Here is a 112,164-nt window from a genome sequence, read left to right on the forward strand (position 1 = left end):
TTGGGCTCCCCCCCACCCCGGGTAGGGGGGGGGGGGGGGGGGGGGGGGGGGGGGGGGGGGGGGGGGGGGCGACTGAGGACGTCGCCCCCGCGGGTGGGTCACTGCGGCACGTTCAGCACGAAGTCGAAGTCCGCCTCCTTGGCGTTTCCGACGGTGCGTACGTTCATCAGGAGCCGGGCGTCGAAGATCGGGTCCGTGTTGTTGCGCGGCTCGCCGGGGAAATACAGCTGGGTCGTGAGGACCGGCCGTCCCGGTGCCTGCGCCTTGACGTGCAGGTGCCGGGTACGGCCCGGATAGAGGCCGGGCACGATCGTGGTGAGCCTGAACGCGCCGGTCGCGTCGGTGAACTGGTGCCCCCGGAAGCGGAATCCCGTGTTGTCGTACGTCCCGTAGGTGTCGGCCTGCCAGAAGTCCAGCAGGACCCGGGGTATCGGACGGCAGGCGCGCCCGAAGACGTAGCCGGTGACGGTGAGCCGTACGCCCGGTGTGCCGGGCTGCAGGAGCGAGGTGCGCTGCGGGGAGTTGGGTTTGAAGTACGGTCCCTCCATCTGCGGGGGCGTGGGGTCGTCGCCGTCGTCGCAGGCCGGGGTCGCCTCCGGGGCGACGCCCCGCTCGCCCGCGGTCCTGGCGAGCGCGGGGACCCCCATGAAGGCCACGGGCAGGGCCATGCCCACCGCGGCGGCCGCTCTCAGGACGGTCTTGCGGCTGGGACCGCCGCCGTTGTCCCCGCCGCTGCCGCCGTCCTTGCCGCCGCGGTGATCTGTGCCGTCTCCGGGCGTGCCGATCTCGTGCTCCATCGCTCCTCCTGAGGGGTGGGGTGGGTTCCGGATCGGCACCGAAGCTATGCAAGGGGGCGAGCACGGGCGATGGACTCAAGGCGGTGGTCGTGGTGAATATCGCCGTCGCCGCGCCGGAAGTCGCCGGGGCTCGCGCCGGTCTCCCGGCGGAAGAAGCGGCAGAAGTAGGCCGGATCACCGAAACCGACCCGCACACCGATCTGACGTACCGACAACTCCGTTCGCAGCAGCAGGCGTTTGGCCTCGTGCACGCGGGCCTGCCGGATCAGTTCGCCGGGTGTGCGGCCCGTGGAGGCTTTCACCGCCTCGCCGAGGTAGCTCACGGAGACGCCCAGGTGCCGCGCGCACGCGTGCACGGAGTGCAGAGGGCCCTCCGGGGTGGCGAGCAGGCTCACGAACTCCGCGGCGACCGAGCCGGGCCGCGAGCGCGGTTCGGCACCGGCGGCGGCCGGATGCTGTGCGGGAAGTCGTGCCGAGCGCACCACGAGGACGTGCAGCAGGGCGCGCAGCACGCTCTGGAAGCCGTCGGCCCCCGTCCGGTACTCGCCGTCGAGATCGGCGACGAGCCGCGCGGTCCGGTCGGCCGCGTCGTCGGGCAGTTCGAGCCAGGAGCGCCGCCCGAGCACGCGCAGCGCGGGGCGGTCCGCCGGGTGGTCGAGGAGGAAGTCGTCGGTGAAGAGGATGACGTGCCCCTGAAGTCCCCTGACGTTCTCCCAGTGGTGGACCTGGCCGGGGGCGATGAAGCACAGGTTCGGCGGGCTCAGCGCGAAGCGGGCCAGGTCGACGACGTGTTCGCCGGTGCCGCCGGTGACGTGGACGATCTCGTGGAAGGTGTGCCGGTGCGGGAAGGAGGCGCGCGACATCGGCCCGATGGTGTCGAACGTGCCGATGGCGAACGGCAGCGCATTGGGCATGGGCACCTCCAGGCGGTGCGTCGGCATGCCTTCCTCGCCGGGTAATCCGCTGTTTCCCTCGCCGGGCAAGACCGTTGTACCGCGCATGCGTACGCTCCTCACCGCGACCGAAGACTGGTCCAGACCAGCCCGGTCCCCCACCATGGCACGCGCGGTCACCGGCGGGCAGAGGGCGACCACGGGCAGCAACTGAGCCGCCGACGGCTCGCGGCGCGACAATGGTGGGGCGAGATACGCCTGCCGTTGCGGAGAGGCGGGACAGGATGCCGTACACAACAGTCACCGCGCTGAGCCACCCGGGGCTCGTACGCGATCAGAACGAGGACAGCCTGGCCGTCGGCCCGTGGACGCTGTGCGGGACCACGAGCGAGAACCCGCAGACCCTGGGCTTCCCGCTCGGCAACCCCCTCGTCGTCGCGGTCGCCGACGGCATCGGCGGCCAGCCGGGCGGCGAGGTGGCCAGCGGCATCGTCGCACGGCGCCTCGCGTCGCTCGGACCCGTCCTCGACAGCGAAGAGGCCGTACGCGACGCGCTCAGCGCCTGCAATCACGCCGTGTACGACGCCGCCGAGCGCGATCCGGAGCTGGCCACCATGGGCACCACGGTCGCGGGGGTCGTGGTCCTCGGCTCCGAACTGCTCGTGTTCAACGTCGGTGACAGCCGCGTGCTCGACGTGGGCCGCGGCGGTGCCCGTGGCACGCTGCGCCAGGTCAGCGTCGACGACAGCCCGCCGCCCGCACCGGGACGGCGCACCACGTCGATCGTGACGCAGGCGCTCGGCGGTGCGCTCCGGTTCAGCGCGGTCACCCCGCACGTCAGCACGGTGCCGCTCGTCGGGGGTGAACGTTTCCTGGTGTGCACGGACGGACTGACCGACCCCGTGCCCGAGGAGACTCTCGACGAGCTGCTCGCGGCCCATGACGGCGGCCGTGCGGTCTTCGAGCTGTGGAAAGCCGCCATCGACGCCGGCGGCCCCGACAACATCACGCTCGCGCTGATCACCGTCGTCGACGACGACTAGACGACGACTGGACGCCAACTAGCGGCACGCGCGTGCGCGACGGTCCGGAGTGCGTCCCCTGTGAATCCGGGGACTGCTGTGGCGATCACGTACGCTCGGCGGATGGCCAAGTATTTTGACGTGCACCCCGACAACCCCCAGCCGCGCAGCATCAGCACCGTGGCCGACAGCATCCGCTCCGGCGCGCTCATCGCGTATCCGACGGACTCCTGTTTCGCGCTGGGCTGCCAGCTGGGCAACCGCGACGGCCTGGACCGGATCCGCAGGATCCGCAACCTCGACGATCGCCACCACTTCACCCTCGTCTGCGAGAACTTCGCGCAGCTGGGCCAGTTCGTGCACGTCGACAACGACGTGTTCCGTGCGATCAAGGCCGCGACGCCCGGCAGTTACACCTTCATCCTCCCCGCGACGAAGGAGGTGCCGCGCCAGCTCCTGCACCCCAAGAAGAAGACCGTCGGGGTCCGGATCCCCGACCACGTCGTCACGCAGGCGCTGCTCGCCGAGCTCGGCGAGCCGCTGCTCTCCAGCACGCTGCTCCTGCCCGACGAGGAGGAGCCGCTGACGCAGGGCTGGGAGATCAAGGAACGGCTCGACCACCAGGTGGACGCCGTCGTCGACTCGGGCGACTGCGGCACGAGCCCGACCACGGTCATCGACTTCTCCGGCGGCGAGGCCGAGATCGTACGGCGCGGCGCGGGCGACACCTCGCGGTTCGAGTAGCCTGCCGGGTCACCCCGTCAGGCCGGTGACCCGCATCGTGATGTTCAGGCGGCCCGAGGTCAGACCGCTGTCGGGGTCAGCGGTGCCCTCGTGGACCTTGGGCACGCCGTGGAAGATGTAGCGCGAGGGTCCGCCGAAGACGAACAGGTCGCCGGAGGCCAGCTCGATGTCGGTGTAGGGCTTGGTACGGGTCTCGGTGTTGCCCACGCGGAAGACGCAGGTGTCGCCGATGGACAGGGAGACCACCGGGGCCGACGACCGCTCGTCCTTGTCCTGGTGCATGCCCATCCTGGCCTGCCCGTCGTAAAAGTTGATCAGGGCCGTGTCCGGCGTGTAGTCGGCGGCGGACCCGTCTCCGTACGCCGCCGTCAGCGCCCGGCGGCCCAGTTCGACCATCCACCGCGGGAAGGCGGCGACCTGCCGGCCGTTCACGTCTCCGGCGGTGCGGGTGTACCGGTAGGGCTGCCAGTGCCAGCCTACGCAGACCGTCTGCACGGACATGACCCCGCCGCGCGGCAGCTCGGTGTGGCGGATCGGCACCGGGCCTGTGGCCCAGCCGCGGCACGCCGTGACGAGCTCGCGCTGCTGCTCCGGGGTGAGCCACTGCGGCACGTGCACCGCGCCGGGGGCGATCTCCGTGGTGGGCCGGGGGATCAGGGCGCTCACGCAGGCTCCTCGGCGGGCGGGCGGACGGTGACCCAGCCGTGGCGCACGTCCCAGACCGCGCCGTCCGCGGTGGCGCCGCGCAGGCCGTGGAGCACGTCGGCTCCGGCGAGCGCGGGGACGCGGGAGTCCTGGAGCGAGGCGAAGGCGTAGCTGCGGGCCGGGTCCCAGTCGGTGGAGTGGCGCAGGCGGCGGGCCAGCTGGGCCAGGCCGAGCGGCGCCGCGGCCAGGACCCAGGCGTCGGGGAGCTCCGCCGTCAGGCGGTGCGCGGGGCGCAGCCAGGAGGCGGCCGTCTCGGGCCAGCTCACCGTGGTGAGGACCGTGCCGCCGCGGGCCGTCCACGCCTCGGCGAAGGCTTCGGCGGCGGCACGGGACGCGGTGTCGCGGCCGTGGCCGACGGTGACGGTCTCGATGCGCGCCTTCGGCAGGGTCAACAGGCCGATCAGGGCGGCGAGTTCGGCTTCGGTGTGCGCGGCGGGCGCGGGCAGGTCCGCGTGGGCGGCGAGATCGGCGGCGCCGATCAGGGGCGAGCGGGAGGTGTCCCGTTCCGTGAGGATGCTCATGGTGTGCCGGTGCTTTCTGGGTCTGCTTTCCACCGAGCGTACTGACCGGGCAGGCAGACCGCACAGGGGCGGTATCCGGCCGCGATCGCGGTGGCCTCGTCGGGGAAGAAGACCCGGTGGGCGGCGTAGGGGCCGCGGGCGACGGCCCGCAGCGCGGAGGGGCAGAGGCGGCCGTACAGGCGCCCGCGGCGGTGTCCGCCCGGGGTGCCGGGCGTGCTGCCGGCGTACGGCTTCCCATCCGGGCCGCACAGCGTGTACGTACGGGGGGCCGGTGGCGCGGCGTCCGGAGCGGGGATCACGCCGCGTCGTGGAAGACCAGGCCGAGCGTGCGCCGCCGACCGGAGCGGACGGTGCTCACGCCGTGCCGCATCGGCCCGGTCGACCAGCCGCGCCGGGAGGCGACGGGCCGGTCGCGGGTGGTGAAGATCAGCCCGTGGCCCTGCGGCAGGGTGGTGGACGAGCCGCGCGACTGGGCGCGGGGGCGCTGCTCGGTCATGATGAACTCGCCGCCGGTGAAGTCGGCTCCCGGTACGTCGAGGCCGATGACGACCTGGAGCGGGAAGAGCATGTCGCCGAAGACGTCACGGTGCAGGGCGTTCCAGTCGCCGGGGCCGTAGCGCAGGAGGATCTGCGCGGATTTGGCCTGGCCGGCCGCGTGGCACATCTCCACCCACTCCCCCAGGGTTTCGGGCCAGGGGGCGGGCTTGCCGAGCTTCGCGGCCCAGTCGCGGGCGACGGGCAGCAGCCGGGGGTAGAACGCCTCGCGCAACTCCCGCACGACATCGGGCAGTTCGTGGGTGAAGTAGCGGTACTGGCCGGAGCCGAAGCGGTAGCGGGCCATGTCGACGGTCGAGCGGAAGCGGTCGGTCTCGTCGTACAGGGCGGCGATGTCACGGCATGCTTCGGGGGTCAGGAGTCGGCCGGTGAGGGCGTGGCCGTGTGCGTCGAGTTCGGCGGTCAGCGCGTCCCAGTCCCCGGCAGCGACGCGTTCCCCTGCGCCGGTGTCCGCCGGGTGCATGGTGTCGATCATGGTCGGGGCCCTTCGTGGTCGTGCGTGCAGGGGGCGGGCGGGCGAGGGGCAGGTCAGACGAGGGTGGGCTGCAGGGCGCCTTCGTGGGCGAGGAGCCGGACCTTGCGCTCCACTCCGCCCGCGTAGCCGCGCATGGAGCCGTCCGCGCCGATCACCCGGTGGCACGGGCGCACCAGGAGCAGCGGGTTCGCGCCGATCGCTCCGCCCAGGGCCTGGACCCCGGCGCGTTCCACGCCGAGCCGCTCAGCGAGGGCGCCGTAGGTGGTGGTCGTGCCGTAAGGGATCTCTTCCAGGGCGTGCCAGACGCGTTGCCGGAATTCGGTGCCGCTCGGGGTGAACTCGATCTCGAACGCGGTGAGTTCACCGGCGAAGTAGGCGGCCAGCTGTCGTGCGACGCCTGCGAAGCGCTCGGGGTCGTGGGCCCAACCGGCCTGCACCGCCGGGGCGTTGCGCCGGCCGGGCATGGTCAGCGACGTCAGCGAGACGCCGTCCCGTGTCGGCTCCCCCACAAGGAGCAGTTCGCCGAGCGGGCTGGTGACGGTCGTGTGGACGGTCATGGCGACCTCCCTCTTTCCTTGCCTCTCCGTGCCTTCTTTCCTCTTCAACGGTGAGGTATCGCGACCTTGGATGCTGGCGGGATTCGGACGTCACGCTGGGGGTCCGGCTTCTGGTTCTGCTTCGGGTCCTGCTTCTGCTTCGGGTCCTGCTTCTGCCGACGTGTCATGCCGACGCCGATCAGCACGACCGCCATGCCCGCGGCCACCCGGAAGCTGAAGGCCTCGTCGAGCACGACGGCGCCCAGCGCCACGGAGACCACCGGCAGCAGATACCCGACGGTCGCCGCGTTGGTCGCGCCCTCGTCGGCGATGATCCGGTAGGTGAGGTGGAAGGTGACGCCGGTGGCGAAGATCCCCAGGACGAGGACGGCGAGCAGCGTCGTGTGCTCCACGTGGACCGCCTCCAGGCCGCCGACCGGCAGGGCAAGCGCCGTCAGACCCGTGGCGGCCATCAGCTGGGCCGCGGAGAGGGAGAGCGTGGGCATGCCCTTGCCGACGAGGTGATGGCCCATGTACGCGAAACCGACGGCGTAGCTCGCCGCGGCGCCCACGATCGCCAGGGCGCCCCAACTCGTCAGCCCCGACTGCTGCCACGGGGCGAAGATCAGCGTCGTACCCGCGAATCCGATGAGGAGCCCGGCGAGGCGGACCGGGCGCAGGCCTCGTTCCGTGCCGATGCCGAGGCCGATGAGAACGGACCACAGCGGGGTGGTCGCGTTCAACGCGCCCGCCACCCCGGAGTCGACGGTCTGCTGCCCGACGCTGAAGAGACCGAAGGGCAGGGCGTTGCAGAAGAAGGCGGCGACGAAGATGTGCTTCCACGTCGTCAAGCCGGCGGGAAGACGGCCGCGGGTGCCACGGCCGCGAGTGTGACGGCCGCGGGTGCCGAGGAGCAGCACCGTCAGGGTCCCCGCGCCCAGTGCGCAGCGCAGGAGCGTGACCTGCACGGGAGTCAGGCCCTCCAGGGCCAGTTTGATCCAGAGGAAGGTGGATCCCCACAGGAGGGCGAGCACGCCCACCCTCGCCGCTGCCCATGTTCTTCCGGGGACGCCGTTCACGGTTGCCCTCCCTGTCCGGGCCGTCGTCATCCGGTGTCCTCCGGCCGCTGTCAGTGAACGATGCCGCCGCCGACCTGGAAGGACAAGCGAAGAGTTCTGAACTTTCGTTAAGCACAACTACATCCGGGGTGCGAGCACCCTCGCCGCCCGCGCGGTCCTTTAGGGTGAGAGGCGGGCCGTGACTGGCGCTGAGGTGGAGTACCACCGGGGAGCGGCCTGACCTCGTGTCGATGCCGCGCGCCTGGGCAACTCCCCCCTGAAGCCCAGGAGTGGCACATGCCCCAGACGCAGACAGCTCGCCTGATGGACGGCACCGGCCTCGCCCGCCGTATCGTCGAGACCGCCTCCGCCACCGCCGCGGACATCCGCCGCCGCACCGGTTCGTCCCCCTGCCTGGCGACCGTCCTGGTCGGCGAGGACCCCGCCTCGGTCACGTACGTCCGGATGAAGCGCGCCCGCTGCGAGAAGGCGGGCATCGAGTCGCGGCACGTGGCCCTGCCCGCCTCGGTCTCCACCGCCGAGCTGATCGAGACGATCACCGCCCTCTCCGATGACCCGACCGTGCACGGCATCCTGCTCCAGCACCCGGTGGGGCCGCACATCGACGAGCGTGCCGCCTTCGAGGCGATCGCACCGGCCAAGGACGTCGACGGCGTCACCATGCACTCGTTCGCGGCGATGGGCTTCGGCTTGCCCGGCTTCGTGTCCTGCACCCCCGGCGGCATCATGCGTCTGCTCGAGGAGTACGACGTCGACCTCACCGGCAAGCACGCCGTCGTCGTGGGGCGCAGCGCCATCCTCGGCAAGCCCGCGGGCATGCTGCTCCTGGGCAAGGACGCGACGGTGACGTACTGCCACTCGCGCACCGCCGACCTGCCCTCGATCGTGCGGCAGGCCGATGTCCTGATCGCCGCGGTCGGCAAGCCGCGCTTCATCGCCGGCGCGGACATCAAGCCCGGCGCGGTGGTCATCGACGCGGGCTACAACGCGGGCAACGTCGGCGACGTCGACTTCGACACCGCCCGGGACCGCGCGAGCCTGATCACTCCCGTCCCCGGCGGCGTCGGCCCGATGACCATCGCCGTGCTGCTCGCCCAGACGGTCGAGGCGGCGACGCGGCAGCTCGGACTGGACTGAGCGCGGACATACGGACACACGGACGCACAGACACCCGGGCACACGCGCAACGCCCGGGTGGCAGGGCGCGTGTCAGGACCGCCTCAGGACGCTGACCCCGTTCGCCGTCACGATCGCCGCGATGGCCAGCCACTCCACCCAGCCGAGGGACTGCCCCAGGACGACCATGCCCACCAGCGCCGCGAGGACCGGGTTGACGCTCATGAAGATCCCGAAGAACCGGGCGTCGACCCGGCGCAGGGCGAGCAGGTCGGCGAGGAACGGCACCGCGGAGGAGAGGATGCCCGCGGCTGCCGCACAGCCCAGGGCCGTAGCGGTGGGCGGGTGGTGGGCGAACACCGCGATGCCGACCGGCAGGTAGAGGAGCCCGGAGATCCCCGCGGCGGCGGCCGACCCCTCGACGCCCGGAAGGCGGGCGCCGACCGTGCGGTTGAGCAGGATGTACGACGCCCAGCAGGCCGCGGCGAGCAGACCGAGGGCGATGCCCGCGTAGTCCGTGCTGGGCTGCGGGCGGGCCAGTGCCACCACCGCCGCCCCCGCGACGACCGCGCAGCCGAGGTCTACGGCGCGGCGGGACGCGGCAAGGGCGACCGTCAGGGGGCCAAGGAACTCCAGGGTCACCGCGAGGCCGAGGCCCACGCGGTCGATCGCGGTGTAGAGCGAGAGGTTCATGGTGGCGAAGACCGCCGCCAGGCACAGCAGCGGCCACCACTGGCGCCAGGTGAAGGCGCGCACCCGGGGCCTGCCCACCGCGAGGAGCACGACTCCGGCGACCCACTGCCGTACCGCCACGACACCGGCCGGGCCGATGGCGTCGAACGCCAACGCGCCTGTGGCTGCGCCGACTTGGTTGGAGATCCCGCTGCCGAACATCATCGCCATGCCCAGCAGCCGGCCGCGTGGGGCCTCCGCCGGGCGACCGCCCGGTTCGCTCGGGCCGCCCGGGTCACTCGGGCCGCCCGGGGCGACGACGGGCGCTGCTTGGCTCTGAGACGTTCGCATGCACCGCAGGATGCGCCTCTTGCGCGCATACGAAAAATGCATGGGAGTGCTCATCCATACGCTTTGGTTATCCATACGCTCCGGTTATCCGTACGCCCCGCGCATCCCTAGACTGCGGCCATGGATCTGGAACTGCGGCACCTGCGCTGCCTGGTCGCCATCGTCGACACCGGCGGCTTCACCGACGCCGCGGCCGAGTTGGGCGTCTCCCAGGCGGCCGTCTCCCGGACCCTCGGCGGCCTGGAGGAAGTGCTCGGGGTGCGGCTGCTGCACCGCACCAGCCGCAGCGTCACCCCCACGACCGCGGGGGTGCAGGTCCTCGCGCGGGCCCGGCATCTGCTCGCGGAGGCCGATGACCTCATCCGCGAGGCGACCACCGGACACACCCGGCTGCGCATCGGCCACGCCTGGTCCGCGATGGGCCGCCACACGGCGGAGTTCCAGCGCCGCTGGGCCGCCGGGCATCCGGACGTCGAGCTGTACTTGATCCGGACGAACTCCGCGACCGGCGGCCTCGCCGAGGGCCTGTGCGATCTCGCCGTCGTGCGCACCACCTTCAACGAGGCCCGGTTCGCCAGCGCCGCCGTCGGCCACGAACGCCGCTTCTGCGCCCTGGCGAGCGACGATCCGTGGGCCAGGCGGCGCTCCGTCCCGCTGGCCGACATACGGGAGCGGACGCTCCTGATCGACCGGCGCACCGGCACCACCACCGCCGAGCTGTGGCCCGAAGAGGCCCGCCCCCCGATCGAGTACACCCAGGACATCGACGACTGGCTCGCCGTCATCGCGTCGGGCCGCTGTGTCGGCCTCACCCCGGAGAGCACCGCCAACCAGTACCGCCGCGACGGTGTCGTGTTCCGCCCGCTGCGCGACGCCGACCCGATCGCCGTGCACCTCATCTGGCGCCGCCACGACCCGCATCCCATGACGCACGCGGCCGTGGCGCTGCTGACCGATCTCTACCGGCCGTAAGGCCCCCGCAACCCTCCGCGACCTGCACCGACTCCAGTCCCAACAACCCATGCCCAAGGTGATGTTGCTGTGGCAGACTGCGGCTCCCAGCGTCTTACGCAGCAGCAACGGAGTACGTCATGACCGCAGATGCGCCCAGGCCGACGATCGACACCACCAACCCGCATCCCGCGCGCGTCTATGACTGGCTGCTCGGCGGCAAGGACAACTACCCCGTCGACGAGGCCGTGGGCGAGAAGCTGCCGCCCGAGGCCAAGGACGCCGCACGGCAGAACCGCGCGTTCATGAACCGCGCGACCGCCTGGCTCGCCACCCAGGGCATGGACCAGTTCCTCGACATCGGCACCGGCATCCCCACCGAGCCGAATCTGCACCAGATCGTCCAGGGCATCGTGCCGTCGGCGCGGGTCGTCTACACCGACAACGACCCCATCGTGCTGCGCCACGCGGAGGCCCTGCTCGTCAGCCGCCCGGAGGGGATGACCGACTACATCCAGGCGGATGTCCGCGAGCCCCTCGAGATCCTGGATCACGCCCGCGGCCTGCTGGACTTCGACCGCCCGATCGCCCTCTCGCTGATCGCGCTCATGCACTTCCTGCCGGACGACCAGGACCCGTACGGCATCGTGCGCACGCTGGTCGACGCCCTGCCGTCGGGCAGCCACCTGGTGCTCTCGCACGCCTCGTCCGACATCTTCCCGGAGCTCTCGGCGCAGGTCACCGCGGAGTATGCGAAGGGCGGCATCCAGCTCGGGTTCCGCGACCGCGCCGGGGTCAGCCGCTTCTTCGACGGGCTCGACATCGTGGAGCCCGGCCTGGTGACGGCCCCGGAGTGGTTCCGGGACACCGCGCGGCCGGAGGCGGAAGGCAGCGGGATCTACGCCGCGGTGGCGCGCAAGCCCTGACAGGCACGGGCGCAGGAACAGGAACAGGGATAGCGACAGAGACAGGGACGGTCCGGGCGCCTCAGTCGTCGCCCGGGCCGTCGGCCGCCGCCGCGTCGCTGCGTTCGTTGGCGCGGTCGATCTCCGTCATGTGTTCTTCGGCCCACGCCCTGACGGCGGCGAGCGGCCCCTCCAGGGACAGCCCGAGGGCGGTCAGGCGGTAGTGCACGCGTGGTGGCACGGTCGGCTCCACCCGGCGGGCGACCAGGCCGTCGCGGGTCATGCCCTGCAGGGTCGTGGAGAGCATCTTCTGCGAGACGCCCGGCATACGGCGGCGCAGTTCGGCGAAACGCACCTCGTGCGGCTCGGCCTCGGCGAGGACCTTGACCGCCATCGACGTCCACTTGGTGCCGATGCGGTCGAGCAGGCGGCGCGTCGGGCAGTCGGGATCGAAGAGATCGCCGCGCGGCCCCGCCTCGGGAGGGGTGGTCACCCCGGGCTCACCACCTGTCGGGAAAGTGCGTTCTTGGCAGGCCAGACAGGGTTACCTAGCCTCATGTGGTCACCAATGGTAACCAATTCGGAGCTTCGCCATGCCCCTCCTCCCCCGGACCGAGCACGCCGTCCCCTGCGCCGCCCCCGAGAACGCCCCTGACGCCGCCCCCGAGATCGCCCTGCGCCAGATCACCACCAACGGCATCACGGTCAACGTGGCGGTCTCCGGCACCGGCCCCGCCGTCCTGCTGCTGCACGGCTTCCCCCACACCTGGCAGCTGTGGAGCGAGATCATGCCCCGGCTGGCCCTGCGGCACCGCGTCATCGCTCCGGACCTGCGCGGACTCGGCGCCAGTACACGAGCGGCGGACGGCTATGACGCGGACAACCTCGCGACCGACGCCGAGGGGATACTCGACGCGCTCGGAGAACGGACCGCGGCGGTCGTCGGCATCGACGCGGGCACACCGCCCGCCTTCCTTCTCGCCTTGCGACGACCCGATCTCGTACGACGGCTCATCGTCATGGAGTCACTTCTGGGGCCCCTGCCGGGCGCGGAGGACTTTCTGGCCGGTGGTCCGCCGTGGTGGTTCGGCTTCCACGCGGTGCCGGGGCTCGCCGAGAACGTCCTGGCCGGGCACGAGGCCGAGTACATCGACTGGTTCCTGCACACCGGCACCCGCGGCCGTGGCATCCCCGAGCGCGTCAGGGACGCCTTCCTCGCCGCCTATACCGGCCACGAGGCCCTGCGCTGTGCCTTCTCGCACTACCGGGCCATGCCCGCGAGCGGGCGGCAGATCCGGGACGCCGCGCGACAGGCCCGGCTGACCATGCCCACGATGACGATCGGCTCCCACCCCGTCGGGGCGGCCCTCGAACGACAGGTGCGGCCCCTCGCCGACGATCTGACGGGCCATCTGATCCGGGACTGCGGCCACATCATCCCCCTCGACCGCCCCGGAGCCCTGCTCGACGTGCTCGAACCGTTCCTCGCCGCCGATCTCCACGGCCGTCAGGGCTAGGCCCATAGGGCCCTAGTTGCCGGCGAACATGTCGAGCAGGCCCTGCGGCGAGTCGGCCCGGAAGATGCGGACGAGGCTGTCGGCGGACTCGGCGGCGGCGTTCTCGCCGCGGGGGAACAGCGCCTTCTCGTAGGCGGCCAGCGCGGCTTCGGTGTCGCCGGGATGCGCGGCGACGGCACGGGCGAGTTCGGAGCCGTCGAACATGGCGAGATTGGCGCCCTCCCCCGCGAAGGGGGACATGAGGTGGGCCGCGTCGCCGAGCAGCGTGACGCCCGGCACGCGCTCCCAGCGGTGGCCGACCGGGAGGGCGTGGATGCGGCGCGGGGTCAGTGATCCGTCGGCGTCGGCGACCAGCGCCCGGAGGCTCTTGTCCCAGTCGGCGAAGTGCTCCAGTACGGACGCCTTGGCGAGGTCGGTGGCCGTGAAGTCGATGGAGGAGATCCAGTCCTCCGGGACCTGGAGTGCGGTGTAGACGTGCAGGCTGCCGTCGATCTCGCGGTGGGCCAAAAATCCCTTGCCCGCGCCGAGCGCGAAGAACATGCCGCCGCCCACGACGGCGGCGCTCTCCGGATGGCGGGCGTCGGCGTCCAGGAGGTCCACCTCGACGAAGGAGATTCCGGAGTAGGCGGGGGTGGCGTCCGAGACCAGGGGGCGGATGCGCGACCAGGCACCGTCGGCGCCGATCAGCAGGTCGGTGGTGAAGGCGGAACCGTCGGCGAGGGTCACCTCGTGGCGGCCGCCGCCGAGAGGACGCGCCCCGGTGATCTTGGCGCCCCAGCGGACGGCGCCCTCGGGCAGCGAGCCGAGCAGGAGGTCGCGCAGCTGGCCGCGCTCGACCTCGGGGCGGCCGCCGTCGCCGTCGTCCGCCTCCTCCATGCGGACCACGGCGTCCTTGTCCAGGACGCGCATGGCCTCACCGCCGGGGTGGATGAGCGCGCGGAACTGCTCGTACAGATCGGCGGCGCGCAGGGCGGCCTGCCCGGACTCCTCGTGGATGTCGAGCATGCCGCCCTGACCGCGGGCGGCCGGGGAGGCCTCCAGGTCGTACAGGGCGGCCTCGATGCCGTTGACGTGCAGGACGCGGGCGAGGGTGAGACCTCCGAGGCCCGCGCCGACGATGGCGATGGGGTGGTGGGGGTGAGGGTGCTGAGGGTGGTGGGTGCTCATGGCGTTGCTCCTTACGTGGCGCGTGGTGCTTGGTGCGTGGTGCTTGGTGCGTTGTACTTGTCAGCGCTCAGTTCCGGTCGCCGTCGTCCGGGACGGGCGTGTGCAGGATTCCGTTGATCAGCGCGCGGAAGCCCCAGGAGATGCGGGCCTCCGGCCGGCCGGAGAGAAGCTGACCGGCAAGGCCTGCGACGTGCGGGTGGGTCTGCTCGGACGCGCCCCGCAGCGCTTTGGCTACGGCGTCCCACTCCCCTTGGGCGACCTCGGCGTCCCGGTCGCCCGGCGCATGCTCGGCGGCGGTCGCGGTGGCGTACTGCAACAGCAGGTCGACGCCCCAGGCCGCCTGCCCCGGCGGAACTCCGCCCTCGTCGAGGAGGGCCAGCAGCGTTTCGATGAGCCGCAGGTAGTGCTCACCGCGCGGCCGGGCCACGAGTGCGGCCTTGGCGAGACCGCGGTGCCGGAAGAGCACCCCGGTGTAGGAGGTGAGCACCTGCTCAAGGCGCTCGCGCCAGTCGCCCTCGACCGGCTCCGCCCCGACCGTGCCGAGCAGTTCGTCGAGGATCGCGGCGTGCAGTTCGGCGGTGTTGCGCACGTAGACGTAGAGGGAGGCGGGCCCGGTGTCGAGCTCCTGGGCGAGGCGGCGCATGGTCACCTTGCCCAAGCCCTCGGCCCGCATGATCTCCACCGCGGCGGCGACGATCCCGGCCCGCGTCAGGGCCGGCTTCGCCGGGCGCTCGCGGCGGCTGCGGGGGGCACCGGAGTGATCGGAGTGAGCTGTCATACGACCACTGTAACGAACATGTTCGTTACGTGCATGTTCGGAGCGAACATGTTCGTTCACAGGTTCTCGAAGGAACGCACGCGGAGTCCGCACTTCCGCCGCGCGGGGGCGTTCGCGTACGCAGGAGCTTGATTGGCGATCAGCAGGGGCGGGCATCACCGTGGGGCAGGATCGACCATGCAACAGATACGCCGGGCGCGGTGAGCTGTTTCCGTCGCGAGCACACCGGTCGTCCCAGGGGAGGGAAGTGAGTCGCCATGCGTGCGCACCAGCGCGCCCATCGGCATGTCACCCGCGTTGAGTACGCATTGCCGCAGGAAGCCGCGTCGGCCGGCCGGGCCCGGAGGTTGACCTCCGCGTTCCTGACCAGGTCCCGCGGGCACCTGTCGGAAGTCGATGCCGAACGGGTGGACGATGCCACGCTGATCGTGTCCGAACTTGTCACCAACGCCACCCAGCACGGCCGCAGCCCCTGCCGCCTGCGCCTTGAGGTGTCCGACGACCATGTGACCGTCGAGGTCCACGACGCGAGCCCCGAAGGCCCACGGGTCCTCAGGCCGAGCACCGAGCGGGACAGCGGACGGGGCCTCGCGATGGTGCGGCACCTCGCCGCGCGTCTGGAGGTCGTCGGTAGCGGCCGGCGCGGCAAGGCCGTCCGTGCGGTGCTCGCCCTGCGGCATTTCGAGCCCCGGCCCCTGCCCCGGACCGGCACCGGGACCGGGCCCCGGTCGCTGCAACGTCCTCGCAACCTTGCCCGCAGTTGACTGGGCTTCCGTCTCGACGAGGAGCGGCAGCCCATGACCGATACCCCACGCGTGGAGTTGACCCCTGCCGCCGCCGATCTGGTGCGGCGACTGAGGGAGGCCCACGGCCCGCTGATGTTCCATCAGTCCGGCGGCTGCTGTGACGGCAGCGCGCCCATGTGCTACCCGGAGGGCGAGTTCCGGACCGGCGACTCCGACGTGCGCCTGGCCTCGCTGGCCGTCGAAGGCGTGGCCGAACCGGTCACCTTCTGGATGTCGAAGAGCCAGTACGACGTATGGAGTCACACCCGGTTGATCGTCGACGTGGTGCCGGGCCGCGGCAGCGGATTCTCGCTCGAAGCCCCGGAAGGCGTACGTTTCCTCATCCGTTCCCGGTTGGTGGACGCCTAGCCACCCGCTCGCCACCCACCCTGCACCCGTCCGGCGCGGCCCTCTGGTGCGCGATCTGACCGGCCATCACACTGAGGCAGTTGGTCGGCAGTCAGAGCTCAGGGGGCATGGTGGCGACACGCCGCAAGCACATCTCAAGACGGTTCAGATCGGCGAGGGCGGCGCTCTCGGTATTGACGGCATTCGGCACGCTGGCCGGTGCCGCTCTGATGGGAGCGGCACCGGCCGGCGGTGTGGAGGCGCCCGGAAAAAGGGGCGTTTCGCAGATCGCGCCGGGCGTGAAGTACTGGAACTTCGACATCTCCGCGTCCCACGGCACGACGCGCGCGCACGTGCTCGACGTCGACCTCAGGGATACGCGGACGAGCGTCGGCCTGCTCTATCCGGGTGAAGTCGGCGCACGTTCCGCCGTATCCACTCTCGCGGACGGAGCGGGGGCGGTCGGCGGGATCAACGGCGACTTCTTCAACATCTCCGAGACCCAGCATCCGGGCGTCGAAGCGACGGGCGCTCCCGTCGGTCCCGCGGTCGCACGCGGTCACGCCCTCAAGGGGGCGGTGCCGAACGGGCAGCGCTTCGGCCCCGCGATGCCTCCGGGTGTGACCACCGAGGCCGTGCTCGGCGTGGGCTACGACGGCCGGGCCCGCCTGGACAGCCTCCGCCTCGAAGGCCAAGTCCGCATCGGGCAGACCCGTCTGCCGCTCGGCGGGCTCAATCAGTACGCGCTCCCGGTGGGTTCCGTCGGCGCGTTCACCAGTGACTGGGGCCGCACCTCACGGGTGCGCTCCACCTGCGGCACCGACACGAACCGCGGCGCACCCTGCAGCACGGACACCCATGAGGTGACGGTGCGTGCCGGCCGTGTCGTGGAGTCCGCGGGCACCCCCGGCAGCGGTCCGGTGGCCGCCGGCAGCACGGTCCTCGTCGGACGCGAGGCAGGCGCCCAGGAGCTGCGCAAACTCTCGATCGGCGACCGGGTGCACGTCTGGCACCGCCTGGTGTCCACCGAGTCACGCATGCCGCTGCGCTTCGCGCTCGGCGGCTATCCGGTCCTGCGCGGCGGCGCCCCGCTGCCCGGCCTCGACCCCGCCACCTCGGCCGTGCGCACGGCGGCCGGGATCTCCGACGACGGCCGGCGCCTCCTGCTCCTGTCCCTCGACGGCTCCCCCGAGTTCCGTACGGGGCTGACCGTCGCCGAAGTGGCGGACACCTTGCGGGGGTTGGGCGCGCAGGACGGCTTCAGCCTGGACGGCGGGGGTTCCTCCACCCTGGTCTCGTCCGCCACCGCCACCCTGGTCGCGCGGGCGCCGGGCGCGGAGGCGGTCACCGTACGCAACAACCCCAGCGGCGGCGCGGAACGCCCGGTCGCGAACGGCATCGGTGTGTTCTCGCGTGGCTAGCCGGCGGCGCGGACGCGAACGCGGTTCCGGGTTCCCGACAAGTAGGGGGTGAGACCGCCGACCGGCGGTACGGATACGGAGGTCCCGTGACCACGGACCTGGATGACGAGGAGCTGCTGGCCCGCACCGCGCGGGACCCGGCAGCCTTCGAACCGCTGGTGGTACGCCACTCGGCGGCTCTCCACGGCTACTTCGCACGGCGGGCACCCGCTGCCGCCGACGATCTGCTCGCCGAGCTGTGGCTACAGGCGTACGCGGCCCGGCACGGCTTCGACGCGGCCCGCGGTCCCGCGAGGGCCTGGCTGTTCGGTGTGGCCCGCAACGTGTTGTCGGCGCACTGGCGGCGGCTCGCGCAGCAGCGGCCGGGGCCGCCCGGTGAGAGCCGGGGCGACGACCCGTGGGAGGCGGTGGACGCCCGGCTCGACGCGGCCGCGGTGGCGCCGCGTCTGCGCGAGCTGCTTGCCGGACTGCCGCCGCAGGAGCGGGAGTTGCTGCTTCTGGTGGCCTGGGAGCAGCTCACGCCGGGCGAGGCCGCCGCGGCGGTCGGCATCCCCGCGGGGACGGCTCGTTCACGGCTGCACCGCGCCCGTACCCGGCTGCGCGCGAGCGCACCCCTCAAGCTGACCGGAGAACTGACATGACCGAACGCAGCGACCTGCTCGACTTTCCCGGTGCCGATGAACTGATCTCGGCGGGCGCCGTCGCGCCGCCCGCCCCGGAAGTGGTGGCGGCGGCGCAGACCGCCGTGGCGAGCGCCGCACGGCGCGATACGGCCGTCGTCCCGCTGCGCATTCGTACGGCTGGGCGCCGGCGGAGGCTGCTGGTCGCCGCGGCCGCGGTGGCGGCCATCGCCGCGGGAGCCGTCGCGTATCCGGTCCTGGACCTGGGCGGCACGCCTGCGGCCACCGCCTCGGCGGCCCAGTTCCTCGACGACATGGCCGATGTCGCGGCGGACGCCCCGGCGGCGAGGTCCCCGTACTGGAAGGTCCGTATGGAGACGGTGAACCAGGACGACGGGAGCGCGACGACGACCACCTATTTCGACCGGGCGGGCCGCATCTGGACGGTGGACGCGACCGGCACGGTCCACGGTCCCGGCAAGGGGAGCAAGACCAAGAAGTGGCCCGTGGGCAAGAAGTGGCTGACCTGGCCCGCACTCGACAAGCTGCCCACGGGACAGAAGGCGCTCACCGCGCTCTTCCCGAGGGACGCCGAGAGTCGCCGCCACCAGGTGACGGCCCTCCTCGAGGACTCACCCGCGAGCCCCGGACTGCGTGCCGCCCTCTTCCGGGTCCTCGCGGACACCTCCGGCGTCAAGCTGATCGGTGACGTCAAGGACAGCAAGGGGCGTCAGGGTGTCGCCTTCGAGATCAGGTGGTCGACCGTCGGGTTCTCGACCGGTCCCGGCAAGGACGTGAAGTACCGGATGACGGACCGCTACATCGTCGACCCGGACACCGGCCTCCTCCTGGAGACGACCCACAAGAACCATGGCAAGGGCGGCTCCTCGGACCGCTACACCTGGCTGGAGGTCGGCCCGGCCGAGCGCGTCGGCTGAACGCAGGGCGGGCGGGGCGCCGTCACTCGGCGTCCCGCACCGCCACCAGACCGTTGAAGACCCCTACGTACGCGGTGCCGTCCGGCCCCAGGGTGATCGGCGCCCAGTTGTTGTCGTAGGCGATGCCCGTGCCGGCGAGGCGCTTCCACTTGGTCTCGCCGGTGCGGAAGTCGACGGCCGTCAGGTACCAGGCATCGATGCCGAGGCTGTTCGGCTCCTTCGTGTAGAAGTACAGCAGCCCGGAGGCGGTGGAGAGCTTGGGCACGTTCGAGGGGGCGCGGACGTCGCTCTCCCACACGGGGTCGCAGCCGCTGCCGTCCTCGCGTACGTCGATCCTGCTTGCGCCGCCGACGACGCTGCGCCCGAAGGTGAGCGAGGTGATGTTCTCGTAGCCGTAGTTGTTCTCGACGACGAGGCTGTTGCCCCAGCTGATCAGCGAGTTGTCGGTGGTGGACGCGCCGGAGCCGAAGACGGGGACCTTGCAGACGAGGCGCTTGTCGTCGGCGATGTCGTCGCCCCTGCGGTAGACGAGGACGTTCATGCGGTCGTCGGCGTTGTCGGTGATCGCCACGTAGTCGTCGTCGCCCTGGCCGAAGAGGTCGGGCGTGGTGCCCGAACCCTGGTTCACCGAGCCGGGCTTGGTGCCCGTCCCCCGGTCGTAGGTCTGGCGCCAGACGGCCTTCGGGGTGCCGTCCGCGGTGGTCCGGAAGCTGTAGAGCGCGTGGTCGGAGACGATCGAGACGCCGTCCTCGGCGACGGAGAACGAGTTCTGGATCTCCTCGCCCTCCAAGCGGACCGAGCGGATGTCGCCGGACTTCGGATCGACGGTCCCGACCCGTCCCTGCCGGGTCACCCACCAGATGCGGCCCTCCCAGTCGGGCATGACCGAGGTGACCGGGTCGCATTCCCCGCTCGGGTAGAGGTTCGTCCAGCTCACGCAGTCGTGCGGTACGTGCGCCGTCAGGTCCCAGTCCTTGTCGACGACGAACCGCCAGCCGCCGTCCGCCGTCTGTTCGTGCGCGAGCCGGACGATGTGCTGGCGCGAGTCGGCCAGGACGAGCCGGTCCTGGTCGTCGAGGTAGGAGTAGGCGCCGCCCGAGGTGTCCTTGAAGATCTTCGAGAAGTCCAGGCGTGTGATGGCCTCGACGGTGGAGGGGCGCTGCGGCAGCTTGTACTCGGCGAGCGTGTCCATCGTGTCCGGGTCGAGCAGCTTGACCAGGAAGCCGGTGAACGTGCCGCAGACGGTGACGATGCGGCCTGCCTTGTCGAAGGTGACGGTGGCGCACTCACCGCCGAGGGCGGCCATCTTCTCGCTGCCGACCTCGGGCTTCTTGCCCAGCGGCCCGTTCCAGGGGTACGTTCCGCTGCCCGCCGCGTCCGCGTGCATCCCGCTGCGGCCGTTGGCCGCGAGGTGCGGGTGCTGGGGCGGCTGTTCGCCGGGCAGGGGGCGGGCGTCGGCGGGTGTGCCGGTGTACTGGTCGACGAGTCGGTGCCCCGGCGCCTTCGGTATGTCGTCCGCCCGGGCGGGAGACGCGAAGGACACGGCCGAGACCGTGAGTGCGGTCAGGGCGAGGGCACTGCTGAGGGTTCTGCGACGCGGCATGGGCCGAAGCTAGGGCCGAGGCCTTGAAGTGTCCATGGAAAGGTGACAGTTGTTCATGAACACGCAATGATCATGGCTGACTCATGACGTCATGGCCGGGTCATGGCTGAAGGCCGCTGACGATGTCCGCGGCGGCCGTGACCCCGTTGTGGATGGTCGGCGCCATGCTCGAACTCGCCAGATAGAAGCCGAGCAGCGCACAGACCAGGGCGTGCGAGAACTTCAGCGCGCCGTTGCGCAGAAAGACCACTGCGAGGATCACCAGCAGCAGCACCACAGAGACCGAAATGGCCATGGGGACAACCTCCTCCGCCACGTCCACACCGCGGCTCTGGGCCGAGTGTGGCGCAGCGGAGGGACCGTCCGGGCGACCGGCATGTCCTCCGAACGGGTGTTATGTGCCGGGGCGTTGCTTCGGCGGCGCCGGGGGCTACTGCCCGTGGGCGTCGAGGAACGCCTCCAGGCCCGCGAGGTCGTCCGTGTTCAAGTGGTCGACTCCGGCGGCCAGGAGCTCGCCCCACACCGCGTCGCGCGCCGGTCCCGGCAGGTCGGGCGTAGCCCAGAAGCGGACGCGCTGGCCGCGCTTGTGGGCGGCCGAGACGATGCCGCGCAGCTTGTCGCGCTCGGCGGCCGGGATCGCGCCGACGCCCTGCCAGCTGAAGTTGAGCGTCCAGTTGTCGCTGATCAGCGGGATGAGCGAGGCGGGCGCCGCACTGCCCAGGTCGGCGAGGCGGCCGTCGTAGAAGGCGCTCCGCACCCGCTGGGCCTCCATCGGCGCGCGGGCGGCCCGGTCGCCGGACACCACCGCCGTCACGGCGCCGCGGCGCACCTTGCCGTGTGAGTACGTGGTGAACAGGTGCCGGTAGCGGCGCAGGTGGCGGTCGAGTTCGAGGTACGTCGCCGCGCCCTCGGTCTTGATGTCGATCAGGAGTTGGAAGGGGGTGCGGTGGTAACCCCGGTAGACGGAACCGTGGTTGGCGCGCACGCGGGCGGCCAGGGGGTCCAGGTAGAGCGATTCGAGGGTGCGGGCGGGGTCGAGGTCGATCGGGTCGTGGGCGACCAGGAGAGCGCCGTCGACGAGGTAGATGTCGGCCTCGACGCTGCCGAAGCGGTGGTCGAGCGCGTCGAAGAGGGGCCGGGGGTGCTCGTAGTCGTTGTGCGCGTGGGCGCGGACGAGGGGACGCGGGCCGTGGCCGCGCTCGCTCGCCCGGGCGTACGCGGGGACGGCCGCGGTGCCGGCGAGCGTGGCACCGATGGTGAGGGCTCTACGACGGGTGATGAGTGCCACGGAGACTCCAGTAAGAGGCGAGGGACGGCGGGTCGGGCCTCAGTGAGTATGAGGCCATGCCCGCGTCAAGAAACCCCGTCGCGACGGGAGTTGGCGCTATCGACGCCCTGCGTTAACTCCCCGAACTCCACGCCCCCGCGGGCCCCTCAGGCCACCTCGGGCTCCGCCTCACGGTCGGCGTCCGGGCCTGCGTCGAGGTCGGCTTCGAGGTCGCTTTCCGGGTCGCGCCCGGCCGCCTTCGTACCGCCTGAGACCAGCTCGTCCCAGTGGACGGTCCGCTCGCACCACCGCTCCAGGAGCACCCGGTCGTGCCCGACCGCGAGCAGCCCCGCACCGCTCTCGCGCCGGTACTCCTCCACGGCGTGCACGAGCGCCGCCGTCGTCGAGGCGTCCAGCATTGCCGTCATCTCGTCGCAGATGAGCCAGCGCGGGCGGAGCACCAGAGCGCGGGCCAGGCAGGCACGCTGCAGCTGCCCGTCGCTGACCTCGTGCGGCCTGCGGCCCAGGAGGTCGGCGCCGAGGCCCACCGTGACCGCCAACTCCCCTGCACGCGCGGCGGCTTCGGCTCCGCGCCCGTTCGCCCTAAGCGGCTCGGCGATCAGGTCCGTGAGGGTGAGGCGCGGGTCGGCGGAGAGGCGGGGCTGCTGGAAGACGACGCCGAAGGCGGTGCGCTGGGCGCGGGGCGCGCGGTGCCGCCAGCCGCGGGCGGGTTCGCCGTCGATGACGACGCGGCCCGCGTCGGGCCTGTGCAGCAGGGCGGCGACGCGGGCCAGGGTCGACTTGCCGCAGCCGCTGGGACCGAGCAGGCCGACGGAGGCGCCGGGTGCGAGGGTGAGGTCGACACCGCGCATGACGGGGGCACGGCGGTCGTATCCGGCGGTGACGGAACGCAGTTCAAGCATGAGGGGCCTCCAGGACGGCCGCCGCCGGGCGGGGGTGGTGGCAGGCGACGCCGTCCGCGGTCTGCGGCACGGCCTCGCAGGCCTCGTCCGCCGCCGGGCAGCGCGCCGCGAAGGCGCATCCGCCCGGCAGCGCGGACAGTTCGGGCGGCATGCCGGGGATTGGCGTGAACTCCCGCTCCGGAAGGGCGTTCAGGAGGCCGCGCGCGTAGGGGTGGCGGGGGCCGGGCGCGCCGAAGAAGTCCTCGGCGTGGGCGAGTTCGACGATGCGGCCCGCGTACATCACGGCGACGCGGTCCGCGATCCGCTCGGCCGCGGCCAGGTCGTGGGTGATCAGGAGCAGCGCGCGGTCCTCGCCGACATGCCGCCGCAGTTCGTCCACCGTGCGGTCGACGAGGTCGCGGTCGAGGCCCGTCGTGGGCTCGTCGGCGAGCAGCAGCGGCGCGTCGCCGATGAGCGCGAGTGCGGTGGCGGCGCGCTGGGCGAGGCCGCCGGAGAGCTCGTGCGGGTAGCGGTCCAGGTGCCCGGCGGGGAACGCGGCCCGCTCCGCGGCGGCTTCGGCGGCCTTCCGCAGCTCCGGGCGGCGCGCGCCCGTCAGCTCCCGCAGCGTTTCCTCCAGCTGGGCGCGGACCGTGCGCACCGGCGTCAGATGCGCGGCCGGGCTCTGCGGCACGAGTCCGACGCGCCGCCCCCGGACCGTGCGGGCCAGGGTGCGCTCGTCGGCGGTCATCAGATCCACGTCGCCGATGAGCGCGGACCCGGCGGTCTCCGCGTTCTGCGGAAGGAGCCCGAGCAGCGCCGAGGCGAGCACGGACTTGCCGCAGCCGCTCTCCCCGACGAGGGCCAGGCACTCCCCCGCCGCGAGGTCGAAGGAGGCATCGGTGACGGCGGACACGAAGGTGCCGCCGCGCATCCGGAACCGTACGGAGAGGCCGCGTACCGAGAGCACTGGGGGCACTGGGGACGGGGACGAGACGGGCTCGGTCACAGCATCAGCTCCGATCGGCGCCGGGGATTGATCCGTTCCCGCCAGGCGCCCGCGAGGCCCGCGATCGCCAGGGTGGGCACGATGATGAAGAGGCCGGGGAAGAGCGTCGGCCACCAGTCCCCCGCCAGGAGCGAGCCGCGCGCGCTCTGCACGAGGGTGCCCAGGCTGGCCTGGTGGGTGGGGAGTCCGAGCCCGAGGAAGGAAAGCGCGGACTCGTGCCAGATGGCGTGCGGCACCATCAGGACGGCGGCGAGTCCGGCCTGCGGGAGCACGCCGGGCAGCAGATGGCGCACGATGACCCGCAGGCGCGAGGCGCCGCCGGAGATGGCCGCGTCGACGTACGGGCGCGAGCGCAGCGACAGGACCTCGGCGCGCACGATGCGGGCCGTGGACAGCCAGTGGGTGAGCGCGACGGAGACGACCACCGGCCATACGCCGGGGCGGAACATCGCCACGATGAAGATGCCGAGCAGCAGATGCGGCACGGACGAGAAGACGTCCACGAGCCGCATCACGATCCGGTCCACCCAGCCGCCCGACGCGGCGGCGAGCGCGCCCACGGCGGTGCCGATGACGGTCGCCACGACCGCCGCCACCACGCCCACGAGCAGGGAGACCCGCAGCCCGTACACACAGCGCACGAGCAGATCGCGCCCCACGTCGTCGGTGCCGAAGGGGTGCTCCCAAGAAGGCGGCCGCAGCTTGGCCGCGAGGTCCACGGCCTGTTCGTCGAGGTTCACCAGCGGCGGCACGAGGAGGACGGCGAGGACGACCGCGGCGACGATCACCACGGAGGAACCCACCCGCCACGCGCGCGTGGAGCGGCTCTTGGAGGCGTTCCCCATGGAGGCGCGCCATGTCGTCGTCTCAGCCATCGAATCCCACCCTCGGATCGGCGAGGCCGTACAGCAGGTCGGCCAGCAAATTGCCCAGGAGCACCGCCGCCGTGGCGAGGACGGTGAGCGCGGCGAGCAGCGGGAAGTCCACGGCGGTCGCCGCCGACACGGTGGCCGCCGCGATGCCTGGCCAGCTGAAGACGGTCTCCACCAGGAGCGCCCCGGTGATCAGTTCGGGCACGCGGGAGCCGATCAGGGTGAGCACCGGCAGCATGCCCGAGCGCAGGGCGTGGCCGAGCAGCACGGTCCGTTCGGCGAGGCCACGCGCGCGTGCGCCGCGGACCGGGTCGTCACCGAGTGCGTCGCCGACCCCTTGGCGTACGTAGAGCACGAACCACGGAAGCTGCGAGATCGCGAGGACGGCGGCGGGCAGCACGAGATGGCTCGCGACCTGCCCGGCGGTCACGGCCGAACTCGCGGTGTCCGTGAGCCCGCCCGAGGGCAGCACACCCAGCTTCAGGGCGAACAGCCAGACGGCGAGCAGCCCGATCCAGAACGGCGGGGCCGCTTCGAGGGTGTAGGCGAGCGAGGTCACGGCCCGGTCGAGCCAGCCGCCGGGGCGGCGCGCGGCGAGCACGCCGAGCGTGGTGCCGACGACGATGGCGAGCAGGAACGCGGTGGCGGCGAGCAGAACGGACCAGCCGATGCGCTCGCCGATGACGTCGGCGACGGGCTGGCGCAGGGTGCTGGAGTCCCCCAGGTCGCCGCTCAGGGCCGAGGTGAGCCAGTCCCACCAGCGCTGCACGAGCGGCTGGTCGACGCCGAGGTTGCGGCGCAGCTGGTCGAGGTTCTCCTGTGACGCGGTGAGTCCGGCCGTGCCCGCGTACGCCTTGACGGGGTCGAAGGGGGACGCGGCGGCGATCGCGAAGACGCCGAAGGTCACGGCGAGCAGGACCGGGACGGCGAACAGGGCCCGCCGTCCCGTCATGCGCGCCATCGGCCCCCAGGGGAGCTTGTGGAGCGCGGATTTCACTGCCCGGGCTGCCAGTCCTCGACGTTCCACCACGGGCCGGACGCCAGGCCGTGGTCGTGCGGCTCGGTCTGGGTGGTCAGGTCGCCGAAGCGCTTGTCGACGACGTAGAGGTGGTCGATGTGGGTGAGGAAGGTGTAGCCGGGGTTCTTCACCAGTTCGCGCTGGATCGTGTCGTACGCGGCCTGCCGCTTCGCGTGGTCGCCGCTCTCGCGCGCCTCGTCGAGCGCCTTGTCGACCTTGGGGTTGTCGTAGTGGGCCATGTTGTTGAAGCCGTCACCGGCGAGCGAGGACTTCAGGAGCGTGTACTGGTCGAAGTCCGGGTCGGCCGGTGAGCCGCCGCCCGCGAGGACCGCGTCCTTGGGCATGCGCGGCTGGATGACCTCCCAGGTGCCCGCCTGCACCTCGACCTTGATGCCGAGCTTCTTGGCGTCGGAGGCGTAGGCGAGCGCGTGGTCCTGGCGGAGCTTGTCGCCGGAGAGGTACCAGAGCGGGAACTTCGCCTGGACGCCGTCCTTGGCGCGGATGCCGTCCTTGCCCGGCTTCCAGCCCGCCTTGTCGAGGATCCTCTTGGCTGCGGCGAGGTCGTGCTTCCGCTCGGTGCCCTTGGTGAACCAGGGGCTGTCGGTCGGGACGGGGCCGTAGGCCTCCTTGCCCGCGCCGTCCAGGATCGAGTCGACCATGGCCTTGCGGTCGACGCCGGTGTCCAGGGCGCGCCGGACGTCGGTGTCGCCCGCGACCTTGTTGCCGGTGGGCAGCGTCACCACGCGGTAGTCGAAGGTCTTGGCGGCGTAGGACTTCTTGTTGCCGTCGTTCTCGTACTTCTTCGCCAGGTTGGGCGGCAGGATCGCGCCGTCGAGCTCACCGGCGTCGAGCCGGGTGGCGCGGATGTCGTCGTCCTTGATGATCGCCATGGTGAAGTTCTTGACCTTCGGTGCGCCGCCCCAGTAGCCGGGGTTGGCCTTGAAGGTGAGCTTCTCGCCCTTGGACCACTTCACCAGCTTGTAGGGGCCGGTGCCGACGGGCTTGGTGGTGAAGTCGCCGGTGTTCACGTCCTGCTTGCCCGCTATGTGCTCGGGCGCGATCGGCAGGACGGTGCGCTCGGCGAACGGCGCGTAGGGGTACTTGAGGTGGAAGACGACGGTGTCATCTCCCTTCGCCTCGACGTCCTTGACAGCGTCGAGCTCGGTCTTGGAGGCATTGTTGGTCTTCTTGTCGAGGATCGTCTCGTAGGTGAAGACGACGTCCTCGGCCGTGAAGGGCTTCCCGTCGCTGAACTTGACGCCCTTGCGCAGCTTGAAGGTGTAGGTCTTGCCGTCGTCGCCGACCTCGGGCAGCGCGGCGGCGAGGGCGGGCTTCAGCTTCATGTCGGCGTCGTGCGTGAGCAGACCGTCGAAGATCTTGGAGTTGCCGTCCTTGCCGTAGCCGAGGAGCGGGCTCAGGGTGTCCGGTTCGTACGCGATGCCGACGACGGCGGAGTCCTTGGCACCGTCGGCCCCCTTGCCGTCACCCGGCGCCGAACAGGCCGAAGCGGCGACCGCCAGTGAGGCGGCCGCCGCAACCGCGCCCGTACCCCGTATTGATCGGGCCCTCATGCTCCACACCCCTACTGAAGATCAAACGTTATTGCGAACGGGTCGCAATTATGCCTGATGTAATGGGTGGGTAAAACGGGTGGTCCATACCGAGTGGATCACGGATCAGAGCTGGGGGCCGGGGTCAGGCTTCCGGGCTCAGCGGGCCGGCGTCAGGGCGCGGGCAGGTTGACGCGGGCAGCCAGCTCCTCCCGGTGCCGCCCCACCGTGCCCAGCGCGATCGAGTCCGCCTTGGCCCGCTTGAGGTAGAGATGGACGGGGTGCTCCCAGGTCATGCCGATGCCGCCGTGCAACTGGAGCGCCTCCTCCGCGACGTGCACCGTGGCGGGCGACGCGAAGGCCTGCGCCAGAGCCGCCGCGACATCGGCGTCCGCACTGCCGGCGGCGAGGGTGTCGGCCGCGTTCCGGGCGGTGGCACGCATGTTGACCACCTCCAGCCAGAGCTGGGCGAGCCGGTGCTTGAGCGCCTGGAAGGAGCCGACGGGCCGGTTGAACTGATGCCGCTCCTTCGTGTGCCGCACGGTCTCGGTCAAACACCAGTCGGCGACGCCCAGTTGCTCGGAGGCCAGGAGCCCGGCGCCCGCCCGCAGACCCCGTCGTACGGCGGGCCCGGACTCCGGACCGACCGCACGCGCGCATGCCCCCTCGAAGGTGACCGTGGCGAGCGGCCGCGTGAGGTCGAGGGAGGTCTGCGGCGTCACGCTCACGCCGTCCAGTGCGGCGTCCACCGCGAACAGACCCGCACTGGTGGGCACCAGGAACACATCGGCGGCGAGCGCGTCGGCGACACCGGTGACGCTGCCGTGCAGGGCATCGCCCTCCGCGCGCACGCCGGGCAGGGCATCGCCCGGAGCGGCGGCGAGGGACACGGCGAGCACGCCGATCCTGCGTCCCGACGCCAGCGCGCCCAAAAGCTCCCGCGCCGCGTCGCCGTCGCAGGCGAGCAGCGTCTCGGTCGCGATGACGGCGCTGGTCAGATAGGGCACGGGCGCGACCGCGCGGCCCAACTCCTCCAGGACTACGGCGGCTTCGCGGTGCGTGGCCCCCTGGCCGCCGAGCTCCTCGGGCACGAGCAGTCCGGCCAGGCCCATGCCGTCCGCGAGCATCTTCCACAGCTCGCGGTCGTGCGGCTCGGCGGACTCGGTGCGGGCGAGCACGGCGGTGGCGTCGCAGTGGTCGGCGAGGAGGCCGCGCACCACCGAGCGCAGCGACTCCTCCTCTTCGGAGTACAGCAGGTCGCGGGGCGAACCCTGCGGACGATGCGGTGACTGGGGTGTCTGCGTGCTCATCGGGCGAGGTCCTTCCACGCGACGTCCTTGTCGGTGCGCGGCTCGGAGGGCAGCCCGAGGACACGCTCGGCGACGATGTTGAGCAGCACTTCGCTGGTGCCGCCCTCGATGCTGTTGCCCTTGGCCCGCAGATAGCGGTAGCCCGCGTCACGGCCGACGAAGTCGACCTTCGCGGGCCGCCGCATCGTCCAGTCCTCGTACAACAGGCCTTCCTCGCCGAGGAGTTCCACCTCCAGGCCACTGATCTCCTGGTTCAGGCGGGCGAACCCGAGCTTCATGCCGGAGCCCTCGGGCCCCGGATGGCCCGCCACGAGCTGCTGGCGCAGCCGCTCGCCGGTGAGCCGGGCGACCTCGGCCTCCACCCACAGCTTCAGGAGCCGCTGGTGCAGATCGTGCGTGCGCAGTTCGGGCCGCTGGCGCCAGGCCTCCACGACCGGGCCGATCATGCCGCCCTCGCGCGGGATGCGGGCGCCGCCGATGGACACCCGCTCGTTCATGAGGGTGGTCTGCGCGACCTTCCAGCCGTCGCCGATCTCACCGAGGCGGTGCGCGTCCGGGATGCGCACGTCCGTGAGGAAGACCTCGTTGAACTCGGCCTCGCCGGTGATCTGCCGCAGCGGGCGCACCTCGACGCCGGGGTCGGTCATGTCGCAGACGAAGTACGTGATGCCGCGGTGCTTGGGCACCTCCGGGTCGGTGCGGGCGATGAGGATGGCCCAGCGGGCGGCGTGCGCGCCGGACGTCCACACCTTCTGTCCGTTGACCACCCAGGAGTCGCCGTCACGGACGGCGCGGGTGCCCAGGGCCGCGAGGTCGGACCCGGCGCCCGGCTCGCTGAAGAGCTGGCACCACACCTCGTCGCCGACCCACAAAGGCCGCAGGAAGCTGCGCTTCTGCTCCTCGGTGCCGAAGCGCAGGATGGTGGGCGCCGCCATGCCCAGGCCGATACCGATGCGGCGCGGGTCGTTGTCGGGCGCGCCCGCGGCCTCCAACTCGGCGTCCACGACGGCCTGCAGTGAGCGCGGCGCGCCGAGGCCGCCGAGCCCCTCGGGGTAGTGCACCCAGGCGAGTCCGGCGTCGAAGCGTGCCTTGAGGAACGCGGCGCGGTCCGTCGTGGCGGGCGGGTGCGCGGCGAGGAATTCCTGTGTACGGCTGCGCAGTCCGGCGGCATCCGTCATGCGGCGCCTCCCCCGGGAATCACGGCCACCCGCCCCGTGGTGACGCCGTCGGCGACCCGCTGGACGGCTGCGGCGGCCTCGCCCAGCGGCACGCGCTCGCTGATGAGCGGCTTGATCGCGCCCTTGGCGGCGAGCTGGGTGAGCTCTTCGTGGCAGCGCAGGATCGCCTGCGGGTCCTTGGCGTTGTAGAGGCCCCAGTGCAGGCCGAGCACCGCGTAGTTCTTCACCAGGGCGTGGTTGAGCGCGGGCGTCGGGATGACACCGCTCGCGAAGCCGACGACGATGATCCGCCCCTCGAAGGCGACGCACTTGGTCGACTGGCTGTACGCGTCGCCGCCGACGGGGTCGTAGACGACGTCGGCGCCGCGGCCGCCGGTGGCTTCCTTGACGGCGCCGATCACGTTCTCCGTACGCCGGTCGATGACCAGATCGCAGCCGAGCTCACGCGCGACCTCGGCCTTCGCGGCGCCGCCGACGACGCCGATGACCTTGGCGCCCGCCGCCTTGCCGAGCTGGATCGCCGCGCTGCCGACGCCGCCGGCGGCCGCGTGCACCAGGAGGGTCTCGCCCGCCTGGAGATGCGCGCGGCGGTGCAGGCCGAACCAGCCGGTCTGGTAGCCGATGTGCAGCGCCGCGGCTTCGGCGTCGTCCAGGGCGTCGGGCGCGGGCAGCACGGCCGCCGCGTCGGCGATCGCGTACTCGGCGAATCCGCCGTACGGAAGGGCGGGGTTGGCGATCACGCGCCGCCCGTCCTCGGTCTCGCCGCAGATCTCAACGCCGGGCGTGAACGGCAGCGGGGGCGTGACCTGGTACTGCCCGCGGCAGAGCAGCGCGTCGGGGAAGTTGATGTTGGCGGCGCGGACCTTGAGGAGCAGTTGTCCGTCGCCCGGCACCGGCCGGTCCACGTCTTCGAGGCGCATCACTGCGCTCGGCTCGCCGTTCTGGTGCACTTGCCATGCCTGCATGCGGGGCCTCCACGGGGCTCTTCGTAGACCGGGCTCCGTCGCATACTAAGCGGTCGCTTGCAGGCAGGGGAACCGTCTCGTCAGTCCGCTTCGGGCTTCTCCCGAGGGGATGACTGGGCGGATGGCTGGGTGGACGACTGAGCGGATGGCTGGGTGGACCGCTGGGCGGGGCGCGCCCGGACGTGCATCCGCTCGCCCTGCGGCCCGAACAGGCTGAGGAACTCCGCGGGCCCCTCCCCAGTGGACCCGAACCAGTGCGGAACGCGTGTGTCGAACTCCGCGGCCTCGCCCGCCGTGAGGATCACGTCATGATCGGCGAGCACGAGCCGCAGCCGCCCGGACAGGACATACAGCCACTCGTATCCCTCGTGGGTCTGCAGATCGGGCTCGGCGGAGCGGACGGGCTCGAAGATCTTGTACGCCTGGAGGCCGCCGGGCTGCCGGGTCAGCGGGATCATCGTGCGGCCGTGCCGGACGATCGGTTTGGACCGCACCCGCGGGTCGCCTACGGGCGGGGCGCCGACGAGTTCGTCCAGGGCGACCTGATGGGCGCGGGCGATGGGGAGCAGCAGTTCGAGGCTGGGCTTGCGGTTGCCGGACTCCAGGCGGGAGAGGGTGCTCACCGAGATGCCAGTGGCCGCGGCGAGGCCCGCGAGGGTCGCACCGCGCTCCTTGCGGAGCTTGCGCAGGCGGGGGCCGACCTCGGCGAGGACGCCTTCCAGATTCACGCTGTCGTCTTCGTTGCCTGTCATCTCCTTATTGCAGTATCGGCAAACTTGATTGTCAATCCTTCACGCTCGATGCGACGGTCCGGGTGGAGGTGGTCACGATGAACAGCAACGACAGCAGGTACGACGTGGTCGTCGTCGGCGGTGGCGCGGCGGGGCTCGGCGCGGGGCTCGTCCTCGGCCGGTCGCGGCGGCGCGTCCTGGTCGTGGACGCGGGCGAGCCGCGCAACGCGCCCGCCGCGCACATGCAGGGCTATCTGTCACGGGACGGGATGCCGCCCGCCGAGTTCCTCGCCGTGGGGCGGCGCGAGGTGGCGGCGTACGGGGTGGAGCTCGCCGACGACCGCGTGACGGCCGTGCGGCCCGACGGCGCCGGGGAGTTCCGGGTCGCCCTCGGAGCCGGCCGGTCCGTGCACGCGCGGCACGTCGTCGTGGCCACGGGCCTGGTCGACGAGCTCCCGGACGTGCCGGGCCTGGCCGAGCGCTGGGGGCGCGACGTGCTGCACTGCCCGTACTGCCATGGATACGAAGTGCGGGACCAGGCCTTCGGAGTGCTGGCGTCGCCGGTGTCCGGCATCCATCAGGCGCTGCTTGTCACGCAGTGGTCCATGGACGTGACGCTGTTCCTGCACACCGAGCCGGAGCTGTCCGCCGACGACCGGGAGAGGCTGGCCGTCGCCGGGGTGACGGTGGTGGAGGGCAGGGTGAGCGGACTCGCCGTGGAGGACGACCGCCTGACGGGAGTGCGGCTCGCGGACGGCCGGGAGGTTCCGCGCTCGGTCCTGTTCGTGGGAGCGGGGGCGCGACCCCGGAACGAACTCCTCGACCGGCTTGGCGCGGACACCCGGGACACACCCTTCGGCCCCTACCCTGCCGTGGACGCGGACGGGCGCACGAGCGTGCCCGGCGTGTGGGCCGTGGGCAACGCGGCGGGCCCCAAGGTGCAGGTGATCAACGCGGCCGCCGCGGGGTACCAGGCCGGGCTGACGATCAACCACGAGCTCGTCCTCGCGGACATCGACGCAGGCGTGGCGGCGCGGCGCCGGGGAGCGGCGGTGCGGGCTTGAAGTCCCGTACGAGTGGGAAGCTCCGTGCGGGCGTGAAGCCCCGTGCGGGCGTGAAGCCCCGTGCGGGCGTGAAGCCCCGTGCGGGCGTGAAGCCCCGTGCGGGCGTGAAGTTCCGTGTGGGCATGGAGCTTTGAGGCGTTACGCGATATCGATGCGGCCATGACGGACGACGATGCGAACGAAGCGGCGCTGCCGGGGCTCCCGGCCCCCGCCCCGCTCGGCACGAGCGCCCTTCCCGAGGGGACGTACGACGGGGTGACCGTTCTTGTGACCGGCGGCGGGACCGGCCTCGGCAAGGCGATCGCCGCGGAGTTCGCGCGGCTCGGCGCGGATCTGGTGATCGCCAGCCGCAAGGAGGAGCGGCTGAAGGCGGCGCGGGACGAACTCGCCGTCCTCGGCGGGCGGGTGACGGCCGTGCCGTGCGACATCCGTGACCCGGAGCGCGTCGCCGAGGTGTTCGACGCGGCGCGGGAGGCGTGCGGGCTGCCCGGTGTCCTGGTGAACAACGCGGCGGCGAACTTTCCCGTGCCCGCGGAGGACATGTCACCGAACGCGTGGCGCGCGGTCGTGGACATCACGCTGACCGGGACCTTCTTCATGACACGCGAGTTCGCCCGCCGCCATCTCGCGGCGGGCACACCCGGCTCCGTCATCAACATCGGGGCGTCGTACGCGTGGACGGGCGGCCCCGGTTTCGCACACAGCGCGGCGGCCAAGGCGGGCGTGCGGAGTCTCGTGGAGAGCCTGGCGGTGGAGTGGGGCCCGTATGGAATCCAGGTCAACGGCCTGGTGCCGGGACTGATGCCGCACGAGGACATGACGGCGGACATCCGCGGGAACCTGGACCGGGCCGCGCCCGCGCCGGAACCCTCACCGGACGAACCCCGACAGGGCCTGGGCTCGCGCCAGCCCGCCCTCCGCGTCGGCGCCCCCCGCGAACTGGGCTGGGCCGCCACTTTCCTGGCCTCCCCCTACGCCCGCTTCATCACCGGCCACACCCTGGTGGTCGACGGCGCGAACTGGCAGCGCCGGAGCTTGGTGAGCCCGGAAGTGATGCCGATACGGGAGCAGATGGGCCGGGGACCGTTCGAGGCGTAACGCGGCAACTGGATCGCCGAATACCCCAACACCACGACCAGCGGCAAAGCGGCAGAACCGCGGCTACTTGCCCTCGAACTTCGCCGACCGGCGCTCCCCCTTCGCCGCGTACCCCGTGCGGGAGTCCTCCGACGTCAGGGTGATCGCCGCGTTCATCGCGACCCGGTCCAGGGCCGCTTCCATCCCCGCGTCGGCATAGGCGTCGATGCCGCGTTTGATGCCCTGGACGGCCAGCGGGCCGTTCGCCGCGATCTCCGCGGCCACTTCGCGGGCCGTCTTGGCCAGTTCGTCGACCGGGGTGACGAGCTGGACGAGGCGCAGCCGCTCGGCCGTGGCCGCGTCGATGCGGCGGCCGGTGAGGGAGAGCAGCTTGGCCCAGCCCGCGCCCGCCTCACGCGCGATGCGCAGATCGCCGCCCGCGTCCACCGCGACACCGATCTGCGCCTCGGGCAGCGCGAACACCGCGTCGTCCGAAGCGATCCGCACGTCCGCCATCAGCGCGAGCTCGAAGCCGAAGCCGAGGCAGTACCCCTGCACCGCGGCGACGACCGGCTGGGGAAGGTTCGCGAAGACGCGGAAGCGTTCGTGGACCCAGCGCAGGGCCTCGTAGTAATTGCGGGTGCGTTCGGACCCCGAGCGTCCGCCGATCGCGTCGCCGATATGCGCGGTGACGTCGATCCCGGCACAGAACGCCCGCCCCTCGGCCCGCAGCAGCACCGCCCGAATCGAGTCGTCGAAGCGGATCCGGTCCGCGAAGATGCCCAGCTGGCGCGTGGCCTCCCAGCTCCAGGCATTGAGCTTCCGCGGATAGCAGAGGGTGAGGATGCCCAGGCCGTCCTCGACGTCGAGGCGCAGCCGCTCCTCACCCTCCGGGATGTCCGTGCCGATGGTGTCGATCACCTAGCACCAGCTCCTGCCGCATTTCTGACGTCACGTCAGTTCCTGACGTGACGTCAGCCTAGTGGCGACGGCGCAGCGGCTGAAGACCTCGAAGGGCACCGCGGGCTTCCCGCCGAAGCGCGGCGCGACCGACTGTGCGTTGCCGGTGAGGAACTCGCGGCAGTACTTCTCGGGGTCTTCCTGCGTCAACACCTCGATGTACGTCCGGTGTTCGAGGAGCGAGCGCACGGATCGCTCGAGTCCGGCCGTCGCGTCCGCCGCGTGCGTGGGCGACGAGGAACCGGCGACGGCCACCCAGCGCACCCCGTCCCAGGGTTCGAGCGCGTCCTCCTCGATCAGCTCGGGGAAGATCCAGCGATTGCCCGCGTCCGCCACGGCGTCCAGGGTGGCGCGCCCGACGGCGACGTGGTCCGGGGTGTTCCAGGCGACGCCGCCCCAGGTGTCGCGGTGGTTGAGCGTGATCACGAGCTCGGGCCGGTGCCTGCGGACCGCGGCGGCGATGTCGCGGCGCAGCGCCGTCCCGTACTCGATCACGCCGTCCCTGTGATCGAGGAACTCCACGGACGACACGCCGACGACGGCCGCACTGGCCCGCTGCTCGCGCTCGCGCAGCGGCCCGCACGTGGCCGGGTCGAGGGTGTCGATGCCCGCCTCGCCGCGGCTGGCGAGGAGATAGGAGACCTCGCGTCCGCCGTCCGTCCAGCCGGCGATCGCGGCCGAGCAGCCGTACTCCAGGTCATCGGGGTGCGCGACGACGGCGAGGGCGCGCTGCCAGTCCTCGGGCATGGGGGTGAGCTGGTCGTTCGCATTCAACGGCTCTGTCATGCCCGCAGCCTAGCTTCGCGGGCCCCGGCGGCGGAGGGCTCGGACCGCATGCCGGCGAACACCGGCGGAGAGCTCAGACCTCGCCCCGCAGGAGAGCCAGGAGCCGGTCGAGCACGCGCGGCGACCCGACGCGCAGGCCGTCGTGCTCGTACTCGTCGGTGACCCAGGTCCGCAGGCCGCGGATGGCGCGAGCGGTGCGCAGGGAGTGCTCGGTGTCCACGTACATGTCGTCGTGGTAAATCGCGGCTGCGGCCGGCACCTCGTTCGCGGCGAGGCGCGCCGTGTCGTACAGGGGCGCCCAGCCGGTGCGTGCGGCCAGGAGGTCGGCGGTCTCGCGCAGCGGCCGCAGGGCGGGATCGCAGTCGAACTGCCAGCGCTGGACGGCTTCCCCGGTGAAGAGCAGCGGCGCGTCCCCGGCGAGCGCCTTGCCGGGGTCGAACTGCGGGAACTCGCCGCGCAGCCGCTCCGCCGACCAGTCGGTGGGCCGTTCGCCCTGGCCGTAGATCGACTCGTGGAGCAGCGCGAAGAGCGGGCGGTCCGCGAGCGACAGCTGGGCGTGTACGTGTTCCTGGAACGCGTCGGACAGCTCGAACCCGGCCGGGGTCCGCACGAAGGCGTCCTCCAGGAGGTAGTGCAGGCGGTGGCTGCCGTCCTTCGTGCCGAGCAGCATGCCGAGGGACTGGAACGCCTCGACGGTGAGGCGGTAGCCGCCGTTCAGGACCGGCTCGTGCTCGGCGAGGTGGGCCGCGATGCGGCGGGCACGCTCGACGTCCTGCGGGTAGCGGGCGTAGTGCGCAGCGGTCTTGCGCTGCATGCGCGGGTAGGCGGCGCGGTAGACGTCGTCCGCGTGCCCGTCGAGCGTGGGCAGGCCGCCGGTGATGACGGCGCCGTGCAGGCCTTCGGGGGCCGCCGACAGATAGTGGGTCGCGCAGAAGCCGCCGAAGCTCTGGCCCAGGACGGTCCAGGGGGCGCCGCCGGTCAGTTCGCGCCGGACCAGCTCGCAGTCGCGGACGATGGAGTCGGCGCGGAAGTGCGCGAGGTAGTCGGCCTGCTCCCCGGGGCCGCCGCGCAGGGGCAGCGTCTGACGCGTGGCCGGGGTGGAGCTGCCCGTCCCGCGCTGGTCGATGAGCAGCACCCGGAAGTCCTGCAGGGCCCTGCCCAGCCATGCCTCCTTGCCCGCGAAGCGGTGGGCCCCGCATCCCGGGCCGCCCTGCAGGAACACCAGCCACGGCAGGTCCGCGGCGTTTCCGTGCGCGCTCGCCACGGCCTCGCGGGCGAACACCTCGATCCGCTCCCCCGCCGGGTCGCCGTGGTCGAGGGGAACGGAGAAGCGGTGGTCGGTGAGGACCACGCCGGGCTGGCGGTAGGAGGCGGTGGCGGTCAAGGGGGCTCCTGGGCGGATGCGGAACGGGACGCTTCGCCCCAGTTCAGCACACCCGCCGCGGGGGCCGTCAGCGGGGCGCCAGGCTGGAGCGCCGCACCACGAGCTCCGGCTGGAGCACCACGCGCCGGTGATCGTGCTCTGCCGGGTCGGCGTCGGACTCGGTCTCCTCCAGGAGAAGTTCCGCGGCCATCGCGCCCATCTGGATGGCGGGCTGGCGCACCGAGGTGAGCGGGACCACGGCCGCGGCGGCGAACTCGATGTCGTCGTAGCCGACGATGGCGATGTCCTCGGGGACGCCGACCCCGGCCGCGTACATCGCCTGGAGCACTCCGAGGGCGAGCAGGTCGTTGGCGCAGAAGACGGCCGTGGGCCGCTCGGCGAGACCGAGGACGCGGGCGCCCGCGTCGCGTCCCGCGGCCACGTCCAGGCGTTCGGTGGGCAGCTCCCGCAGCGCCGATGCGGGAAGACCGGCCTCGGCGAGGGCCTGCAGCGCTCCCTGCCTGCGGTCCTTGACCTGGTTGAGTCCGGGCGGGCCGCTGACGTACGCGATGCTGCGGTGCCCCGTGTCGACGAGATGGCGCACCGCGAGCGCCCCGCCCAGGACGTCGTCCACGGAGACGGAGCACTCGGTGGCGCCCTCGGCGACCCGGTCGACGAGGACGAACGGGATGGCGTGCCTGCGGAACGCCTCGATGTTGCGCCCCGTCGCGTCGGCCGGGGTCAGCAGGACCCCTCGTACCCGCTGTTCGGCGAAGAGCGCCAGATACTCGGCCTCTTCGGAGGGGCTCTGTCCGCTGTTGCACATCATGACGCGGAGCCCGGCGTCGCGCGCGGCCCGCTCGGCACCGCGCGCGACGTCCACGAAGAAGGGGTTGCCCATGTCGAGCACGAGGAGCGCCATGATGCGGCTCTGCCCGGCGCGCAGCTGCCGTGCGGACTCGCTGCGCACGTAGCCGAGCCGGTCGATGACGGACTGCACCCGGTGGCGGGTCTCCTCGGAGACCACGTCCGGGCGGTTGATCACATTCGACACCGTGCCCACCGACACACCGGCGTGCTTGGCCACGTCTTTGATGCCGACCATGCGTCCCCTTGTTCCGCTGCTCGTGCGGTGCCTTGTGCACCGCCTCTGCGATCCCCTCAGAATTTGTACTGGTCGATGTTGTCCTTGTCGAAAACGGTCGGTTCGCCGAGATCGACCACTCCCTTGTCACCGATGGTGAAGCGGCCGAGCTCGCCCGCCTTGAACGTCTCGCCCTTCTTGCCGGTGATCTGGCCGGACTTCAGGGCGACGGCGGTGTGGGCGGCGAGCGCGCCGAGCTTGGCGGGGTCCCACAGCTCGAAGCCCTCGACGGTGCCGTTCTTCACGTACTGGCGCATGTCGTTGGGCGTGCCGAGGCCGGTGATCTTCACCTTGCCCTTGTACTTCGATCCCGAAAGGTACTGCGCGGCCGCCTTGATGCCGACCGTCGTCGGCGAGATGATCCCGGCCAGCTTCGGGTGCTCCTGGAGCAGTCCCTGGGTCTGCTGGAAGGACTGCTGGGCGTCGTCGTTGCCGTAGGCGGTCTTGACCAGCTTCATGTTCTTGTACTTGGGCTTCTTCAGCTCCTTCTTCATGTAGCCGATCCAGGTGTTCTGGTTCGTCGCGGTCTGCGCGGCGGAGAGGATCGCGATGTCGCCCTTGTAGTCGAGCTGCTCGCCCAACAGCTCCACCTGGGTGCGGCCGAGCGCCTCGGCGCTGGACTGCGAGACGAAGACGTCACGGCAGCCGGGGTTGGTGTCCGAGTCGTAGGTGACGACCTTGATGTCGTTCTTCATGGCCTGCTTGAGTGCGGTGCACAGGGCGCCGGGGTCCTGCGCGGAGACGGCCATGGCGTCGACCTGCTGCTGGGTGAGCGTGTTGACGTAGGAGACCTGTCCGCTGGTGTCGGTGGCGCTGTTGGGCCCCGTCTCCTTGTAGGTCGACCCGAGCTTCTCGAGCGCCTGCTCGCCGCCCTTGTCGGCGACGGTGAAGTACGGGTTGTTGACCTGCTTGGGCAGGAAGGCGACGGTCAGGCCCTTCTTGGTGACCGCGTCCGGGTCGGCCTTGGCGTTCGAGGCCTTGCCCGCTTCGTCGTCCTTCGCGGAGTCCTTGGTCGTGCCTCCGCAGGCGGTGGCGGTCAGGGCGAGCGAGGTGACGGCGGCCAGGGCCACACAGGCGCGGGTGAGGGCGGAGCGGCGGACGGATCGGCGGACAGAGAGCATCGTTGGTCCCTTTCGGACGTGTTCGGGGGTACGAGGGGGTCAGCGGGCCGGAGCGGCGGCGCGGCGGCCCGCCCGGGCGACGGCGATCTGCCGGGCCACGCGCGGCCCGAGGACGGAGACCACGAGCAGCACGCCGGTGACGACGATCTGCGACTGCGCGGAGACATTGAGCAGGCTCATCGCGTTCTGCAGGGCGCCGAGCAGGAAGACTCCGGCGATCGCGCCGCCGAGGGTCCCCTTGCCGCCGTCGAAGTCGATGCCGCCGAGCAGGACGGCGGCGACGACGGACAGTTCGAGCCCGGTGGCGTTGTCGTAGCGGGCGCTGGCGTAGTGCAGGGCCCAGAAGACGCCCGTGAGCGAGGCCATGAGCCCGGTGGCGACGAACAGCCACAGCTTGTGCCGCTTGACGCGCACGCCGGCGAACCGCGCGGCCTCCTCGTTGGCGCCGATCGCGAAGAGCGAGCGGCCGAAGGGCGTGGCGTGCAGGACGACGACCGCGATCGCGAGCAGCGCCAGGAAGGGCAGGAAGGCGTACGGCAGGAAGGTTTCGCCGATGCGTCCGGCCGCGAAGTCCAGGTACTGCGAGGGGAAGTCGGTGACCGCGTCCGAGCCGAGGACGATCTGTGCGATCCCCCGGTAGGCGGCCATGGTGCCGATGGTCACGGCGAGCGAGGGCAGCCCGAGGCGGGTCACCAGGAGGCCGTTGACCAGACCGCAGACGACTCCGAGCAGGAGCACGAGCGGAATGATCGTCTCGATGGCCATGCCGGCGTTCCACAGGGCGCCCATCACCGCTCCGGAGAGCCCCGCCGTCGAGGCCACCGACAGATCGATCTCTCCGGAGACGACCAGGAGCGTCATCGGGAGGGCGATCAGGGCGATGGGCAGGGTGTTGCCGATGAGGAACGACAGGTTGAGGGCGTTCCCGAAACCGTCGACGAAGGAGAACGACATCAGGAGCAGCACGACAAGGAGAGCGCCGACGACGGTGTCCCAGCGGACGGCGCGCGTCAGCGTGAGCCGGGTGGAGTCAGCCATGGCGTGCGTTCCTCTTCTTCAGGGCCTCGGCGACGCGCAGGGCGACGATCCGGTCGACGGCGATGGCCAGGACGAGCAGCACGCCGTTGATGGCGAGCACCCACACGGAGCTGACGCCGAGGGCGGGCAGCACGCTGTTGATGGAGGTGAGGAGCAGGGCGCCGAGGGCCGCGCCGTAGACGCTGCCGGAGCCGCCGGTGAACACGACGCCGCCGACCACGACAGCGCTGACGACGGTGAGTTCGTAGCCGTTGCCGGTGGCGGAGTCGACGTTGCCGAAGCGGGCCAGGTAGAGCGCGCCCGCGAGTCCGGCGAGCGCTCCGCAGGCGGTGTAGGCGGCAAGGATGCGCTTGCGCACCGGAATGCCCGCGAGCCGCGCCGCCTCGGGGTTGGAGCCGAGCGCGTAGAGCTCGCGTCCGCCGCCGAAGTGCCGCAGGTAGTAGGCGACCGCGACCAGGACGGCGAGCGCGATCAGCGCCAGGTACGGCACGGCGGAGATACCGCCGGAGCCGAAGTCGACGAAGCCGTCCGGCAGGTCGGAGGCGGTGATCTGCCGGGAGCCGACCCAGATCGAGTCGATGCCCCGGATGATGTAGAGGGTGCCGAGCGTGACGACGAGCGCGGGCACCTGGCCCAGGCTCACCAGCGCCCCGTTGAGCAGACCGCAGCCGACGCCGAGCGCGACCGCGAGGAGGATCGCGACCGTCGAGTCGCCCCCGCCCTGGAGGTAGTTGCCCGCGGCGAAGGCGCTGATGCCCAGCGTCGAGCCGACCGACAGGTCGACGTTGCGGGTGATGACGACCAGGGCCTGCCCCGTCGCGACGAGCACGAGGATGGTCGCGTTCAGGAGCAGGTCCTTGATGCCCTGCTCGGAGAGGAACTCGCTGTTGCCGGCCTGGGTGATGCCGATCATCACCAGGAAGACGAGGAGGATGGCCAGTTCGCGCATCTTGAAGACGCGGTCGACCAGGCGGGTGCCCGCGGCCTTCTCCGGGTCGACGGGGGGTGCCGGGCTCTGCGTGGTCACGCTCATGCCGTCCTCCCTGTGGCGGCAGCCATCACGGACTCCTCGGTCGCCCGCGCGCGCGGGATCTCGGCGGTGAGCCGTCCTTCGTGCATGACGAGGACGCGGTCGGCCATGCCGAGGATCTCGGGCAGGTCGGAGGAGATCATCAGGACCGCGACCCCCTCGGCGGCGAGTTCGGAGAGCAGCCGGTGCACTTCGGCCTTGGTGCCGACGTCGATGCCGCGGGTGGGTTCGTCCACGATCAGCACCTGCGGCTTGGTGGCCAGCCACTTGGCGAGGACGACTTTCTGCTGGTTGCCGCCGGACAGGGTGCCGACGGCGTCGGCGATCCGCGCGTACTTCACCTGGAGCCGCACCGCCCAGTCGAGCGAGCGGCTGCGCTCGGCGCCGCGGTCCATGAGTCCCGCGCGCACCGTCGTGCGCAGTCCGGTGAGCCCGATGTTGCGTTCGATGGACATGTCCATCACCAGGCCCTGCGCACGCCGGTCCTCGGGGACGAGCGCGAGCCCGGCCGCCATGGCGGTGCTGGGTGCGCCGTTGACCAGCGCCTTGCCCTGCACCTCGACCGTTCCGGCATCCCACCGGTCGACGCCGAACACGGCCCGCGCGACCTCGCTGCGCCCGGCTCCGACGAGCCCCGCGAGGCCGACGATCTCGCCGCGCCGCACGTCGAAGGAGACGTCGGTGAAGACGCCCTCGCGGGTCAGCCTGCGGACGCTGAGGGCGACTTCGCCGACCTGTGTGTCCTGCTTCGGGTAGAGCTCGTCGAGGTCGCGGCCCACCATGCGGCGTACGAGGTCGTCCTCGGTGAGTCCTTCGAGCGGTTCGCTCGCGATCAGGCCGCCGTCGCGCAGGGTGGTGACGCGCTGGCACAGCTCGAAGATCTCTTCGAGGCGGTGCGAGATGAAGAGGACCGCGGCGCCCTGTTCGCGCAGGGTGCGCACGACGCCGAAGAGGCGGGCCACTTCGCTGCCGGTGAGGGCCGCGGTCGGCTCGTCCATGATCAGGACCCGCGCGTCGAAGGAGAGCGCCTTGGCGATCTCGACGATCTGCTGGTCGGCGATGGAGAGGCCGCGTGCGGGCTGTTCGGGGTCGAGGTCCACGGCCAGGCGCTTGAAGAGCGCGTCGGCCGCGGCGTGCACGGCCTTGTGGTCGACGCGGCCGAAGGACCGGCGGGGCTGGCGCCCCATGAAGATGTTCTCCGCGACGGAGAGGTCGGGGAAGAGCGTCGGCTCCTGGTAGATGACGGCGACGCCCGCGTCCCTGGCGTCGCCGGGGCCGTGGAAGACGACCGGGGACCCGTCGAGCGTCAGCTCCCCCGCGTCCGGCCGGTGGACCCCGGCGAGGGTCTTGATGAGGGTGGATTTCCCTGCGCCGTTCTCGCCCGCGAGGGCGTGCGCCTCACCGGCGTACAGCTCCAGGGAGACGTCGTGCAGGGCGCGCACGGCCCCGAAGGACTTGCTCAGGCCCTGCACGGCAAGGACGGGGGGCTCTCTCATAGGTAGCACCGATCGGTCACGAAGGGCATGCGGATTCCGGCTGCGAGAAGCAAGGGGGGCGTCATCGGGAGTCACTCAGCGGACACCCGGCGTGAAAGGATTCAATCAATTTCCAGGGAAGCTAAACCCGCACCAACTGCGGCGTCAATGGGCGTGACTTGAAAATCCTGTCGCCACTTGATTTACCAAGGGCCAAGCAGTGGCGGCCTCTTGACAGCAACCCGTGCGCTACCTAGTTTCGCCTCTCGTGAAACGATTCATCTTCGAGTCGTTACGGAGTCAAGTTGTGATCAGCAGAAGACGACTGCTCAGCACCACCGCCACGGCCGCCCTGGGAACGGCGGTGGCCGCCGGAGCCGTTCCGACGGCCCACGCCGCCCCGTCCGCCGGGGCGCGCTCCCTGCGCGTGACCAGACCGACCGTCGAATACGTGAGGCACCCTCTCGGTCTCGACGTGCCGCGCCCGAGGCTCAGCTGGCCCCTGACATCCGCCCAGGAGGGGCAGGCGCAGACCGCCTACCAGGTCCGCGTGGCCACCTCCCCCGGCCGCCTGGCCAAGCCGGACGTCTGGGACAGCGGCAAGGTCGCCTCCAGCGACTCCGTCCTGGTCCCCTACGCGGGCCCCGACCTCAAGCCCCGTACGCGCTACCACTGGTCGGTGCGGGTCTGGGACGGCGCGGGCAAGGCCTCCGAGTGGAGCGAGGCCTCCTGGTGGGAGACCGGGCTCCTGGCGGCGAAGGAGTGGACGGCCCGGTGGATCGGCGCACCCGCCGCCCTGGTCGGCGCGCCCGCCCTGGACGACGCCTCCTGGATCTGGTTCCCCGAGGGCGACCCCGCGACGAGCGCGCCCGCGGCCACCCGCTGGTTCCGCGGCCGCGTCGACGTCCCCGGAGGCGTCACGCGCGCCCGCCTCGTCCTGGCGGCCGACGACGGCTGCACCGCGTACGTGAACGGCACGCAGGTGGCGCACACCGAAGCGGACAGCGCCGCCGACAACTGGCGCCGCCCCGCGGTCGTCGACGTGACCGCCCAACTGCGCGCCGGCACCGCGGTCATCGCCGTCGCCGCCACCAATGCCACCACCGGGCCCGCCGGTCTGCTCGGCGTGCTCGAACTGACGACCGCCGACGGTGTGCGCACCCTGACCACCGACGACACGTGGAAGACCACCGACAAGGAGCCCTCGGGCGACTGGCGGTCGGCGGGCTACGACGACGGCTCGTGGTCCGCGTCGAAGGTCCTCGCCGCCTGGGGTTCGGGCCCCTGGGGCAAGGTCGCCCCCGAGCACTGCCCGGCCGCCCAGCTGCGCCACGAGTTCCGCCTGCGGCCGGGCAAGAAGGTCGCCCGGGCCCGCCTCTACTCCACCGCCCTCGGCCTCTACGACGCCTGGCTCAACGGCGAGCGCGTCGGCGACGACCGCCTCGCGCCGGGCTGGACCGACTACGACAAGCGGGTCCAGTACCAGACGTACGACGTGACCAAGCAGCTCACGACCGGCGCCAACGCGCTCGGCGTGACGGTCGCGGTCGGCTGGTACGCGGGCAACGTCGGCATGTTCGGTCCGCACCAGTACGGCGAGCGGCCTGCGTTCCTGGGCCAGCTGGAGGTCACGTACACCGACGGCACGGTCGACCGCGTGCTCTCCGGCACCGACTGGCGCGCCGCGACGGGCCCGGTGACCGCCGCCGACCTCCTGTCGGGCGAGGACTACGACGCCCGCCTGGAGACCGCGGGCTGGACGCGCGCCGGATTCGACGACTCGAAGTGGCTCGCGGCCGACGCCGTCGACAAGGTCAAGGCCGCCGTCGTGGCCCAGATCGACGGGCACACGCGCGTGGAGAGCGAGATATCCGCCCGGAAGGTCAGCGAACCCAAGCCCGGCGTGTTCGTCTTCGACCTCGGCCAGAACATGGTCGGCGCGGTCCGCCTCGACGTCTCCGGGAAGGCCGGCACGAAGGTCAGGCTGCGCCACGCGGAGGTCCTCAACCCCGACGGCACCGTCTACACCACCAATCTGCGGTCCGCCCGCGCCACGGACACCTACACCCTCAAGGGCGGCGGCAAGGAGACGTTCGAACCGCGGTTCACCTTCCACGGCTTCCGCTACGTGGAGGTGACGGGCTACCCGGGCAAGCCGCCGCTGAACGCGGTGACGGGCCGCGTGATCCACACGTCGGCGCCGTTCACCATGGACTTCAAGACGAACGTCCCCATGCTCAACCAGCTCCACAGCAACATCACCTGGGGGCAGCGCGGCAACTTCCTCTCCGTCCCCACCGACACCCCCGCACGCGACGAACGGCTCGGCTGGACCGGCGACATCAACGTCTTCGCGCCCACCGCCACCTACACGATGGAGTCGGCGCGCTTCCTGACCAAGTGGCTCGACGACCTGCGCGACGGACAGCCCGACGACGGGTCCTTCCCCGACGTGGCCCCCTTCGTCGGCACGGTCGGCAAGGGCGTGGCAGGCTGGGGCGACGCCGGAGTGACCGTCCCCTGGGCGCTGTACCAGGCCTACGGAGACAAGCGCGTCCTGGAGCAGTCCTGGTCCTCGATGCTGAAATGGCTCGACTACCTGGAGAAGCACAGCAGCGGCTATCTGCGCCCCGCCGAGGGCTACGGAGACTGGCTCAACATCCAGGACGAGACCCCCAAGGACGTCATCGGCACCGCCTACTTCGCGCACAGCGCCGACCTCGTCGCCCGGACCGCCGAAGCCCTCGGGAAGGACCCCGCCCCGTACAAGAAGCTCTTCGGCAGCGTCCGTGACGCCTTCCGCGCCGCGTATGTGACCGGCGGCGGCCGGGTGAAGGGCGACACGCAGACCGCGTACGTCCTGGCCCTGTCCATGGACCTGCTCACCGACGGCGACCGCGCGCCGGCGGCGGCCCGTCTGGTGGAGCTCGTCAAGTCCAAGGAATGGCACCTGTCGACGGGCTTCCTGGGCACTCCGCGCCTGCTGCCCGTGCTCACCGCCACCGGCCACACGGACGTCGCCTACCGCCTTCTCGTCCAGAAGTCCTTCCCCGGTTGGGGCTACCAGATCGACAAGGGCGCCACCACGATGTGGGAGCGCTGGGACTCCATCAAGCCGGACGGCAGCTTCCAGGACGCCGGCATGAACTCCTTCAACCACTACGCGTACGGCTCGGTGGGCGAGTGGATGTACGCGAACATCGCGGGCATCGCACCGGCCGACCCCGGCTTCCGCAAGATCCGCGTCCGCCCGCGCCCCGGTGGCGGCGTGACCGAGGCGCAGGGCACCTTCGACGCGCTCTACGGCCCGGTCAGCACCCGCTGGACCACGGACTCCGACGGTTTCCGTCTCACCCTGACCCTGCCCGCCAACACCACGGCGGAGGTGTGGATCCCCGCCGACAAGCGCACCCAGGTGACGCACGACGCGGCGGAGTTCCTGCGGATGGAGGACGGCTGCGCCGTCTTCGCCGTGGCCTCCGGCACCCACCGCTTCACCAACTGACCCGACCCGACCGCTCTTTCGGAAGGCTGCGCGATGACCGCCGGACCCAGCAAGGACGCCGTGAAAGCGGCACTCACCACCCAGGCCCTGGAGACCCCGTCCTGGGCGTACGGCAACTCCGGTACGCGCTTCAAGGTCTTCGCGCAGCCAGGTGTCCCCCGCACGACCCGCGAGAAGATCGACGACGCGGCCCGCGTGCACGCCCACACCGGCGTGGCGCCCAAGGTGGCCCTGCACATCCCCTGGGACAGGGTCGACGACTACGCGGCCCTCGCGGAGTACGCCGCCGGGCGCGGCGTTCGGCTCGGAGCGATCAACACCAACGTCTTCCAGGACGACGACTACAAGCTCGGCTCGGTCACCAACCCGGACCCGGCGATCCGGCGCAAGGCACTCGACCATCTGCTCGAGTGCGTGGACATCATGGACGCGACGGGCTCGCGCGACCTGAAGCTCTGGTTCTCCGACGGCATCAACTACCCCGGCCAGGACGACATCCGCAGCCGCCAGGACCGCCTTGAGGAGGCCCTGCGCGCGACCTACGACCGCCTCGGCGACGATCAGCGCATGCTCGTCGAGTACAAGCTCTTCGAGCCGGCCTTCTACGCGACGGACATCCCGGACTGGGGCACGGCGTACGCACACTGCCTCAAGCTCGGCCCCAAGGCACAGGTCGTCGTCGACACCGGTCACCACGCCCCCGGCACCAACATCGAGTTCATCGTCGCCACCCTGCTGCGCGAGGGCCGTCTCGGCGGCTTCGACTTCAACTCCCGCTTCTACGCCGACGACGACCTGATGGCGGGCGCCGCCGACCCCTTCCAGCTCTTCCGGATCATGTACGAAGTCGTCCGCGGCGGCGGCCTGACCTCCGACACCGCGTTCATGCTCGACCAGTGCCACAACATCGAGACGAAGATCCCCGCGATCATCCGCTCGGTGATGAACGTGCAGGAGGCCACGGCGAAGGCGCTCCTCGTCGACGGCGACGCGCTGGCCGGGGCCCAGCGGACCGGTGACGTGCTGGCCGCCAACGCGGTCCTGATGGACGCCTTCAACACGGACGTGCGTCCCCTACTGGCAGAAGTCAGGGAGGACTCGGGGCTCGACCCGGATCCCATGCGGGCGTATCAGCGGTCAGGCTGGCAGGAGCAGATCGTCAAGGACCGCGTGGGCGGCGAGCAGGCCGGATGGGGGGCATGAGCGAGATGACGCAGCAGGAACGGACGCACGAGCGGGTCAGGGAACTCCTGGACCGCTCCCACCGCCTGGGCGCGGACCCGCGCAACACGAACTACGCGGGCGGCAACGCGTCGGCCAAGGGCACGGCCCCCGACCCGGTCACCGGCGCGGACACCGACCTCATGTGGGTCAAGGGTTCCGGCGGCGACCTGGGCACCCTCACCGAGGAGGGCCTCGCGGTCCTGCGCCTGGACCGCCTCCACGCACTCAAGGAGGTGTATGCGGGCCCCGACCGCGAGGACGAGATGGTCGGCGCCTTCGACTACTGCCTGCACGGCAAGGGCGGTGCGGCCCCCTCCATCGACACCGCGATGCACGCCCTGGTGGACGCGCCGCACGTGGACCATCTGCACCCGGACTCGGGCATCGCCCTGGCCTGCGCCGCGGACGGCGAGAAGCTGACGGCCGAGTGCTTCGGCTCCACGGTGGTCTGGGTGCCGTGGCGCCGCCCCGGCTTCCAACTGGGCCTGGACATCGCCGCGGTGAAGGAGGCGAACCCCGACGCCATCGGCTGCGTCCTGGGCGGTCACGGCATCACGGCCTGGGGCGCCACGGCCGAGGAGTGCGAGCGCAACTCCCTGCACATCATCCGCACGGCGGAGACATTCCTCGCCGAGCGCGGCAAGCCCGCCCCGTTCGGCCCGGCCCTGGACGCGTACGCTCCGCTCGCCACCGCGGAACGCCGCCGGCGGGCGGCCGAACTGGCCCCGCACATCCGCTCGCTGGCCTCGCAGGACCGCCCCCAGATCGGCCACTTCACCGACACGGACACCGTCCTGGACTTCCTGGCTGCCGCGGAACACCCGCGTCTGGCGGCCCTGGGCACCTCCTGTCCCGACCACTTCCTGCGCACGAAGATCAGGCCGCTGGTCCTCGACCTGCCGCCCACCGCGCCGCTCGAAGAGACCGTCACCCGCCTCAAGGAGCTGCACACCGCCTACCGACAGGAGTACGCGGCCTACTACACCCGTCACGCCGACCCGTCCTCCCCCGCGATGCGCGGCGCGGACCCGGCGATCGTCCTCGTCCCCGGCGTGGGAATGTTCTCCTTCGGCAAGGACAAGCAGACGGCACGCGTGGCGGGCGAGTTCTATGTGAACGCCATCAACGTCATGCGCGGCGCGGAGGCCGTCTCGACGTACGCCCCCATCGACGAGTCGGAGAAGTTCCGCATCGAGTACTGGCCGCTGGAGGAGGCCAAGCTCCGGCGGCTGCCCAAGCCGAAGCCACTGGCGACCCGCGTCGCTCTGGTGACCGGCGCGGGCAGCGGCATCGGCAAGGCGATCGCGCACCGCCTGGTGGCGGAGGGCGCCTGCGTCGCGGTGGCCGACCTCGACGCCGAGAACGCCGCGGCGGTGGCGGAGGAGCTGGGCGGCCCCGACAAGGCCGTGGCCATCTCCGTGGACGTCACGTCCGAGGAGCAGATCACCGGTGCCTTCGAGGCGGCTGTCCTCGCCTTCGGCGGAGTAGACCTGGTGGTGAACAACGCCGGGATCTCCATCTCCAAGCCGCTGCTCGACACGACGGCCCGCGACTGGGACCTGCAGCACGACATCATGGCCCGCGGCTCCTTCCTCGTCTCGCGCGAGGCGGCCCGCATCATGCGGGACCAGGCCCTGGGCGGCGACATCATCTACATCACGTCGAAGAACGCGGTGTTCGCGGGCCCGAACAACATCGCGTACTCCGCCACCAAGGCGGACCAGGCCCACCAGGTCCGCCTCCTGGCCGCCGAGCTGGGCGAGTTCGGCATCCGCGTGAACGGCGTCAACCCGGACGGCGTGGTCCGCGGCTCGGGGATCTTCGCGGGCGGCTGGGGCGCGCAGCGCGCGGCGACGTACGGGATCGAGGAGGAGAACCTGGGCGCGTTCTACGCCCAGCGGACCCTCCTCAAGCGCGAGGTGCTCCCCGAGCACGTGGCCAACGCGGTCTTCGCCCTGACGGCGGGCGACCTGACCCACACGACAGGCCTGCACATACCCGTCGACGCGGGCGTGGCGGCAGCGTTCCTCAGGTAACCGCAGCCCCCTCCGGTCGGCGCAGCGCACCCGACCGGAGGGACGTGCCCGGGCGACGGCCGAAAGGCCGGGCATCCGGCGGGAGGCGACGTGCCGTATGTCCGCCCGGAGCACGGCACGCGGCGCTCCGGTGCCGCAGCAACCGGGCGTGCGAACCGAGATGGCGGGAACAGACATACGGCGCGACCCCACCCCAAGATCCACGACGCGACCACCGAGCACCCGCACCGGCCCCCACCCTCGCACCCACACCAGCCCCCGCCCTCGCCCTCGCCCTTCAACCCCTGCGAGCCCCGATGCCCAACCTCAACCCCAGCACCCGCGCCAACCCCGGCACCGGGACCACCCCCCGCTCACACCACCACTTCGCCGCCATCGACCTGGGCGCCTCCAGCGGACGCGTCATGGTGGGCCGGGTGGGTCCCGACACCCTCGACCTCCAGGAAGCCCACCGCTTCCCCAACCGCCCGGTCCGCACGGCAGGCACCCTGCACTGGGACATCCTTTCCCTCTACGCCGGGATCATCGACGGCCTGCGCGCCGCAGCCTCCGCCCCCCTCACCTCCATCGGCATCGACGGCTGGGCAGTGGACTACGGCCTCCTGGACGCCGACGGCAACCTCCTGGGCAACCCGGTGCACTACCGGGACCCCCGTACCGAGGGCATCGCGGCCAAGGCGTGGACGACGCTCCCGGCCACCGAGCTCTACGCCACGACAGGAGTCCAGTACGCCCCCTTCAACACCCTGTACCAGCTCCTGGCCGCCCATGAGACGGCTCAACTCAGCGCGGCCAAGCACCTCTTGCTCGTTCCCGACCTCCTGACGTACTGGCTCACGGGCGAACTGGGCACAGAGCTGACCAACGCCTCCACCACGCAGCTCATGGACCCCGGCACGGGAGGCTGGTCCAGGGAAGTGGCCTCGCGCCTCGGCATCGACCTCGGCCTGTTCCCTCCCCTGCGGCAGCCGGGCGACCCCGCGGGCCTTCTGCTCCCGCAGATCCTGGACGACACCGGTCTGTCCTCCCCCACCCCCGTGACGACGGTCGCCTCGCACGACACCGCGTCGGCGGTCGCCGCGGTCCCCGCCACGACGGAGAACTTCGCCTACATCTGCACCGGCACCTGGTCCCTGGCGGGCCTGGAGCTGACCGCTCCCGTCCGCACGGAAGCGAGCCGCGAGGCCAACTTCACCAACGAACTGGGCATCGACGGCACGGTCCGCTACCTCCGCAACATCATGGGCCTGTGGCTGCTCCAGGAGTGCCTGCGCACCTGGGCCACCGACCCCGCCGCCGGGACCGACGACGGCACCGGGACCGGCGCCCCCGACCTGGACGCGCTGCTCCGCGAGGCCGCCGCCGTCCCCGCACTGCGCTCGCTGGTCGACGCCGCGGACCCCGCCTTCCTGGCCCCCGGCGACATGCCGGAGCGGATAGCCCGGGCCTGCGCGGCCACCGGCCAGCCCGTTCCCGGCACCCCCGCCGAGACGACGCGCTGCATCCTCGACTCGCTGGCACTGGCCCACCGCCGGGCCATCGAGGACGCCCGGCGCCTCGCGGACCGGGCCGTGGACGTCGTCCATATAGTCGGCGGCGGCGCCCGCAACGCGCTGCTGTGCCAACTGACCGCGGACGCCTGCGGGCTGCCGGTCGTCGCGGGCCCCGCGGAAGCGGCCGCCCTGGGCAACGTGCTCGTACAGGCGCGGGCGCAAGGCCTCATGCAGGACCGCCATGAGATGCGCGCCCTGCTGGCCCGCACCCAGCGGCTGACCCGCTATGAGCCGACCGGCGATCCGGCACGCCGGGCCGCGTGGGACGAGGCCGCGCGCCGCGTCCCCTCATGACGTCCCCGGATGACGCGTCCCCGCATGACGCGTCCCGGCACCATGACTCCCGTAGAGCGCCCTGAGCGCATACGCTGCACCCATCCGATGATCGACGAGGAGGAACCCGCGATGCGTGTCGCTCTGTTCCTGACCTGTGTCAACGACACGCTCTATCCCGACACGGGCCGCGCGGTGGTGAAACTGCTGACCAGACTGGGGGTTGAGGTCGACTTCCCGATGGCGCAGACCTGCTGCGGACAGGCGCACTACAACACGGGTTACCGCCATCAGACAGAGCCGCTCGCCCGTCACTTCTCCGATGTATTCGGGTCGGACGAGTACGACGCGATCGTGACGCCCTCCGGCTCGTGCGGCGCGATGGTCCGCGAGCTGTATCCGCGCATGGGCGAACGCGCCCGCTCCGAGGGCCGCGGCGACGGCCTCGCGACCACGCTGGCACCAGTGATCCCCAAGACGTACGAACTCACCGAGTTCCTGGTGGACGTCCTCGGTGTGACCGACGTCGGGGCGTACTACCCGCACACGGTGACGTACCACCCGACCTGTCACGGACTGCGCAGTCTCGGCCTGGGCGACCGCCCCACGCGGCTGCTTCAAGCGGTCAAGGGCCTCGAACTGCGCGAGCTGCCGGGCGCGGCCGAATGCTGCGGCTTCGGCGGCACCTTCGCGATGAAGAACTCCGATGTCTCCTCGGCGATGGGCACGGACAAAGTGCGCAACGCCGAGTCGACGGGCGCCGACACCCTGTGCGCCGCGGACAACTCCTGCCTGATGCACATCGGGGGCACGATGACCCGCCTCAGGAGCGGGGTACGCCCGGTCCACATCGCGGAGATCCTGGCGAGCACGGAAGAGGAGACACTGTCTTGAGCGGCACGAGCGGCATGAGCGGCACATTCGTCGGGATGCCGGCCTTCCCCGAGGCCGCGCACGAAGCCGTACGCAACACCACCCTGCGCGCCAACCTGAAGCACGCCACGCACACCATCCGCGACAAACGGGCCCGCGCCGTCGCCGAACTGGACGACTGGGACCGGCTGCGCGAGGCGGGCAAGCAGATCAAGGACCGCACACTGCACGGCCTGGAGCGCTATCTGGTCCAGCTGGAGGAGTCGGTCACGGCGGCGGGCGGCACCGTGCACTGGGCGGCGGACGCCGACGAGGCGAACCGCATCGTGACCGCGCTGGTCAAGGAGACCGGCGAGAGCGAGGTGGTCAAGGTCAAGTCGATGGCCACGCAGGAGATCGGTCTCAACGAAGCGCTTGAGGCCGAGGGCATCCACGCCTACGAGACCGACCTCGCCGAACTCATCGTGCAACTCGGCAAGGACCGCCCCTCGCACATCCTCGTCCCCGCCATCCACCGCAACCGCGGCGAGATCCGCGACATCTTCGCCAAGGAGATGGGCAGTTGGGGCCGCCCGGCCCCCGAAGGCCTGACCGACACCCCCGCCGAACTCGCCGAGGCCGCCCGCCTGCACCTGCGGGAGAAGTTCCTGCGCGCCAAGGTCGGCATCTCCGGCGCGAACTTCATGGTCGCCGAGACGGGCACCCTGGTGGTCGTCGAGTCGGAGGGCAACGGCCGCATGTGTCTCACGCTCCCCGAGACGCTCATCTCGGTCGTCGGCATCGAGAAGATCCTGCCCACCTGGCAGGACCTGGAGGTCTTCCTCCAGACGCTCCCGCGTTCCTCGACGGCCGAGCGGATGAACCCGTACACGTCGATGTGGACCGGCACCACGCAGGAGGACGGCCCGAGCACCTTCCACCTCGTGCTCCTGGACAACGGCCGCACCGACACCCTCGCCGACGAAGTGGGCCGCCAGGCACTGCGCTGCATCCGCTGCTCGGCCTGCCTCAACGTATGCCCGGTGTACGAACGCGCCGGGGGCCACGCCTACGGCTCGGTCTACCCCGGCCCCATCGGCGCGATCCTCAGCCCCCAACTCCGCGGCACGCAGAGCGAGATCGACGCGTCGCTCCCCTATGCCTCGTCCCTCTGCGGCGCCTGCTACGAGGTGTGCCCGGTGGCCATCGACATCCCCGAAGTCCTCGTCCACCTGAGGGAACGAGTCGTGCAGGGCGGCGAAGTGACGCGGCACGGCACGAAGGTGACGCTGCGGCCCGCTAAGGGGCACGCGGCGGAGCGGGCGGCGATGCGCACCGCGGGCTGGGCGTTCGGCCGGCCGGGGGCGCTGCGCGCCGCGCAGCGCCTTGCGTCGGGGACCCGGCGCCTGCATCCGCGTACGCTTCCCGGCCCCGGCCGGGCGTGGAGCGCGACGCGTGACCTGCCGAAGGTACCGGCGGAGCCGTTCCGCGACTGGTGGCGGCGTACGAACGGCGGCCAGAGCGAGAAGGGCGGCAAGAAGTGAGCAGCAGGGACCTGATCCTGGGCCGCGTCCGACGGGCGCTCGCCGACATCCCGGACGACAAAGAGAGGGACGCCCACGCCCGGGACGTCCCCCGCGACTACCTGCGCGAGCACGGCGACCGCACCACGGAACAGACTGTCGATCTGCTCGCGGAGAACCTCGCCGACTACCGCGCGCTCGTGCACCGCTGCACGGACGAGGAGCTGCCCGCACTGCTCGGGCGGCTGCTCGCGGCGCGCGACGCGCGGACCCTGCTCGTGCCGCCCGGCCTGCCGCCGCACTGGCTCGACGCCGCCGAAACGAGCCGTGTCGAGGACCGTACGGCGAGCACCCCGCACGAGCTCGACGAGGTCGACAGCGTCGTGACCGGCTGCGCGGTCGCCGTGGCCGAGACCGGCACGATCGTCCTGGACGGCGGCCCGGACCAGGGCCGCCGGCGGATCACGCTCGTCCCCGATCACCACATCTGTGTCGTACGGGTCCCGGACCAGGTCGTCTCCTCCGTCCCGCAGGCACTCGAACGGCTCGATCCCCGCCGTCCGCTGACCTGGATCTCGGGACCGTCCGCGACCAGCGACATCGAACTGGACCGGGTGGAGGGCGTGCACGGCCCGCGCACCCTGGAGGTGGTGCTGGTGAGCGGAGTGTGAGGGGCGCGGTTAGCGTGAGTGCATGATCCGGTTCGAGCAGGTCAGCAAGCGCTACCCGGACGGCACGATGGCCGTGGACGAGCTGTCCTTCGAGGTCGGCGAGGGCGAACTGGTCACGCTCGTGGGACCGTCCGGATGCGGCAAGACGACCACGATGATGATGGTGAACCGCCTCATCGAGCCGACCGCGGGCCGCATCTTCGTCAACGGCGAGAACATCGCGGACGTCGACCCGGTCCGTCTGCGCCGCCGTATCGGCTATGTCATCCAGCAGGTGGGGCTCTTCCCGCACCGGACGGTCCTCGACAACACGGCGACCGTCCCCGCCCTGGTCGGCTGGAAGAAGGCGAAGGCGCGGGCGCGGGCGGCCGAGCTGCTCGACCTGGTGGGTCTGGACCCCAAGCTGTACGGCTCCCGCTATCCCGAGCAGCTGTCCGGCGGTCAGCGCCAGCGCGTCGGCGTGGCGCGGGCCCTGGCCGCCGATCCGCCCGTCCTGCTGATGGACGAGCCGTTCGGGGCGGTCGACCCGGTGGTGCGCGAGCAGTTGCAGGACGAGTTCCTGCGGATGCAGGCGGCGGTCCGCAAGACGGTTCTCCTGGTCACGCACGACATCGAGGAGGCGGTCAGGCTCGGTGACCGGATCGCGGTGTACGGGCAGGGGCGCATCGAGCAGTTCGACACGCCCGGGGCGGTGCTCGGCACTCCGGCGACGCCGTACGTCGCCGAGTTCGTGGGCGCCGACCGGGGTCTCAAGCGCCTCTCGGTCACCGAGATCCTCCCCGACGACCTGGAGCAGCCGTCGGTGGTCCGCCTCGACGAGTCCGCCGCGCACGCGGCGGCCCGGCTGCGCGAGGAGGACGCCCGCTGGGGCGTCGTCCTGGACGCGGACGGCGATCTGCACGGCTGGGTGGGCATCGACGAGGTGAGTCTGGCCGGGGAGGGCGGCAAGGTGGGCGATCTGGCCCACCGTATGCGGGCCTGGGTTCCCGTGGGGGCCCCGCTCAAGCAGGCGTTCGGCGTGATGCTCCAGCACGACGCGGGCTGGGTCGCGGTCCTGGACGGGGCGCGTTTCCTCGGCGTGCTGACCCCGGCGAAGCTGCACGAGGCGCTGCGCCGCTCGGTGGACGCGGACGCGCAGGGCGTGGCCCGCGACGAGGTGGAGTTCGACTCCGTCGCCGACGCGTAGACCTGCCGGTCGTGGGCTAGAGCAGCCCCTTCTCCTCCAGATAGGCGCGCGCGACGTCCTGCGGCAGCCGCCGCCAGCTGTCCACCTGTTCGTTCATGGAGGCCAGGTCCGCGGTCGTCAGGACGGAGTTGAGGCGGCCGAGTGCGTTCGCGACGCCCTTGCTGCCCGCGCGGGAGCGGTTGACGACCGGGACGATGTAGTCGGCGTTCTGGAGCTTCTTGTCGTCCTTCAGGAGGACCAGGCCGAAGTCGTCGAGCGTCGCGTCCGTCGACGTCGTCAGGACCATCTGGTCCTGCCCGCTCTGCACGGCCTTCTTGGCCTGGGTGGTACCCACGCCCTTGGGGTCGACGGAGGTGATGTCGATGCCGTAGACCTTCTTCAGGCCGGGTTCGCAGTAGGGACGCTGTACGCATTCGTCGCCCGCGGCGAGGCGTACCTTCTGGCCGGACTTGCCGAGGTCGCTCAGGGTCTTCAGACGGTGCTGCTCGGCGTAGGACGCGGTGACGGCGAACGCGTTCTGGTCGACGGCCTTGCCCGGATCGAGGACGGTGAGGCCGCGCGGAGCGGCGAGGGCGCGCAGGGCCTTCATCGTGGCGTCCAGGTCGGGCGAGCCGACCGGCTTCGCGTCCGCGCCGTTCTTCTTGGCGTTCAGCCAGTCCGCGAACGTCGCCGCGTACTCGGGGACGACGTCGATCTGACCGGACTCCAGGGCGGGTTCGTACAGCTCGCGGTTGGCCACGGAGAGGATCTCGGACTCGTATCCGGCCTTGTTCAGGAGCAGGGAGTACATCTGGGCCAGCAGGTCGCTCTCGGTGAAGCCCGCCGAGCCGACGACCAGGTGATGGCTGTCGCCGGGCGGCGCGGTGACCTCGCCCTGTGTCTCCAGGGAAGGACCGGACGCGCATCCCGAAAGGAGCACCGTCCCGGCCGCGAGCGTCGCGCCCCATCGCGTGCGCCGTTTCATCCGGCCCGTCCTCTCCCCCGCGCCCGCCCCGGGGCGAGCCGTTCGCCGATCTCGAAGATCCCCTCGACGACCAGCGCGAACACGGCGACCAGGACGGCGCCCGCCACCACCTGCGGGGTGCTCGCGAGGTTGAACCCGGCCGTGATGATCCGGCCGAGACCGCCGCCGCCGGCGAGCGCCGCGATCGTCGCGGTGGCCACGAGCTGGACGGCGGCGATCCGCACCCCGCTGAGGACCAGCGGCATCGCGAGCGGCAGTTCGACCCGCCACAGCATCTGCCGCCCCGTCATTCCCATGCCGCGCGCGGCCTGTACGACGCTGCGGTCGACGCCGCGCATCCCGACGTAGGCGTTGGTGAGCAGCGGCGGCACGGCGAACAGGACGAGCGCGACGACGGTGGGGCCCTCGCCCCACTGTCCGATGGGCGTCAGGAGCAGCAGGACCAGGACGGCGAAGGTCGGCACCGCGCGTCCGACGTTGGAGATGTTGACGGCCAGGGCCCCGCCCTTGCCGAGGTGGCCGAGGACGAGCGCGACCGGCAGCGCGATCAGACAGCTCAGGACCAGGCAGACCACGGTCAGGACGAGGTGCTGGGTGAGGCGGTGCCAGATGCCGTCGTCGCCCGCCCAGTGCGCCGCGTCGGTGAGCCACTTCCAGGCATCGCTGAGGGTGTTCATGAGCGGACCGCCCTCGTCCACGGGGTGAGGATCCGCTGGACGCCCAGGAGCAGCAGATCGGCGAGTACGGCGATGACGACACACAGCACGGACGCGGTCAGGACCTGCGCCTTGAAGTAGGTGTTCATGCCCGTGTAGATGAGGTTGCCGAGCCCGCCGAAGCCGACGATCGCGCCGACGGTGACGAGGGAGACCGCGGAGACGGTGGCGATGCGCAGGCCCGCCATCGCGGCGGGCAGCGCAAGGGGCAGTTCGACGGTGAGCAGCAGACGGATCGGACCGTAGCCCATGCCGCGTGCGGCCTGCCGGGTGTCCTCGGGGACGGCGCGCAGACCGGCCAGGATGTTGCGGACGAGCAGCGTCAGTGAGTACAGGACGAGTCCGGCGACCACGAGGGACGCGGAGAGGCCGTAGAGGGGCAGCAGCAGCGAGAACATCGCGAGCGAGGGGATCGTGTAGAGGATGGTGGTCAGCGCCAGGACGGGACCGGCCGCGAGGGCCCAGCGGCGGGCGACGACGGCCAGCGGGACGGCGATGACGAGCGCGATGAGGACGGAGACGGCGGTCAGCTCCAGATGCTGGAGGACCGCGTCGAGGATGATCTGGCGGCGCGTGCTCAGATAGTCGCCGCAGATCCACTCGTTGCGCGCGAGGCAGTCGTCCGGGGGCGCGGTCACCTCTCCATTCCAGCGGTGGGAGCGGTGTTCGGCGCGTTCTGGTGACCCGTACGGGCGCCTCTCCCGGCCTGCCGGGCGGATCCTCACGTGGCAGCATGGCCCGCAGGGGGCAACCGGATCACGTGATGGGAGCGATCTCGATGTCGAACCCGCAGCAGCCCGCACAGCGCCGCAGCGACAAGGGCGCGGCGACCCCCCAGGACAGCGCCGAGCTCAAGGCCCGCCAGCCGGGCAAGTCACGCGGGGCCGGGGGCCACGAGCACGGCACGGACAAGGGCAGCAAGGGCGGCGGCCCCGGCGGCGGGACCCCGCCCGAGGAGCGCCCGGACCACCCCTGAGCGCCCGTCCCGCCGCCGGTCCTCCTACTCCCCCGCCCCCAGGCCCGTGCGCAGGCGTGCGAGGGTGCGCGACAGCAGCCGCGACACATGCATCTGCGAGATGCCCAGCTCGGCGCCGATCTCGGCCTGCGTCATCTCCTGGCCGAAGCGCATCTCGATGATGCGGCGCTCGCGCTCGTCGAGCTCCGCCAGGAGCGGGGCCAGGTCGTGGAGGTGCTCGAAGACCTCGATGGCGGGGTCCGGGGCGCCCATGGCATCGGCGAGCGAGCGGCCGCTCCTGTACGTGTCGCCCGGGTCGCCGGGTCCGTGCGGAGCGTCCAGTGAGCCTGCCGCGTAGCCGTTGGCGGCGACGATCGCCTCGAGGACCTGCTCCTCGGCCACGTCCAGGTCGGCCGCGAGTTCCTTGACCGTGGGTTCGCGGCCGTGGACACAGGACAGCCGCTCCTGTGCCTTGAGCAGGTCGGTGCGCAGTTCCTGGAGTCTGCGCGGGACGTGCACGGCCCAGCTGGTGTCACGGAAGTGGCGTTTGATCTCCCCGAGGATGCAGGGGACGGCGAACGAGACGAACTTGTGCCCCCGGTCCACGTCGAACCGGTCGATCGCCTTGATGAGGCCGATGGTCCCGACCTGGACGAGGTCCTCCAGCTGGCCGTTGCCGCGATTGCGGAAGCGGCCCGCGACGTAGTGCACCAGGGAGAGGTTCATCTCGATCAGGGTGTCGCGTGTGTAGGTGTGGTCGGGCGAGCCGCGCTCCAGCGTGCGGAGCCGTTCGAAGAAGAGTTTCGACAGCTCCCGCGCGTCCTGCGGCGCGACCTCGTCGGCCTCCTCGATCCACGGCAGTCCGACGGCCTCGCCCCGCGAGCGCTCGCCGGGCTGAGCCGGCACGGTCGGCGCTGTCGCGGTCTGCGCTGTCGGCACGGTCGGCAGCCCTATGGGATCGGCCCTGTGGTCCGCGCTCTCCCTCGCGCTCGCCATGGAACTGAACATCGTCTGATCGTCCTCCTCGCTCTCTGCCGGCTCGCTCTCTGCCGGCTCGCTCACTGCCGGCTCGCTCTCTGCCGGCTCCCTCTCCACCGGCACCCGGGTTCGCCCGGCTCACTCCGCCACGACCGTGAAGGGAACGCCTTCGCGATCCGCGAGGACGGCCTCCCTTCGGCCGCCGGTCCCCCGTGGTGGTGTGATGACGCGTCCGCCCTCGGCCAGTGCGCTGCCGGCCGCCGCGTCGACGTCCGTCACACGGAAACTCGTGTGCCAGCGGTGCTGACCCTCGAAGCCCGGCACCGCTGCGCCGCCGAGCGTGGCGACCGGGCGGGATCCCGCGCACGCCCCCTCGCGCACCACGATCTGCCCCCGGGAGTACTCCACCTGGCAGCTGTCGGCGGACTCGCCCGCCCAGCCGAGCACGCCGCCGTAGAAGAGGGCCGCCGCGAAGACGTCCCCCGTGTGCAGTTCGATCCGCGCCACGGGACCGTCGCCGACCGTCCAGCGGCGGTCGGGGGCCTGGTGCCGCAGACCGAACACCTCCTCGTGGGGTCCCGCCGCCACGGCGACGCGTCCGGCCCGCGTGGTCAGCGGGCCGACCGCGACGGTGGCGCCGCGGTCGCGGAGGCGTCCCACCGCGCCGTCCAGGTCGTCGACGGCGAAGTGCGGCATCCATCCCGCGTGGACGCCGGGGTCGCAGGAGGTCTCGCTGATGGCCCCCACCGGTGCGCCGGCCCGCAGGACCAGGGAGCGCGTCCTGCCCGCGGGCCCGAGCAGCGGCACACGGCACCAGCCGAGGACCTGTCCGTAGAACTCCTCGGCGGCCCGCGCGTCACGTGCGGCGTAGCTCAGCCAGCAGGGGGCACCGCGCGTCGTCCCCGAGGCGCGCGGGGCGGGAATTGTGGTCGTTCCGATGTCCGTCGTCACGGCGTGCTCTCCTCACCCGAGTTTCTGCGGTCCCGCCAGTGGTTCCGCAGACAAAGGCCCCTGATACGGGACCTTCCGCTCTCGTCGGAGGGACCAAAGTCACCAGAACTTCGCATAAGGAAAAAATAAGAGCAGAATGGATGTGCGCGACATCCCGCCGCGCGGCCTGATCGGGCCTGCACGAAGTAGAGGAGTCGAGTCTCATGGCCGACGTCTCACACAGGGGAGACATTGCCGCTCACCCTGACGTATCCGAAATGCGGGATCGGCATGCCCGCGTACTCCGTGGCCAGAGCGTGGCGATGGTGGACGGGCCCGTGTTTCTCACGGGCCTCTTCTGCGCCGTCTCCGCCTGGGTGGTCCACTTCACCGCCAGCCAGCCCGCGCTCGCGACGCACAACCTCATCATGGGCATCGCGATCGGCCTGCTGGGTCTCGGATTCACCGTCGCACCGGCCAGGATGCTCGGCCTGAGCTGGGCCATGTGCGCGATGGGCGTGTGGATGATCGTGTCGCCGTGGATCGTCGGCAGCAGCCCCGACATGGGCGTCATCCTGACCAACGTCATCATCGGCGCCCTCACCCTCCTGCTCGGCCTCATGTGTACCGGCGCGGCGGCGAAGGAAGGCCGCAGGACGAACCCGGCCTGAGCCCGGCCCGGGACAGAAAGGCGGAGCCGGAAAACGGCGGCGACTCCCGGATCCGCGGAGAACCGGGAGTCGCCGTCAGTCATGCGGACACGTCAGCCGTACGGACATCTCAGTCGTGCGGACACGTCAGCCGTACGAACGCGTCAGGCGGCGCGCCTCACGCCGCTCCGGTGCCCGCGGATGATGTCGGCATAGCGCCGGCCGCTGCCCTTGACGGTGCGGACCTGCGTCTCGTAGTCGACGTGCACCAGGCCGAACCGCTTGTCGTAGCCGTAGGCCCACTCGAAGTTGTCGAGCAGCGACCACGCGTAGTACCCGGCGAGGGGTGCCCCCTTGCGCGCGGCGCTCGCGCAGGCGGCGAGATGGCGGACCAGGTAATCGGTGCGCTCCGGGTCGTCGATCGTTCCGTCGGGGCGTACGACGTCGGGGTAGGACGACCCGTTCTCGGTGACGTACAGCTTGCGCGCGCCGTACTCGTTCGTCAGGCGCAGCAGGAGCGTCTCGATGCCGCTCGCGTCGATCTCCCAGTCCATGCCGGTGCGGGGCACGCCCTCGCGGCGTACCTGGTGGGCGTAGGGCGCGGGGCCCGCGGGGTCGTCGGAGACCACGGCCGGGAAGTAGTAGTTCAGGCCCAGCCAGTCCAGCGGCTGCGCGATGGTCTCCAAGTCGCCTGCCCGCTCGGGGAGTTCGACTCCGTAGACCTCCCGCATGTCGGCGGGGAAGCCGCGGCCGTGGACCGGGTCGAGCCACCAGCGGTTGGTGTGCCCGTCCACGCGGCGGGCGGCGGCGACATCCTCGGGGCGGTCGCTCGCGGGCTCGACCGTGGAGAGGTTGTTGACGATGCCGATCTGCGCGCCGGGGGCCGCGGCGCGGATCGCCTGCGTGGCGAGACCGTGGCCGAGCAGCAGGTGGTACGAGGCGCGCACGGCGGCGGTCAGATCGGTCAGGCCCGGCGCCATCCGGCCTTCGAGGTGGCCGATCCAGGCCGAGCAGAGGGGTTCGTTGAGCGTGGCCCACTGGGTGACGCGGTCGCCGAAGCGTTCGGCGGCGATGGCGGCGTACGCGGCGAAGTGCTCGGCCGTCTCGCGTGCGGGCCAGCCGCCGCGGTCCTGGAGGACCTGCGGCAGATCCCAGTGGTAGAGGGTCACCGACGGCGTGATGCCCGCTTCGAGGAGCGCGTCGATCAACTGGTCGTAGAAGTCCAGGCCCTTGGGGTTGGCGGGCCCGTCGCCGCCGGGCACGATGCGCGGCCAGGCGAGGGACAACCGGTAGGCGTCGGTGCCCAGTTGCTTCATCAGCGCGATGTCCTCGCGCCAGCGGTGGTAGTGGTCGCAGGCCACGTCACCGTGATCGTCGTTGTCGATCTTTCCGGGGGTGTGCGAGAAGGTGTCCCAGATGGAGGGGGAACGGCCGTCCTCGGTGACGGCCCCCTCGATCTGGTACGCCGATGTGGCCGTGCCCCACGCGAAGTCGTGCGGAAGTGCGGCAAGGTCGATGAGCTCGGACACAGACGTCCTCTCAGACGTGACGGGATCAGGTGTAGCGGATTCGGGCGTAACGGGTTCTGGCGTAACGGGTTCTGGCGTAACGGGTTCTGGCCTAACGGGATGGGTCACTTGACGGCTCCGGCGGTGAGGCCGGCGACCAGATACCGCTGGAGCAGCAGGAAGCCCGCCACCACGGGAATGCTCACGACCAGCGACGCGGCCATGATCTGGTTCCAGTAGACGTCGTTCTGGGTGGAGTAGCCCTGCAGGCCGATGGCGAGGGTGCGGGTGGCCTCGTTCGTCATGACGGAGGCGAAGAGCACTTCTCCCCATGCGGTCATGAACGCGTAGACGGCGACCGCGACGATGCCGGGGATCGCGGCCGGCACGACGACGCGGAAGAGCGCGCCGATCGGACCGCAGCCGTCGACGAGCGCCGCCTCGTCGAGATCGCGCGGCACCGAGTCGAAGTACCCGATCAGCATCCAGATCGAGAAGGGCAGCGAGAAGGTCAGATACGTGAGGATGAGCCCGCCCCGCGAGCCGAACAGGGCGATCCCCGTGGCGTTGCCGATGTTGACGTACATCAGGAACAGCGGCAGCAGGAACAGGATGCCGGGGAACATCTGGGTGGACAGGACGGTCACCGTGAAAACGCGCTTGCCGCGGAACTGGTAGCGGCTGACGGCATAGGCGGCGAAGACGGCGATCACCACCGAGCAGACGGTGGCCGCACCCGCCACGATCAGCGAGTTCACGAAGTACTTCGCCAGCGGGACGGTCTCCCAGATGTCGATGTACGGGCGGATCGTGAGTCCGCTCGGCATCCAGCGGAACTCGCCCGACACGTCCTGGAGGGGCTTGAGCGAGCTGGAGACCATCACGAACACGGGAAGGAGCACGAATCCCGTGAGCAGCGTCAGGAAGATCCGCCGCGACCAGAGGAACGAGCGGGGTGCCGCCATCGGCGACCGGGGCTTCGCGGCCCCGCGGGGCCGCGCGGCCAGGCGGACGCTAGACATGGGCGGACTTCCTCTCGCGCGAAGTGATCCACAGGTAGACGCCCGTCACCGCGAGCAGGAACAGGAGCAGCAGTACGGACATGGCGGATCCCGTGCCGAAGTTCCAGGTGACGAACGAGGACTGGTAGATGTGGATCGAGATCAGGTCCGCGGCCTCGGGCGCCGACCTGCCGAACAGGACGTACGGCGTGTTGAAGTCGTTGAACGTCCACAGGAACAGGACGAGCACGAGGACCTGGTTGACGGAGCGCAGGGACGGCAGCGTGATGCGGCGGATCTGCTGCCACATGCCGGCGCCGTCGAGCGCCGCCGCCTCGTACATCTCCCTGGGGATGTTCTGCAGCCCGGCCATCATGATGAGGAAGGCGAAGGGCCAGCCCTTCCACACCGACACGGTGAGCAGCGCGAAGAAGCTGTTGTCGCCGATGAGCCAGAACGGCGCGCTGTCGGTGAGGCCCAGCTGGTCGTGGATGACGTGGTTGATGAGGCCGTTGTCCCGCTGGAACATGAAGCCCCAGGTGATCACCGCGGCGTACACGGGCAGGGCGTACGGGACGAGGAAGAGCGCCCGCAGAAAGCCCCGCCCCTTGAACGTCTCCTGGAGGTAGATGGCTGCGGTCGTCCCGATCAGCCAGCACAGCCCCACCGAGAGCAGCGTGAAGGCGCAGGTGACGAGGAACGAGTGCAGCAGCGCCTCGCCCACCGGTGCGTCGAAGTCCACCGACACCTTGTAGTTGTCCAGGCCCGACCAGGGCGCGGCGCCCCAGTCGCGGATGAAGAACTGGGTGAGCTCCTTGAAGCTCATCATGATGCCGATGACGATCGGCAGCAGGTGGACGAGGAGTTCGAGCAGGAGGGCGGGGAGCAGCAGCAGATACGGCAGACCGATGCGGCGCAGCCTGCCGGGGCGGCGCAGCCGCGGGCCCCGCCCCGTCTCCGGGGCGGTCGCGGGCGGCTCCTTGCCTCCCTGCACGAGGGTCGTGGGGGTCCCAGTGGCCCCGGTAGTCCCAGTAGTCACAGTCGTGTCGCTCACTGCTTGGACATCTGCTGCTGAGCCTTGACCAGCTCGGCCTTCACGGACGCGGTGGTGACCTCACGGCCGTCCGCGGCGCTCGCGAAGAGGTTCTTGACGGCGGTGCCGACCGCGGTCTCGAACTGCGACTCGTTGGCCACCTGCGGCAGCGGGGCCGCGCTCTTGGCGAGGGTGTCGCGCAGGACCTTCAGCTCGGGACGGTCGAAGGCGGCGTCCTCCTGGGCCGCCTTGACGGGCGGCACGGAACCGTAGGACTTGCAGAGGATCTTCTGCTCCGCGTCGCTGGTCATGAACTTCACGAACTTCAGCGAGCCGTCGATGTTCTTGGTGTTCTTGAAGACGGCCATGTTGATGCCGGCGACCATCGAGTTGGTGGCCTTGCCCTGACCCGGGGCGCCGGACTGGACCGGTACGGGGGCCACGCCCCAGTCGTCCTCGCTCATGCCCTGCGACTTGAAGGTTGTGGCCGCGGCCTGCCACAGCACCATCGCCGTCTTGCCCTTGGAGAAGTCGCTCAGGGACTGGTTCTGCGCGTACTCGGCGTTGCCCGGCGCGATGATCTTGTCTTTCGCCATCATGTCGACGTACTGCTTCACCGCGGCGACCGCGCCGGAGGAGGTGAAGTCGGGCTTGCCGTCCTCGGTGAAGAAGTCCGCGCCGTGCTGCTTGCCGAGGGCGAAGACCTGGTGGATGTTGTTGGAGAGGTTCGCGCCCTCCGCGCCCAGGGCCCACTTGCCGCCCTTGGAGATCTTCTTGCCGTCCTCGACCATCTCGTCCCAGGTGGCGGGCGCCTTGTCGATGCCGGCCTCCTCGAACATCTTTTTGTTGTAGTAGAGGGCGTAGGCCATGGAGTACAGCGGGACGGCGGCCGGGTCCTTGTCCGGCGCCCCCGCCGAGCCGAGCGCGGACTCCACGAAGCGGTCCTTGCCGCCGATCTTGGCGAAGTTCTTCTCGTCCCAGGGCAGCAGCGCCCCGCTGGCCTGCAGCGACGCGCTCCAGGTGTTGCCGATGTTCAGGACGTCGGGGCCCTGTCCCGACGTCGTCGCGGTCAGGATCCGGTTGAGCAGCTCCGACCACGGGATGACTTCGAGCTTGACCTTGATGCCCGTCTGCCTCTCGAACTTGGCGAGTTCGGGCTTGAGGATCTTCTTGTCCGCCTCGATGTTGGGGCCTTGGTTCGACGCCCAGTAGGTCAGCGTCTTCGGCGAGTCGTTGGACCCCTCGCCGCTCGTCGTCGAACCGCCGCCGCAGGCGGACGCGGTGAGGGCGAGCGAGAGTGTGACGGCGCCGACGGCGGCGGCTCGGAATCTGCGCATGGCTCCAGGTGTCCCTTCCGGACGAAGGCATGGGTCGGATGGCTCAGCGCCGGCTGGAGGCAGCGCCGCGTTCAACTCTTGAATGACCTCATGACTTAATTTAGGACGTGAGTTAAACCGGCGGGGAAGATACCGTCAAGGGGTCACACAGGACCAACTTCGAGGCAGAGCAGGCCGGAAGGAACTACATGGCTGGGCAGCGCAACGGGCGTACGGTGCACGACCTGCGGCGGGAGAACCGCGCCGCCGTACTGCAGCGGCTGTACTTCGAGGGACCGATGAGCCGCTTCACGCTCGGGCCCGCCACCGGGCTGAGTTCAGGTTCCATCAGCAACGTCGTGGCGGAGCTGGTGACGGAGGGGTGGGTGGAGGAGGCGGGCAGCGTGGAGTCCGACGGCGGGCGCCCGCGGACGCTCCTGCGGGTCGCGCCGGGCCGTGGTCAGCTGATCGGCGTGGACGTCGGCGAGACCCGCGTACGCGTCGAGCTCTTCGACCTTTCGCTGTCCGAACTCGCCCGTGCGGAAAGGCCGTTGACGCACAAGGCCCATGACGTCGAGGGGATCGCTGAGCACATTCGCGACGGGATCGGCGAGGTGCTCGCCGCGGCGGGCGCGACGAACGAAAGACTCCTCGGCGTCGGGATCGGCGTGCCCGGAATCGTCGCGCACGACGGTGACATCGGTGCAGTCGTACACGGGCAAACCATCGGCTGGAACGCCGTACCGCTCGAATCACTGCTGCGGGACAGGGTCCAACTGCCCGCGGAGGTGCCGTACTTCATCGACAACGGCGCCAAGACCCTCGGCCAGGCGGAGATGTGGTTCGGTGCCGGACGCGGGACGCGCAACGCGGTGGTGGTCCTGTTCGGCTCGGGTGTCGGCGCCTGCGTCGTCACCGAGGACGTCGAGCAGGGCCGCGCCGTCGAGTGGGGGCATCTCACCGTGCGGGTGCAGGGCAGACAGTGCCGGTGCGGCGCCCTCGGCTGCCTGGAGGCGTACGCGGGGGCGGAGGCGCTGCTCGAACGGTGGCAGGAGGCGGGCGGGCGCCCGCCCGGCGGCACGGACGAGGAGAGCGCGCTCACCGCCATGCTCGACGCCGCCTATCCGGAGGCCGGCGGCGCGCCAGACCCCACGGCCCTGCTGGTCCTCGAAGAGACCGCCGAGTACCTGGGCGCGGGCCTCTCCGACCTGATCAACCTCTTCCAGCCCGAGCGCATCCTCGTCGGCGGCTGGGCCGGGCTCCAGCTCGGGCAGCGCTTCCTGACCGCGGTCAAGCGCTACATCCCCACCTACGCCCTCGCGTACCCGGCGGGCCGCGTCGCCATCGACCTGGGCCGCCTGGGCCCGGACGCGGTGACGGTGGGCGCGGCGACGCTGCCGCTCGCCGACTTCTTCGCGCGGGGCGGGCGGCGTGCCGCGCCGGTGCGCGAGGCCGAACTGCCGGGCTGGCAGACCGCGTTGCAGGGGCGGCAGCCGTCCTAGGGGCGCAGGTTCCCGGTGCGCGGGCGCTCGCCGGCAGCGGCGGCCTGGCCGAGGAGGGTCACGGCCTCCCGCGACGGTGAGCCGGGCTCGGTGACGGCCAGCACCAGCTGCTGGTCCGCCGCCTGCGGGAGACTGAGGCTCTGCTGCGTCACGGTGAGGGTGCCGACGAGGGGGTGCCGCATCTCGTAACTGGCGAAGTCGCAGGGGTGCACCCCGTGGTCGGCCCACATGGCGGCGAACTCGGGGCTCTTGACGGTGAGTTCACCGATGAGCGAGGTGAGCGGCGTGTCGTCGGGGTGGCGTCCCGCGACCATCCGCAGGTTCTCGACGACGGCCTTGGCCTTCGCCTCCCAGTCGGCGTACAGCGCACGGGTGTGGGGGTCCAGGAACAGCATCCGTGCGAGATTGGGGCGCTCGGCCGCCCGCTCGGGGCTGTCGGGGCTCAGATGCGCCGCGAACAGCGCGTGGCCAAGCCGGTTCCAGGCGAGTACGTCGGCTCGGCGGCCGCTGACCAGTGCCGGGACGCTCTCCAGGGTGCTCAGCAGGTGCAGCGTGGTGGGTCCCGGCTGCTCGGGCCGCGGTGGGTGTGCCGGTGCGCGCCTGCGGCCCGCGCCGGCGAGGTCGTGCAGGTGCCCGCGCTCCGCCTCGTCGAGGTCGAGGGCCCGGGCGACGGCGTCCAGGACCTCCGGGGACGCTCCCACCGACTGGCCCTGCTCCAGCCTCGTGTAGTACGAGGCGCTGACCCCGGCGAGCAGCGCGAGCTCCTCCCTGCGCAGGCCCGACACGCGCCGCCGGTCGCCGTAGTCCCGCAGGCCCACGTCCGCGGGACGCAGCCGGGAGCGCCGCGCGTACAGGAAGTCGCCGAGTCGGCCTCGTTCGCTCATGCCCCCAGTCTGCACCGGCCCGCCCGCGCCAGCCTGACCCTGTGCGGGGTAGGCAGCGGCGGGTCTGGCTGACCTGCGCGGACACCGGCGACGGTGGTGATCCGAAGCCCACCCGCACCGGCCACGGAGACCCGCATGGAACTGGCACAGATCGAACTCGGCGACGTCAGCGTCACCCGCGTGAAGGAGTACTACGGCCCCGTCGGCATGACGCCCGGCCAGTTCCTCCCCACGGCCCCCGAAGACGCCTGGCGATCCGACCCCGCCTGGCACGCCCCCGACTTCCTCGACCCCCGGACGAACATCGTCAACTCCGCGGTCCAGAGCTGGCTGCTGCGCAGCGAGGGGAAGACCATCCTCGTCGACACGGGCGCCGGCAACCACAAGGAACGCCCCTACTCCCCCGTCTGGAGCCACCTGCGCACCGACTTCCTGGCCGATCTCGAACGGGCCGGTGCCGCCCCCGAGGACGTCGACATCGTGATCAACACGCATCTGCACGTCGACCACGTCGGCTGGAACACCCGCCTGGACGACAGGGAGTGGGTCCCCACCTTCCCCAACGCCACTTATCTCATGCCCAAGGAAGACTACGACTTCTGGAACCCCGAGAACGGCCACAAGCCCCTGCTCGGCCGCGGCAACCAGAACGTCTTCGAGGACAGCGTCGCCCCCGTGCACCGCGCGGGCCAGGTGCGGCTATGGGAGCGGGGCCACCGGATCGACGGCAATCTGCGCCTCGAAGCGGCCCCGGGGCACACGCCCGGCTCCAGCGTGCTCACCCTCGACAGCGGCGGCGACCGCGCGGTCTTCGTCGGCGATCTGCTGCACAGCCCCGTCCAGCTCGTCGACCCGGAGCACAACAGCTGCTTCTGCGAGGACCCCCGGGGCGCCCGCGCCACCCGCCGGCGCATCCTCGGCTGGGCCGCCGATCACCATGCGCTCGTGGTCCCCGCCCACCTGGGAGGTCATGGCGCCGCCGAGGTCGAGCGCTCGGGCAGCGGGTTCGCCGTCAAGGGGTGGGCCCCCTTCACGCCGTATACGCGGGAAGCGGCCGACGAGGCACAGGCGGCGCAGGCATGACCGCCGCGCACCACACCGTGACCACGGCGCAGGGCGCCGTCGCAGGCGCCCTGCACGAGGGCGTCGCCGTCTTCCGCGGCATCCCGTACGCCGCGCCACCGGCCCGCGCCGGACGCTTCGCCGCGCCGCGTCCGCACGCCCCGTGGGAGGGCGTGCGGGACGCGACCTCGGCGGGGCCGACCGCGCCGCAGGCCGAGCGGAACCTGGGCGCCATCGACATGTCGCCCTACTTCGGGCCCGGTTGGATCCCGGGCGACGACTATCTGACCCTCGACATCTGGGCGCCCGAGCAGCGCAGCCGGGAAGAGGGCCGCGCCCTGCCGGTCATGGTCTTCGTGCACGGCGGCGGCTTCGTGGCGGGATCCACCAGGGCGAGCCTGTACGACGGCACGGCCTTCGCGCGAAGCGGCGTCGTCCTGGTCACCGTGAACTACCGCCTCGGGATCAGCGGCTTCCTGGACCTGCCCGGAGCGCCCCGCAACCGTGGCCTTCTCGACGTCCTCGCCGCCCTGCGCTGGGTACGGGAGAACATCACCGCGTTCGGCGGGGACCCCGACCGGGTCACGCTGTTCGGCCAGTCCGCGGGCGCCACCCTCACCGGTGCCGTCATCGCCGCGCCGGAGAGCAGGGGCCTCGTGCGGCGCGCCGTCGTGCAGAGCGGCAGCGGCCTTGGCGCCTTCTCGCCCGAACAGGCCGCCCGGGTGACGCAGGCGGCAGCGTCGGCCCTGGGCATCGCGCCGCACGCCGACGCCTTCGCGGCCGTGCCCGACGCGCGCCTGGTCGAGGCCACGGCCCGGCTCGGCGGCATCGACCTGCGGACCACGACCGCGTACGACCCGCTGATCGGGCTCAGCCCCTTCAGCGTGGTCGCCGACCGCCAGCCCGCCGACGCCGTCGCCGCCGGGCACGGCAGCACCGGCATCGATCTCCTCGTCGGCACCAACGCCGAAGAAGGCAACCTCTACCTCGTCCCTTCCGGCGCCTACGCCGTCTCCACGGAGGCCGACGTCCGGGCCGCCGCCGAGCGCTCCCACCCCGAACCGGACCTGCTCCTCGACGCCTACCGCGCGGCCCGTCCCGGGGCCGCCCCCGGAGAGCTGCGCTCGGCCGTCATGGGCGACGCGCTGTTCGGCGCGGGGAGCTGGGCCCTGGCCGACGCTCACGCCGAGCGGTCCTCCGGCGCCACCTACAGCTATCTCTTCGACTGGCGCTCGCACGCGTTCGACGGGCTGCTCGGCGCGACCCACACCATGGAACTCCCCTTCGTCTTCGGCCTCGACACGGCCCGACTGCACGGCGAGGGGGCACTGTTCGGCACCGGAAGCCCTCCTGCCGACCTGGCTCCGCGTATGCACGCCGCCTGGATACGCTTCGCCCGCGACGGCGATCCGGGCTGGGCTCCGTACGACACGCGCCGCCGGATCACGACGGTCATCGGTCGGAGCTGGACGGCGCACGAGGATCTGCGGGGCGGCATACGGCGGGCCTGGAAACGGTGAGCGGCGGGCCGCCGTGGGTCGGGCCGCGGGCCGCGTGGGTCGGGCCGCGGCCTGTCCCTGCCGATGGAACGGCATGAACTCTTTGCTCGGCCGGGCCGCCGCCCTCCTCTTCCCCGACACCGAGGGCCATCACGGCGTGCTGCCGCCGCTGCTCGTCGTGCTGACCTTCGTCACGGGCCTCGTCGACGCCGTCAGCTATCTCGGCCTCGACCGTGTCTTCGTCGCCAACATGACCGGCAACGTGGTCTTCCTGGGTTTCGCGCTCGCGGGCGACGTGCAGCTGTCCGCGACGGCGTCACTCCTGGCGGCCGGGTCCTTTGTGGTCGGGGCGTGGCTGGGCGGGCGGATCGCACCACGGGTCGCGCGGCCGCTGCGGCTGTTCGCGCTGATCGTGGGGGCGCACGCGGTGCTGGTGGCGGCGGCTCTGGTGCTCGACGTCGCCGCCGACGTCAGGGACGTACTGATCGTGCTGCTCGCGCTGGGGATGGGGTTGCAGAACGCCGTGGTCGGCAAGCTCGCCGTACCCGATCTGAACACCACCGTCCTCACGCGCACCCTGACCGGCCTGGCCGCCGACCGCTTCGGTCCGGCGTCCGTGCGCAGGTTCGCGTCGGTCGCGGCGATGTTCGCCGGTGCTCTCGTGGGCGGGCTGCTGCAGCTCCACCACGGCACGGTCGCCGCGCTGGCACCCGCACTGCTGCTGCTCGCCCTGGTCGCCCTGACGGCGTTGCTGCCGGGTGCGGCGGAACCGCGTACGAGCTGAGCGGCGTACGAGTTGGGCGGCGTACGAGGAACTGGGCTGTCTAGCGTGAGCCCTCGACGAGCCGGGCGAGGTTCGCCAGCGCCATCCGCGTGCCCGTCTCGTTGTCGGCGGCGGGCACGCTGTCCGGGATGCCTTCGTGCACGATGCGGACGTCGGTCCCGCCGTCCGCGTCGGTGAGCGTGGTCGTCATCGTCATGGTGGCGCTCAGCTCCTCGTCCGCGGTCTCGAAGGCGAGCACCTCCACCACCTGCTCGTCCGGTACGAGCTTCGCGAAATGGCCGTGGTACGTGTCGGTGTGCGAGGCCGACTTGCCGGTGCCGGAGGCGTCTTCGTAGGTGAGCGAGACGCGGAACCGACCGCCTTCGCGGGCGTCGAAGGCGTGCACAAGGCTGCTCATGCCGTCCGGCACGCGCCAGCGCGCGATCGCGTCCGCGTCCACGAGCGCCTGATAGACGGCCGCACGCGGGGCGTTCACGTGCCCGGACACCTCGGTCGAGTACGTCGAGTCCATGGGGACCAATCTAGGACCACATCCGTCACCCGGCGGCCATGTCGTCCTCGGGCGGCAGCTGATGCCCCAGCCGCGCCAGCGGGGAGAGGGCCATGAACAGCGGGGACAGTGCCAGACAGAGGGCGGTCAGCAGCAGACTCGTACGCAGCCCCAGCGCCCCGGCCAGGAAGCCTCCGAGCAGCGAGCCGACCGGCGTCAGGCCCATGCCGACGAAATTGATGGTCGCGACGACGCGGCCCTGCATCCGGACGGGCGTGATGGCCTGGCGTACGGCCATGGCCGTGACGTTGACCAGCTGGCTGAAGACGCCGAAGAAGAAGTTGATCCCCATGAGCGCGGTGAGGGTGAGGGCGGTGGAGCCGTGCAGTGCCGGTACGCAGAGCATCACTCCGTCGGCGAGCACCGCCGAGGCCACCAGGACCCTGCCGTAACCGAATCTCCCCGGCAGTCTCGCCGAGAGCAGGGAACCCACCACCGCGCCAGGGCCCATAGCGGCGAGCGCCAGGCCGACCGCCAGGCCCGACAGGTGCAGTTCGCGGGGCAGGAAGAGCAGATAGACGGTCATCACGGCCGCGAAGGAGAACTGGAAGAGGGCGGACGCGAGGCCCACGGCTCTCAGCAAGGTGTTCCTGAGGACCAGATGGAGGCCTTCCCGTATGTGCCGCAGAACGCGATGCGAGCCCTCAGCGCTCTCGACTCCCGCGTTCTCGGCTCCCGCGTTCTCGACTACTGCGCTCTCGACTACTGCCTCGGGGCGGCGGATACGGCGGATCGACACGAAGGACAGCGCGAAGAAGAACGCGCTGACCGCGGTGGCGATCGGCGCCGAGAACACCGACACCATCGCGCCGCCGAGCGCGGGCCCGCCGATCTGCGCCGCGGAACGGCTGCCCTCCAGCGCGCTGTTGCCCGCCGGCAACTGGTCGCGCTCCAACAGCCGTACCAGGGAGGCCTGATAGGCCACATCGAAGAACACGCCGAGGACACCCACGAGGAAGGCGACCACCAGCAGCGTCGGCATCCCGAGCACGCCGAGCACGTACGCGAGAGGGACCGCGGCCAGCGCGAGAGCGCGCCCGAGATCCGCGACGACCATCACGTTGCGGGCACGCCTGCGGTCCACCCACGCGCCGGCGAAGAGGGAGAAAAGCAGGATCGGCGCCTGCTCCACCGCGCGCAGGGCACCGAGCTGGCCTGCGCCGACGTCCAACGCCACCACGGCGATGAGCGGCAGGGTCACCTGGCAGGCGTGCGCCCCGAGTTGCGACGCGGTCTGCCCCGACCAGAGCCTGCGGAAATCGGCGTCACGCCACAGCCTCGACGCGGGACGCGCGGGAGCAGTACGGGAAACAGCACGTGAAACGCCACGGAAAGCGAACGGCACAGAGACCCCTTTGAGGCAGGAAAAGGTTCGCCGTGCCGCAACTCAGGGGCAGCACGCGATGACAGGCCGATGGCGACCTACGACGTCAACGCGTGCTCAGTGACCGGGCATCTCGCTTCCTGCTCCTCAAGGATCGCGGGGGCCACGGGGGTTACAGGGACCACGTGGTGCCGGCAGGCTAGCCTGCCGGCCACGGGCCACGAAAGTGCTTTACCGTCCCCCGCGCTCCAGGTGCTGCGGTGCCCGCTAAAGCGTCAGGCAGCCGCAGGGGTCGCCTGCTCCGTGAGGCGGGAGACGACCTCGGTGAGGCCCTGGACGACCTCGGTGTCGTCGGCCGGGTGGGTCTCGGCGAAGCGTGTCAGGGAGGCGGGGATGGAGAGCTTGGCGTCCTCCAGGACCGCGCCGCCCGCGAGGCCGGCGGCCTTGCGGGCCTCGTCCTGCGCCCACACGCCGCCGTACTGGCCGAAGGCGGTGCCGACGACGGCGACCGGCTTGCCGGAGAGCGCACCGGCGCCGAACGGGCGGGAGAGCCAGTCGATCGCGTTCTTGAGGACGGCGGGCATGGTGCCGTTGTACTCGGGCGAGAAGAGGAGGAAGGCGTCGACGCTGCCGGCCGCCTCGCGCAGGCGGGCCGCGGCGGCCGGAAGGGTGCCGTCGGCGTCGATGTCCTCGTTGTAGAAGGGCACGTCCGCAAGACCCTCGAACAGCTCGATCTCCACACCGGAGGGCGCGTGCTTGGCCGCGGCCTCGGCGAGCTGGCGGTTGTGGGAGCCGGCGCGGAGGCTGCCGACGAGAGCGAGGATGCGTACTGACATGGCGGAACTCCAGAAAGAGGTGCGGACGGACTCACATATGGGCAATGCGGGGTGATACGCGGCTACACAGATCGCGCGTCAAGCGGACCGGGGTCCGTTTAAATGTGTACCACCTATTCGGACCGCGGTCCACTTAGCTGCTCGCAGCGCTACGCTTGCCCCATGACCGGCTCCGTTCCCCCGCCCTCCCCCTCCTCGCCCGGCACACCGGGCGGGGCGACCGAGCTCGCCCTCACCCCGATCAACGACCCGCCGCCCCTCAGGGCCGACGCGGCGCGCAACCGCACCCGCCTGCTGGAAGCGGCCTCGCAGCTGATGGCGGGGTGCGGGGCCGCGCAGCTGACCATGGAGGCGGTGGCGACGGCGGCCGGGGTCGGCAAGGGCACCGTCTTCCGGCGCTTCGGCGACCGCACCGGGCTCCTGGTCGCCCTCCTCGACCACCGCGAGCAGCAGCTCCAGGCCGCTTTCCTCACAGGACCGGCCCCCCTCGGCCCCGACGCCCCGCCCCTGGAGCGCCTGCACGCGTTCGGCCCCGCGGTCATCCGCCACGAGCGCGACCACCACGAACTGATCCTGTCCTCCCGGACCGACCCCCTGCGCACCTACGACGTCCCGGCGAACCGCCTGCGCCTCACTCACGTCACGATGCTGCTGCGCCAGGCGGGCGCCACGGGCGACACCGAGCTCCTCGCACACACCCTGCTCGGCTCCATCGACAGCGCGCTCGTGCACCACCTGATCGTCGAGCTCGGCATGCCGCTCGACCGCGTACTGGCCGGGTGGCACGACCTCGTCACGCGCCTGGTGCCGCGACCGCCCTCGGCGGCCTGACGCCGAGGACCGGCCCGCGCACGAACCCGTCCGGGACAGCGGCCCCTACGGGACGGCGGCACCTACACGCCGATCGCGCCGTCTATCCGCTCGCGGAGCAGATCCGCGTGGCCGTTGTGCCTGGCGTACTCCTCGACCAGGTGAATGAGCACCCAGCGCAGCGACACCCTTCCGCGCCACCCGTCGTGGCCCTCGACGTCGAGGTCGGGGGCGTCGGCGACGAAGCGGTCGGCGAAGGCGACCTCCGCGCGCCAGGCCTCCCACGCGGCGGCGATCACGGCCGGTTCGGGCACGGCGCCGTCGAAGTCCTCGTCGGGGTTCGTGTCCGAGCCGAAGAGGAGCGGCACGTCCTGACCAGCGAGCACGCGCCGGAACCAGCGGCGCTCCACATCGGCCAGATGCCGCACCAGGCCGAGCAGCGAGAGCGTGGAGGGCTCCACCGACCGCCGGGCCAACTCGGCATCGAGACCCGCGCACTTCAGCTCCAGCGTCGTGCGCTGCGCCTTGAGGAAGCCGGCCAGCATGGGCCGCTCGTCGCCGGTGGTCCGTGCGTCGAGCCGGTCGTCCCGCTCTTCGTCCACGAACAGTTCCGCTCGTCTGCGCCCGTTGGTCATGGCCGCCATCCAACCCGCACAGCCGTGTGCGCGGCCAGCGGTTATCGGCGGCCGGGGCGGATCATGCCGTCGTCGCCCGTGGCGAGGAACTGCGTCGCCGCAAGCTCCCCGTACAACGGGTCGGACGCCACCAGTTCCTCGTGCGTGCCCGACGCGCGGATCCGCCCCGCGTCCATCACCACGATCCGGTCGGCCAGCGTCACCGTCGAGAGGCGGTGCGCCACCACCAGGACCGTCACGTCCCTGGAGACCTCGGCGACGACGTCACGCAGGGCCAGTTCGTTCACCGCGTCGAGCTGCGAGGTCGCTTCGTCGAGGAGCAGGAGGCGCGGCCTGCGCAGCAGCGCCCTGGCGATCGCCACGCGCTGGCGTTCGCCGCCGGACAGCTGGGATCCGCGGTGTCCGACCGGCGTCCGCAGCCCCTCCGGCAGCCGTTCGACGAGTGCGTCGAGGCGGGCCCGTACGAGAACGTCACGGATCTCGTCGTCGCTCGCGCCGGGCGCCCCGAAGAGGAGGTTCTCGCGCAGGGTCCCGGCGAGGACGGGCGCGTCCTGCTCCACATAACCGATGACGGAGCGCAGCTCGGCGAGCGGCCACTCGCGCACGTCACGGCCGTCGACGAGGACACGCCCGCCCGTCGCGTCGTAGAAGCGCTCCAGGAGGCCGAAGACGGTGGTCTTGCCCGCGCCGGACGGGCCGACGAAGGCGGTCATGCCGGGTCCGGGGATCGCGAAGCTCACGCCGTGATGGACGTACGGAAGGCCCTCCCGGTAGCGGAAGGTCACGTCCTCGAACGCGACGGCGGCGGGCCCCCGACGCCCTCCCTGCTCCCCGGGCCCGGCGACGTCCTCCGCCTCCAGGCGTTCGGCCCGTACGATCCGCGCGATGGCCGCCGAGCCGACCTGGTACTGCGAGACGCCCTCGACGAGGCGGGACACGGGGTCGATCAGGTAGAAGAGGAACAGCAGGAACGCCACGAGCGTCGATACGGATATCGCGCCCGACGCGACCCGCGCACCGCCGATGCCCAGGACGGCGAGGAACGACACCTGCACGGCGAAGCCCACCGAACTCCAGGCCACCGCCTGCCATTTGGCGGACCGCACGCCGTGCCGCCAGGCCTCCTCGGCGGCAGCCCGCACGGTCGCCGTCTCACGCTCCTCGGCGCCCGAGGCCTTGAGGGTGCGGAACGCGCCGAACGCGCGCTCAAGTGCGGTCGAGATCGTGCCGACCGCTTCCTGGGCCCGCTCCGTCGCCTGCGCGATCTTCGGCATCACCAGGGCCACCGCGCCGCCGATGAGCACGATCACGCCGAGGGTGACGCCGAGCAGGACGAGGTCCATGAGGCCCATCATCACGATCGTCGCGACGAAGGTGAGCCCGCCCGCGACCGCGGACACGACGGACTGCGTGGTGACCGCGCGCAGCAGTGTCGTGTCCGAGGTGATCCGGGACATCAGGTCGCCGGGCTGGGTGCGCTCCACTTCCGGCAGGCGCAGCCTCAGCAGCCGCCCGATGAGGGTGCGCCGGGCCGCGAGCACGACGGATTCGGCGGTGCGTTCGAGGACGTACGCGCCGACGGACTCGATGGCGGTGCCGAGCACGACGAGCGCGGTGAGCAGGAGGATGATCCCGGCGATCGAGCCGTCGCTGCCGAGCCGGTCCACCAGGGCCTTGGCGGCGAGCGGCTGGGCGAGGCCGGTCGCCGCGCCGATCAGCGCGCACAGGGCGCCGAGTGCGACGGCCGCGCGGTGCGGGCGGAAGTAGCGGTAGAGCGCCCGCCAGGTCTCGGCGGCCGCGAGCCGTTCCGCGGCCGGTCTCTCGTGGGCCGGCTGCTCCGGCGCGTCCTTGGTCACATCAGGCAGGACGCCGGTGCGGGCGGGTCTGCCTGACTCACCACCGCCGACCGTCGACTTGTCCACTGACGGACCCGTACACACCCCCTGATGGTCCATCACTTCTTACGCATCTCGGGTCAAAAAGGTTAAAAAACATATATTCATCTGATTCGTTCATCTTCCTGCGGTCTACACATGTCTTCGACCAGGAAGCGAGTGAACGGAGTGACTATGCACTCGGTCGGCCGAAGGCACGCACTGGGCCTCGGACTTGCGATGGCAGCGGGCGCGGGTCTCGCCGGGTGCGGCGCCAAGGACGGGGGATCCGGAGGTTCGGCTGCCCCCTCGTCGTCCGGGCAGGGGCGGGAAAAGGGGCGCGACAAGGACGACGGCCAGCACGGCGCGCAGCAGAAGCAGCCGCCGGAGAAGCCGATCGGTGACGGCTCGACGGCGTACTCGGGGAAGCAGCCGAAGCAGCCCGACACCCCGGTCCCCCTGGAGCCGGGCGAGACGCCCCCGCAGTTCGTCGTCTTCTCCTGGGACGGCGCGGGCGAGGTCGGCACCGGCCTCTTCCCCCGCTTCCTGAAGCTCGCCGAGGACCACGACGCCCGCATGACGTTCTTCCTCTCCGGGCTCTACCTCCTGCCCGAGTCGAAGAAGCGGCTCTACAGACCGCCGAACAACGCGGTCGGCGCCTCCGACATCGGCTATCTCAGCGACGACCACATCAAGGAGACGCTGGGGTACGTCCGGCAGGCCTGGCTCGAAGGCCACGAGATCGGCACGCACTTCAACGGACACTTCTGCACCGGCACCGGAAGCGTCGCCAACTGGACGCCCGCGCAATGGCACAGCGAAATCGACCAGGCAGCGTCCTTCGTGAAGGAATGGCGCACGAATACCGGCTGGACCGATCTGCCGTCGCTGCCTTTCGACTACGACAAGGAACTCGTCGGCGGCCGCACCCCCTGCCTCCTCGGTCAGAGCAATCTGCTGCCCGTGGCCCGTGAGCGGGGCTGGCGATACGACTCTTCGTCGCCCGGCGGACTGCAGCGGTGGCCGGAGAAACGCCTCGGGGTGTGGGATCTGCCGCTTCAGCAGATCCCGTTCCCGGGCCACCGGTTCGAGGTCCTTTCCATGGATTACAACGTCCTGGCCAACCAGTCGAAGAATTCGACGCGGGCCCCCTCGTACAACTATCCGGGCTGGCGCACCCAGGCGACCGGTTCGTATCTCGCCGGTTTCCGGCGCGCGTACGAGACGAACCGTGCTCCCTTCTTCGTCGGCAATCACTTCGAGGACTGGAACGGCGGCATCTACATGGACGCCGTCGAGGAAACCCTCAAGAGGATCGCCGGGAAGGAGGACGTACGCCTCGTCTCCTTCCGGCAGTTCGTCGACTGGCTCGACGTCCAGGACCCGGCCGTCCTTGCCAGGCTGCGCAGGCTCGAAGTGGGGCAGCTCCCCGACGGCGGCTGGCGCAGCTTTCTCGGCAAGTCGACCAAGCGAGAAATCAACAGAGAGATGGAGACAAGAAGTTGACCGTGAACCGGTTGAAGCTGAAGTACGCGTCGGTGAAGTACGTGTCGGTGGCGTCGGTGGCGGCCCTCGCCGTTCTGACGGGCCCCGCGGCGGCCGGTGCAGGCGCCGCGACCCCGCCTCCCGCCCCCGGAGCCGAAGCCCCCGCAACGGCAGCACCCGGAACCGCGGCTCCCGGAACGCCGGCTCCCGTAGCCACCGGAACCGAAGCGACCGGAACCCCCGCACCCGGGGCCCCCGCGACTGCGGCCCCGCGTCCCACCCTGACCGCGAAGTCCACCGCGAGCAGCGTGCGCGCGTGGCAGGACTTCCACGTCTACGGAGTCGCCCGCCACATGCGGCCCGGCACGCGCGTCACGCTGCAACAGTTGCAGGGCAAGCGGTGGGTGGCGCTGCCCGCGTCGGTCTACACCGCGCGCTCCGGGGCGTACAACATGCGGGTCAAGCTCGGCTGGAAGGGCCGCAACTCCCTGCGCATCGTCGGCGGCGGCGCCGTATCGCCGGTCTTCAAGGTGACGGTCCGCTGACCCGGTAGCGCCGGATCCGGTCACCCCGGTCATGAGCCGACGTGCTCATGACCGGGCGCCGACGACCGGGGCCTCATGCGACGACGTCCCGCCTGCCGAGACCGGCCTCGGGTGCGAGCGCCAGGACGCCGACCTTTCCGGTGTGGCGGTTGGCCTGGACGAGGCGGGCGGCCTCGGCCGTGTCCTGGAGGTCGTACGTCACCGACAGGGCGGGCCGGATGTGCCCGAGGTCCAGCAGGCGGGCCACCGCGGCCTGCTCGTGGAGGTTGGCCCCGTGGCTGCCGATGACGCGCTTGAGGCGCATCCAGAGGTAGCGGTTGTCGAACTCGTGGAGATAGCCGGTGCTCGATCCGCAGGTGACGACGGTGCCGCCCCGGCGCACCACGAAGACGGACAGCCCGAAGGTCGCCCGGCCGACGTGCTCGAACACGATGTGCGGGTCCTCCCCCACCGCGGCGCGGATCCGCTTGCCGAGCTTCTTGCCGACCGCCGCCGGGTCGGCGGGAGCGCTGCCGGTCAGGCCGATCTCGGCACGGTTGATCACCGCGTGGCAGCCGAAGGCACGGGCACGCTCGGCCTTCTCCTCGCTGCCGACCACGCCCACCGCGATGCCGCCGCCGTTGCGCACCAGCTGCGCGGCGTACGCGCCGAGGCCGCCCGCCGCGCCCCAGATCAGCACGATGTCGCCCTGCGTCATCCGTGCCCCGCGGTCGCTGACCAGCATGCGGTAGGCGGTGCCCGCGCAGAGCGGATTGGCGGCCGCTTCCTCCCAGGTCAGCCGCCCCGGCTTGGGGAGGAGTTGACTGGCGCGGACCACGCAGTAGTGCGCGAGCCCGCCGAAGTTGGTCTCGAAGCCCCAGGCCAGCTGGGAGTCGCCGAGCATGCCGTCGGCGTGGGTCGCGGGTTCCTCGTCGTCGACGTAGACGGGAGAGACCACGACCTCGTCCCCGATGTTCCAGCGGCGTACCCCGGCCCCCGTCCGGACGATGACGCCCGCCGCGTCCGAACCGACCACGTGATACGGCTGATCGTGCCGCTCGGCCCAGCCGCCTTTCGCGCCGAAATGCCGCAGAAAGGCGAAGGTCGATATCGGCTCGAACATCGCGGACCACACGGTGTTGTAATTGATCCCGCTCGCCATGACGGCCACGAGTACTTCGTCCGGGGCGAGTTCCGGCATCGGAACTGCTCCTACGTGGAGTGTTTTCCGGACGTCTTTGTCAGCCACGCCCGTGAAACTCTCCACGTCTTCCCTCCGCAGATGCGCGGCGGTGTATTCGGCGGGTAAGGGGAGTCGGCGCAGTTCGTCCGCGCCGGCTCCCGCTACGACTGCCTCTGCGAGCACATCCATGACGTTCCTCCTTCGGCACAGCTGTCCAGTGTCGGATTCGTTCGGTTCGGACTCGTGCGGTTCCTTCGGGTTCGGTTCGGTGCGTATACGTTGCGGGTGGAGCCCGTATCTCACAAGCGGATCGGCTTCAATTCATCGGGATCGCTAATCGACCCCTCGCACGGTCATCACTTTCCGAGTAGAGGCCTCTCCATTTCAGTCGCTAATGTCCGGCCCACCCGCACTGAAAGGTGAGAAATTCCATGGCTGAAGAGAGCGCGAACGCCGCCGCTTGGGGCGAACGCATGGGCACAGGAGACCGGGTGGTGGTGGGGGTGTTCGTCGGCATTCCCTTCGTCGCGGTGATCGCGTCCGTCGTCGTGCTGTGGGGATGGGGTGTCACCTGGCACGATCTGGTGATCGGCGCGGTGATGTACGCGATCGCCGTGCACGGCATCACCATCGGCTACCACCGCCTGTTCACGCACAAGGCGTTCAAGGCGAACCGCCCCCTGAAGATCGCCCTCGCGGTCGCCGGGACGATGGCCGTCGAGGGCGACCCGATCACCTGGTGCGCCGACCACCGCCGCCACCACCAGTTCGCGGACCAGCCGGGCGACCCGCACTCCCCCTGGCGGTTCGGCACCTCCGTGCGCGCGCTGCTCAAGGGCATGGTGTGGGCGCACGTCGGCTGGACGTTCAACAACGACAAGACCAATCAGCAGAAGTACGTCCCCGACCTCCTCGCCGATCGCGATCTGGCCCTGGTGGCGCGCTGGCAGCCGCTGATCGTGCTGTTCTCCTTCGGCGCGCCCGCCGTGGCGGGCGGGCTCTGGGGTCAGGGCAGTTGGGACTCCGGCGCCGCCTGGTCGGCCTTCTTCTGGGCCGGGCTCGTCCGCATCGGTCTGCTCCATCACGTCACCTGGTCGATCAACTCGATCTGTCACATCAGCGGGGACCGGCCCTTCCGGGCCCGGGACCGCTCGGGGAATGTGTGGTGGCTCGCCCCGCTGTCGGGCGGTGAGTCCTGGCACAACCTCCACCACGCCGATCCGACGTCCGCCCGGCACGGGGTCCTGCGCGGCCAACTCGACTCCAGCGCCCGGCTGATACGCCTCTTCGAGCTGGCCTCGTGGGCGAGCGCGGTGCGGTGGCCGGACGAGCGGCGGCTGGCCCGGCTGTCCGCCGCCGACGACGTCAGGACGCCTCGCCGGGAAGCCCAAGGCCCGCCGCAAGCGTCGGCCAGGAAGCCTTGAACTCCTTCTGCCAGGAGGACCAGGCGTGCGAGCCCCCGTCGTAGAAGTGGACCGTCGCCGGGATACCGGCCCGGTCCAGCCGCCGGTCGAACGCGTGCGCCTGGTTCCACAGCGTGCCCTCCAGGACGGCCCCTTCGAGGTTGCCGAAGTCGCTGCTGGGGATGCCGCTGCCCTGCGAGACGTAGAGCCGGGTCCCCGCCAGGCGCCCCGCCAGAGCCGCGGGGTTGTGGCTGTTCCACCTCTCGCGGTGCAGCAGGGGGCTGCCCCAGAGAGCCGAGGGGAGCAGGAACTCGCGGGCCACGATGGCGTTCATCACCGTCGGCATGCCCAAGGCCGTCGTGTCCACGACTCCGCTGTACGAGGCGGCGGCCCCGAAGGTGCCGGGGTGGCGCGCGGCGAACGCCATGGCGCCGTAGCCGCCGGTCGAGACGCCGGCGACGGAGCGGGTGCCGTTGGCGCGGTAGGTGTCGCGCAGGAGGCCCGTCAACTCCTCCACCTGGAAGGTCTCGTAGTCGGGTGCGGAGGAGCTGCCGTGGTTCCACCAGTCGGTGGGGATGCCGGTGGGGCCCGAGGCCGGCATCACGGTGATGACGTCCTTGTCGGCAAGGAACTCCTCGACGTCCGTCTCGCGGGTCCAGGAGGTGTAGTCGTCGTGGGCGCCCTGGAGGAGGTAGAGCACGGGCCAGGTGCGGTCCGGCTGTTCCTTGAAGCGGGCGGGCAGGATGACGCGTACGGGTAGCTGTTTGCCCACGGCGGGCGAATCGACGGTGAGGTCGACGGTGCGGGCGTCCAGCCATTTCTCGCCGACGATGCGGGGGCCATCGGCGGCCCTGGCCGCCGCCGGGGACGCGGTGGGCGCCCCGAGGGCGGTGGTGGTGCCCAGGGCGCCGCCGGTGGCGAGCAGGGCGGTCACGGCGGCCAGGGCGGCGAGCTTCTTGCGGGGTCTGCGGTGCTTCTGCGGCATGGGGGCGGTCCTCTTCTCGGGCGGGCCGGCGGGCCGGCGCGCGGATCAGGCGTCGGACAGGTCGCGGGCGAGGAGTTCGGCGAGGGTGTCCACGACCGGGGGGTCGAGCAGGGAGAGGTGGTGGCCGGGCAGCGGGGTGACCGTGAGGTCGGCGCAGTGGGCGTCCCAGCCCAGGCTTTCGTCGTCCCGTTCGTAGCGGACGTCGCGCACGGTGTGCGGGGCCGGTTCGGTGGCCCGGTAGAGGAGGGTGCGGCCCGCGTACGGACCGGGCCGATGGCGTTCGCCGCTGCGCAGGTCCAGGGCGGAGGTGCGCTGATGGTCGAGGACCCCCTGAGGCAGGTCGACGGCCTGCTCCAGGAGTTTCATGACGAGCGCGATCTGCTCGGCGTCCTCCAGGCGTGCCAGTTGCTCGAAGGGCAGGGGGAGTTGCGTGCGGTAGGTGCGGGCTACGTAGGCGGCGAAGTCGGCGTAGCGGCGGCGGGCTTCCTCTACTGGGGTGAGGCCGGGGGGTGCGGGCAGGGGCAGTACGGAGTCGATGAGGACCAGGGCTTTGACGGTGCCGTGCGGGGTGAGGAGCCTCGCGGCCTCCTGCGCGAGCAGACCTCCGTAGGACCAGCCGCCGACGATCCAGGGGCCGTCGGGCGACACCGCGCGGATGCGTTGCGCGAAGTGCTCCGCGCGGGGCCCCAGGTCCTCCGGGGCGGCCATCCTGTCGAAGCCGTGGACGGGCCGGGACGCGGCCAGGCGTTCGGCGAGGCGCACGTACACCTCGGAGGTGCCGCCCGCGGCATGGGCCAGGAAGAGGGGGGTCCCCTCGGCGGTGTCGGCTAGGACACGCAGGGGTCCTTCCCCCGCCGCCTTGATCCCCGGCCGGGGCGAGGAGTGCTCCGCCCCGCGGGAAGCGGGCGATGCTCCCCGCGCACGCCGGGCGGTCCCGGAGTCGGGCAGCAGCTCCGCCACTCCCCGCAGCGTCGCCTGCCGCAGCAGCACCCCCGGTTCCACCTCCACCCCGAACTCCCGCTCCACCGCGCTCCGGATGCGTGCCGCGGTGAGCGAGTCCAGGCCCAGGTCTGTCAGGGGCGTGTCGGCGTCGATGCGGTCGGGGGTGTAGCCCATGACGTCGGCCACGCAGCCGCGCAGGCGGTCGAGCGTGCCCGTGCTGCGGGCGGCGGCCGGTTCGTGGCGTGGCGTCTCCTGCGGCCCCGGGGTCTCCCCCGCCCAGAAGCGGCGGTGGCGCCAGCGCGGCGGCGGTACGTCGGTGATGCGCGCACCCGGATGCAGGCGCCGGCGGGCCGCGGGAACGCCTTCGCCCCGCACCAGCAGGGATGCCAGGGAGGTACGGAAGGTGAGCGCGTCGTCCGTGTCACGGCGCAGGGTCGGGACAATGAGCGACCCCTCGGCGCCCGCGTCCAGCAGCGTCTCGGTCAGCGGGTGCAACTGTGTTGGATGCGGGGCCACTTCGACGAACACCCGGTGGCCGTCGTCGGCGGCGGCACGCACCGCCTGCCGGAAGCGGACGGGGCGCCGCAGGTTGGCCACCCAGTAGTCGGTGTCGCAGGGCGCCGGGTCGCGCGGGTCCGCGAGGACGGTGGAGTAGCGGCGGCAGGCGGGCCGCGCGTGCCGCACGGTGCCGAGCTCCCCGGCGAACTCGGCGAGCAGCGGGTCGACATGGGGCGAGTGCCCGGCGCCGGTGACGTGCAGGGAGCGCGCGAAGCCGCCCTGGCCGGTGACGTGGTCGATGAGTCCGCGTACGTCTTCGGCCGAGCCAGTGACCACGCTCTGCGCCGGTGACGCGTGCACGGCGACCTGGAGCGTGCGGAATCGGGCGGCCAGGGCCTCGATGTCCTCTCCGGGGCGGTCCACCACGGCCATGGCGCCGCCCGTGAGACCGGCGAGGAGCCGCGAGCGGATCGCGACGACGCGCGCGCCGGTGGCCGCGTCGAGGGCGCCGCAGGCGACGGCCGCGGCGATCTCTCCCAGGGAGTGGCCGATCACGGCGGCGGGCTCGAAGCCGTAGGACGTCCACAGCTCGGCGAGGGCGACCTGCATCCCGTAGAGGGCGGGCATGACGACGGCGGGCGAGGTCAGGTCGGCACCCGCCCTCATGCAGTCCCGCAGGGAGATACCGGCCTCCGCGCGCAGCAGCGGTTCGAGGCGGTCGACAGCGGCGGTGAACTCCGGTTCGGCGGCGAGGAGTTCGCTGCCCATCCCGGCCCATTGCGAGCCGTACCCGGAGAACACCCATACCGCTCCGGGCCCGGTTGCGGCCGCGGGCACACCGACCACCACGCGCGGGTCGGGCTCCCGCCCGGCCAGGCGTCCGAGCGCCGTGGCCAGTTCCTCCCGGCCGCGGGCGACCACCGCCGCCCGGTGCCTGCCGCGCCCCGCGCGGCCCGCCAGGGTGCGGGCGAGGTCCGCCGGGCGGACAAAGCGTCCTGCCGGTTCGCCCAGCCATGCGGCCAACTCGCCCGCGTACGTGCGCACGCGGTCCTCGGTGACGTCGTCGAGCAGGGCGATGGCGGGGGCGCTGCCGGCCCGGCGTGCGGCGCGCGGCGCACGGTGTTCCGCGAGGGCCACGTGCGCGTTCGTGCCTCCGAAGCCGAACGCCGAGACCCCGGCCCGGGCCCGGCCCGAGTAGCGGGGCCACGGCTCGGGGTCCGTGACGACGCGCAGGCCCAGTGCGTCGAGGTCGGCGTGCGGGCCGGGGGCGGTGAAGTGCAGCTGGGGCGGTATCTCGTCGTGGTGCAGGGCAAGGACCGTTTTGATCAGCCCGGCGATGCCCGCCGCCGCCTCCAGGTGTCCGATGTTGGTCTTCACGGAGCCGATGAGCAGCGGCTGGTCGGCGGCCCGCCCGCGGCCCGGTCCGAGCGCGGCCGAGAGGGCGGACGCCTCGATCGGGTCGCCCAGGGCCGTGCCCGTACCGTGTGACTCGACGTAGTCCACGGTCGTGGGCCCGGCGGCGTGGCTCTGTTCCAGGAGGGTGCGCTGGGCCTGTGCGCTGGGGGCGGTGAGTCCGTTGGAGCGGCCGTCCGAGTTGACGGCGGTCGACTCGATGACCGCGAGGACACGGTCGCCGTCGCGTTCGGCGTCCGCGAGGCGCTTGAGCACGACGACGCCGCAGCCCTCGCCGCGCACCATGCCGTCGGCCGACGCGTCGAACGCCTTGCACCGGCCGTCCGCGGCCAGCGCCCCCGCCCGCTGGAAGCCGAGGGTCACCGCGGGGGCCAGGAGCAGGTTCACCCCGGCGGCGAGCGCCGTGTCGCTCTCCCCCGCGCCGAGGCTGCGTACCGCGTGGTGCACGGCGACGAGCGAGGAGGAGCACGCCGTGTCGACGGCCATGCTCGGGCCGCGCAGGTCCAGGAGGTAGGAGAGGCGGTTCGCGGCGATGCTCAGGGCCGCGCCCGGCGGGGTCCAGGCGCCGATCGACTCCGGGTCCGCGGTGGTCAGATGGGCGTATTCGTTGCCGCTGATGCCCACGAAGACGCCGGTACGGGTGCCCGCGAGGGACGGCGTGGGCAGTGCCGCGTGGTCGACGGCCTCCCGTACGACCTCCAGGAGCATGCGCTGCTGCGGGTCCATGGCGGTGGCCTCGTCCGCGCCGATGCCGAAGAACTCGGCGTCGAAGCCCGCCACGCCGTCGGTGCTCCCGTTCCCGAGGTAACCGCCGTGCCTGCTGATGTCGTCCGGCAGGCGCGCCCCCTCCCGTACGAAGGGCGCCCAGCGGTCATCGCCGACGGTGCCCACGGCGTCGCGGCCCTCGCTCAGGAGCTGCCAGAAGGCGGCGGGCGACGTGACTCCGCCGGGCAGTCGGCACCCGACGCCGATGACCGCGACCGGCGCCGCGCCTTCTCCCGCGACCGTGTTATCGCCTTCTGCGGGAAGCGCACCGCCGCTCACCGCGGCCGGTGGCGCACCGCCGTGCTCCGGTTCGCCGCGCTCCACCCGTTCCATGAGCTCGCCGATCGTCGGCGCCTCCCAGAGCAGCGTGGCGGGCAGCCGGGTGCCCGCGAGGTCGCTGAGGCGCGCCGTGAGGACGACCGCGTCGCGGGAGGTCAGGCCCAGCTCCGCGAGCGGGCGGTCGTCGGTGATCTCCCCGGCCGCGAGGCCGTACCAGGCGCTGAGGCTCTCGACGACCGCGGCGCGTATCTCCGCTCGGTCCACCGGGTTCATCGTGCGTCCTCCGCTCCGCCGCGGCTCCCCTCGCCGAAGGCGCCTTGCAGGTAGCGCGCGCGGCCCGCGGCTCTGGCGACCTTGCCGCTGCTCGTCCGGGGCAGCGAGCCCGGCGCGATGAGCAGGAGTTCGGCGAGACGCAGTCCGTGCCGGGCCGATACGGCGGCGGTGGCGGTGCGCTGTGCGGCGAGCAGGTCCTGTTCCGTGGGCTCGGCGCCGCGCCGGTGTTCGGCGACCACGACCAGGACGTCGGTCTCCGTGCCCGTCCAGGGAACGCAGAACGCGGCGAGCCGGTCCCTGCGGACGAGGTCCACGGCCGACTGCACGGTCTCCTCGATGTCCTGCGGGTAGTGGTTGCGGCCGTCGACGATGATCAGGTCCTTCAGGCGCCCGGTGACGTAGAGGAGCCCGTCGTGGAGCGCGCCGAGGTCTCCGGTACGCAGCCATCCGGCCTCGCCGTCGTCCTGTGCGGTGTCGGGCGTGCGGACGCCGAACACCTCCTCGGAGAGTCCGCTGCGCTTCCAGTAGCTGAGGCCGATGTTGGGGCCGCGCAGCAGGATTTCGCCGACCTCGCCCGGGCCGCGTGCGGCGCCGGTCGCCGGGTCGGCGATGCGCAGCTCCTGTCCCGCAGGGGTGCCGCAGGCAACCAATTGGGTGGCATCAGGGTCGGTCGGCTCGCGGACGTCGAGCCTCCCTTCGCTCAGGGCGAGCTGATCGCACGCCAGGACCGTGGGAGGTGCGGCGAACGTGTCGGTCGTGACGAACACGGTGGCCTCGGCCAGGCCGTACGCCGGGCAGTGCGCCTCGGGGGCGAGTCCCGCGTCGTCGAACGCGTCGCGGAAGCGGTCGACGGTGCCGGGGCGCACGGGTTCGCTGCCGTTGATGAGGACCTTGACGCGGTCCAGGCGCAGCTCGGCGACCTCGTCCCCGTCGATCCTGCTCGCGCAGTAGTCGTAGGCGAAGTTGGGGGCGGCGCTGATCGTCCCCGGATACGCGGCGAGCAGCCGCAGCCAGCGCACCGGTTGCTCCAGGAAGGCGACCGGGTCCATGAGGACCGAGGGGAAGCCGCCGACCACGGGCGCGGCCACGCTCAGGACCAGGCCCATGTCGTGGAAGAGCGGCAGCCAGCCGACCGTGGTGTTGCGCCTCGCCCCGGCCTCGAAGGCGTCGATGGCCTGGCGGGCGTTGGCCACCACGTTGGCGTGGCTGATCACGACGCCCGCCGGGCTGCGCGTGGAGCCGGAGGTGTACTGGAGGTAGGCGATGTCGTCCGGTGCGATCCGCTCGGGGAGCGCGGCGCCGGACCTCTCGCCGAGGGCGGCATCGGTCCGCCCGCCGGGACGGTCCACCAGGACCACCGGCACCGGCGGCAGCCCCTGCTCGGTCATGAACCGCGCGACGCCGCCTGCGGTGCGCTCGTCGGCGAGGACGCACGCGGGCTCGCAGTCGGCGAGGACGGCGGCCAGCCTGCCCTCGTGGCCGGGGAGTTCGGGGCCGAACAGCGGCACCGCGATCACGCCCGCGTAGAGGCAGCCCAGGAACGCCGCCGTGTAGTCAAGGCCCTGCGGGAGCAGCAGGGCCGCTCGCTCGCCGGGGCCCGCGCTCGCCGCGATCCGCACGGCGAGCGCACGGGCGCGGGCGTCGAGGCCCTGCCAGCCCAGGGTGTGGTGCAGGCCGGGCGACGACGGCTCGGGGAACTCCACGTAGGTGAAGGCGCGCTGGTGCGGGCGGTCGGCGGCCCAGTGCGCCAAGTGGTCGGTCAGCAGCGGGCCTTCGGGCAGCTGCGGGTTCTGCGGCCTTGACGACATGGCGGCTCCAACTGGACAGCGCGGGGACCGGGACGGGCTTTGCGGGGGACCGGATGAGCGGTGCACCAGGTTCCGCCCGGATGTGACCACTGAGTAAGACGGCTTGCTGACAGATCGTCTGACACCCTCTGTCACTTCACTGACAAGTCCCCGCACCCGATTCGGCGTCACGGGCAGCAGCCACCGCCCGCGCCGACCCCGGAGAATCCGGCACCGGAAGCGCGGCACGACCGAGGGCTGAGCCGCATCGCGATCGAGGGGAGCCGCACGTGGGCCGGGGCAGGCTGACCGCTCTGCTGGCGATGCTGGCCCTGGCAGGCTTCATCACGACGCTCGACAACACCGTGATCAACGTCGCCCTGCCGACCGTGCAGCGCGAACTCGGCCTGACGGTGACCGACCTGGAGTGGGTCGCCACCAGTTACGTGCTGAGCTTCGGCTCGCTCCTTCCGGCCGGGGGCAGGCTCACGGATCTGCTCGGCCGGCGGGTCGTCCTCGCGGCGGGGATCGTCGTCTTCACCGCGGCCTCGCTGGCGGCCGCCCTCGCGGACAGCGGCGGGACGCTCATCGCGGCGCGCACGGTGCAGGGCGTGGGTGCGGCGCTGGTCATCCCGGCCTCGCTCGCGGTGGTCGCCGCCGATCTGCCCGCGCGCAGACGCGCCATGGCGGTCGGCCTGTGGACGGCGGCGCTCGCCGTCGCCCTTGCCCTTGGCCCCGTGGTGGGCGGCTTCGTCACCGAACGGTGGGACTGGAGCTGGGTGTTCCTGCTCAACGTCCCCTTCGGTGTCCTCGCGCTGCTCCTGGTGCCCGCCGTGCCCCGCGCCGTCGACCGCGTGCGGCACGGCCTGCTGCCGCTGCTCGATCTGCCGGGCGTCGTACTCTCCACGACCTCGCTCTTCCTCCTCACCTACGGCCTGGTCAGGGGCGGCGAGCACAGCTTCAGCACCCCGCCGGTGCCGCTCTGCCTCTGGCTTTCGGCGGCCACCGGGATCGCGTTCCTCGTCGTCGAGTCGCGCACCTTCCTGCCGCTGGTCGATCTGCGGCTCCTTCGCAACCGTTCGCTGAGCGGGGGCGTGGCGGCCCAGGTGCTGTGGGGCATCGGCGTCAACGGCGTGTTCTTCTTCACCGCGCTCTACCTCCAGCGCGTGCTCGGCTTCTCCCCCACCAAGGCGGGTCTGGCCTTCCTGCCGCTGGCCGGCGCGCTGCTCCTGACGACGCCGTTCGCCGAGCGTGCGGCCAAGGCGGTGGGGGCGCACTGGTCGATCGCCGGGGGGCTCGTCCTGGTCGCGGGCGGGCTGGTGTGGGTGTCGGGGACGGGGCTGCACGCGCAGTACTGGGATCTGCAGCCGGGGCTGCTCCTGATCGGCGCGGGCTCGGCCCTGACGACCCCGCTGACGGTACGTTCCGTCGCCGATGTCCCCGCGACGCGCACCGGCATGGCGTCGGGCCTGGTGAGCGCGGCCCGCGAGATCTCCGGGGTGTTCGGGGTCGTCCTGGTCGGCGTGGTGCTCACCCGCACGGAGCGTTCGGCGCTGCGGGACGGCGCCGATCCGCGCAGCGCCTTCCTGGACGGCTATGACACGGGGCTCCAACTGGCCGCCGGTTGCGTCCTTCTGGGGGCGGCCGTCACCGCCGTCACCCTGCGGCGGCCCGCGCGGCACCGGCGGCCCGGGGCACCTACCGGGGTCGGACGGAGCCGCCGCCCGGTGGGTTCGTGACCTCGACCCATACCCCGTCGGTGGCTTCTGACTTCACGGGGACGCGGCGCCGATGCCGCCGATGACGGTCACGTAGCCGTCCGGACCGAGTACGGCGATGTCGCCCGTACGCAGCCACCCGCCCGGCAGCAGCCGCCGCGCCGTCCGGGCCGGGTCGCCCCAGTAGCCCGCGCACACCTGGGGCCCCCGCACCAGGAGTTCACCGGCATGCCCCAGCGGCAACTCTGCCCCGGGAGTGCCCTCCTGGACGATGCGGATCTCGGTGCCGGGCAGAGGCAGACCGGAGGTGCCGGGCCGTGCGTTGGCGCCGCGCGGATTGGCGAGGACGGCTCCCGCGGCCTCCGGGATGCCGTGGCCCTCGACGAGCACCGCGTCCACCGCGCCCCGGATGCGATCGGCGGTCTCCGTGTCCAGGGTCTCGGTCAGCCAGGTGCGGACCGTGGCCAGGGCCTCCAGCTCATGCGCGGGGCGCCGGAGAAGACGTCGGCAGTCGGCGGGTCCGGTCGCCAGGAGGGTCGCCTTCCGGCGGCGGGCCGTACGCAGGAGCGTCTGCGGCTCGGGGTCCGGCAGAAGGAGCGTGCGCGTCCCGGTGAGCAGAGGGGCGGTCAGGCCGAACAGCAGCCCGTGCGGTTGCCAGAGGGGGGTGACGGCCAGGGCCGTCTCCTGTCCGGTGCGCAACTGCGGTTGCCACAGGGTGAGTTGGTGGGCCGCCGCGACCAGGTTCGCGTGCGTGAGCATCGCCGCGGGGCCGTCGGCGGTGACATACGCGAGGACGGCGAGATCGCCCGGCTTCGGGCCGCCACCGCGGGGCTTCGGACGGGCGGGTGTGCGTGTCCAGGCGCTCCCCGGCCACTCCCCGTCGATCGGCACCGTCACGACGTCCCGTACGTACGTGTCACCGCGCACCGCGTCCAGCCGCTCGCCCGCGGAGCCGCCCGCAGAGACGCCGGCGGAGTCACCAGCCGAGCCGCCCGCGGAGTCACCCGCCACCACCAGCACGGCTCCCGAGTCGGCCAGTTGGCGTCTCAGCGTCGTCGCGGATGCCCCCGGATCGATGGCCACCGCGACCGCCCCGAGCCGCAGCACCGCATGCCACGCCACCGCGAACCACGGGCAGTTGGGCAGCACCAGCGCCACCCGGTCGCCGGGCCGGATGCCCCGCGTCCGCAACGTGTCGGCACATGCGCCCACCGCGCGGTGCATCCCCCGGAAGCCGGTCCGGCCGCCGTGGCGCCGGGCCGCCGCGTCGAGCAGGGCGGGGATCGTGACGTCGGGGATCTGCGGGCGGTGCGGCACCCCCGCCGCGTAGAAGCGGAGCCAGGGTCGTGGGTCCGGGGCCGTCACCTGTGACTCGGTCATGACCTGATCGTGGCGCAGGAGGCCGGGTCGCCACTTGTGCTCCGGGCACAGTTCGGGCCCTGCGGGCTGTGGCTCCGCTGACTATCGACGCCCGGTTACCGCTCCGTAACTTCTCGGCCAGCCCTGCAATCCCCCCGACACGAAGGAGCATCCCCCGTGCGCAGGCCAAGAGCGAAACGGAAGAAGAGGCTGCTCGCGCTGACCGCGGCCGTCGCCCTGGCGGGCCTGGGTCTCGGCGTGCCGACCCTGACGGCGGGCGCCGCGGCGGCCCCGGACGCGTCGGCGGCGTGCGACGCACCGGACGAGCGGATCTACCAGGTGCCCGGCTCCGTGCCGGGCGAGCCCGGCAGCGTCATCGCCTGCCGGACGACCCGGCTCCCGCAGGTGCCGGGCAACATCCCGATGCACGCGTGGAAGGTCCAGTACAGCTCGCAGGACAACGCGGGCAAGCCGGTCGCGGTCTCCGGCACCGTCGCCGTGCCGGACGCGCAGTGGAAGGGGCGGGGCAGCCGTCCCGTCGTGGCGTTCAACCCCGGCACGCTGGGGCTCGGTTCGCAGTGCGCGTTCTCCAAGCAGCTCTCGGGCGCGTTCCAGGACGAGTACGAGGGCGAGAACATCGCGGCGCTCCTGAAGGCGGGCTACGCCGTCGCCGCGACGGACGGCGCGGGCTACCTGGACGGCCAGACCCATCCGTACGTCTCCGGCGCCGACGCCGGGCACGCGCTCCTGGACATCGCGCGCACCGCGTCCGCGATCCCCGGCAGCGGCCTCGACCCCAAGACGAAGGTCGGCCTGTGGGGCTACTCCGAAGGCGGCGCGGCCAGCCTCTGGGCGGCGCAGCTCGCGGCTTCGTACGCCCCTGAGATCGATGTCGTCGGCGACGCGTCCGGTGGTGTGCCGGGCGACCTGAAGGTGGTCGCCAAGTCGCTCAACGGCGGCCCGTTCGCGGGCTTCCTGGTCGACGCCGTGCTCGGCCTCTCCTCGTCGCACCCGCAGATGCCGTTCGACGAGCTCATGAACGATCAGGGCAAGGAGACCATCAAGAAGGCCAGGTCGCACTGCCTGCTCGGGACGATATCGACCCTCGCGGGCCAGAAGATCGAGGACAACACCAAGGACCGCCTGAGCCTCGATCAGCTCTACGCGCTCAAGGGCCCGGACGGCAAGACGTGGGGCCAGGTCGTCGACGAGCAGAAGCTCGGCGCCGGCATCGGCCGCGCGGGCTCCGGCGCCGCGTACGAGATCGACTTCCCCGTCCTGCAGTACCGCGGCGCCCTGGAGGAGGTCATCCCGATCGAGACCGAGGACGCCACCCGCAAGGCGTACTGCAAGGCGGACATCGCCACCCAGTGGAAGGTCTATCCCGGCGAGCACCTGACGACCGACCAGCTGGCGAAGGACGACACGGTCAAGTGGCTCGGCGAACGGTTCGAAGGGAAGCCGGAGTTCGGCAACTGCCTGCAGCCGTGAGCAGGTCCTTCCGCGACTTTCCCCCGCAGTGAGCACGTTCGTTCGCACGTGCTGCCTCTTGTCACACGGGTGACAAGAGGCAGCATCATGTCTGTCCGTCCTTGATGGGCCGCCACGCACCCGCGGCGGTATCTTCACCAAACCTTTGTCCCCCGCGCGCAGAGGGAGCACCCCCATGGTGAACGGTTCGACGCTGCCCGCCGGCATACCCCCGGCAGGCGCACCCGCACCCGCGGGCACCCCCGCAGAAGAGTCGTCCGCCGCGTTCAGAGCCTTCCCCTCCGGCCTCCATGATCATGTGAGGCCGTTCCTCGACGAGATCACCGCCGAGGTGGTGCGGGCGATCCGCACGGAGATAGCGGAGTACGCACGCCCCACCGACGACACCTACATGCATGTCGTGAACCGGGGCGTGGAGCAGGCCCTGGAGGGGTTCCTGGCCCGGATGGCCCACCCGGACACCGACTGGGAGTCGGTCAAGGCCACCTACCAGAACATCGGCAGGGGCGAGGCGAACGAGGGCCGCAGCCTCGACTCCTTCCAGTCGGCGCTGCGCCTCGGCGCGCGCGTGACCTGGCGCCGCGTCAACGCCATGGTCGACGCCGACCTGCTGCCGCGGCATGTCCTCGCCGCCTTCGGCGAGGCGCTGTTCCTGCACCTGGACGAGATGGCCGCGGCGACGACCGCGGGCTACACCGAGGCGAGGCTGCACGCGGCGGGCGAACTCCAGCAGCGCAGGGCCCGCCTCATCGACCTGCTGACCGCCGACCCTCCCGCGTCGGCGGAGGCCATCGCCGATCTCGCGCAGGCCGCGCAGTGGCCCATCCCGCGCGAGGTGGCCGTCGTCGTCATCGACCACGCCCTGACCCCGGAGTCCATCAGCCCCATCGTGCCGCCGGAGTTCCTGGCGCGCTTCAGCGAGCAGCCCGGCTGCATCGTGGTCCCCGATCCGGAGGGGCCGGGGCGGGCCCGCACCATCGCCGCCGCGCTCCAGGGGCTGCGGGCGGTGGTCGGCCCCACGGTCGCGCTGCACGAGGGCGCGCGGTCGCGGCGCTGGGCCCTCGACGCCTTGGAGTTGTCCCGGCGCGGCATCCTGCCCCGCGCGGGCCTGCTGCACTGCGCGGACCATCTGGCGACGCTGCTGCTCTTCCACGACGAGGCGCTGATCGACGCGCTCGCGCAGCGGCATCTGCTGCCCCTGGAAGAGGTGCGCTCACCGCAGCGCGAACGCCTCGCCGAGACCCTGCTGTGCTGGCTGCGGTGCGGCCACAACGCGAGCGAGGTCGCCACGCGCCTCGCGGTCCATCCCCAGACGGTCCGCTACCGCCTGCGCCAACTGGACGAGGTCTTCGGCGACCGGCTGCACGACCCGGTGGCCCAGTTCGAGATGCAACTGGCCCTGCACGCACTGAGCCTGCGACCGGACACGGGCGAGACCGGCGGGGGCGCGGTGAGCCGGGCGGGGTGAGCCAGGCGGGGTGAGGGGCGCGGTGAGCCGACGCGTCCCGGCGGGCCGGAAGCGTCGGGTCGTACGCCGGTCGGCGCGTCACCCGGACGCGCCGCGAGGGCGGCCGCACCAGGCCGTTATCGAGCCGTAATGTCCCCTTCGTCCCACCCCCAGGCGAAGGAGACTTCCTACGTGCGTGCCCGCCCCATGACCGCGAAGCGGACCACCCGGACCCCCGGCCGGATCCTCCCCCGCCTCGTGGTCCTCTTCCTGCTCCCCCTGCTCACCACCCTCAGCGGCACCCTGCTCGCCCCGGCGCACGCGCACGCCGACTCGCCGCCGCCGCACGCCCCGGCCGCCACCGGCCTGCTGTCCCCGCCGGTCGCGCCCGACGATCCGTGCACCAGCAAGGACCCCGCGGTCTGCCTGATCCGGCAGATGACTCCGGAGGAGCGGGAGCGGGCGCGCGAGGTGCGGCTGCGCTACCACCAGCTCCTGGACACGATGGAGCGCGTGGCGGACCGTATGCACGAGGAGGGCCGCTCCGACGAGGAGATCGCCCGCGTCCTGGTCGCCATGCGCAACGAGGCCAAGGACATCACCCGCGCCGGGATGACGCCCGAGGCGGTGGAAGCCCTGGAGCAGCGGAACATGAAGAAGTACGGCAATCCGCTCGGCCCGACCGCGGACCAGCAGTTCATGAAGTACGGCAGCTGGGCCGAGGTCATCAAGGCGTCGACCCGCACCAGCGCCGCCGTCGACAAGGAACTCGGCATCCCGCCGCGCGACTGACCACCATGCTGCTGCAGGATTACGACCGCCACGGACGGACGTGGGCCCTCGACCCCGCGACGGGCCTCCTCTCCCCCGAGACCCCCGCGTCCCCCGCGTCCGGCCGCTGCCACGGCTTCGTCCACGCGGCCGGCGAGACGGCGGCCGCGCTGTACGCCGACCCGCGTGACGCGGCGCCGGTCCTCTGGCTCCAGTACGGGCAACGCCGCTGGGACTGCGCCGCGGTGACGGTCCACCGGCCGGGCGGGTCTCAGGGCAGCCGCCGCTTCGTCGTGCGGACCGCGTGGGGTACAGCCCTCGAACTCCACTACCCCGCGCCCGATCCCGGCCCCTTCGACCCGGCCTACGACTGGATCGACGCGGAGGCGGACGACTTCTTCCTCTGGGCTGCGGGCCGCCTGGCGGACACCGCGTCGCGTACCACACTCCTGACGCACTTCCGGGCCGGTTTCCTCCCCGGATGAGGACACAAGTAGCCTTTCCGGGCGATGAGTTGCCGACTCCCCCGGAGTCTTTACTCATACAGAGGGAACCCGAACAAGACCGGGCCGCGCACAAGGTTCGCGACCCCCGTCCGGAGGTACACCATGTGCGCCCACCAGCCCCCTTGCCCGTCGGCCGACAGCCCCGACCACCTCGCGGCCAGGATTCTCTCCGCCCACCCAGAACAGGGCTGGAGCCTGCTGTGCAACGGAACCATCGTCTTCGACGACACCGGTGAGCTGCTGCCGGACGGACGAGTCGTGGCGGTCACGCGGCCCCCGGCGATGGCGGCCTGACCCGCGCGGTCACGGCTCGATCGCGCCCAGCAGTGCCCGCGAGCACAGATCCCGCACCTGTGCGCGCGGCAGCAGCTCCGGCTCCTCCAGCCACTCCAGGCAGACGGCCACCATGAACGCGAGCCAGCCGCGCACGGCCAGGCGCAGGACGGGCAGCTCGCGGGGCGATGACGCCGCGTCGGGGTCCGCGGCGAGGGCCGCCAGGATCTGGTCCTCGTGGGCCGCCAGACCTTCGCGGTAGATCCTGCGGACCGTGACGTCGCCGGTCTCCTCCGCACGGTGGAAGGCCCGGAAGCCCTCCGCGTGCGATTCGACGTACGTGAGGAACGTGTCGAGGCCCGTACCGATCTGGTCGCGGACCGGCACGCCGGGCACGGCCGCCGTAAGCCGCAGCATGCGCCGGCTCTCGCGCTGCACCACGGCGGCGAAGAAGTCGCTCTTCGTCGGGAAATAGTGGTACAGCAGGCCGCGCGAGACACCGGCGATCTCCGCCACCCGCTCGACCCAGACGTCGTCGTACGGATTCTGGGCGAAGAGCCGCGCCCCCGCCGACAGGAGCTGCTCCCTGCGCTCCTCGGTGCTGAGTCTGCGGCGCGTGCGCTCCTGCGGTTTCGCGGCCATGGGAAGACCTTACTTGACATGGATTCAACAGCGGGACCAGACTGGGGGCCCTTATTGAATCCGCGTACAACAGGCTCAACGGGTCTGCGGCTCAAGGGAGATGACACACATGGCGCAGGTGTCGCAGACATCGCAGGTGGCAGCGGGTGCCGGGGCGGCCGGGTCCGCCGGTCCTCCCAAGGGGTTCCGCAGCGCCGAGCTCGGATGGCCGCGCCTCGACCTCATCCCGCATCCGCCGCGCCGCCTGCCCCTGATCGGCGATGTCCTGGGCGCCAATGTCCGCACGCCCGTGCAGGATTCGATGCGGATCGGCAGCAGTCTGGGGCCGATCTTCCGCCGCAAGGCCTTCGGCAAGGAGATCGTCTTCGTCTGGGGCGCCGAACTGGCGGCCGAGCTGGCCGACGAGTCGCGGTTCGCCAAGCACGTGGGCCTGGGCGTCGCCAATCTGCGGCCGGTGGCCGGAGACGGCCTGTTCACCGCGTACAACCACGAGCCCAACTGGCAGCTGGCGCACGACATCCTCGCGCCGGGCTTCAGCCGTGACGCGATGGCCGGCTACCACCCGCTGATGCTGGACGTCGCCCGGCAGCTGACCGACCGCTGGGACGCGCGCGAGCAGGCCGGGCGGTCCGTGGACGTGCCCGGCGACATGACCAAACTGACCCTGGAGACGATCGCCCGCACCGGATTCGGGCACGACTTCGGCTCCTTCGAGCGCTCCCGCCCCCACCCCTTCGTGTCGGCCATGGTCGGCACGCTCTCCTTCGCCCAGCGCCGCAACGTCGTACCGCCCGCGCTCGCCCCGCTGCTGCTGCGCGGCGCCACCCGGCGCAACGCCGCCGACATGGCCTACCTCAACCGCACCGTCGACGACGTGGTCGCGGCCCGCCGTGCCGCGTCGGGCCCGGGCGACGGCGATCTGCTCGACCGGATGCTGGAGGTCGCCCACCCCGAGACCGGCGAGCGGCTCTCCGCCGAGAACATCCGGCGTCAGGTCATCACCTTCCTGGTCGCCGGGCACGAGACGACCTCGGGCGCCCTGTCGTTCGCGCTGCACTACCTCGCGCGCTCCCCCGACGTCATGGCCCGCGCGCAGGCGGAGGTCGACCGGGTCTGGGGCGACGCGCAGGAACCGGCGTACGAACAGGTCGCCAAGCTCCGCTATCTGCGCCGCGTCCTCGACGAGTCGCTGCGGCTGTGGCCGACCGCGCCGGGCTTCTCCCGCCAGGCCCTGCACGACACGACCATCGGCGGCGAACACCCCGTGCGGGAGGGCGCCTGGGCGCTCGTCCTCGCCACGCTCCTGCACCGCGATCCGGCGGCGTGGGGCGAGCGGCCCGAGGAGTTCGACCCCGACCGGTTCGCCCCTTCGGCGGTACGCGCGCGACCCGCCCATGTCTTCAAGCCGTTCGGCACGGGCGCGCGGGCCTGCATCGGCCGTCAGTTCGCGCTGCACGAGGCGACGTTGGTCCTCGGCATGCTCCTGCGCCGCTACGACCTGCACGCCGATCCCGGCTACGAGCTGCGGGTGGCCGAGCGCCTCACGCTGATGCCCGAAGGGCTGACACTGCGGCTCAGCCGGCGCACCACGGCCGCGTAGGGACTCGATTGTCAGACCCGTGCGCAAGAGTGGAGGGTCCACCGGTGCGAGCCATCGGTCCTTTCGATCCCGCGCAGAGGAGCTCTCGACATGACCAGCACGCCGACCGCCGAACTGGCCGCCGCCCAGGCCTGCTTGCGACTGCTGCACACGGCACGCGCCGCGCTGTCCGGCCCCTCGCCTGCCGCGGCGGCCTCGCTGCTCGCGGGCCCCATGGCGGAGGCGGACGAAGCGCTGCGCAGGGCGGGCCTGACGGGCAACGAGGCCGAGCTCCTGAACAGGATCTACGACCTCGAGCCCGACCGCCCCGATCCCCGGCCGGGTTCCTCCCCGGCTAGTTCGCCCTCGTCGATCCCCTCGGTTCCCTGACGTCCGCGGCCTCGTCGTGGCTTCCGGGTTCCGTCGGTCCGCCCGGCTCCGCCGGGCCCTTCGGCTTCCAGGTGAACTTGTCGCCGCCCACCCAGCGCACCTGGTCCGGATCGTCCACGTCGTCCACGACGTGACCCACCTGAGCGGCCACCTCCAAAACGTCGACGAGTTCTCTCGCCTCGCCGACCACCTCGCCGTCGAGCTCCACGATGCGGAAGGGCGGTCGGCCGGGGTTGACTCCGAGGACCGTGATCCGGGGGGTCGCGATATAGAGATGCGCACTTTCGGTCATGTCAGCAGGCTTCCACGCCGCGGCTCCGTCATGACCTCCACGACCTGCGCGTTCGGCCGCTCGGGCTACGTACCGGCCGCCTCGGGACGCCCGACGAGCCGCTCGACCGCCTCGATGACCCGACCGGCGCTGTCCTCCGCGGCCATCCGCCGGGCGACGGCGCCCGCGGCTTCCTTGTACGAGGTCTCGCGCACCGCGCGCCCGATCTGTTCGGCGAGGCGCTCTGCCGTCAGTTCCCCGACGGGGACGGGCGCGGTGCCCGCACCGAGCGCGGCGATCCGCGAGGCCCAGAAGGGCTGGTCCGCCATGACGGGCACGGGGACGGCGGGCACCCCGGCCCGCAGCGCCGCCGCCGTGGTGCCGGCGCCCGCGTGATGGACGACGGCGGCCAGCCGCGGGAAGAGGAGCGCGTGGGGCAACTCGTCGACGGTGAGGACATCGTCGCCGTGGGCCATCAGCCCCGCCCGCCCCTCCTGGAAGATGCCCCGCAGGCCCGCGGCGCGCAGGGCGGCGACGGCCAGCTCGCTCAGCCGCGCACCGTCGCCCGCGGCCATGCTGCCGAACCCGATGAAGACGGGCGGCGGTCCGGCCCGCAGGAAGTCCTCGACGGGGGCGGGCAGCGGAAGGTCCGGGTCGTGATGCGGCCACCAGTTGCCGACGACGTCGAGACCGGCGCGCCAGTCCGCGGGACGGGGCACCACGGCGGTGCTGAACCCGTGCAGGACCGGCCACCCGGCCTCCTCGCGGCGGCGCCGGACCGCGCCCCGCCCGGTCGCGGGCAGTTGGAGGCGTGCCCGCAGGTCCGCGACCGCATCGGCATAGACGCGGTCGGCCATGCGCAGGGAGAAGCGGCCAAGCGCGCGGTTGCCGGGCCCGCCGAGCGACCTGCCGCCGCTCATCACCGGGGCGAACTCCCGTGTGGGATGCGTGGGTTGCAGGTAGACGCCCAGGGACGGTATGCCCATGGCCTCGGCCAGCTGCCGGCCCAGGGGGGCGGTCGTCGTCGACAGGAGCAGCACATCGGCGCCAGGGGTCGCGGCATCGACGAGCCCGGCCCCCAACTCCCGTACGAACGCGGCGGCCGTCCGCATCAGCTGACGCTTTCCCCCGCCGCCCGCGCTCGTGTCGGCGGGCAGCGGCCGGAAGGCAAGACCGGCTCCGCGCACCAGCGGCCCATAGGACTCCTGCGTGGCGAGGGCCACGTCGTGCCCGGCCTCGCGCAGCCGGGCACCGAGGCCGGTGTACGGGGCGACGTCACCGTACGACCCGGCTGCGGCCAGCAGGATCCTCATCGGCCCGCCGCCTCGCTCCCGTCCGCGTGGACCGCGTTGGCGCGCACCGCCGCGTGCAGGAAGGCCGCCAGGCCGGGCCGCTGCTCGGAGGGCGGTACGACCAGGGCGAAGGCACGGGGATCGTCGGCGAAGTCGTCGGCGATGCGCACCTGCATGGCGGGCGGGCAGGGCGTGAACCAGCGTGTGATGTGCTGCCGGTGCTCCTCGGCGAGGTCCCTCGCGCGCTCGCCCTCCGCGGGTTCGCCCTCGTCGAAGGCCTTGAGGAGCTCCGTCCGCCAGGCCGTCGCCTCGCTCATGATCCGGGCCCAGTCCTCCTTGGAGTGGGCGGCGGCACGGCTCATCGCCTCCTGGTGGCCCGCGCTGTCGCCCCACTTGAGGCCGGCCTCGGTGGCGTAGCTCAGGTCGAATGTGATCTCCCCGAACACCTCGAAGCGTTCCTGCGGGCTCAGTCGCACGCCGGTCTGCTGCACCTCCATGGCCCGCTCGGCGACCTCCACCAGGCGGCCGAGCTTGCCGATCTGCTCCACCAGCGCCTTGTGGCGGGCCCGCAGCTGATCGAGCGCGCTGGACTGCGGGTCGGCCAGGATCTGCGCGATCTCCTCCAGGGCGAAGCCGAGTTCGCGGTAGAAGAGGATCTGCTGCAGACGGGCCAGATCGGCCTCGCCGTACAGGCGGTACCCGGCCGGGCTGCGCTCGCTGGGCACGAGCAGCCCGGACCGGTCGTAGTGATGCAGGGTGCGCACGGTGACCCCCGCGAACCCGGAGACCTGCCCCACGGTGTAACTCATCGACCTCGCCTTTCGTCGCGTACAGCGTGCAGCGTGCGGCCTCACGCGACGTCAGGGTCAATGCGTCGCAGGGCGGCGGTGAGCCGTCACCCGTGCTCCACCGTCAGGGGTGCGAAGGCGATCCGGGTCACAGAGCCGTCGTCCGACCACCGCACCTCGACAGTGTCCGCCGTCGCGCTCACCACGGTCGCCGCGTCGGCCGCGGACGCGGGTTCCGGCTCGGCGGTGAGCAGGGCGAGGGCCGCGAACACGGCGCTGCCCTCCGCCTCGGCCGTCAGGCGGGGCAGGCGGGCCCACGGGGTGAAGGCCGTGCCCTGCGGGGCGCGCCGTTCGTCCCGGCCGGTCCAGCCGTGCAGGGGGTGGAGCACGGAGAGCAGCGGCTCCCCGGGTCCCGTGGCCCAGCCCGTGTGGGTGAGACGGGCGCCGTGCGGTGCGCCGACGACGCGGTGCACGCGCAGTTCGTAGGGGCCCTTGGCCACGGTGACGCTCTCCACGCGCAGGCCCGGCACCATGGGCGGGCCGCTCGCGAAGGCCGGGGTGTGCCGGGACGCGGCCCAGCCCCAGCCGTCGCCCTGACCGGCGTCGAGCGGATGGATGCGGGGGCGGGCGCTGGGTATCCCCGCCACCTCGACCGCGATGTGGTTGTCCGCGGTGTTGCCGCCCGCCGTGGGGCCGGTCCGGGTGGAGTAGGCGTGGCGGGCGTAGAGCGGGTCCTCGTGCGCCGCCGACTCGGCCTCGTGCGGGCGCGCGTGATCGCTGCCGTGGTTGTGCAGCCGTACGATCCCGTCCGCCCGGGTGCTCTGGACGAGGAGGCCGGGCGCGGGCAGCGCGAGGATCTGGTCGCGGCGCTCGCTGGGGGCGGGTTCCTCCGTGGCCGTCCACAGGGGATGGCCCGCCGGTGCCAGGAGACCGACGAACGCCTTGGACGCCCAGTACGGCGACGCGGGCCCGGAGTAAGGCTGCAAGGTCGCGTCGTGCGGGCCGTGCCAGCCGAGGCTGAGCAGTCCGTCGGGGCCGACGGACCCGCGGTCGAGGAAGTAGCGCAGGGAGCCGCTGAGGAGGCGGCGCGAGGTGCCGGGGGTCAGGGGCGTGTGGCCGGTGAGCGCGCCCAGGGCCACGGACGCGCCCGCGGCGAAGCGGTAGGTCAGGGAGCGGCCGAAGTGGATCGGGGCGCCGTCGCCCCCGAAGAGGAGCCCGAAGCTCTCCAGGTGCTCGTGCAGGCGTGCGCCGTGCCGGGCCAGTTGGTCCCGGTCGTCCGCGAGGTGGGCGTCGAGCGTGGGGTACAGGTGCAGGGCCCAGCCGTTGTAGTGGTCGAAGGCGCGGCCGTCCCCGTCGGCGTACCAGCCCTGGCCGCGGTTCCAGGTCTCCAGGAGTTCCAGGGCCCGCTCGCGTGCCCGTGCCGTCTGCGCGTCGCCCCGGCCCACCGACTCCAGGAATCCGGCCACGGTGTAGGGGAAGAGGTACCAGTTGTTGGGCGCGGGGACGTGCCGGAGCGCGCCGCGCAGCCACTGTTCCGCACGGTCCTGTACGTCGGTGTCGAGCCGGTCCCACAGCCAGGGGCGGGTCAGCCGCAGGCCGAGTGCGACGGACGCGGACTCCACCATCGGCTGGCCCTGGACATGGTGGTCGAGGATCACCGGCCAGGACTCGGCGTCGTCACGGCCGGGCGTGCGGGTGCCCGCGTCGAGCCCTTCCGCGTACCGGTCGAGCCAGCCGTGCGGGTCCTTGCCCTCGGCGCCCGCCACCCGGAACGCGGCGGCGAGTAGGGTACGGGCGTAGCCCTCCAGGCCGTCGGAGCGTACGCCCGACGCGGAGGGCCGGCCCGGCAGGTCGAGCAGGGCGCCGTGCGGGGTCGCCCACTTCCAGGCGGCGCCCAGGAGACCGTCGGCTGCCGCCTCCCAGTGCGCGCGCGTGTAGCCGCTGTGAGGGCTCAACACCCGGTCGTCTTGAGGCAATCCGAGCAGTGCGGGGATGCTCATGCGAGGTAGGCCAGCCTTTCGCGTCGTACGGCATGGGCGAAACCGTCGCCCGCGGCCCAGCGGCCGAGTTCGGCGACGGCGAGATCGGCGAGGCGCCCCCACTCGTTGCCCTGCGAACCGGCCAGATGGGGGGTGATCATGACGTTGTCGCACTCCCACAACGGGTGCTCGGCAGGCAGGACTTCGGGGACGGTGACGTCGAGGACGGCCCGGATGCGCCCGGCGAGCGCGGCCTCGGTGAGGGCGTCCTGGTCGAGCACGGCGCCGCGGGCCGTGTTGACGAGCACCGCCTGGTGGGGCATCGCGGCGATCAGTTCACGGCCGACCAGGCCGCGCGTCGCGGGCAGCAGCGGGGTGTGGACGCTGACGACGTCGCTGCTCGCGAACAGTTCGTCGATGCCGACCGGTCGTACGCCGAGCGCCAGGGCCTCCTCGTCGGACACGTACGGGTCGTGCAGGAGGACCTCGAAGTCGTAGGGGCGCAGGAGTTCGATGACGCGGCGGCCGATCATCGAGGCGGAGAGGATGCCGACCGTGCGGCCGTAGTTGCCCACGCCGTGCGAGAGGCCGAGCCAGTCGTCCCGTCGCCGGACGGCCTTGAACTCCCGTGCGCGCTCCATGACGTGTTTGCCGGTGAGCAGGATCATGGCGACGGTGTACTCGGCGACGGGCAGGGCGTTGGCCGCCGCCGCCGACGACACCTCGATGCCGCGCTCCCAGCACTCCGGGGTGATGTGGCCCCGTACCGACCCGGCGGTGTGCACGACGGCCCGCAGCCGGGGCGCGGCCGCGAGCGCGGCGGCGTCGAGGGGCGGGCAGCCCCAGCCGGTCACCAGGACTTCCGCGTCACGGAGCACGGAGCGTGCCTCGTCCGTGGTGAAGTCGTCCAGGACGGTGTCGGGCACCAGATCGCAGACGTGCCGGAGTGCGGCCAGGGCCTTTGGGCCGATCACGGCCGTGGCCGCGTCCCGCGCCATGGCGAGCGCGGTGCGCGGACGGTGGCTGCCGTTGTTCAACAGATTCCCTTTCACATGGCTCACGTGTGGCTCATTTGACCGAGCCCGCGGTGAGGCCCGACTTCCAGAAGCGTTGCAGCAGCATGAAGGCGAGGATCAGCGGAAGGACCGCGAGGAGCGAGCCCATGATCACCACGGGGTAGTACTCGGGCGAGACGGTGGCCGAGCTGTTCCAGGTGTAGAGGCCCAGGCTGACCGGGTACAGCTTCTCGTCCGAGAGCATCACCATGGGCAGGAAGAAGTTGTTCCAGATGGCGGTGAGCTGGAAGAGGAACACCGTCACGAGGCCGGGGCCCAGCATCCGCAGGGAGACGCGCAGATAGGTGGTGAGCTCCCCCGCACCGTCCATCCGCGCCGCTTCGAGCACTTCGTCGGGCACATAGCCCTGGCTGAAGATCCGCCCCAGATACACCCCGAACGGGTTGAAGAGGACCGGGATGAACACCGCCCAGAAGGTGTCGACGAGGCCCGTGGCCGAGGCCATCAGATACAGCGGGAGCGCGAGCACGGTCTGCGGCACCATCACCGCGGCGAGCACCAGGCCGAAGACCTTCTCCTTGTGCGCGAAGCGGTACTTGTCGAAGGCGTATCCGCAGGCGACGCTGACCAGCGCGCTGATCGCGGCGCCCAGGACGGCGTAGAGCAGGCTGTTGGTGTACCAGCGTCCGTAGAGGCCGCCGTCCATCGCGAACAGGTCGCGCAGGTTCTGTACGAAGGAGAAGTCGGTCAGCGTGAAGAAGTTGCTGCTGAACAGCGCGTCCCGGTTCTTGGACGCGGCGAGGACCAGCCACAGGACGGGCAGCAGGGTGTAGAGCACCGCGATGCCGACCACGGTGTTCACGACGGTGCGGCCCAGGAGGCGGGGGCGGCCCGCGGTGAGGGTCTCGGCGCTCATCGCGCGGCCTCCTTCTGGGAGCGGTTGGTCCAGCGGGTGACGCCGTAGGACAGGGCGACCGTGCAGATCAGCAGGATCACCGAGGCCGCGGCGGCCAGGCCGTAGTTGTTGCGCGTGAAGGCCGCGTCGTAGATGTACATGCTGGGCGAGAAGCGGGAGTTGATCATCGGCGACGACTGGCTGAGCAGCATGGGTTCGGTGAACAGCTGCATCGCCCAGATCAGGGTGAACATGGCGACCATGACGATGGATGAGCGCACCAGGGGGGCTTTGACCTGGAGTGCGGTGCGTACCGGTCCCGCGCCGTCGACGACGGCCGCCTCGATCACTTCCCGGGGCACGGCCTGCAGGGCGGCGTAGAAGATCACCATGTTGTAGCCGAGGTTGCTCCACAGGGCGATGTTCACGATCGAGGGCAGGACGGTGTTCACGCCGAGGAAGTCGATGGTGATGTCGCCCTTGGAGAGCAGGTCGACGACCGGGCTGAGGCCCGGCGTGTAGAGGTAGAGCCAGATGAGGGCCGCGATGATGCCCGGCACCGCGTGCGGCAGGAAGAGCCCCAACTGTGCCCAGGAACGCAGCCGTACGACGCCCGAGTCGAGCAGGAGGGCCAGGGCGAGGGCGCCGATCACCATGAGCGGGATGTAGATCAGGCAGTAGAGGACGACCGTGCCGAGGCTGCCGAGGAAGGTGGGGTCGGTGAGGACGGCGGTGTAGCTGCGCAGGCCCACGAAGACCGTGCGTTCGGGGCCGAAGCCGAGGCCCGGCTGGTCGTCGCTGAAGAAGCTCAGCCAGACCGCGGTGCCGACGGGTATCAGGAAGACCGCCACCAGCAGGATCAGGAAGGGGGTCATCAGGACGCCGCACGCCGTGTGTTCACGGCGCCGTGCACGCGTGCGGGCGCGGCGGGCGGTGGCGGGGGCGTCGGGGGTGCGGGTGGCGCGGGCCGGGGGCGCGGTCGTGGTCATCGGGGGTCACCTGCCTCTCTGCTGGTGCTCGTCGTGTTCGGGGGGCCGGGGCGCGTCGGGGCGCCGGGGGCCGTCATGTGCTGTGCTCGGTGGTGGAGAGGCCGAGTGCCTTGAGGTCGGGCATGGTTCCGTCGTGGGCCGCGCGTACGGCGTCGATGAGCGAGCCCTTGCCGCCGCCCGCACGGGCGAAGCCGTCCTGCATCACCCGCTGGGTCGCGGTCATCCGCGGTCCCCAGGTCCAGCCGTCGCGGATCGTCTCGGCCTGTTCCTCGAAGAGGCGGTAGATGTCCTGGCCCGAGTAGTAGGCGCGGTCGAAGGCCTCGCGGCCCACCGGGACCAGGTCGGGGACGGCGGGGTACTGGCTGCTGGCGCCGCTGGAGAGGCGGGCGCGCAGGGCATCGGGGTGCGAGACCTGCCACTCGATGAACTCCATGGCGGCTTCCGGGTGCTCGCTGTCCTTCGTGACGGCGAAGGTGGAGCCGCCGTGGGTGCCGACGACGGGCTTGCCGGGGTTCCACTGCGGCAGCGGGGCGATGGCCCACTGGCCCTTCTGGCCGGGTCGGGCGTTCATCTGCGAGCCCGCGTCCCAGGCGCCGCTGAGCCGGGCGAGGATGAGGCCTTCGCCGAGTTGCGAGTCGTAGTGCCTGCTCTCGGTGGCGTTGACGAAGAGCAGGTCCTCGTCGATGAGCCGCTGCCAGTACGCCGCGACCTTGCGGGTCGCACGGTCGGTGAGCGAGACGTTCCAGGCGCCGTCGCGGGTGTCGAACCACTGGGCGCCCGCCTGCCAGGCCCACGCGGCGAACTGGGTGCCGCCGTCGGTGGGGAAGACCGCGATGCGCCGCTCGCGCGCCTTGTCCCGCACGGTGCGGGCGGCCTCGGCGAACTCGTCCCAGGTGCGGGGGACTTCGATGCCGTACGCGTCGAACAGGTCGGTGCGGTAGTGCAGGACCATCGGCTCCACGTCGAGCGGGACGGAGAAGGTCCGCTTCTCGAAGGTGGTGAGGCCAAGGGCCTGTGGCAGCAGCTTGGCGCGCAGCCGCTCGCTCATCAGGGAGGTGATGTCGCGGGCGACTCCGTCGATGGCGAAGCCGGGGATCTGGGGGTACTCGATGGTGGCGACGTCCGGGGCGTTCCCGGCCCTGGCGGCGTTGCTGAGCTTGGCGTAGCCGCCCATCGCGCCGGAGGGGATCTGCTGGAACTCGACCTGAATGCGGTCGTGGGTCTTGTTGAACGCGTCGACCACTTCCTGGCTTCCGCGCAGTGCGGACCAGAAGGTGACGCGTGTGGTGCCGCCCCTGCCGCGTGACGAGCCGCCCGTGCTGCCCGAACAGGCGCTGAGGGCGCCTGTCATGGGAGCTGCGGCTGTCACGGCGAGCAGGGACCGGCGGCTCGGTCGACCAGGCATGGGTGGGCGCCTCCCGCGGCTCTTGTTCGGGACACGGGAATCCTGATCGCATGAACGATGGCGGTCAATAGATCAATCAAAAGAAACTAAAGCGGTCAAACGATCCCAACATGTGTCGTGGATCCCCGGACCTTGAGCTCCGGCAGGAGTTCCGCCCGCTGGGTCGGCGCGGTGCCCGGCCCCGCCAACTCCTCGAGCCTGCGCAGCAGAAGCCCGGCCGCCGTCCGTCCCACCTCGAACTTCGGTGGGGAAACGGCGGTCAGCGGAGTGCTGCCGAGGGCGGCCACCACGTCGTCGTACGCCACCACCGAGCAGTCCTGCGGCACCTTCATGCCGTGGTCCATGAGTTGCTGCACCAGCATCAGCGCGTCGACGTCGCCGTGCAGAATCGCCGCCGTCGCCCGGTGCCGGCGCAACCGGGCCGCGAGGTCGAGCGGCTCGCGCACCCGGCCAGGACCCGCGTTCGCGGCACTGAGCATCACGGCCCATTCCTCGACCTCGGGCCGGGCCTCGGCGATCTCGGCGAAGGCGGCCCGCAGCGCACGGGCCGTGGGACTGTCGTCGCGGGCGGCCAGGACGATCCGCCGGTGACCGAGCCCGACGAGGTGGTCGACGGCGAGGTGGATGCCGTACCAGTGGTCGGTGCAGACCGAGTCCATGGTGTGCAGCGCACTGCCCGCGCGCGGCCGGCGCTCCATCAGGACCGTGGGCACGCCCGCCTCGGCGAGCCAGGCGTAGTCGGCCTCCTCCTCGGCCGGGGTGCGCCAGCGCGGAGCGATGAGCAGACCCCGCACCTTATCGGCGAGCACCCGCTCGACCAACGGCCGTTCGGCGCCCTCCACCTGCGGCGCGATGTGCAGCGCGACCCGCATCCCGGCCTCGTACAGGACGCTCCGGGCGCCGTGCATCGTCTCGTACAGGTAGGTGTGCCGCTCGGGCACCATCAGCGCCACGGCCTTGCGCCGCGCCACCGGCGGCGCCTGCGGGTCGCCGCGCTCCACGGGTCCCACCGAGCGCGCGATGCCGTGCCCGCGCCGCAACCTGCCTTCCTGGGCCAGGTCTTCGACGTCCCGCCGTACCGTTATCACCGAGACCTCGAGATCGTCGGCGAGGTCACTCAGCCGCGCCTCGCCGCGCGACTCCACGACCGCCAGAATCCGCTGCCGCCTGACGTCCCTCGGCTCCCGCATGCTGCCGAACCCCCTCGCGACGTTCCCGTCGATTGTTCGTTTGAACGTTTCCGCTGGAGGATATCGATCGGCGCCCCGCCTGTGTCCAGCTCGGCGAAGTTCGTCACTGACGGCTGAGTGCTCGTGTAATGCCGGCCGCCACCGTGGTCACGAGCACCCAGCCCGTGGCGACGAGGAGATACGAGAGCCACTGGTACCAGCCCTGCGGCGCGAAGGCCGTCTCCTGCCCGAAGCCGATGATCGGCAGAAGCAGGTCCAGGGTGTAGAAGACCGGGTTGAAGTCGGGGGCCTCGTCGGACTTCAGCGCGGGCGGACGGTGCAGGGCGAAGGCGAGCGCACCGGCGAGCAGCAGGACCAGGAGCCATCCGGCGGCGCGCATCGGCCTGAAGCCGTAGCCGACCGTCACGTCCTGGAGGTGACCCCACAGCCTGGCGTACGGGGGCAGGGTGCGGCGGTGCCGGCGGAGCCTGGCCAGCTGCACGGTGCGGGCGGCTGCCTCGTCGCCCACCGTGCGGTACGCGGCGGCCAACTGTTCGTAGCTCTGCGGGAGATAACCGGCCGCCTCGCGCTCAAGGAGCGGAAGGCGCTGGTCCGCGGGCAGGTGCGGGGCGAGCCGCTGGTATCCGAGGCCGTCGAGCTTGACCTGGCCGGGCCACACCTCCGCGGGCACGTGCAGCAGGTCGAGCTGGGAGCGGCGCAGGTTCACCGTCCCCTCGATCGGAGCGGCTTCCCGCAGCCACAGCTCGCCGATGACGCAGCTGCTGGCCCGCAGTGCGGTGGCGCCGGGGTGGGAGAGACGGGCGTAGGCGAGATTGACGTGCCGCGGGATTCTGGCGCCGCTGAGGTTGAGGGTGCCGCGGGCGCGCAGCCGCATGGCCCGCAGATCGGTGCCGACCGAGAGGGTCTCGGCGTGCAGGGCGATCGCGCCGGGAGCATTCAGCTCGGCGTCGTCGAGGTTGACCAGGCCGCCGACGGTGGCGCCGTTCAGCCGGACCTGCCCGTGCGCCACCAGGCCGACGGCCCATACGTCGGTGCCGATCACCGCGTGGTTCAGCTGGAGCACCGGTTCCTCGGCCGCCTCCGGGTCGGGCGCGTCCGGTGTGTCCGGCGGGGGCGTTCCGCCGGGAGCGGGCGGCGTGCCCAGTTCCGCCCCGTTGGCGAAGAAGGCGCCGGAGATCTGTGCGCCGGCGAGGCGTACGGGCCCGGTGATGCGGCTGCAGGTGATGCGCAGGACGAGCTCGACCCGCAGGGTGCCCGCCGTGAGGCCCGGCAGGACCGAGTCGCTCAGCACAAGGGCGCGGATCTGCGCCCCGTACAGGTTCGGCGTCTCGTCGAAGTGGCAGGACCGCAGCCGTACGGGGTGCTCGACCGTCCCGTACATGAGGTCGAGGCGCCCGGTGATCCGTGCGCCCCACAGTTTCAGGCCCGCGATCTCGCCGTCCCGTGGCGGGCCGCCGATCAGCAGGGCCCGCAGCACCTCGGCACGCACCGTCCGCTCGGGCCCCCAGGAACCGCCGGCCCGCGGGTCGTCGTCGGGGCTCTCGCGGAAGTCGACGCCCTCGCCGAGCGCGAAGGCCTCCCGGACGCGGACCTCCGCCGGCGTCGGGTCGGTGATCTCCATCAACGGGATGCTGTCGCGGGCGCGTTCGGGCTGTCAACCACGGGCCGGAGCCCTGGCACCCGACCCGGGCCCGGTGCCCCGGCGGGGCCTTCCCGTACTTCTTCGGTCAAAGACCGTGTTCCGTCGCGATGGCCGCAACGGGCGCCCGCCGGGCGGGTGGAAGTTCGGCGGGTTCACCGGAGGGCGCGGCCAGCCGCACCGGGCCCGGCGGAAGGCTGTCGCAAGCTGCCGACGAGGAGCCCTTCCTATCGGCTGAGGAGCTGGTAATCGACATGCCCCCACTGTTCCGCGCGCAGCGCACCGGACGCCTGCTGACCACCTTGGCCTGCGCGTTCGCCGCCGCGTCCGTCCCGGTGTTCCCCGCCCAGAACGCCGTCGCGTCGGCCGGGGACCCGGCGGCCGGCAGGGCCGTGGCCGCCCCGCTGCCCGGCGGGCTCGGCCCCTGTGTGCCGGGCACCTGCCCCTCGGGCCCGTACCCGCCCGTCACCAACGGCACGATCCGCTACCGCGACAACGCGATCAACATCTTCGCGGGCGGCGACTTCCGGGTGCGCGGGAGCGCGGCGGAGGCCGAGGGGCGCGTCGTCGTCCTCGGTGACTTCGACCAGAACAAGAGGGCCGGAGTCAGCGCCGTCTACAACATCGGCGAGGCGGGCGTCGGCTCCCGCGTCGCGCCGCCGGTCGGTTCCGACTGGCTCACCACCGGGGGCGACGTCACGGTCGCCGAGGGCCAGCGGCTCCTCGCGGAGCAGGGGGTCGTGCGCCACGCGGGCACGGCGAGCGGCACGATCCTGGCGCAGGACACGCCCGAGGACCCGGACGCGGCGGCGCCCTACACCGCGCTGCGCGGTCAGCTGAGCGCGGCGAGCCAGTGCTACGCGCACGGCGAGAACGGCACCCGGACGCCGACCGGTACCGCCGTGCACGCGGGCGGCGAGACGCTGTTCACCGGGGACGGCACATCGGCGCTCCAGGTGTTCAACGTCGACTTCGACCTGGCGGGTGCGAGCGGCGGACAGGAAGGCGTCCGGTTCGCGAACATCCCCGACGGGGCGACGGTCCTGGTGAACGTCCTTGGCACGCAGCGGGTCGTCAACACCTACAGCGGCGGCATCGACGACGCGACCGATCCGCTCAACGGGCTGCGCGAGCGCCTGCTGTGGAACTTTCCCGACGCGACGGACGTGGAGCTCAAGGGCACCGGGCAGTTCCAGGGCAGCCTGCTGATCGGCCAGAACACCTCGGACACGACGGTCAGCCTGCCCGGCATCAACGGCCGCTTCTTCACCGCCGGTTCGATCACCCACACCAGCTCGGAGAGCGGCGGAGGCGGCCAGGAGTTCCACAACTATCCCTTCGTGGGCGACCTGCCCGAGTGCGGGGCCAAGCCGACGGAGACCGGCACGGTCGTGGTCACCAAGAAGGACGCGGCGGACGGAAAGGTGCTTCCGGGCGCGGTCTTCGAGCTGTGGCACGAGACCAACGGAGTCCCCGGCGTGCAGACCTCCGGCGACGACCCCGATGACCGGATCGGCTCCCCGTGCACCACGGACGTACGGGGCCAGTGCCGCAGGTCGGTGCCGCTCGGCACGTACTACTGGGTGGAGACCAAGGCCCCCGACGGGTACGACCTGCCCTCACCGGCCTCCTTCGGTCCGCTCGTCGTGACCGAGGCCAACGCGCGCGAGGGCGTCGAGGTGACCGCGGAGAACGAGAAGACGCCCGTCGTCGACCCGGTGGGCTCCCTCCACGTCATCAAGACGGACCGCACCAGCGGCCGCCGACTGGCCGGGGCCGTGTTCGAACTCTGGCGCGAAACCAACGGCAAGGCGGGCCTCCAGACCACGGGAGCGGACCCGGACACCCGCAGGGGCCAGGGCTGCGCGACGGACGGCCGGGGCCGCTGTGACTTCCCCGACCAGCCGCTGGGCTCCTACTACCTCAGGGAGACCGACGTACCCGACGGCTACCTTCGCCCCTCCCCCGCGGTCACCGGCCCCTACCGGCTGACCGAG

101 protein-coding genes, 2 pseudogenes and 1 riboswitch (1 of these 104 cut by a window edge) are annotated in these 112,164 nt (G+C 71.7%); of the genes and pseudogenes, 40 read left to right on the forward strand and 63 right to left on the reverse strand.

The window, feature by feature from the left end; translation table 11 throughout:
* Positions 1-101: 101 nt before the first annotated feature.
* Together ABZ906_RS10660 and ABZ906_RS10665 are read right to left on the reverse strand one after the other, a co-directional pair.
* A pseudogene (locus tag ABZ906_RS10660) lies at positions 102-668 on the reverse strand (dioxygenase); the annotation flags it as partial.
* A gap of 173 nt (positions 669-841) precedes the next feature.
* Positions 842-1,798, reverse strand: a complete 957-nt coding sequence (locus ABZ906_RS10665; RefSeq protein ID WP_361380145.1) for an AraC family transcriptional regulator — start codon at positions 1,796-1,798, stop codon at positions 842-844.
* Between the two features lie 176 nt (positions 1,799-1,974).
* Between ABZ906_RS10665 and ABZ906_RS10670 the strand changes: the two genes are divergently transcribed.
* Positions 1,975-2,733, forward strand: a complete 759-nt coding sequence (locus ABZ906_RS10670; protein ID WP_361380148.1) for a protein phosphatase 2C domain-containing protein — start codon at positions 1,975-1,977, stop codon at positions 2,731-2,733.
* A gap of 102 nt (positions 2,734-2,835) precedes the next feature.
* Positions 2,836-3,456 (forward strand): L-threonylcarbamoyladenylate synthase, encoded by a 621-nt coding sequence (locus ABZ906_RS10675; protein ID WP_361182922.1) that lies wholly within the window; start codon positions 2,836-2,838, stop codon positions 3,454-3,456.
* Positions 3,457-3,465: 9 nt separating this feature from the next.
* On the opposite strand, the gene ABZ906_RS10680 is transcribed toward ABZ906_RS10675, so the two are convergent.
* Genes ABZ906_RS10680 through ABZ906_RS10705 form a run of 6 tightly spaced genes read right to left on the reverse strand, consistent with a single transcriptional unit; the run spans position 3,466 to position 7,327 of the window.
* Positions 3,466-4,122: an alpha-ketoglutarate-dependent dioxygenase AlkB gene (locus ABZ906_RS10680; RefSeq protein WP_361182924.1), complete on the reverse strand. Its 657-nt coding sequence runs from the start codon at positions 4,120-4,122 to the stop codon at positions 3,466-3,468.
* Entirely contained in the window at positions 4,119-4,682 is a 564-nt protein-coding gene (locus tag ABZ906_RS10685; RefSeq protein ID WP_361380151.1) for a hypothetical protein, read from the reverse strand. Before ABZ906_RS10685 ends, ABZ906_RS10680 begins: the two co-directional genes overlap by 4 nt.
* The gene (locus ABZ906_RS10690; protein WP_361380154.1) at positions 4,679-4,981 is read right to left on the reverse strand and encodes an Ada metal-binding domain-containing protein; all 303 of its coding nucleotides are present in this window, start codon (positions 4,979-4,981) and stop codon (positions 4,679-4,681) included. The genes ABZ906_RS10685 and ABZ906_RS10690 overlap by 4 nt, the downstream gene beginning before the upstream one ends.
* Positions 4,978-5,712: a 2OG-Fe(II) oxygenase gene (locus tag ABZ906_RS10695; RefSeq protein ID WP_361380157.1), complete on the reverse strand. Its 735-nt coding sequence runs from the start codon at positions 5,710-5,712 to the stop codon at positions 4,978-4,980. Before ABZ906_RS10695 ends, ABZ906_RS10690 begins: the two co-directional genes overlap by 4 nt.
* Before the next feature lie 53 nt (positions 5,713-5,765).
* Positions 5,766-6,269 (reverse strand): methylated-DNA--[protein]-cysteine S-methyltransferase, encoded by a 504-nt coding sequence (locus tag ABZ906_RS10700; RefSeq protein ID WP_361380160.1) that lies wholly within the window; start codon positions 6,267-6,269, stop codon positions 5,766-5,768.
* A 44-nt stretch (positions 6,270-6,313) separates the two neighbouring features.
* On the reverse strand, positions 6,314-7,327 hold the full coding sequence (locus ABZ906_RS10705; protein ID WP_361380163.1) for a DMT family transporter: 1,014 nt from the start codon (positions 7,325-7,327) through the stop codon (positions 6,314-6,316).
* A gap of 168 nt (positions 7,328-7,495) precedes the next feature.
* Positions 7,496-7,581, forward strand: a riboswitch (ZMP/ZTP riboswitch).
* Positions 7,582-7,603: 22 nt separating this feature from the next.
* Between ABZ906_RS10705 and ABZ906_RS10710 the strand changes: the two genes are divergently transcribed.
* Positions 7,604-8,464, forward strand: a complete 861-nt coding sequence (locus tag ABZ906_RS10710) for a bifunctional 5,10-methylenetetrahydrofolate dehydrogenase/5,10-methenyltetrahydrofolate cyclohydrolase (protein WP_361380166.1) — start codon at positions 7,604-7,606, stop codon at positions 8,462-8,464.
* 72 nt (positions 8,465-8,536) lie between these two features.
* On the opposite strand, the gene ABZ906_RS10715 is transcribed toward ABZ906_RS10710, so the two are convergent.
* Entirely contained in the window at positions 8,537-9,346 is an 810-nt protein-coding gene (locus ABZ906_RS10715) for an EamA family transporter (RefSeq protein WP_361381393.1), read from the reverse strand.
* A 240-nt stretch (positions 9,347-9,586) separates the two neighbouring features.
* Here ABZ906_RS10715 and ABZ906_RS10720 point away from each other — a divergent pair, with 240 nt between their 5' ends.
* Both ABZ906_RS10720 and ABZ906_RS10725 read left to right on the forward strand, forming a co-directional pair.
* Entirely contained in the window at positions 9,587-10,438 is an 852-nt protein-coding gene (locus tag ABZ906_RS10720) for a LysR family transcriptional regulator (protein ID WP_361380169.1), read from the forward strand.
* A gap of 119 nt (positions 10,439-10,557) precedes the next feature.
* Complete coding sequence (locus ABZ906_RS10725; RefSeq protein WP_361182937.1) at positions 10,558-11,343, forward strand: SAM-dependent methyltransferase; 786 nt, start codon at positions 10,558-10,560, stop codon at positions 11,341-11,343.
* A gap of 61 nt (positions 11,344-11,404) precedes the next feature.
* Here the strand turns inward: ABZ906_RS10725 and ABZ906_RS10730 are convergent, their stop codons facing one another.
* Entirely contained in the window at positions 11,405-11,815 is a 411-nt protein-coding gene (locus ABZ906_RS10730; RefSeq protein ID WP_361380172.1) for a helix-turn-helix domain-containing protein, read from the reverse strand.
* 100 nt (positions 11,816-11,915) lie between these two features.
* Between ABZ906_RS10730 and ABZ906_RS10735 the strand changes: the two genes are divergently transcribed.
* The gene (locus tag ABZ906_RS10735; protein WP_361380175.1) at positions 11,916-12,839 is read left to right on the forward strand and encodes an alpha/beta hydrolase; all 924 of its coding nucleotides are present in this window, start codon (positions 11,916-11,918) and stop codon (positions 12,837-12,839) included.
* 12 nt (positions 12,840-12,851) lie between these two features.
* Here the strand turns inward: ABZ906_RS10735 and ABZ906_RS10740 are convergent, their stop codons facing one another.
* Together ABZ906_RS10740 and ABZ906_RS10745 are read right to left on the reverse strand one after the other, a co-directional pair.
* Positions 12,852-14,006: an NAD(P)/FAD-dependent oxidoreductase gene (locus ABZ906_RS10740; RefSeq protein ID WP_361380178.1), complete on the reverse strand. Its 1,155-nt coding sequence runs from the start codon at positions 14,004-14,006 to the stop codon at positions 12,852-12,854.
* A 67-nt stretch (positions 14,007-14,073) separates the two neighbouring features.
* Positions 14,074-14,784, reverse strand: a complete 711-nt coding sequence (locus ABZ906_RS10745; protein ID WP_361380181.1) for a TetR/AcrR family transcriptional regulator — start codon at positions 14,782-14,784, stop codon at positions 14,074-14,076.
* Between the two features lie 257 nt (positions 14,785-15,041).
* On the opposite strand from ABZ906_RS10745, the gene ABZ906_RS10750 reads away from it, so the two are divergent.
* From ABZ906_RS10750 to ABZ906_RS10770, 5 genes are all read left to right on the forward strand, one after another.
* Positions 15,042-15,548, forward strand: coding sequence for an ATP-binding protein (locus tag ABZ906_RS10750; protein ID WP_361182946.1), 507 nt, complete (start codon positions 15,042-15,044; stop codon positions 15,546-15,548).
* A 33-nt stretch (positions 15,549-15,581) separates the two neighbouring features.
* On the forward strand, positions 15,582-15,938 hold the full coding sequence (locus ABZ906_RS10755; RefSeq protein WP_361380184.1) for a DUF779 domain-containing protein: 357 nt from the start codon (positions 15,582-15,584) through the stop codon (positions 15,936-15,938).
* Positions 15,939-16,147: 209 nt separating this feature from the next.
* The gene (locus ABZ906_RS10760; RefSeq protein ID WP_361380187.1) at positions 16,148-17,338 is read left to right on the forward strand and encodes a phosphodiester glycosidase family protein; all 1,191 of its coding nucleotides are present in this window, start codon (positions 16,148-16,150) and stop codon (positions 17,336-17,338) included.
* Between the two features lie 86 nt (positions 17,339-17,424).
* Complete coding sequence (locus ABZ906_RS10765) at positions 17,425-17,979, forward strand: RNA polymerase sigma factor (protein WP_361182951.1); 555 nt, start codon at positions 17,425-17,427, stop codon at positions 17,977-17,979.
* Entirely contained in the window at positions 17,976-18,896 is a 921-nt protein-coding gene (locus tag ABZ906_RS10770; protein ID WP_361380190.1) for a hypothetical protein, read from the forward strand. Before ABZ906_RS10765 ends, ABZ906_RS10770 begins: the two co-directional genes overlap by 4 nt.
* Positions 18,897-18,918: 22 nt before the next feature.
* Here the strand turns inward: ABZ906_RS10770 and ABZ906_RS10775 are convergent, their stop codons facing one another.
* From ABZ906_RS10775 to ABZ906_RS10830, 12 genes are all read right to left on the reverse strand, one after another.
* Positions 18,919-20,499: a hypothetical protein gene (locus ABZ906_RS10775; protein ID WP_361380193.1), complete on the reverse strand. Its 1,581-nt coding sequence runs from the start codon at positions 20,497-20,499 to the stop codon at positions 18,919-18,921.
* Positions 20,500-20,599: 100 nt separating this feature from the next.
* Positions 20,600-20,794, reverse strand: coding sequence for a hypothetical protein (locus ABZ906_RS10780; protein ID WP_160503040.1), 195 nt, complete (start codon positions 20,792-20,794; stop codon positions 20,600-20,602).
* 135 nt (positions 20,795-20,929) lie between these two features.
* Entirely contained in the window at positions 20,930-21,787 is an 858-nt protein-coding gene (locus tag ABZ906_RS10785; protein ID WP_361182956.1) for a phosphatidylinositol-specific phospholipase C/glycerophosphodiester phosphodiesterase family protein, read from the reverse strand.
* A 146-nt stretch (positions 21,788-21,933) separates the two neighbouring features.
* Positions 21,934-22,689, reverse strand: coding sequence for an ATP-binding cassette domain-containing protein (locus ABZ906_RS10790; protein ID WP_361380196.1), 756 nt, complete (start codon positions 22,687-22,689; stop codon positions 21,934-21,936).
* Positions 22,682-23,599: an ABC transporter ATP-binding protein gene (locus ABZ906_RS10795; protein ID WP_361381396.1), complete on the reverse strand. Its 918-nt coding sequence runs from the start codon at positions 23,597-23,599 to the stop codon at positions 22,682-22,684. The genes ABZ906_RS10790 and ABZ906_RS10795 overlap by 8 nt, the downstream gene beginning before the upstream one ends.
* 71 nt (positions 23,600-23,670) lie before the next feature.
* Positions 23,671-24,549 (reverse strand): ABC transporter permease, encoded by an 879-nt coding sequence (locus tag ABZ906_RS10800; protein WP_361380199.1) that lies wholly within the window; start codon positions 24,547-24,549, stop codon positions 23,671-23,673.
* A complete protein-coding gene (locus ABZ906_RS10805) occupies positions 24,542-25,507 on the reverse strand; it encodes an ABC transporter permease (protein ID WP_361380202.1) in 966 nt (321 codons plus the stop codon). Before ABZ906_RS10805 ends, ABZ906_RS10800 begins: the two co-directional genes overlap by 8 nt.
* A 32-nt stretch (positions 25,508-25,539) precedes the next feature.
* Entirely contained in the window at positions 25,540-27,135 is a 1,596-nt protein-coding gene (locus ABZ906_RS10810; RefSeq protein ID WP_361380205.1) for an ABC transporter substrate-binding protein, read from the reverse strand.
* A 152-nt stretch (positions 27,136-27,287) separates the two neighbouring features.
* Positions 27,288-28,424, reverse strand: coding sequence for an acyl-CoA dehydrogenase family protein (locus ABZ906_RS10815; RefSeq protein WP_361380208.1), 1,137 nt, complete (start codon positions 28,422-28,424; stop codon positions 27,288-27,290).
* On the reverse strand, positions 28,421-29,602 hold the full coding sequence (locus tag ABZ906_RS10820; RefSeq protein WP_361380211.1) for an acyl-CoA dehydrogenase family protein: 1,182 nt from the start codon (positions 29,600-29,602) through the stop codon (positions 28,421-28,423). Before ABZ906_RS10820 ends, ABZ906_RS10815 begins: the two co-directional genes overlap by 4 nt.
* Positions 29,599-30,567: an NADPH:quinone oxidoreductase family protein gene (locus ABZ906_RS10825; RefSeq protein WP_361380215.1), complete on the reverse strand. Its 969-nt coding sequence runs from the start codon at positions 30,565-30,567 to the stop codon at positions 29,599-29,601. The genes ABZ906_RS10820 and ABZ906_RS10825 overlap by 4 nt, the downstream gene beginning before the upstream one ends.
* An 80-nt stretch (positions 30,568-30,647) precedes the next feature.
* Positions 30,648-31,319: an XRE family transcriptional regulator gene (locus tag ABZ906_RS10830; protein WP_361380218.1), complete on the reverse strand. Its 672-nt coding sequence runs from the start codon at positions 31,317-31,319 to the stop codon at positions 30,648-30,650.
* A 77-nt stretch (positions 31,320-31,396) separates the two neighbouring features.
* Between ABZ906_RS10830 and ABZ906_RS10835 the strand changes: the two genes are divergently transcribed.
* Both ABZ906_RS10835 and ABZ906_RS10840 read left to right on the forward strand, forming a co-directional pair.
* On the forward strand, positions 31,397-32,362 hold the full coding sequence (locus tag ABZ906_RS10835; protein ID WP_361380221.1) for an NAD(P)/FAD-dependent oxidoreductase: 966 nt from the start codon (positions 31,397-31,399) through the stop codon (positions 32,360-32,362).
* A gap of 159 nt (positions 32,363-32,521) precedes the next feature.
* Entirely contained in the window at positions 32,522-33,460 is a 939-nt protein-coding gene (locus tag ABZ906_RS10840) for an SDR family oxidoreductase (RefSeq protein WP_361380224.1), read from the forward strand.
* 63 nt (positions 33,461-33,523) lie between these two features.
* Here the strand turns inward: ABZ906_RS10840 and ABZ906_RS10845 are convergent, their stop codons facing one another.
* The 8 genes from ABZ906_RS10845 to ABZ906_RS10880 all read right to left on the reverse strand — a co-directional run bounded on the left by ABZ906_RS10845 (position 33,524) and on the right by ABZ906_RS10880 (position 42,377).
* The gene (locus ABZ906_RS10845; protein WP_361380227.1) at positions 33,524-34,360 is read right to left on the reverse strand and encodes an enoyl-CoA hydratase/isomerase family protein; all 837 of its coding nucleotides are present in this window, start codon (positions 34,358-34,360) and stop codon (positions 33,524-33,526) included.
* 30 nt (positions 34,361-34,390) lie between these two features.
* Positions 34,391-35,185 (reverse strand): PIG-L deacetylase family protein, encoded by a 795-nt coding sequence (locus ABZ906_RS10850; protein ID WP_361380230.1) that lies wholly within the window; start codon positions 35,183-35,185, stop codon positions 34,391-34,393.
* A gap of 73 nt (positions 35,186-35,258) precedes the next feature.
* Entirely contained in the window at positions 35,259-36,569 is a 1,311-nt protein-coding gene (locus ABZ906_RS10855) for an alpha/beta fold hydrolase (protein WP_361380233.1), read from the reverse strand.
* A gap of 67 nt (positions 36,570-36,636) precedes the next feature.
* Positions 36,637-37,653 (reverse strand): LacI family DNA-binding transcriptional regulator, encoded by a 1,017-nt coding sequence (locus ABZ906_RS10860; RefSeq protein ID WP_361380236.1) that lies wholly within the window; start codon positions 37,651-37,653, stop codon positions 36,637-36,639.
* A 56-nt stretch (positions 37,654-37,709) separates the two neighbouring features.
* Positions 37,710-38,813, reverse strand: coding sequence for a rhamnose ABC transporter substrate-binding protein (rhaS, locus tag ABZ906_RS10865; RefSeq protein WP_361380239.1), 1,104 nt, complete (start codon positions 38,811-38,813; stop codon positions 37,710-37,712).
* Between the two features lie 39 nt (positions 38,814-38,852).
* Positions 38,853-39,851 (reverse strand): ABC transporter permease, encoded by a 999-nt coding sequence (locus ABZ906_RS10870; protein ID WP_361380241.1) that lies wholly within the window; start codon positions 39,849-39,851, stop codon positions 38,853-38,855.
* The gene (locus ABZ906_RS10875) at positions 39,844-40,884 is read right to left on the reverse strand and encodes an ABC transporter permease (RefSeq protein ID WP_361182982.1); all 1,041 of its coding nucleotides are present in this window, start codon (positions 40,882-40,884) and stop codon (positions 39,844-39,846) included. The genes ABZ906_RS10870 and ABZ906_RS10875 overlap by 8 nt, the downstream gene beginning before the upstream one ends.
* Positions 40,881-42,377, reverse strand: coding sequence for a sugar ABC transporter ATP-binding protein (locus ABZ906_RS10880; protein WP_361380243.1), 1,497 nt, complete (start codon positions 42,375-42,377; stop codon positions 40,881-40,883). The genes ABZ906_RS10875 and ABZ906_RS10880 overlap by 4 nt, the downstream gene beginning before the upstream one ends.
* A 286-nt stretch (positions 42,378-42,663) precedes the next feature.
* Here ABZ906_RS10880 and ABZ906_RS10885 point away from each other — a divergent pair, with 286 nt between their 5' ends.
* From ABZ906_RS10885 to ABZ906_RS10920, 8 genes are all read left to right on the forward strand, one after another.
* Complete coding sequence (locus ABZ906_RS10885; protein ID WP_361380246.1) at positions 42,664-45,861, forward strand: alpha-L-rhamnosidase; 3,198 nt, start codon at positions 42,664-42,666, stop codon at positions 45,859-45,861.
* Positions 45,862-45,894: 33 nt separating this feature from the next.
* Positions 45,895-47,064: an L-rhamnose isomerase gene (gene rhaI / locus ABZ906_RS10890; RefSeq protein WP_361380249.1), complete on the forward strand. Its 1,170-nt coding sequence runs from the start codon at positions 45,895-45,897 to the stop codon at positions 47,062-47,064.
* 5 nt (positions 47,065-47,069) lie between these two features.
* Positions 47,070-49,121: a bifunctional aldolase/short-chain dehydrogenase gene (locus tag ABZ906_RS10895; RefSeq protein ID WP_361381399.1), complete on the forward strand. Its 2,052-nt coding sequence runs from the start codon at positions 47,070-47,072 to the stop codon at positions 49,119-49,121.
* A 296-nt stretch (positions 49,122-49,417) separates the two neighbouring features.
* Positions 49,418-50,968, forward strand: a complete 1,551-nt coding sequence (locus tag ABZ906_RS10900) for a rhamnulokinase family protein (RefSeq protein WP_361380252.1) — start codon at positions 49,418-49,420, stop codon at positions 50,966-50,968.
* 111 nt (positions 50,969-51,079) lie between these two features.
* Positions 51,080-51,841 (forward strand): (Fe-S)-binding protein, encoded by a 762-nt coding sequence (locus ABZ906_RS10905; protein WP_361380255.1) that lies wholly within the window; start codon positions 51,080-51,082, stop codon positions 51,839-51,841.
* Between the two features lie 14 nt (positions 51,842-51,855).
* Entirely contained in the window at positions 51,856-53,343 is a 1,488-nt protein-coding gene (locus ABZ906_RS10910) for a lactate utilization protein B (protein WP_361381402.1), read from the forward strand.
* On the forward strand, positions 53,340-53,993 hold the full coding sequence (locus ABZ906_RS10915) for an LUD domain-containing protein (protein WP_361380258.1): 654 nt from the start codon (positions 53,340-53,342) through the stop codon (positions 53,991-53,993). The genes ABZ906_RS10910 and ABZ906_RS10915 overlap by 4 nt, the downstream gene beginning before the upstream one ends.
* A 22-nt stretch (positions 53,994-54,015) precedes the next feature.
* Entirely contained in the window at positions 54,016-55,179 is a 1,164-nt protein-coding gene (locus ABZ906_RS10920) for a betaine/proline/choline family ABC transporter ATP-binding protein (protein WP_361182991.1), read from the forward strand.
* A gap of 16 nt (positions 55,180-55,195) precedes the next feature.
* Here the strand turns inward: ABZ906_RS10920 and ABZ906_RS10925 are convergent, their stop codons facing one another.
* The 3 genes from ABZ906_RS10925 to ABZ906_RS10935 are packed head-to-tail and all read right to left on the reverse strand — an operon-like array spanning position 55,196 to position 57,497.
* On the reverse strand, positions 55,196-56,143 hold the full coding sequence (locus ABZ906_RS10925) for an ABC transporter substrate-binding protein (protein WP_361380261.1): 948 nt from the start codon (positions 56,141-56,143) through the stop codon (positions 55,196-55,198).
* Positions 56,140-56,820, reverse strand: coding sequence for an ABC transporter permease (locus ABZ906_RS10930; protein ID WP_361183534.1), 681 nt, complete (start codon positions 56,818-56,820; stop codon positions 56,140-56,142). Before ABZ906_RS10930 ends, ABZ906_RS10925 begins: the two co-directional genes overlap by 4 nt.
* On the reverse strand, positions 56,817-57,497 hold the full coding sequence (locus tag ABZ906_RS10935) for an ABC transporter permease (RefSeq protein WP_361182994.1): 681 nt from the start codon (positions 57,495-57,497) through the stop codon (positions 56,817-56,819). The genes ABZ906_RS10930 and ABZ906_RS10935 overlap by 4 nt, the downstream gene beginning before the upstream one ends.
* Before the next feature lie 140 nt (positions 57,498-57,637).
* Between ABZ906_RS10935 and ABZ906_RS10940 the strand changes: the two genes are divergently transcribed.
* Positions 57,638-57,835 (forward strand): hypothetical protein, encoded by a 198-nt coding sequence (locus tag ABZ906_RS10940; RefSeq protein WP_361182995.1) that lies wholly within the window; start codon positions 57,638-57,640, stop codon positions 57,833-57,835.
* Positions 57,836-57,859: 24 nt separating this feature from the next.
* Here the strand turns inward: ABZ906_RS10940 and ABZ906_RS10945 are convergent, their stop codons facing one another.
* Positions 57,860-58,876, reverse strand: a complete 1,017-nt coding sequence (locus tag ABZ906_RS10945) for an RNA polymerase sigma factor SigF (protein ID WP_361380264.1) — start codon at positions 58,874-58,876, stop codon at positions 57,860-57,862.
* Positions 58,877-58,930: 54 nt separating this feature from the next.
* Positions 58,931-59,743 (reverse strand): VOC family protein, encoded by an 813-nt coding sequence (locus ABZ906_RS10950; protein WP_361380267.1) that lies wholly within the window; start codon positions 59,741-59,743, stop codon positions 58,931-58,933.
* 203 nt (positions 59,744-59,946) lie between these two features.
* On the opposite strand from ABZ906_RS10950, the gene ABZ906_RS10955 reads away from it, so the two are divergent.
* Positions 59,947-60,393, forward strand: a complete 447-nt coding sequence (locus tag ABZ906_RS10955) for an SPW repeat protein (RefSeq protein ID WP_361183000.1) — start codon at positions 59,947-59,949, stop codon at positions 60,391-60,393.
* Positions 60,394-60,536: 143 nt separating this feature from the next.
* Here the strand turns inward: ABZ906_RS10955 and ABZ906_RS10960 are convergent, their stop codons facing one another.
* From ABZ906_RS10960 to ABZ906_RS10975, 4 genes are all read right to left on the reverse strand, one after another.
* On the reverse strand, positions 60,537-61,901 hold the full coding sequence (locus ABZ906_RS10960) for a GH1 family beta-glucosidase (RefSeq protein WP_361380270.1): 1,365 nt from the start codon (positions 61,899-61,901) through the stop codon (positions 60,537-60,539).
* Between the two features lie 104 nt (positions 61,902-62,005).
* Positions 62,006-62,902: a carbohydrate ABC transporter permease gene (locus ABZ906_RS10965; RefSeq protein ID WP_361183003.1), complete on the reverse strand. Its 897-nt coding sequence runs from the start codon at positions 62,900-62,902 to the stop codon at positions 62,006-62,008.
* The gene (locus tag ABZ906_RS10970) at positions 62,895-63,875 is read right to left on the reverse strand and encodes a sugar ABC transporter permease (RefSeq protein WP_361183536.1); all 981 of its coding nucleotides are present in this window, start codon (positions 63,873-63,875) and stop codon (positions 62,895-62,897) included. Before ABZ906_RS10970 ends, ABZ906_RS10965 begins: the two co-directional genes overlap by 8 nt.
* A gap of 56 nt (positions 63,876-63,931) precedes the next feature.
* The gene (locus ABZ906_RS10975; RefSeq protein ID WP_361380273.1) at positions 63,932-65,251 is read right to left on the reverse strand and encodes a sugar ABC transporter substrate-binding protein; all 1,320 of its coding nucleotides are present in this window, start codon (positions 65,249-65,251) and stop codon (positions 63,932-63,934) included.
* A 188-nt stretch (positions 65,252-65,439) separates the two neighbouring features.
* Between ABZ906_RS10975 and ABZ906_RS10980 the strand changes: the two genes are divergently transcribed.
* Entirely contained in the window at positions 65,440-66,732 is a 1,293-nt protein-coding gene (locus tag ABZ906_RS10980) for an ROK family transcriptional regulator (RefSeq protein WP_361380276.1), read from the forward strand.
* Here the strand turns inward: ABZ906_RS10980 and ABZ906_RS10985 are convergent.
* Complete coding sequence (locus tag ABZ906_RS10985) at positions 66,729-67,616, reverse strand: helix-turn-helix transcriptional regulator (protein ID WP_361380279.1); 888 nt, start codon at positions 67,614-67,616, stop codon at positions 66,729-66,731. The two genes, ABZ906_RS10980 and ABZ906_RS10985, sit on opposite strands and share 4 nt — an antisense overlap.
* Before the next feature lie 141 nt (positions 67,617-67,757).
* Between ABZ906_RS10985 and ABZ906_RS10990 the strand changes: the two genes are divergently transcribed.
* The 3 genes from ABZ906_RS10990 to ABZ906_RS11000 all read left to right on the forward strand — a co-directional run bounded on the left by ABZ906_RS10990 (position 67,758) and on the right by ABZ906_RS11000 (position 70,961).
* Positions 67,758-68,699 (forward strand): MBL fold metallo-hydrolase, encoded by a 942-nt coding sequence (locus ABZ906_RS10990; RefSeq protein WP_361381405.1) that lies wholly within the window; start codon positions 67,758-67,760, stop codon positions 68,697-68,699.
* Positions 68,696-70,198, forward strand: coding sequence for a carboxylesterase family protein (locus tag ABZ906_RS10995; RefSeq protein WP_361380282.1), 1,503 nt, complete (start codon positions 68,696-68,698; stop codon positions 70,196-70,198). The genes ABZ906_RS10990 and ABZ906_RS10995 overlap by 4 nt, the downstream gene beginning before the upstream one ends.
* Before the next feature lie 73 nt (positions 70,199-70,271).
* Positions 70,272-70,961, forward strand: a complete 690-nt coding sequence (locus ABZ906_RS11000; RefSeq protein WP_361183009.1) for a YoaK family protein — start codon at positions 70,272-70,274, stop codon at positions 70,959-70,961.
* 40 nt (positions 70,962-71,001) lie between these two features.
* On the opposite strand, the gene ABZ906_RS11005 is transcribed toward ABZ906_RS11000, so the two are convergent.
* The 3 genes from ABZ906_RS11005 to ABZ906_RS11015 form a co-directional block, all read right to left on the reverse strand.
* Positions 71,002-71,472, reverse strand: a complete 471-nt coding sequence (locus ABZ906_RS11005) for an SRPBCC domain-containing protein (protein ID WP_361380286.1) — start codon at positions 71,470-71,472, stop codon at positions 71,002-71,004.
* Positions 71,473-71,497: 25 nt separating this feature from the next.
* Positions 71,498-72,787 carry an MFS transporter gene (locus ABZ906_RS11010; protein WP_361381408.1) on the reverse strand — a complete coding sequence of 430 codons (1,290 nt, stop codon included), beginning with the start codon at positions 72,785-72,787 and terminating at the stop codon, positions 71,498-71,500.
* Positions 72,788-73,110: 323 nt separating this feature from the next.
* Positions 73,111-73,671, reverse strand: coding sequence for an NADPH-dependent FMN reductase (locus ABZ906_RS11015; RefSeq protein WP_361183012.1), 561 nt, complete (start codon positions 73,669-73,671; stop codon positions 73,111-73,113).
* Between the two features lie 162 nt (positions 73,672-73,833).
* Here ABZ906_RS11015 and ABZ906_RS11020 point away from each other — a divergent pair, with 162 nt between their 5' ends.
* Positions 73,834-74,502: a TetR/AcrR family transcriptional regulator gene (locus tag ABZ906_RS11020; RefSeq protein ID WP_361380289.1), complete on the forward strand. Its 669-nt coding sequence runs from the start codon at positions 73,834-73,836 to the stop codon at positions 74,500-74,502.
* Positions 74,503-74,564: 62 nt separating this feature from the next.
* Here the strand turns inward: ABZ906_RS11020 and ABZ906_RS11025 are convergent, their stop codons facing one another.
* Both ABZ906_RS11025 and ABZ906_RS11030 read right to left on the reverse strand, forming a co-directional pair.
* Positions 74,565-75,116, reverse strand: a complete 552-nt coding sequence (locus ABZ906_RS11025) for a DinB family protein (RefSeq protein ID WP_361183015.1) — start codon at positions 75,114-75,116, stop codon at positions 74,565-74,567.
* Positions 75,117-75,157: 41 nt separating this feature from the next.
* Positions 75,158-76,972 carry an ABC transporter ATP-binding protein gene (locus ABZ906_RS11030; protein ID WP_361381411.1) on the reverse strand — a complete coding sequence of 605 codons (1,815 nt, stop codon included), beginning with the start codon at positions 76,970-76,972 and terminating at the stop codon, positions 75,158-75,160.
* A 213-nt stretch (positions 76,973-77,185) separates the two neighbouring features.
* Here ABZ906_RS11030 and ABZ906_RS11035 point away from each other — a divergent pair, with 213 nt between their 5' ends.
* Positions 77,186-78,496, forward strand: a complete 1,311-nt coding sequence (locus ABZ906_RS11035; protein ID WP_361380292.1) for a hypothetical protein — start codon at positions 77,186-77,188, stop codon at positions 78,494-78,496.
* A 2-nt stretch (positions 78,497-78,498) separates the two neighbouring features.
* On the forward strand, positions 78,499-79,020 hold the full coding sequence (locus ABZ906_RS11040) for a hypothetical protein (RefSeq protein ID WP_361380295.1): 522 nt from the start codon (positions 78,499-78,501) through the stop codon (positions 79,018-79,020).
* A gap of 73 nt (positions 79,021-79,093) precedes the next feature.
* Here the strand turns inward: ABZ906_RS11040 and ccrA are convergent, their stop codons facing one another.
* Complete coding sequence (gene ccrA / locus ABZ906_RS11045; protein ID WP_361380298.1) at positions 79,094-80,371, reverse strand: crotonyl-CoA carboxylase/reductase; 1,278 nt, start codon at positions 80,369-80,371, stop codon at positions 79,094-79,096.
* 242 nt (positions 80,372-80,613) lie between these two features.
* On the opposite strand from ccrA, the gene ABZ906_RS11050 reads away from it, so the two are divergent.
* A complete protein-coding gene (locus ABZ906_RS11050) occupies positions 80,614-81,606 on the forward strand; it encodes a fatty acid desaturase (protein ID WP_361380301.1) in 993 nt (330 codons plus the stop codon).
* Here ABZ906_RS11050 and ABZ906_RS11055 read toward each other — a convergent pair.
* Genes ABZ906_RS11055 through ABZ906_RS11065 form a run of 3 tightly spaced genes read right to left on the reverse strand, consistent with a single transcriptional unit; the run spans position 81,548 to position 88,548 of the window.
* Positions 81,548-82,570 (reverse strand): alpha/beta hydrolase family protein, encoded by a 1,023-nt coding sequence (locus ABZ906_RS11055; RefSeq protein WP_361380304.1) that lies wholly within the window; start codon positions 82,568-82,570, stop codon positions 81,548-81,550. The two genes, ABZ906_RS11050 and ABZ906_RS11055, sit on opposite strands and share 59 nt — an antisense overlap.
* Before the next feature lie 45 nt (positions 82,571-82,615).
* Positions 82,616-86,740 (reverse strand): beta-ketoacyl synthase N-terminal-like domain-containing protein, encoded by a 4,125-nt coding sequence (locus tag ABZ906_RS11060; protein WP_361380307.1) that lies wholly within the window; start codon positions 86,738-86,740, stop codon positions 82,616-82,618.
* On the reverse strand, positions 86,737-88,548 hold the full coding sequence (locus tag ABZ906_RS11065) for a fatty acyl-AMP ligase (protein ID WP_361380310.1): 1,812 nt from the start codon (positions 88,546-88,548) through the stop codon (positions 86,737-86,739). Before ABZ906_RS11065 ends, ABZ906_RS11060 begins: the two co-directional genes overlap by 4 nt.
* 269 nt (positions 88,549-88,817) lie before the next feature.
* Between ABZ906_RS11065 and ABZ906_RS11070 the strand changes: the two genes are divergently transcribed.
* Positions 88,818-90,266, forward strand: a complete 1,449-nt coding sequence (locus ABZ906_RS11070) for an MFS transporter (protein ID WP_361380313.1) — start codon at positions 88,818-88,820, stop codon at positions 90,264-90,266.
* Between the two features lie 33 nt (positions 90,267-90,299).
* Here the strand turns inward: ABZ906_RS11070 and ABZ906_RS11075 are convergent, their stop codons facing one another.
* A complete protein-coding gene (locus ABZ906_RS11075) occupies positions 90,300-91,625 on the reverse strand; it encodes an AMP-binding protein (RefSeq protein WP_361380316.1) in 1,326 nt (441 codons plus the stop codon).
* A 156-nt stretch (positions 91,626-91,781) separates the two neighbouring features.
* On the opposite strand from ABZ906_RS11075, the gene ABZ906_RS11080 reads away from it, so the two are divergent.
* The 5 genes from ABZ906_RS11080 (at position 91,782) to ABZ906_RS11100 (ending at position 96,113) form a co-directional block, all read left to right on the forward strand.
* Entirely contained in the window at positions 91,782-93,095 is a 1,314-nt protein-coding gene (locus ABZ906_RS11080) for a lipase family protein (RefSeq protein ID WP_361380319.1), read from the forward strand.
* 175 nt (positions 93,096-93,270) lie between these two features.
* On the forward strand, positions 93,271-94,563 hold the full coding sequence (locus ABZ906_RS11085; RefSeq protein ID WP_361380322.1) for a helix-turn-helix domain-containing protein: 1,293 nt from the start codon (positions 93,271-93,273) through the stop codon (positions 94,561-94,563).
* A gap of 171 nt (positions 94,564-94,734) precedes the next feature.
* Positions 94,735-95,334 (forward strand): hypothetical protein, encoded by a 600-nt coding sequence (locus ABZ906_RS11090; protein WP_361183035.1) that lies wholly within the window; start codon positions 94,735-94,737, stop codon positions 95,332-95,334.
* 5 nt (positions 95,335-95,339) lie between these two features.
* Positions 95,340-95,798 (forward strand): hypothetical protein, encoded by a 459-nt coding sequence (locus ABZ906_RS11095; protein WP_361380325.1) that lies wholly within the window; start codon positions 95,340-95,342, stop codon positions 95,796-95,798.
* A 123-nt stretch (positions 95,799-95,921) separates the two neighbouring features.
* Entirely contained in the window at positions 95,922-96,113 is a 192-nt protein-coding gene (locus tag ABZ906_RS11100) for a DUF5999 family protein (protein WP_361380328.1), read from the forward strand.
* Positions 96,114-96,122: 9 nt separating this feature from the next.
* Here the strand turns inward: ABZ906_RS11100 and ABZ906_RS11105 are convergent, their stop codons facing one another.
* Positions 96,123-96,734, reverse strand: coding sequence for a helix-turn-helix domain-containing protein (locus ABZ906_RS11105; RefSeq protein ID WP_361183040.1), 612 nt, complete (start codon positions 96,732-96,734; stop codon positions 96,123-96,125).
* A gap of 109 nt (positions 96,735-96,843) precedes the next feature.
* On the opposite strand from ABZ906_RS11105, the gene ABZ906_RS11110 reads away from it, so the two are divergent.
* Positions 96,844-98,334: a cytochrome P450 gene (locus ABZ906_RS11110; protein ID WP_361380331.1), complete on the forward strand. Its 1,491-nt coding sequence runs from the start codon at positions 96,844-96,846 to the stop codon at positions 98,332-98,334.
* Positions 98,335-98,424: 90 nt separating this feature from the next.
* Positions 98,425-98,703 carry a hypothetical protein gene (locus ABZ906_RS11115; RefSeq protein WP_361183044.1) on the forward strand — a complete coding sequence of 93 codons (279 nt, stop codon included), beginning with the start codon at positions 98,425-98,427 and terminating at the stop codon, positions 98,701-98,703.
* A 64-nt stretch (positions 98,704-98,767) separates the two neighbouring features.
* Here ABZ906_RS11115 and ABZ906_RS11120 read toward each other — a convergent pair.
* The 10 genes and pseudogenes from ABZ906_RS11120 to ABZ906_RS11165 all read right to left on the reverse strand — a co-directional run.
* Positions 98,768-98,995 (reverse strand): annotated as a pseudogene (locus tag ABZ906_RS11120) (hypothetical protein); the annotation flags it as partial.
* A 65-nt stretch (positions 98,996-99,060) separates the two neighbouring features.
* On the reverse strand, positions 99,061-100,287 hold the full coding sequence (locus ABZ906_RS11125; protein ID WP_361380334.1) for a glycosyltransferase: 1,227 nt from the start codon (positions 100,285-100,287) through the stop codon (positions 99,061-99,063).
* The gene (locus ABZ906_RS11130) at positions 100,284-101,075 is read right to left on the reverse strand and encodes a MerR family transcriptional regulator (protein ID WP_361380337.1); all 792 of its coding nucleotides are present in this window, start codon (positions 101,073-101,075) and stop codon (positions 100,284-100,286) included. Before ABZ906_RS11130 ends, ABZ906_RS11125 begins: the two co-directional genes overlap by 4 nt.
* An 86-nt stretch (positions 101,076-101,161) precedes the next feature.
* Positions 101,162-103,054, reverse strand: a complete 1,893-nt coding sequence (locus tag ABZ906_RS11135) for a DUF2264 domain-containing protein (RefSeq protein WP_361380340.1) — start codon at positions 103,052-103,054, stop codon at positions 101,162-101,164.
* Positions 103,051-104,031, reverse strand: coding sequence for a hydroxyacid dehydrogenase (locus ABZ906_RS11140; RefSeq protein ID WP_361381414.1), 981 nt, complete (start codon positions 104,029-104,031; stop codon positions 103,051-103,053). The genes ABZ906_RS11135 and ABZ906_RS11140 overlap by 4 nt, the downstream gene beginning before the upstream one ends.
* 70 nt (positions 104,032-104,101) lie before the next feature.
* A complete protein-coding gene (locus ABZ906_RS11145) occupies positions 104,102-104,965 on the reverse strand; it encodes a carbohydrate ABC transporter permease (protein WP_361183051.1) in 864 nt (287 codons plus the stop codon).
* Positions 104,962-105,933, reverse strand: a complete 972-nt coding sequence (locus tag ABZ906_RS11150; protein WP_361183053.1) for a sugar ABC transporter permease — start codon at positions 105,931-105,933, stop codon at positions 104,962-104,964. Before ABZ906_RS11150 ends, ABZ906_RS11145 begins: the two co-directional genes overlap by 4 nt.
* A 73-nt stretch (positions 105,934-106,006) precedes the next feature.
* Positions 106,007-107,338, reverse strand: coding sequence for an extracellular solute-binding protein (locus tag ABZ906_RS11155; RefSeq protein ID WP_361380343.1), 1,332 nt, complete (start codon positions 107,336-107,338; stop codon positions 106,007-106,009).
* A 95-nt stretch (positions 107,339-107,433) separates the two neighbouring features.
* A complete protein-coding gene (locus ABZ906_RS11160; protein WP_361380346.1) occupies positions 107,434-108,528 on the reverse strand; it encodes a substrate-binding domain-containing protein in 1,095 nt (364 codons plus the stop codon).
* A 103-nt stretch (positions 108,529-108,631) separates the two neighbouring features.
* Complete coding sequence (locus tag ABZ906_RS11165; protein WP_361380349.1) at positions 108,632-110,149, reverse strand: membrane-associated oxidoreductase; 1,518 nt, start codon at positions 110,147-110,149, stop codon at positions 108,632-108,634.
* Positions 110,150-110,421: 272 nt separating this feature from the next.
* Between ABZ906_RS11165 and ABZ906_RS11170 the strand changes: the two genes are divergently transcribed.
* Positions 110,422-112,164 carry the 5' portion of a choice-of-anchor A family protein gene (locus ABZ906_RS11170; RefSeq protein WP_361380352.1) on the forward strand. The gene runs 81 nt beyond the window's last position, so the window shows 1,743 of its 1,824 coding nt (coding positions 1-1,743); its start codon is at positions 110,422-110,424; its stop codon lies off the right edge, out of view.

This window comes from Streptomyces sp. NPDC046925 (genome assembly GCF_040644915.1).
In the GTDB taxonomy this organism is placed as follows: Bacteria; Actinomycetota; Actinomycetes; order Streptomycetales; family Streptomycetaceae; genus Streptomyces.

What these genes read in the sequence shown, in the direction of transcription:
- ABZ906_RS10665 (WP_361380145.1), bottom strand. Translation starts at nt 1,798, where the DNA reads ATGCGCGGTACAACGGTCTTGCCCGGCGAGGGAAACAGCGGATTACCC.
- ABZ906_RS10670 (WP_361380148.1), top strand. Translation starts at nt 1,975, where the DNA reads ATGCCGTACACAACAGTCACCGCGCTGAGCCACCCGGGGCTCGTACGC.
- ABZ906_RS10675 (WP_361182922.1), top strand. Translation starts at nt 2,836, where the DNA reads ATGGCCAAGTATTTTGACGTGCACCCCGACAACCCCCAGCCGCGCAGC.
- ABZ906_RS10685 (WP_361380151.1), bottom strand. Translation starts at nt 4,682, where the DNA reads ATGAGCATCCTCACGGAACGGGACACCTCCCGCTCGCCCCTGATCGGC.
- ABZ906_RS10695 (WP_361380157.1), bottom strand. Translation starts at nt 5,712, where the DNA reads ATGATCGACACCATGCACCCGGCGGACACCGGCGCAGGGGAACGCGTC.
- ABZ906_RS10700 (WP_361380160.1), bottom strand. Translation starts at nt 6,269, where the DNA reads ATGACCGTCCACACGACCGTCACCAGCCCGCTCGGCGAACTGCTCCTT.
- ABZ906_RS10710 (WP_361380166.1), top strand. Translation starts at nt 7,604, where the DNA reads ATGCCCCAGACGCAGACAGCTCGCCTGATGGACGGCACCGGCCTCGCC.
- ABZ906_RS10715 (WP_361381393.1), bottom strand. Translation starts at nt 9,346, where the DNA reads ATGGCGATGATGTTCGGCAGCGGGATCTCCAACCAAGTCGGCGCAGCC.
- ABZ906_RS10720 (WP_361380169.1), top strand. Translation starts at nt 9,587, where the DNA reads ATGGATCTGGAACTGCGGCACCTGCGCTGCCTGGTCGCCATCGTCGAC.
- ABZ906_RS10725 (WP_361182937.1), top strand. Translation starts at nt 10,558, where the DNA reads ATGACCGCAGATGCGCCCAGGCCGACGATCGACACCACCAACCCGCAT.
- ABZ906_RS10735 (WP_361380175.1), top strand. Translation starts at nt 11,916, where the DNA reads ATGCCCCTCCTCCCCCGGACCGAGCACGCCGTCCCCTGCGCCGCCCCC.
- ABZ906_RS10740 (WP_361380178.1), bottom strand. Translation starts at nt 14,006, where the DNA reads ATGAGCACCCACCACCCTCAGCACCCTCACCCCCACCACCCCATCGCC.
- ABZ906_RS10745 (WP_361380181.1), bottom strand. Translation starts at nt 14,784, where the DNA reads ATGACAGCTCACTCCGATCACTCCGGTGCCCCCCGCAGCCGCCGCGAG.
- ABZ906_RS10750 (WP_361182946.1), top strand. Translation starts at nt 15,042, where the DNA reads ATGCGTGCGCACCAGCGCGCCCATCGGCATGTCACCCGCGTTGAGTAC.
- ABZ906_RS10755 (WP_361380184.1), top strand. Translation starts at nt 15,582, where the DNA reads ATGACCGATACCCCACGCGTGGAGTTGACCCCTGCCGCCGCCGATCTG.
- ABZ906_RS10760 (WP_361380187.1), top strand. Translation starts at nt 16,148, where the DNA reads ATGGGAGCGGCACCGGCCGGCGGTGTGGAGGCGCCCGGAAAAAGGGGC.
- ABZ906_RS10770 (WP_361380190.1), top strand. Translation starts at nt 17,976, where the DNA reads ATGACCGAACGCAGCGACCTGCTCGACTTTCCCGGTGCCGATGAACTG.
- ABZ906_RS10775 (WP_361380193.1), bottom strand. Translation starts at nt 20,499, where the DNA reads ATGCCGCGTCGCAGAACCCTCAGCAGTGCCCTCGCCCTGACCGCACTC.
- ABZ906_RS10780 (WP_160503040.1), bottom strand. Translation starts at nt 20,794, where the DNA reads ATGGCCATTTCGGTCTCTGTGGTGCTGCTGCTGGTGATCCTCGCAGTG.
- ABZ906_RS10790 (WP_361380196.1), bottom strand. Translation starts at nt 22,689, where the DNA reads ATGCTTGAACTGCGTTCCGTCACCGCCGGATACGACCGCCGTGCCCCC.
- ABZ906_RS10795 (WP_361381396.1), bottom strand. Translation starts at nt 23,599, where the DNA reads ATGCGCGGCGGCACCTTCGTGTCCGCCGTCACCGATGCCTCCTTCGAC.
- ABZ906_RS10800 (WP_361380199.1), bottom strand. Translation starts at nt 24,549, where the DNA reads ATGGCTGAGACGACGACATGGCGCGCCTCCATGGGGAACGCCTCCAAG.
- ABZ906_RS10805 (WP_361380202.1), bottom strand. Translation starts at nt 25,507, where the DNA reads ATGGCGCGCATGACGGGACGGCGGGCCCTGTTCGCCGTCCCGGTCCTG.
- ABZ906_RS10810 (WP_361380205.1), bottom strand. Translation starts at nt 27,135, where the DNA reads ATGAGGGCCCGATCAATACGGGGTACGGGCGCGGTTGCGGCGGCCGCC.
- ABZ906_RS10815 (WP_361380208.1), bottom strand. Translation starts at nt 28,424, where the DNA reads ATGAGCACGCAGACACCCCAGTCACCGCATCGTCCGCAGGGTTCGCCC.
- ABZ906_RS10820 (WP_361380211.1), bottom strand. Translation starts at nt 29,602, where the DNA reads ATGACGGATGCCGCCGGACTGCGCAGCCGTACACAGGAATTCCTCGCC.
- ABZ906_RS10825 (WP_361380215.1), bottom strand. Translation starts at nt 30,567, where the DNA reads ATGCAGGCATGGCAAGTGCACCAGAACGGCGAGCCGAGCGCAGTGATG.
- ABZ906_RS10830 (WP_361380218.1), bottom strand. Translation starts at nt 31,319, where the DNA reads ATGACAGGCAACGAAGACGACAGCGTGAATCTGGAAGGCGTCCTCGCC.
- ABZ906_RS10835 (WP_361380221.1), top strand. Translation starts at nt 31,397, where the DNA reads ATGAACAGCAACGACAGCAGGTACGACGTGGTCGTCGTCGGCGGTGGC.
- ABZ906_RS10840 (WP_361380224.1), top strand. Translation starts at nt 32,522, where the DNA reads ATGACGGACGACGATGCGAACGAAGCGGCGCTGCCGGGGCTCCCGGCC.
- ABZ906_RS10850 (WP_361380230.1), bottom strand. Translation starts at nt 35,185, where the DNA reads ATGACAGAGCCGTTGAATGCGAACGACCAGCTCACCCCCATGCCCGAG.
- ABZ906_RS10860 (WP_361380236.1), bottom strand. Translation starts at nt 37,653, where the DNA reads ATGGTCGGCATCAAAGACGTGGCCAAGCACGCCGGTGTGTCGGTGGGC.
- rhaS (WP_361380239.1), bottom strand. Translation starts at nt 38,813, where the DNA reads ATGCTCTCTGTCCGCCGATCCGTCCGCCGCTCCGCCCTCACCCGCGCC.
- ABZ906_RS10870 (WP_361380241.1), bottom strand. Translation starts at nt 39,851, where the DNA reads ATGGCTGACTCCACCCGGCTCACGCTGACGCGCGCCGTCCGCTGGGAC.
- ABZ906_RS10875 (WP_361182982.1), bottom strand. Translation starts at nt 40,884, where the DNA reads ATGAGCGTGACCACGCAGAGCCCGGCACCCCCCGTCGACCCGGAGAAG.
- ABZ906_RS10880 (WP_361380243.1), bottom strand. Translation starts at nt 42,377, where the DNA reads ATGAGAGAGCCCCCCGTCCTTGCCGTGCAGGGCCTGAGCAAGTCCTTC.
- rhaI (WP_361380249.1), top strand. Translation starts at nt 45,895, where the DNA reads ATGACCGCCGGACCCAGCAAGGACGCCGTGAAAGCGGCACTCACCACC.
- ABZ906_RS10895 (WP_361381399.1), top strand. Translation starts at nt 47,070, where the DNA reads ATGACGCAGCAGGAACGGACGCACGAGCGGGTCAGGGAACTCCTGGAC.
- ABZ906_RS10900 (WP_361380252.1), top strand. Translation starts at nt 49,418, where the DNA reads ATGCCCAACCTCAACCCCAGCACCCGCGCCAACCCCGGCACCGGGACC.
- ABZ906_RS10905 (WP_361380255.1), top strand. Translation starts at nt 51,080, where the DNA reads ATGCGTGTCGCTCTGTTCCTGACCTGTGTCAACGACACGCTCTATCCC.
- ABZ906_RS10910 (WP_361381402.1), top strand. Translation starts at nt 51,856, where the DNA reads ATGAGCGGCACATTCGTCGGGATGCCGGCCTTCCCCGAGGCCGCGCAC.
- ABZ906_RS10920 (WP_361182991.1), top strand. Translation starts at nt 54,016, where the DNA reads ATGATCCGGTTCGAGCAGGTCAGCAAGCGCTACCCGGACGGCACGATG.
- ABZ906_RS10925 (WP_361380261.1), bottom strand. Translation starts at nt 56,143, where the DNA reads ATGAAACGGCGCACGCGATGGGGCGCGACGCTCGCGGCCGGGACGGTG.
- ABZ906_RS10930 (WP_361183534.1), bottom strand. Translation starts at nt 56,820, where the DNA reads ATGAACACCCTCAGCGATGCCTGGAAGTGGCTCACCGACGCGGCGCAC.
- ABZ906_RS10940 (WP_361182995.1), top strand. Translation starts at nt 57,638, where the DNA reads ATGTCGAACCCGCAGCAGCCCGCACAGCGCCGCAGCGACAAGGGCGCG.
- ABZ906_RS10955 (WP_361183000.1), top strand. Translation starts at nt 59,947, where the DNA reads ATGGCCGACGTCTCACACAGGGGAGACATTGCCGCTCACCCTGACGTA.
- ABZ906_RS10965 (WP_361183003.1), bottom strand. Translation starts at nt 62,902, where the DNA reads ATGTCTAGCGTCCGCCTGGCCGCGCGGCCCCGCGGGGCCGCGAAGCCC.
- ABZ906_RS10975 (WP_361380273.1), bottom strand. Translation starts at nt 65,251, where the DNA reads ATGCGCAGATTCCGAGCCGCCGCCGTCGGCGCCGTCACACTCTCGCTC.
- ABZ906_RS10980 (WP_361380276.1), top strand. Translation starts at nt 65,440, where the DNA reads ATGGCTGGGCAGCGCAACGGGCGTACGGTGCACGACCTGCGGCGGGAG.
- ABZ906_RS10985 (WP_361380279.1), bottom strand. Translation starts at nt 67,616, where the DNA reads ATGAGCGAACGAGGCCGACTCGGCGACTTCCTGTACGCGCGGCGCTCC.
- ABZ906_RS10995 (WP_361380282.1), top strand. Translation starts at nt 68,696, where the DNA reads ATGACCGCCGCGCACCACACCGTGACCACGGCGCAGGGCGCCGTCGCA.
- ABZ906_RS11000 (WP_361183009.1), top strand. Translation starts at nt 70,272, where the DNA reads ATGAACTCTTTGCTCGGCCGGGCCGCCGCCCTCCTCTTCCCCGACACC.
- ABZ906_RS11005 (WP_361380286.1), bottom strand. Translation starts at nt 71,472, where the DNA reads ATGGACTCGACGTACTCGACCGAGGTGTCCGGGCACGTGAACGCCCCG.
- ABZ906_RS11015 (WP_361183012.1), bottom strand. Translation starts at nt 73,671, where the DNA reads ATGTCAGTACGCATCCTCGCTCTCGTCGGCAGCCTCCGCGCCGGCTCC.
- ABZ906_RS11020 (WP_361380289.1), top strand. Translation starts at nt 73,834, where the DNA reads ATGACCGGCTCCGTTCCCCCGCCCTCCCCCTCCTCGCCCGGCACACCG.
- ABZ906_RS11025 (WP_361183015.1), bottom strand. Translation starts at nt 75,116, where the DNA reads ATGACCAACGGGCGCAGACGAGCGGAACTGTTCGTGGACGAAGAGCGG.
- ABZ906_RS11035 (WP_361380292.1), top strand. Translation starts at nt 77,186, where the DNA reads ATGCACTCGGTCGGCCGAAGGCACGCACTGGGCCTCGGACTTGCGATG.
- ccrA (WP_361380298.1), bottom strand. Translation starts at nt 80,371, where the DNA reads ATGGATGTGCTCGCAGAGGCAGTCGTAGCGGGAGCCGGCGCGGACGAA.
- ABZ906_RS11050 (WP_361380301.1), top strand. Translation starts at nt 80,614, where the DNA reads ATGGCTGAAGAGAGCGCGAACGCCGCCGCTTGGGGCGAACGCATGGGC.
- ABZ906_RS11055 (WP_361380304.1), bottom strand. Translation starts at nt 82,570, where the DNA reads ATGCCGCAGAAGCACCGCAGACCCCGCAAGAAGCTCGCCGCCCTGGCC.
- ABZ906_RS11060 (WP_361380307.1), bottom strand. Translation starts at nt 86,740, where the DNA reads ATGAACCCGGTGGACCGAGCGGAGATACGCGCCGCGGTCGTCGAGAGC.
- ABZ906_RS11065 (WP_361380310.1), bottom strand. Translation starts at nt 88,548, where the DNA reads ATGTCGTCAAGGCCGCAGAACCCGCAGCTGCCCGAAGGCCCGCTGCTG.
- ABZ906_RS11075 (WP_361380316.1), bottom strand. Translation starts at nt 91,625, where the DNA reads ATGACCGAGTCACAGGTGACGGCCCCGGACCCACGACCCTGGCTCCGC.
- ABZ906_RS11085 (WP_361380322.1), top strand. Translation starts at nt 93,271, where the DNA reads ATGGTGAACGGTTCGACGCTGCCCGCCGGCATACCCCCGGCAGGCGCA.
- ABZ906_RS11095 (WP_361380325.1), top strand. Translation starts at nt 95,340, where the DNA reads ATGCTGCTGCAGGATTACGACCGCCACGGACGGACGTGGGCCCTCGAC.
- ABZ906_RS11100 (WP_361380328.1), top strand. Translation starts at nt 95,922, where the DNA reads ATGTGCGCCCACCAGCCCCCTTGCCCGTCGGCCGACAGCCCCGACCAC.
- ABZ906_RS11105 (WP_361183040.1), bottom strand. Translation starts at nt 96,734, where the DNA reads ATGGCCGCGAAACCGCAGGAGCGCACGCGCCGCAGACTCAGCACCGAG.
- ABZ906_RS11110 (WP_361380331.1), top strand. Translation starts at nt 96,844, where the DNA reads ATGGCGCAGGTGTCGCAGACATCGCAGGTGGCAGCGGGTGCCGGGGCG.
- ABZ906_RS11115 (WP_361183044.1), top strand. Translation starts at nt 98,425, where the DNA reads ATGACCAGCACGCCGACCGCCGAACTGGCCGCCGCCCAGGCCTGCTTG.
- ABZ906_RS11125 (WP_361380334.1), bottom strand. Translation starts at nt 100,287, where the DNA reads ATGAGGATCCTGCTGGCCGCAGCCGGGTCGTACGGTGACGTCGCCCCG.
- ABZ906_RS11130 (WP_361380337.1), bottom strand. Translation starts at nt 101,075, where the DNA reads ATGAGTTACACCGTGGGGCAGGTCTCCGGGTTCGCGGGGGTCACCGTG.
- ABZ906_RS11135 (WP_361380340.1), bottom strand. Translation starts at nt 103,054, where the DNA reads ATGAGCATCCCCGCACTGCTCGGATTGCCTCAAGACGACCGGGTGTTG.
- ABZ906_RS11140 (WP_361381414.1), bottom strand. Translation starts at nt 104,031, where the DNA reads ATGGCGCGGGACGCGGCCACGGCCGTGATCGGCCCAAAGGCCCTGGCC.
- ABZ906_RS11145 (WP_361183051.1), bottom strand. Translation starts at nt 104,965, where the DNA reads ATGAGCGCCGAGACCCTCACCGCGGGCCGCCCCCGCCTCCTGGGCCGC.
- ABZ906_RS11150 (WP_361183053.1), bottom strand. Translation starts at nt 105,933, where the DNA reads ATGACCACGACCGCGCCCCCGGCCCGCGCCACCCGCACCCCCGACGCC.
- ABZ906_RS11155 (WP_361380343.1), bottom strand. Translation starts at nt 107,338, where the DNA reads ATGCCTGGTCGACCGAGCCGCCGGTCCCTGCTCGCCGTGACAGCCGCA.
- ABZ906_RS11160 (WP_361380346.1), bottom strand. Translation starts at nt 108,528, where the DNA reads ATGCGGGAGCCGAGGGACGTCAGGCGGCAGCGGATTCTGGCGGTCGTG.
- ABZ906_RS11165 (WP_361380349.1), bottom strand. Translation starts at nt 110,149, where the DNA reads ATGGAGATCACCGACCCGACGCCGGCGGAGGTCCGCGTCCGGGAGGCC.